Origin of the sequence: Emticicia sp. 21SJ11W-3 (genome assembly GCF_024138715.1) — a bacterium.
Taxonomy (GTDB): domain Bacteria; phylum Bacteroidota; class Bacteroidia; order Cytophagales; family Spirosomataceae; genus Emticicia; species Emticicia fluvialis.
Window position 1 is genome coordinate 1,730,147 of sequence record NZ_CP092074.1, and the last position, 115,343, is coordinate 1,845,489.

General features: G+C 42.1%; 90 protein-coding genes, 2 tRNA genes and 1 pseudogene (2 of these 93 running past the window's edge). 36 read left to right on the forward strand and 57 right to left on the reverse strand.

The window, feature by feature from the left end; all coding sequences use genetic code 11:
- The 4 genes from MB380_RS07325 to MB380_RS07340 all read left to right on the forward strand — a co-directional run.
- Positions 1–1,972, forward strand: partial view of a 4Fe-4S dicluster domain-containing protein gene (locus tag MB380_RS07325; protein WP_253534161.1) — the 3' portion only. The gene continues 398 nt to the left of window position 1, outside the view; only the last 1,972 of its 2,370 coding nucleotides appear in the window; the start codon falls outside the window, past its left edge; the stop codon is at positions 1,970–1,972.
- Between the two features lie 77 nt (positions 1,973–2,049).
- Complete coding sequence (locus MB380_RS07330) at positions 2,050–2,601, forward strand: NADH-quinone oxidoreductase subunit J (protein ID WP_253534163.1); 552 nt, start codon at positions 2,050–2,052, stop codon at positions 2,599–2,601.
- Positions 2,602–2,657: 56 nt separating this feature from the next.
- Positions 2,658–2,963, forward strand: a complete 306-nt coding sequence (gene nuoK, locus MB380_RS07335) for an NADH-quinone oxidoreductase subunit NuoK (protein WP_253534165.1) — start codon at positions 2,658–2,660, stop codon at positions 2,961–2,963.
- Between the two features lie 60 nt (positions 2,964–3,023).
- Positions 3,024–3,097, forward strand: a tRNA-Arg gene (locus MB380_RS07340).
- 121 nt (positions 3,098–3,218) lie between these two features.
- On the opposite strand, the gene MB380_RS07345 is transcribed toward MB380_RS07340, so the two are convergent.
- Together MB380_RS07345 and MB380_RS07350 are read right to left on the reverse strand one after the other, a co-directional pair.
- Positions 3,219–4,505 (reverse strand): hypothetical protein, encoded by a 1,287-nt coding sequence (locus MB380_RS07345; protein WP_253534167.1) that lies wholly within the window; start codon positions 4,503–4,505, stop codon positions 3,219–3,221.
- A 447-nt stretch (positions 4,506–4,952) separates the two neighbouring features.
- Positions 4,953–5,360 (reverse strand): hypothetical protein, encoded by a 408-nt coding sequence (locus tag MB380_RS07350; protein WP_253534168.1) that lies wholly within the window; start codon positions 5,358–5,360, stop codon positions 4,953–4,955.
- A gap of 201 nt (positions 5,361–5,561) precedes the next feature.
- On the opposite strand from MB380_RS07350, the gene MB380_RS07355 reads away from it, so the two are divergent.
- Both MB380_RS07355 and MB380_RS07360 read left to right on the forward strand, forming a co-directional pair.
- Positions 5,562–6,437 carry a DMT family transporter gene (locus MB380_RS07355; RefSeq protein WP_253534170.1) on the forward strand — a complete coding sequence of 292 codons (876 nt, stop codon included), beginning with the start codon at positions 5,562–5,564 and terminating at the stop codon, positions 6,435–6,437.
- A 325-nt stretch (positions 6,438–6,762) separates the two neighbouring features.
- On the forward strand, positions 6,763–8,949 hold the full coding sequence (locus tag MB380_RS07360; RefSeq protein ID WP_253534172.1) for a S9 family peptidase: 2,187 nt from the start codon (positions 6,763–6,765) through the stop codon (positions 8,947–8,949).
- A gap of 46 nt (positions 8,950–8,995) precedes the next feature.
- Here the strand turns inward: MB380_RS07360 and MB380_RS07365 are convergent, their stop codons facing one another.
- Together MB380_RS07365 and rpe are read right to left on the reverse strand one after the other, a co-directional pair.
- Positions 8,996–10,735: a glycosyltransferase family 39 protein gene (locus MB380_RS07365; protein ID WP_253534174.1), complete on the reverse strand. Its 1,740-nt coding sequence runs from the start codon at positions 10,733–10,735 to the stop codon at positions 8,996–8,998.
- A gap of 16 nt (positions 10,736–10,751) precedes the next feature.
- The gene (gene rpe / locus MB380_RS07370) at positions 10,752–11,420 is read right to left on the reverse strand and encodes a ribulose-phosphate 3-epimerase (RefSeq protein WP_101725165.1); all 669 of its coding nucleotides are present in this window, start codon (positions 11,418–11,420) and stop codon (positions 10,752–10,754) included.
- Between the two features lie 159 nt (positions 11,421–11,579).
- On the opposite strand from rpe, the gene MB380_RS07375 reads away from it, so the two are divergent.
- Complete coding sequence (locus MB380_RS07375) at positions 11,580–12,536, forward strand: isopenicillin N synthase family oxygenase (protein ID WP_253534176.1); 957 nt, start codon at positions 11,580–11,582, stop codon at positions 12,534–12,536.
- A gap of 95 nt (positions 12,537–12,631) precedes the next feature.
- A complete protein-coding gene (chrA, locus tag MB380_RS07380) occupies positions 12,632–13,813 on the forward strand; it encodes a chromate efflux transporter (RefSeq protein WP_253534178.1) in 1,182 nt (393 codons plus the stop codon).
- 16 nt (positions 13,814–13,829) lie between these two features.
- Here the strand turns inward: chrA and MB380_RS07385 are convergent, their stop codons facing one another.
- The gene (locus MB380_RS07385; RefSeq protein ID WP_253534180.1) at positions 13,830–14,315 is read right to left on the reverse strand and encodes a hypothetical protein; all 486 of its coding nucleotides are present in this window, start codon (positions 14,313–14,315) and stop codon (positions 13,830–13,832) included.
- Positions 14,316–14,619: 304 nt separating this feature from the next.
- Here MB380_RS07385 and MB380_RS07390 point away from each other — a divergent pair, with 304 nt between their 5' ends.
- A complete protein-coding gene (locus MB380_RS07390) occupies positions 14,620–15,603 on the forward strand; it encodes a DUF4382 domain-containing protein (RefSeq protein WP_253534182.1) in 984 nt (327 codons plus the stop codon).
- 148 nt (positions 15,604–15,751) lie between these two features.
- Here MB380_RS07390 and MB380_RS07395 read toward each other — a convergent pair whose 3' ends face one another.
- Positions 15,752–17,185 (reverse strand): sensor histidine kinase, encoded by a 1,434-nt coding sequence (locus MB380_RS07395; protein ID WP_101725160.1) that lies wholly within the window; start codon positions 17,183–17,185, stop codon positions 15,752–15,754.
- A gap of 295 nt (positions 17,186–17,480) precedes the next feature.
- Here MB380_RS07395 and MB380_RS07400 point away from each other — a divergent pair, with 295 nt between their 5' ends.
- The 3 genes from MB380_RS07400 to MB380_RS07410 all read left to right on the forward strand — a co-directional run bounded on the left by MB380_RS07400 (position 17,481) and on the right by MB380_RS07410 (position 20,329).
- Positions 17,481–18,446, forward strand: coding sequence for a hypothetical protein (locus tag MB380_RS07400; RefSeq protein ID WP_253534183.1), 966 nt, complete (start codon positions 17,481–17,483; stop codon positions 18,444–18,446).
- A gap of 114 nt (positions 18,447–18,560) precedes the next feature.
- Complete coding sequence (locus MB380_RS07405; RefSeq protein ID WP_253534185.1) at positions 18,561–19,466, forward strand: AraC family transcriptional regulator; 906 nt, start codon at positions 18,561–18,563, stop codon at positions 19,464–19,466.
- A gap of 98 nt (positions 19,467–19,564) precedes the next feature.
- Positions 19,565–20,329 carry an SDR family NAD(P)-dependent oxidoreductase gene (locus MB380_RS07410; RefSeq protein WP_253534187.1) on the forward strand — a complete coding sequence of 255 codons (765 nt, stop codon included), beginning with the start codon at positions 19,565–19,567 and terminating at the stop codon, positions 20,327–20,329.
- 46 nt (positions 20,330–20,375) lie between these two features.
- On the opposite strand, the gene MB380_RS07415 is transcribed toward MB380_RS07410, so the two are convergent.
- Complete coding sequence (locus MB380_RS07415) at positions 20,376–22,037, reverse strand: AMP-binding protein (RefSeq protein WP_253534189.1); 1,662 nt, start codon at positions 22,035–22,037, stop codon at positions 20,376–20,378.
- 173 nt (positions 22,038–22,210) lie between these two features.
- Positions 22,211–23,698 (reverse strand): glycine--tRNA ligase, encoded by a 1,488-nt coding sequence (locus MB380_RS07420; RefSeq protein ID WP_253534191.1) that lies wholly within the window; start codon positions 23,696–23,698, stop codon positions 22,211–22,213.
- A gap of 119 nt (positions 23,699–23,817) precedes the next feature.
- On the opposite strand from MB380_RS07420, the gene MB380_RS07425 reads away from it, so the two are divergent.
- Entirely contained in the window at positions 23,818–24,783 is a 966-nt protein-coding gene (locus MB380_RS07425; protein WP_253534192.1) for a helix-hairpin-helix domain-containing protein, read from the forward strand.
- 31 nt (positions 24,784–24,814) lie between these two features.
- Here the strand turns inward: MB380_RS07425 and MB380_RS07430 are convergent, their stop codons facing one another.
- From MB380_RS07430 to MB380_RS07460, 7 genes are all read right to left on the reverse strand, one after another.
- Complete coding sequence (locus tag MB380_RS07430; protein ID WP_253534194.1) at positions 24,815–25,333, reverse strand: hypothetical protein; 519 nt, start codon at positions 25,331–25,333, stop codon at positions 24,815–24,817.
- Between the two features lie 121 nt (positions 25,334–25,454).
- The gene (locus MB380_RS07435; protein WP_253534196.1) at positions 25,455–27,842 is read right to left on the reverse strand and encodes a TonB-dependent receptor; all 2,388 of its coding nucleotides are present in this window, start codon (positions 27,840–27,842) and stop codon (positions 25,455–25,457) included.
- A gap of 41 nt (positions 27,843–27,883) precedes the next feature.
- Positions 27,884–29,044: a DUF4249 domain-containing protein gene (locus tag MB380_RS07440; RefSeq protein WP_253534198.1), complete on the reverse strand. Its 1,161-nt coding sequence runs from the start codon at positions 29,042–29,044 to the stop codon at positions 27,884–27,886.
- A gap of 42 nt (positions 29,045–29,086) precedes the next feature.
- Complete coding sequence (locus tag MB380_RS07445; RefSeq protein ID WP_253534200.1) at positions 29,087–30,217, reverse strand: DUF4249 domain-containing protein; 1,131 nt, start codon at positions 30,215–30,217, stop codon at positions 29,087–29,089.
- A gap of 27 nt (positions 30,218–30,244) precedes the next feature.
- Positions 30,245–31,387 (reverse strand): DUF4249 domain-containing protein, encoded by a 1,143-nt coding sequence (locus MB380_RS07450; RefSeq protein WP_253534202.1) that lies wholly within the window; start codon positions 31,385–31,387, stop codon positions 30,245–30,247.
- Between the two features lie 30 nt (positions 31,388–31,417).
- Positions 31,418–32,458, reverse strand: a complete 1,041-nt coding sequence (locus MB380_RS07455; RefSeq protein ID WP_253534204.1) for a DUF4249 domain-containing protein — start codon at positions 32,456–32,458, stop codon at positions 31,418–31,420.
- A gap of 149 nt (positions 32,459–32,607) precedes the next feature.
- Positions 32,608–34,998 (reverse strand): TonB-dependent receptor, encoded by a 2,391-nt coding sequence (locus MB380_RS07460; RefSeq protein WP_253534206.1) that lies wholly within the window; start codon positions 34,996–34,998, stop codon positions 32,608–32,610.
- A 132-nt stretch (positions 34,999–35,130) separates the two neighbouring features.
- Here MB380_RS07460 and MB380_RS07465 point away from each other — a divergent pair.
- The 3 genes and pseudogenes from MB380_RS07465 to MB380_RS07475 form a co-directional block, all read left to right on the forward strand.
- Positions 35,131–35,448 (forward strand): annotated as a pseudogene (locus MB380_RS07465) (Xaa-Pro aminopeptidase); the annotation flags it as partial.
- Between the two features lie 139 nt (positions 35,449–35,587).
- Entirely contained in the window at positions 35,588–37,198 is a 1,611-nt protein-coding gene (locus MB380_RS07470; protein ID WP_253523758.1) for an IS1634 family transposase, read from the forward strand.
- 260 nt (positions 37,199–37,458) lie between these two features.
- Positions 37,459–38,811: a M24 family metallopeptidase gene (locus MB380_RS07475; protein ID WP_253534208.1), complete on the forward strand. Its 1,353-nt coding sequence runs from the start codon at positions 37,459–37,461 to the stop codon at positions 38,809–38,811.
- A gap of 189 nt (positions 38,812–39,000) precedes the next feature.
- Here MB380_RS07475 and MB380_RS07480 read toward each other — a convergent pair whose 3' ends face one another.
- Positions 39,001–39,243, reverse strand: coding sequence for a hypothetical protein (locus MB380_RS07480; protein WP_253534210.1), 243 nt, complete (start codon positions 39,241–39,243; stop codon positions 39,001–39,003).
- A gap of 261 nt (positions 39,244–39,504) precedes the next feature.
- Between MB380_RS07480 and MB380_RS07485 the strand changes: the two genes are divergently transcribed.
- The 3 genes from MB380_RS07485 to MB380_RS07495 all read left to right on the forward strand — a co-directional run bounded on the left by MB380_RS07485 (position 39,505) and on the right by MB380_RS07495 (position 41,903).
- Positions 39,505–40,197, forward strand: a complete 693-nt coding sequence (locus MB380_RS07485) for a response regulator transcription factor (RefSeq protein WP_253534212.1) — start codon at positions 39,505–39,507, stop codon at positions 40,195–40,197.
- Positions 40,194–41,567, forward strand: a complete 1,374-nt coding sequence (locus tag MB380_RS07490) for a HAMP domain-containing sensor histidine kinase (RefSeq protein WP_253534213.1) — start codon at positions 40,194–40,196, stop codon at positions 41,565–41,567. Before MB380_RS07485 ends, MB380_RS07490 begins: the two co-directional genes overlap by 4 nt.
- A gap of 141 nt (positions 41,568–41,708) precedes the next feature.
- Positions 41,709–41,903 carry a hypothetical protein gene (locus MB380_RS07495; RefSeq protein ID WP_253534215.1) on the forward strand — a complete coding sequence of 65 codons (195 nt, stop codon included), beginning with the start codon at positions 41,709–41,711 and terminating at the stop codon, positions 41,901–41,903.
- Between the two features lie 43 nt (positions 41,904–41,946).
- Here the strand turns inward: MB380_RS07495 and MB380_RS07500 are convergent, their stop codons facing one another.
- Both MB380_RS07500 and MB380_RS07505 read right to left on the reverse strand, forming a co-directional pair.
- Positions 41,947–42,759, reverse strand: a complete 813-nt coding sequence (locus tag MB380_RS07500) for a mechanosensitive ion channel family protein (protein WP_253534217.1) — start codon at positions 42,757–42,759, stop codon at positions 41,947–41,949.
- A gap of 76 nt (positions 42,760–42,835) precedes the next feature.
- Positions 42,836–43,342: a molybdopterin-dependent oxidoreductase gene (locus tag MB380_RS07505; protein WP_253534219.1), complete on the reverse strand. Its 507-nt coding sequence runs from the start codon at positions 43,340–43,342 to the stop codon at positions 42,836–42,838.
- Positions 43,343–43,528: 186 nt separating this feature from the next.
- Between MB380_RS07505 and MB380_RS07510 the strand changes: the two genes are divergently transcribed.
- From MB380_RS07510 to MB380_RS07525, 4 genes are all read left to right on the forward strand, one after another.
- A complete protein-coding gene (locus MB380_RS07510; RefSeq protein ID WP_253534221.1) occupies positions 43,529–43,894 on the forward strand; it encodes a winged helix-turn-helix domain-containing protein in 366 nt (121 codons plus the stop codon).
- Positions 43,895–43,953: 59 nt separating this feature from the next.
- Positions 43,954–44,709: a sulfite exporter TauE/SafE family protein gene (locus tag MB380_RS07515; RefSeq protein WP_253534223.1), complete on the forward strand. Its 756-nt coding sequence runs from the start codon at positions 43,954–43,956 to the stop codon at positions 44,707–44,709.
- Positions 44,710–44,872: 163 nt separating this feature from the next.
- On the forward strand, positions 44,873–47,320 hold the full coding sequence (locus tag MB380_RS07520; protein ID WP_253534225.1) for a glycosyl hydrolase family 95 catalytic domain-containing protein: 2,448 nt from the start codon (positions 44,873–44,875) through the stop codon (positions 47,318–47,320).
- Positions 47,321–47,580: 260 nt separating this feature from the next.
- Complete coding sequence (locus MB380_RS07525) at positions 47,581–50,937, forward strand: ThuA domain-containing protein (RefSeq protein ID WP_253534227.1); 3,357 nt, start codon at positions 47,581–47,583, stop codon at positions 50,935–50,937.
- Positions 50,938–51,009: 72 nt separating this feature from the next.
- On the opposite strand, the gene MB380_RS07530 is transcribed toward MB380_RS07525, so the two are convergent.
- Together MB380_RS07530 and MB380_RS07535 are read right to left on the reverse strand one after the other, a co-directional pair.
- Positions 51,010–52,434, reverse strand: a complete 1,425-nt coding sequence (locus MB380_RS07530; protein ID WP_253534229.1) for a CotH kinase family protein — start codon at positions 52,432–52,434, stop codon at positions 51,010–51,012.
- Between the two features lie 210 nt (positions 52,435–52,644).
- Complete coding sequence (locus tag MB380_RS07535; RefSeq protein WP_253534231.1) at positions 52,645–53,445, reverse strand: LexA family transcriptional regulator; 801 nt, start codon at positions 53,443–53,445, stop codon at positions 52,645–52,647.
- A gap of 93 nt (positions 53,446–53,538) precedes the next feature.
- On the opposite strand from MB380_RS07535, the gene dinB reads away from it, so the two are divergent.
- Positions 53,539–54,729: a DNA polymerase IV gene (dinB, locus tag MB380_RS07540; RefSeq protein WP_253534233.1), complete on the forward strand. Its 1,191-nt coding sequence runs from the start codon at positions 53,539–53,541 to the stop codon at positions 54,727–54,729.
- Between the two features lie 27 nt (positions 54,730–54,756).
- Positions 54,757–57,744 (forward strand): DNA polymerase III subunit alpha, encoded by a 2,988-nt coding sequence (locus MB380_RS07545; protein ID WP_253534235.1) that lies wholly within the window; start codon positions 54,757–54,759, stop codon positions 57,742–57,744.
- On the opposite strand, the gene MB380_RS07550 is transcribed toward MB380_RS07545, so the two are convergent.
- Positions 57,745–58,248, reverse strand: coding sequence for a hypothetical protein (locus MB380_RS07550; RefSeq protein ID WP_253534245.1), 504 nt, complete (start codon positions 58,246–58,248; stop codon positions 57,745–57,747).
- A 257-nt stretch (positions 58,249–58,505) separates the two neighbouring features.
- On the opposite strand from MB380_RS07550, the gene MB380_RS07555 reads away from it, so the two are divergent.
- Positions 58,506–59,381, forward strand: coding sequence for a PIG-L deacetylase family protein (locus MB380_RS07555; RefSeq protein WP_253534247.1), 876 nt, complete (start codon positions 58,506–58,508; stop codon positions 59,379–59,381).
- 51 nt (positions 59,382–59,432) lie between these two features.
- Here MB380_RS07555 and MB380_RS07560 read toward each other — a convergent pair whose 3' ends face one another.
- The 9 genes from MB380_RS07560 to MB380_RS07600 all read right to left on the reverse strand — a co-directional run bounded on the left by MB380_RS07560 (position 59,433) and on the right by MB380_RS07600 (position 68,981).
- Positions 59,433–61,295 (reverse strand): penicillin-binding transpeptidase domain-containing protein, encoded by a 1,863-nt coding sequence (locus MB380_RS07560; protein ID WP_253534249.1) that lies wholly within the window; start codon positions 61,293–61,295, stop codon positions 59,433–59,435.
- A gap of 310 nt (positions 61,296–61,605) precedes the next feature.
- A complete protein-coding gene (locus tag MB380_RS07565; protein ID WP_101725131.1) occupies positions 61,606–61,800 on the reverse strand; it encodes a hypothetical protein in 195 nt (64 codons plus the stop codon).
- Positions 61,801–61,887: 87 nt separating this feature from the next.
- Entirely contained in the window at positions 61,888–62,673 is a 786-nt protein-coding gene (locus MB380_RS07570) for a LexA family transcriptional regulator (RefSeq protein WP_253534251.1), read from the reverse strand.
- Positions 62,674–62,806: 133 nt separating this feature from the next.
- Positions 62,807–63,703: a DUF6454 family protein gene (locus MB380_RS07575; protein ID WP_253534253.1), complete on the reverse strand. Its 897-nt coding sequence runs from the start codon at positions 63,701–63,703 to the stop codon at positions 62,807–62,809.
- Between the two features lie 96 nt (positions 63,704–63,799).
- Entirely contained in the window at positions 63,800–66,415 is a 2,616-nt protein-coding gene (locus tag MB380_RS07580; protein ID WP_409014684.1) for a DNA gyrase/topoisomerase IV subunit A, read from the reverse strand.
- A gap of 101 nt (positions 66,416–66,516) precedes the next feature.
- Positions 66,517–67,212, reverse strand: a complete 696-nt coding sequence (locus tag MB380_RS07585) for a superoxide dismutase (RefSeq protein WP_305882499.1) — start codon at positions 67,210–67,212, stop codon at positions 66,517–66,519.
- 63 nt (positions 67,213–67,275) lie between these two features.
- The gene (locus MB380_RS07590) at positions 67,276–67,971 is read right to left on the reverse strand and encodes a phosphoribosylanthranilate isomerase (protein WP_253535548.1); all 696 of its coding nucleotides are present in this window, start codon (positions 67,969–67,971) and stop codon (positions 67,276–67,278) included.
- A gap of 38 nt (positions 67,972–68,009) precedes the next feature.
- Entirely contained in the window at positions 68,010–68,624 is a 615-nt protein-coding gene (gene recR, locus MB380_RS07595) for a recombination mediator RecR (protein WP_253534255.1), read from the reverse strand.
- Positions 68,625–68,687: 63 nt separating this feature from the next.
- Positions 68,688–68,981 (reverse strand): ATP-dependent Clp protease adaptor ClpS, encoded by a 294-nt coding sequence (locus MB380_RS07600; protein ID WP_253534257.1) that lies wholly within the window; start codon positions 68,979–68,981, stop codon positions 68,688–68,690.
- 204 nt (positions 68,982–69,185) lie between these two features.
- Here MB380_RS07600 and MB380_RS07605 point away from each other — a divergent pair, with 204 nt between their 5' ends.
- Positions 69,186–70,622, forward strand: a complete 1,437-nt coding sequence (locus MB380_RS07605; protein ID WP_253534259.1) for a sodium:solute symporter — start codon at positions 69,186–69,188, stop codon at positions 70,620–70,622.
- A gap of 61 nt (positions 70,623–70,683) precedes the next feature.
- On the opposite strand, the gene MB380_RS07610 is transcribed toward MB380_RS07605, so the two are convergent.
- The 5 genes from MB380_RS07610 to MB380_RS07630 form a co-directional block, all read right to left on the reverse strand.
- Positions 70,684–71,916 (reverse strand): nucleoside permease, encoded by a 1,233-nt coding sequence (locus MB380_RS07610; RefSeq protein WP_305882500.1) that lies wholly within the window; start codon positions 71,914–71,916, stop codon positions 70,684–70,686.
- Between the two features lie 337 nt (positions 71,917–72,253).
- Positions 72,254–75,880, reverse strand: a complete 3,627-nt coding sequence (locus MB380_RS07615; protein ID WP_253534263.1) for a M1 family aminopeptidase — start codon at positions 75,878–75,880, stop codon at positions 72,254–72,256.
- Positions 75,881–75,900: 20 nt separating this feature from the next.
- Positions 75,901–76,767 (reverse strand): ABC transporter ATP-binding protein, encoded by an 867-nt coding sequence (locus MB380_RS07620; protein ID WP_253534265.1) that lies wholly within the window; start codon positions 76,765–76,767, stop codon positions 75,901–75,903.
- A 129-nt stretch (positions 76,768–76,896) separates the two neighbouring features.
- A complete protein-coding gene (locus MB380_RS07625; RefSeq protein WP_253534267.1) occupies positions 76,897–78,156 on the reverse strand; it encodes an acetylxylan esterase in 1,260 nt (419 codons plus the stop codon).
- Positions 78,157–78,208: 52 nt separating this feature from the next.
- Positions 78,209–79,582 (reverse strand): aminopeptidase P family protein, encoded by a 1,374-nt coding sequence (locus MB380_RS07630; protein WP_253534269.1) that lies wholly within the window; start codon positions 79,580–79,582, stop codon positions 78,209–78,211.
- A gap of 337 nt (positions 79,583–79,919) precedes the next feature.
- On the opposite strand from MB380_RS07630, the gene MB380_RS07635 reads away from it, so the two are divergent.
- Complete coding sequence (locus MB380_RS07635; RefSeq protein WP_253534271.1) at positions 79,920–80,426, forward strand: GbsR/MarR family transcriptional regulator; 507 nt, start codon at positions 79,920–79,922, stop codon at positions 80,424–80,426.
- A 92-nt stretch (positions 80,427–80,518) separates the two neighbouring features.
- Here MB380_RS07635 and glmS read toward each other — a convergent pair whose 3' ends face one another.
- The 8 genes from glmS to MB380_RS07675 all read right to left on the reverse strand — a co-directional run bounded on the left by glmS (position 80,519) and on the right by MB380_RS07675 (position 88,942).
- Positions 80,519–82,357, reverse strand: a complete 1,839-nt coding sequence (gene glmS, locus MB380_RS07640) for a glutamine--fructose-6-phosphate transaminase (isomerizing) (protein ID WP_253534272.1) — start codon at positions 82,355–82,357, stop codon at positions 80,519–80,521.
- A gap of 160 nt (positions 82,358–82,517) precedes the next feature.
- On the reverse strand, positions 82,518–83,990 hold the full coding sequence (locus MB380_RS07645) for a DUF4270 family protein (RefSeq protein ID WP_253534273.1): 1,473 nt from the start codon (positions 83,988–83,990) through the stop codon (positions 82,518–82,520).
- Complete coding sequence (locus tag MB380_RS07650) at positions 83,899–84,708, reverse strand: glycogen/starch synthase (protein WP_253534274.1); 810 nt, start codon at positions 84,706–84,708, stop codon at positions 83,899–83,901. The genes MB380_RS07645 and MB380_RS07650 overlap by 92 nt, the downstream gene beginning before the upstream one ends.
- A 204-nt stretch (positions 84,709–84,912) precedes the next feature.
- Positions 84,913–85,722, reverse strand: a complete 810-nt coding sequence (locus MB380_RS07655; RefSeq protein ID WP_253534275.1) for a glutaminyl-peptide cyclotransferase — start codon at positions 85,720–85,722, stop codon at positions 84,913–84,915.
- A gap of 90 nt (positions 85,723–85,812) precedes the next feature.
- The gene (locus tag MB380_RS07660) at positions 85,813–86,442 is read right to left on the reverse strand and encodes an alpha/beta hydrolase (RefSeq protein ID WP_253534277.1); all 630 of its coding nucleotides are present in this window, start codon (positions 86,440–86,442) and stop codon (positions 85,813–85,815) included.
- A 20-nt stretch (positions 86,443–86,462) separates the two neighbouring features.
- Positions 86,463–87,401 (reverse strand): ring-cleaving dioxygenase, encoded by a 939-nt coding sequence (locus MB380_RS07665; RefSeq protein ID WP_253534279.1) that lies wholly within the window; start codon positions 87,399–87,401, stop codon positions 86,463–86,465.
- Between the two features lie 152 nt (positions 87,402–87,553).
- Complete coding sequence (locus MB380_RS07670; protein ID WP_253534281.1) at positions 87,554–88,138, reverse strand: Crp/Fnr family transcriptional regulator; 585 nt, start codon at positions 88,136–88,138, stop codon at positions 87,554–87,556.
- Positions 88,139–88,171: 33 nt separating this feature from the next.
- A complete protein-coding gene (locus MB380_RS07675) occupies positions 88,172–88,942 on the reverse strand; it encodes a M15 family metallopeptidase (protein WP_253534283.1) in 771 nt (256 codons plus the stop codon).
- A 117-nt stretch (positions 88,943–89,059) separates the two neighbouring features.
- Here MB380_RS07675 and MB380_RS07680 point away from each other — a divergent pair, with 117 nt between their 5' ends.
- From MB380_RS07680 to MB380_RS07690, 3 genes are all read left to right on the forward strand, one after another.
- Positions 89,060–90,295 carry a nucleoside recognition domain-containing protein gene (locus MB380_RS07680; protein WP_253534285.1) on the forward strand — a complete coding sequence of 412 codons (1,236 nt, stop codon included), beginning with the start codon at positions 89,060–89,062 and terminating at the stop codon, positions 90,293–90,295.
- 75 nt (positions 90,296–90,370) lie between these two features.
- Positions 90,371–92,251 carry a 7TM-DISM domain-containing protein gene (locus tag MB380_RS07685; protein WP_253534296.1) on the forward strand — a complete coding sequence of 627 codons (1,881 nt, stop codon included), beginning with the start codon at positions 90,371–90,373 and terminating at the stop codon, positions 92,249–92,251.
- Complete coding sequence (locus MB380_RS07690) at positions 92,232–92,906, forward strand: response regulator transcription factor (RefSeq protein ID WP_253534297.1); 675 nt, start codon at positions 92,232–92,234, stop codon at positions 92,904–92,906. The genes MB380_RS07685 and MB380_RS07690 overlap by 20 nt, the downstream gene beginning before the upstream one ends.
- A 494-nt stretch (positions 92,907–93,400) precedes the next feature.
- Here MB380_RS07690 and MB380_RS07695 read toward each other — a convergent pair whose 3' ends face one another.
- Positions 93,401–94,252, reverse strand: coding sequence for a family 16 glycosylhydrolase (locus tag MB380_RS07695; protein WP_253534299.1), 852 nt, complete (start codon positions 94,250–94,252; stop codon positions 93,401–93,403).
- A 201-nt stretch (positions 94,253–94,453) separates the two neighbouring features.
- On the opposite strand from MB380_RS07695, the gene MB380_RS07700 reads away from it, so the two are divergent.
- Positions 94,454–95,491 (forward strand): SMP-30/gluconolactonase/LRE family protein, encoded by a 1,038-nt coding sequence (locus tag MB380_RS07700; protein ID WP_253534301.1) that lies wholly within the window; start codon positions 94,454–94,456, stop codon positions 95,489–95,491.
- A gap of 185 nt (positions 95,492–95,676) precedes the next feature.
- On the opposite strand, the gene MB380_RS07705 is transcribed toward MB380_RS07700, so the two are convergent.
- Positions 95,677–96,606: a sugar phosphate isomerase/epimerase gene (locus tag MB380_RS07705; RefSeq protein ID WP_253534303.1), complete on the reverse strand. Its 930-nt coding sequence runs from the start codon at positions 96,604–96,606 to the stop codon at positions 95,677–95,679.
- Positions 96,607–96,631: 25 nt separating this feature from the next.
- Positions 96,632–99,130: a M14 metallopeptidase family protein gene (locus tag MB380_RS07710; protein WP_253534305.1), complete on the reverse strand. Its 2,499-nt coding sequence runs from the start codon at positions 99,128–99,130 to the stop codon at positions 96,632–96,634.
- A gap of 181 nt (positions 99,131–99,311) precedes the next feature.
- Here MB380_RS07710 and MB380_RS07715 point away from each other — a divergent pair.
- Positions 99,312–99,383 (forward strand) — tRNA-Glu (locus MB380_RS07715).
- A gap of 497 nt (positions 99,384–99,880) precedes the next feature.
- Entirely contained in the window at positions 99,881–100,786 is a 906-nt protein-coding gene (locus MB380_RS07720) for an OmpA family protein (protein WP_253534307.1), read from the forward strand.
- Between the two features lie 84 nt (positions 100,787–100,870).
- Here MB380_RS07720 and MB380_RS07725 read toward each other — a convergent pair whose 3' ends face one another.
- Both MB380_RS07725 and MB380_RS07730 read right to left on the reverse strand, forming a co-directional pair.
- Positions 100,871–101,209 carry a hypothetical protein gene (locus tag MB380_RS07725; protein WP_253534308.1) on the reverse strand — a complete coding sequence of 113 codons (339 nt, stop codon included), beginning with the start codon at positions 101,207–101,209 and terminating at the stop codon, positions 100,871–100,873.
- Between the two features lie 13 nt (positions 101,210–101,222).
- Positions 101,223–102,875, reverse strand: a complete 1,653-nt coding sequence (locus tag MB380_RS07730; RefSeq protein WP_253534310.1) for a M28 family metallopeptidase — start codon at positions 102,873–102,875, stop codon at positions 101,223–101,225.
- Between the two features lie 508 nt (positions 102,876–103,383).
- Between MB380_RS07730 and MB380_RS07735 the strand changes: the two genes are divergently transcribed.
- Entirely contained in the window at positions 103,384–104,622 is a 1,239-nt protein-coding gene (locus MB380_RS07735; RefSeq protein WP_253534312.1) for an alkaline phosphatase family protein, read from the forward strand.
- A 137-nt stretch (positions 104,623–104,759) separates the two neighbouring features.
- Here MB380_RS07735 and MB380_RS07740 read toward each other — a convergent pair whose 3' ends face one another.
- From MB380_RS07740 to MB380_RS07760, 5 genes are all read right to left on the reverse strand, one after another.
- Positions 104,760–105,161: a MoaF-related domain-containing protein gene (locus MB380_RS07740; protein WP_253534314.1), complete on the reverse strand. Its 402-nt coding sequence runs from the start codon at positions 105,159–105,161 to the stop codon at positions 104,760–104,762.
- A 78-nt stretch (positions 105,162–105,239) separates the two neighbouring features.
- On the reverse strand, positions 105,240–105,701 hold the full coding sequence (locus MB380_RS07745) for a RidA family protein (protein WP_253534316.1): 462 nt from the start codon (positions 105,699–105,701) through the stop codon (positions 105,240–105,242).
- A 49-nt stretch (positions 105,702–105,750) separates the two neighbouring features.
- Positions 105,751–107,052: an acetyl-CoA hydrolase/transferase family protein gene (locus MB380_RS07750; protein ID WP_253534318.1), complete on the reverse strand. Its 1,302-nt coding sequence runs from the start codon at positions 107,050–107,052 to the stop codon at positions 105,751–105,753.
- Positions 107,053–107,167: 115 nt separating this feature from the next.
- The gene (locus tag MB380_RS07755) at positions 107,168–108,655 is read right to left on the reverse strand and encodes a hypothetical protein (RefSeq protein ID WP_253534319.1); all 1,488 of its coding nucleotides are present in this window, start codon (positions 108,653–108,655) and stop codon (positions 107,168–107,170) included.
- A 1-nt stretch (position 108,656) separates the two neighbouring features.
- Positions 108,657–109,700 (reverse strand): plastocyanin/azurin family copper-binding protein, encoded by a 1,044-nt coding sequence (locus MB380_RS07760; protein ID WP_253534320.1) that lies wholly within the window; start codon positions 109,698–109,700, stop codon positions 108,657–108,659.
- 163 nt (positions 109,701–109,863) lie between these two features.
- Between MB380_RS07760 and MB380_RS07765 the strand changes: the two genes are divergently transcribed.
- Positions 109,864–111,114, forward strand: coding sequence for an MFS transporter (locus MB380_RS07765; RefSeq protein WP_253534321.1), 1,251 nt, complete (start codon positions 109,864–109,866; stop codon positions 111,112–111,114).
- On the opposite strand, the gene MB380_RS07770 is transcribed toward MB380_RS07765, so the two are convergent.
- The 4 genes from MB380_RS07770 to MB380_RS07785 form a co-directional block, all read right to left on the reverse strand.
- Positions 111,111–111,965 (reverse strand): sugar phosphate nucleotidyltransferase, encoded by an 855-nt coding sequence (locus tag MB380_RS07770; protein WP_253534322.1) that lies wholly within the window; start codon positions 111,963–111,965, stop codon positions 111,111–111,113. The genes MB380_RS07765 and MB380_RS07770 overlap by 4 nt on opposite strands.
- A 13-nt stretch (positions 111,966–111,978) precedes the next feature.
- Positions 111,979–113,346 (reverse strand): cell wall metabolism sensor histidine kinase WalK, encoded by a 1,368-nt coding sequence (locus MB380_RS07775; RefSeq protein ID WP_101725092.1) that lies wholly within the window; start codon positions 113,344–113,346, stop codon positions 111,979–111,981.
- 9 nt (positions 113,347–113,355) lie between these two features.
- The gene (locus MB380_RS07780) at positions 113,356–114,033 is read right to left on the reverse strand and encodes a response regulator transcription factor (RefSeq protein WP_173830519.1); all 678 of its coding nucleotides are present in this window, start codon (positions 114,031–114,033) and stop codon (positions 113,356–113,358) included.
- Between the two features lie 980 nt (positions 114,034–115,013).
- Positions 115,014–115,343, reverse strand: partial view of a hypothetical protein gene (locus MB380_RS07785; RefSeq protein ID WP_253534323.1) — the final stretch only. The gene runs 363 nt beyond the window's last position; 330 of the gene's 693 nt are visible here — the last part of the coding sequence; its start codon lies off the right edge, out of view; its stop codon occupies positions 115,014–115,016.

Sequence of the window (115,343 nt, forward strand, 5' to 3'; positions counted from 1 at the left end):
TATGGCCAAATGTTGTTTCTGTGGCCTTTGCACAACAGTATGCCCTACAGAATGCCTGACCATGACCAACGAGTACAATTTCAGCGTGGTAGATGTGGCCGATATGAACTTTGCTTTTTCAAATCTTTCGCCCGCGCAGGCAGAAGAGAAGAAGAAATTATATAACGACTACGTGGCTGCTAAAGAGGCGTTTAAGGCGATACCCAAAGAGAGTATTCCGGAAGTTGAAATGCCCGAGAAAAAGCCTAAAACAACCTTTAAGCCTGCCATGAGGCCGGTTGTGAAACCCGCCGCAGAAAAAGAAGATACAGATAAGGAGCCAGAAACAAAAGCAGATGACCCGAAACCGGCCTTCAAACCGGCATTTAAGCCTGTAATGAAACCGAAAATTGCCGATGCTGAAAATATAATACAGGAAGACGGAAAGCAGGAAGAAACGCCGAAGCCTAAGACATCATTTAAGCCTGTGTTTAAACCGGCTGTTAAACCGGAAACAGAAGCCCCACAGAGTATTGCACCGGAAGAAGCAGCACAGGAAGCAGCGCCTAAATCCAAGCCTGCTTTTACACCTAAGTTTAAGGCGGTTTCAAAGCCTGAAACTTCTGAACCTGAAAGCATCGCGTCTGAGGAAGTTACGCAGGAGGAAGCACCCAAGCCTAAACCTGCCTTTGTGCCTAAGTTTAAGGCAGTGACAAAACCAGCAGAAACATCAGCAGAAGATAAAACAGGAACAGCAATACCAGCGGCCGAAATAGTACCATCAATTGAGGCTAAAGCAGAAGATATTGAGTTGGAAATGCCTGTTAAAGCAGCGGTAGAGGAAGCCGCACCCAAGCCCAAACCAGCCTTTTTGCCTAAGTTTAGGGCAGTAACAAAACCAGCAGAAACATCAGCAGAAGATAAAACAGAAACACCAATACCAGCGGCTGAATTAGTGCCATCTGTTGAGGCTAAAGCAGAAGATAATGAGTTGGAAATACCTGTTAAGGCAGAGGTAGAAGAAGCCGCACCCAAGCCCAAATCTGCCTTTGTGCCTAAGTTTAGGGCGGTAGCAAAACCAGCAGAAACATCAACAGAAGATAAAACAGAAACAGCAATACCGGCGGCTGAAATAGTGCCAACAATTGAGGCTAAAGCAGAAGATAATGAGTTGGAAATACCTGTTAAGGCAGAGGTAGAGGAAGCCGCACCCAAGCCCAAACCTGCCTTTGTGCCTAAGTTTAAAGCAGTGGCAAAACCAGCAGAAACATCAGCAGAAGATAAAACAGAAACAGCATTACCGGCGGCTGAATTAGTACCCTCAGTTGAGGCTAAAGCAGAAGATATTGAGTTAGGATTAACTGCTGAGGTTATTTATGAAAACGTTCCTGAAATTACGTCGGTTTTGAATGAGTCAGCAGAACCAGCCATGGTTGAGGCGGATATAAAAGATGTTGAAGAAACAAAAGAAATAGAATCACCCGGTGCCGTATTCATGCCTTCTGTCGAAGTAGAAGTACAATCAGAAATAGTTGATACTGAAAAAACGGCCGAAGCAATTAGTACCGGGCCTGTTGAGGAGGCTGAAAAACGGGAAACAATTGAAAAACCTGTAACAGAGGAAACACCAGAAGCAGCATTGTTGCCTGTTGATACCGTTTCTGTTATTGAATCTTCAACAAAAACAGCTGAAAAAGAACCCCCTCTGGCAAAAGAACAAGTAACTGAGCCTGCACCATTACCAGAGCCTGTAACAGATGCAAACAAAGAGGCAGAACCCACCATTTCATTGTTTGGTGACTTTGCCCCTAAAGATACGCCAAAGCCCAAAGCTAAGGCTGCACCTAAACCGGCCGCCAGCCAGTCTTTATTTGATATAGATGGCCCGGCAGGTGAGAAGGTGCCGAAAGAAACGCTGAAACCTAAAGGCAGGTCGGCCCCTAAACCGCCCAAGCAGCAGTCGTTGTTTGACTTTAGTAGTCCGGAAGAATAAGTAATTTCAGCATAATAATTTTAACAGGATTTCAGGCTACCCCCTGAAAGGCGGTCAAGAATAACATATAACCAGGTTTGGAAGATTTACTTAAACATATTGATGAAGAGCTGGTAAAGCAAATTGCCTTCTTTTTTATTGCAAGCATTACCATTGGCGGGGCAGTTTATCTGCTTTTTACCAGAAACGTACTCTATGCGGCATTCAGCCTTTTGATTACTTTATTGGGCATGGCAGGGCTATATGTTTTTGCCGGGGCTGACTTTCTGGCAGTGAGCCAGATTATGATTTATGTTGGCGGTATTCTGATTCTGATGATTTTCGGTATCATGCTTACCAATAAAACCAAAGACAAACAGGCGGCAGATAAAGTGAATACAATACTGGTGAGCCACCATAACAGGTTCTGGGGGGTATTGGTAGCAGGTTTATTGTTTTTAGGTTTTCTGAAAGTAATTTTTACCGCCAATTTTCATCTGATTACCCGCCAGACCATTCAGGGAACCACCGTTAATAAAATAGGCGTAGAACTGATGACTAACTATGTATTGGCTTTTGAGCTCATTGGCTTGCTTTTGCTGGCAACACTGGTTGGTGCAGCTTACGTGGCAAAAAAGGATAAAGTGTAGAGAAAAATTATTCACTAATCCGCAATTCACCATTCACGATTACTTACAATAAACAGATGATATACATACAAAATTACCTCATAATTGGGGCCATTCTGTTTTCTATAGGGTTGGCAGTAACAGTAACCAAGCGCAATGCTATTCTGGTGCTGATGGGGGTTGAATTGATGCTCAATGCGGTTAATCTGAATCTGATTGCCTTTAGCCAGTATGACCCTAACCGGCTACAGGGACAAATGTTTGCACTCTTTGTGATGGTGGTGGCAGCGGCGGAAATTACGGTTGCATTGGCGATTATTTTGAAAATATATGATTATTTCAAGAATATTGATTTGGATGGCGTAAGTGAATTAAAAAAGTGAAAAAAGTATTTGACAAATACATTTACGCTTGCTATCTTTGCAGTCCCAAATCGGGAACAAGGCTGCGTAGCTCAACTGAATAGAGCGTCTCACTACGGATGAGAAGGTTAGGGGTTTGAATCCCTTCGCGGTCACAAGATTAAAAAGTAATATGCTACTTAGACGAAAGCAGGCTCAATAGCCTGCTTTTTTTGTTGGTATCTTATGAGATTATATGAGGTTAATACAATTTTTTGGGTTTAAAGATATTCTAAATTATGCAGCCTCCTCTTCAACAGAAGAAGGAATATTTGATTTTTTACTAAAAACATCAATTCCTTGTTTAGCTATTTTAACTAATTCATCTTTTAACTCTGGAAATGTATATATAGCCTTTTGAAATGCTGGTGAGGAAAATAATTCATGCCAAGGGCTTCCATGTGTATCACCTTCAACTAATCTTAGTGGGGCTTCTTCTAATCGTGATAATGCCGAACTAAAAAGTCTTGCTTCAAAAATGGGGTCGAGATTTGCAGCTTCTCTTCTATAGCCCTCATATGCTTTTGCTACTGAAGCTTTAAATGCATAATCTTCTGATAATCTAAATCTCTGATTAATTTGTTTTGTAGAAAGCCATGCAAACCAAAGGGGTGCTCCAATACTTAAGACGGATAATATTATATGCATCCAAACAACTGTCCATTGAGGATTAGCTTTCTCCATGACTTTTGAGAGTAGTTCTATCCTTTGGGAACCGAAAAAACTACCTGCTCCAAGAGCAATTAATAATCCTCCAACCCATACCCAAAGTGTAGTACTTGTACTCTTTGCTCTTTCATCAAAGGACGCAGCTAGCCCGACACTTGTTGTAATTCTATAAGCTTCGTTACATTTATCAACTATTTTCTTTGAGTTTTCTTCATTTTCTATAAGTTTTTGATAAGTAGAAGCTGATTTATTTAAATAATCTTCAATTTTTGCTACATTCCCTGCTGAATCATTAGTAAATTTTTCCACTTTATTTCGTGATTCTTTTAGCATTTCTAAATCAGTTGGAAGAGATATTGCTGTTTCTTTTCCTTCAATAATTAATCTAATCCACTGAATTAAATCTTCTTTTTTTGGAGATACTTCATTTAAAGAAGATTCTATACTTCTTAAACGACTTGCAAGCCCTCTTGGTAAGGCATTATTATCGTTTAAAACTTCCCAACTCCACAATGGCTCAAGCATTGAAGTTATAACACCCATTGTTGTAGTAAAAGCACTAATCGCTTCAGTGGAGCCATTTGGAAGATGCGCTAATGTTTTTTGTCGAAATTGATTAATAATTTTTTTTATTTCTTCAACTACTTCAGTAAAATCTTCGTCTACATAAAGATTTGGATATTTTTTTAATTTTTCTGATAGATTTTTGGGTATAAATGCTAAGCCATGACGATTAACTGATGGGTAATTCCATCCATTAATTTCAGATGCAAATCTATCATCATTGGTTAATTTAATAATTGAATCGGATAAATCATCTAAAATATTACAAAGCTCTTGAATTTTAGGGTGCATATTTTTAAATTAGGTTAAATAAAGGAATGTTTAACAATAAAGATACAATTTTTTTACAAGCTATATACGTAATCTACTTGTTTTTATTTAAAGGGTTTAGTTATTTACAAGAGCCTGCTATTAAATAAATCTTACTTTTCTTTATTCTTATATCTTTATTAGTTTGTCTCTATAAATCTTACAATTTGAGTCAGGTGGTTTTGCTAAAATATTTCTTAAGGCTTTGTGAAATACTTTATTAAACTGAAATAAGAAAAGCACTTTAATTGGCTTATGTTAATTAAAAGTCAAAACTTTCCAGTTACATTTTGTAAATTTTAGCTATTCAAAGAATAACTTGTGTTACAGGAGGGATAAATTCATCCTTCCCCCCATAAACAAAGATAGGAGTAAGCCCTAAGACTTACTCCTGCTTGGAGATATATTGAAATATATAAGAAGACTAAATTAAGGCTCAAAAATCAGGCGTTCGTCCTTTTCAATCACCGGGATATTCTTCACAAATTCATCATACCCTGCCTCATCTTCATGGTTGCTGTAAGCGCCATAGGCATCAATAGTATAACCAATGGTGCCGTCTTTCGATTCTATGATGTAGATAATCGATGATTCCGAAGGGCTTGATTCTCCCTCAAAACGATACGTCTTAATGATTTCCAGTTCTTCAGGCTGATAATGCTTGTCAGAGTCTGAAATATGAAAACCTTTGGCCGCCCATCTGAACTCTTTATCGAAGCCCTTTTTGGCCAGCTTATCCAGAATAGTAACCATGGTGGTCATGTCTGTACTTTTGTCTGAATATTCCTTTAGCGGCTCCATTGTAGTTACCATTGCCTCATTGTTCGTAGTATCCATAGTTGTAAGATTTAATACTTATAATCTTACAATTGTTATGCCTTGGCCAGATAACCGCCGTCTGGCCATGTAATTGTGATACAAAATACTCATCGTACAGCTGAGTGTAGAAAATTTTACCAAACCGAACCAATTAAATGTTGAAAGTGTATTTTATAATATAGTGCCTGCGGCCTTATTTCTCTTTATTAACAGATTTTCATGCGTCTTACCTATCTTAAACTGGTTGCAACTGTTTTTTTCTGGGGTTCAAACTTTGCAGCCGGAAAAATAGCCATACAGTCGTTCGGGCCATATTCAACAGCCTTTTTACGTTTTACAGTAGGGGCTACTCTATTAATGTTGATGCTTTATAAGCAAGAGGGTAAAATTCCTAAGCTGAGCGCAACCCAATGGAAATGGGCAGCAGTAGCCGGCTTATTGGGGGTGGTACTTTACAACCTGAGCTTTTTTATGGGTATTCAGTATATGCCTACGGTGCGGGCATCGCTCATTATTGCGTTTGCACCCATTACTATTACATTAGGCAGCGCCATTTTCTTTGGCGAGAAGGTTACGTTTCTGAAATGGACGGGCATTCTGATATCCATAGCCGGTGCTATGGTAGTAATTGTGAGGGGCGATTTCGGTAATCTGCTAGAACAAGGTACCTGGGGCATTGGCGAGTGGTTTATTATGGGTGCGGTGTTGTCGTGGACGGCCTACACCCTAACCGGAAAACTGGCTTTAAGAACCATGCCTGCACTAACACTCAGCGCTTTTTCGGCCTTAATAGGCTGTGTTCTTTTATTTATACCCGCCATGCAGCATCAATTGTTTGAGCGCATGGTTACTGCCAGCTGGCAGGCTTATGTGTCGGTGGTATATATGGGCGCAGCTGCTACAGCTCTGGGTTTTATCTGGTATTATGAGGCCGTTCGGTTAATAGGTGTAACCAAGTCTGCCATTATTGGTAATCTTACACCAGTATTTGCAGTGCTGATTGCCGTTTCTTTTTTAGGCGAAAAGCTCACCATCCCTACGCTTATCGGGGGTGCGCTGGTTCTTTTGGGGATTCTGCTAACCAGTAGGAAATGATGTTTTCCGGACGGCTAGTTAAGGACTTTTATCTTTAGTTGTTATTTTTATCTGGTACTTCAAATTATACCTTTGTGAAGCTCCGTGCTAAACTTCGTGACTCTCCGAGGTTAAAATTTTAATTGGTATTTATTTCACCCTGTATGGGTGAGGCTGAACTAAATTTTTAAGCAATAATTTCGGTCTTGCATTGGGTAAGGAAGAGCACGCAGGGAATATTAAAGTTCAAATGCCGAAATCTTAGTCCTATGCTAATTTATTTGTATGGACAACAACCTTTTTTGTTTAATTTAGCAACCCAAAATCATCCTTCATTTACCAGACTATGCTAAGAAAATTATTAGGCTTTTGTTTCTTTATTTGGGCATTTAATGCTACTGCACAACCGGGTCAATCTTCCAAATGGACACCCGATGGCAATGGATATTATTCTGTTGAAAAACAGGAAATTGTAAAATTTGATTTGCTTACTCAGCAGGCACGAGTAATTGTGAGCAAAGATTTACTGACACCCAAGGGCAGTAATGCTCCGCTGGCTGTTCGTGATTTCAGTTTCTCAGACGACCAGAAAAAATTATTGATTTTTACCAACACCAAACGCGTATGGCGTTACGAAACCAAAGGCGACTACTGGCTGCTGGATTTAACTACCAAAGATCTTAAAAAACTGGGGGCGTCTTTGCCTGAGGCCTCTCTGATGTTTGCAAAGATTTCGCCCGATGGTAAAAAGGCAGCCTATGTAAGCAAAAACAATATTTATGTAGAAGAACTGGCTGGCGGCAAACCCAAAGTGCTTACTACAACCAATGGTACCAAGAAATTGATTAACGGTACCTTCGACTGGGTTTATGAAGAAGAATTTGACTGCCGCGATGGTTTCCGTTGGAGCCCCGACAGTAAGTCTATCGCCTACTGGCAGATAGATGCCAACACCATCCGTGATTTTTACATGATTAACAATACAGACTCTATCTATTCATTTGTAGTGCCGGTAGAGTACCCCAAAGTTGGTGAAGCCCCATCTGCCTGCAGAGTAGGGGTGGTAAATGTTACAACAGCAAAAACTATCTGGATGAAAGTGCCGGGCGACAGCCGCCAGAATTATATTCCGCGTATGGACTGGGCGGGTAGCTCTAACCAGCTGATTTTGCAACAACTGAACCGCAAGCAGAACCAAAGTAAGCTGATGTATGCCAATGCCCTGACAGGTGCAGTGAGTACTTTTTATCAGGAAGCAGACGATGCCTGGGTAGATATAAGCACCCATTGGGCTGATGAGAATCCTGCGGGATGGAGATGGTTAAAAGGCGGTAAGGAATTTATTTGGATAAGCGAAAAAGATGGCTGGAGACACCTGTTCAGGGTGTCGGCAGATGGCAAGAAAGAAACCTTAATCACCAAAGGAAACTTTGATGTGATATCGCCCGAAGCAATAGATGAAGCAAATGGTTATGTCTATTTTATGGCTTCTCCTGCCAATGCTACCCAGAAATACCTGTATCGTGCCGGGCTTGATGGTGCTGGTGAGGCCGTAAGAATTTCGCCTGCTATGGAAGAAGGTACACATGGGTATCAGATTTCGCCAAACGGAAAGTTTGCCTACCATAGTTTTACTAACTACTTTACCCCTACGGCCATTGAATGGGTTGCTTTGCCTGAACACCAACCCCTTGACCCTCAAAAAGACATCAGCAAAAAGATTGATGTTGAAAGAAAGAAAAAATCAAATGTTGAGTTTTTCAGAATAACCACCGAAGAGGGAATTGAAATGGACGGTTGGATAGCCAAACCGAAAAATTTTGATGCCTCAAAAAAATACCCGATTGTATTTATGGTATATAGTGAGCCGGCATCTCAAACCGTCACAGACCGCTTTGGTGTAGGCCGCAATGGGCTTTATAACGGCGATATGGCTGCGGATGGATACATTTATGTGTCGCTTGATAACCGGGGTACTCCAGCGCCGAAGGGCAGAATGTGGAGGAAATCAATTTACAGAAAAATTGGCCTTTTAAACACCCGGGACCAGGCCATGGCTGCCAAAAAGATATTGGAATGGCCCTATGTAGACAAAGAGCGTGTGGCTGTGCACGGTTGGAGTGGTGGTGGGTCATGCACACTTAACCTGATGTTTCAGTATCCTGAAATCTATAAAACCGGAATTTCGGTAGCTGCAGTGGGGAACCAGCTTACTTACGACAACATTTATCAGGAGCGTTACATGGGCTTACCGCAGGAAAACCGGGAAGATTTTATTAAAGGTTCGCCCATTACTTATGCCAAAAATCTGAAAGGAAACCTGTTGTATATTCATGGCACCGGCGATGACAACGTTCATTACCAGAATGCAGAGCTGATTGTTAACGAATTAATCAGGCACAACAGACAGTTTCAGTTTATGGCTTATCCAAACCGCTCGCACGGCATATATGAAGGAGAGGGTACAAGAATGCACCTGAATACCCTTTTTACTAATTACCTGAAACAATATTGCCCTCCGGGAGGGAAATAATAAATATTTGACACGAAAAATCCTCCGGCTTGCCGGAGGATTTTTTTTAGTACCTGCTTTTTTTCAAATCAGTTATCAGTATCTCGCGGCCATCAGATTTTTTAATGAAAATTCTGTTTTGCTCTTCAGGATTAACTCTCTGAATAATATCTGAGTTTTTGGGTAGATAAAAATTGGTAAGCTGCGCATCAACCACCGAAAACGGTGGCAAGTCTTTGCCGCCCGGTGTGCTGTTGTCCAGAAAAGAACAATAAATTACCGTATCACCTTTGGCATAAAGGTTCACTATTTTGTCAGCAGCCAGTTTATATGGGTTTTCTTTTCTTGGTTCAGCAAAATGCATAAAATACCTGGGTGCTTTGTCTTCCCAGATGTTTACCACTATTCCGCATACCAACACCAGTTGCACGCCCAGAAGCAACACTAAAGCATACTTAACGCTTGATTCCAGCAATAACATCTGCCTGATAAGCAAGGCTGTCAGCACAATGCCAAAGGCATACATATAGCCTATGTATCGGGGCATAATTCTGAACGTATTGCCATCCTGAATTGAAAATAATATCAGAAACACAAAAGGCAACAAAGTGAGCATTGATAAAAATACCAGTAATGGGTGATTGGCTGCTTTACTTTTCTTTAATAATGTGCTTAGCAGAATAACCAGCAGTGCTATATTAAGGGTTAGCACCATAAAATGAAGCCTGGCGGTGCTGTAAAGAAAGAAATCGAGTACCAGCAACCCGCAGATACCGGCAACTTTCAGTTTGTCAGACGGTAGCCATCTGAAACAAGACACCCCAGCCAAAACACTTACCAGTGCAATGATTGTATTTTTTAGACCTGATAAATGAATATATAGCCCCTCGCTGGTTATAAATGCCGATGAAACTACAAAGCGCAACTGTTTAAAAATGTTGGGCAGGGTTGCCACCGACAGGTAGTCGTCAGGGGCTGTTCTGGCCATTATATTGTATGATTTTACGCTGTTTTCAACGTATTCAATTAACCAGCGGCCACCGTCTGATTTTAGCCAGACAACCACACCCATAGCCGGAATGAGCATGGCAAGCGCAAGCCCGACCCATACCCTGAGTTTCCTCACGTAAATGATTACATAAAGCCCGTGAATCAAAAAAAGCGGAAATGCCGAGATGTGGCATAGCTCGCAGGCTAGTGCGCTCAGGCCATAATACAAATAAAAGGCAAGGCTGCTTTTATTGTTTTTTTCTTTCTCTAAAATAATCAGAAACAAGTGGGTGGCCAGCAATGAAAAAAAGAAGAGCAGCGCATAATTGCGGGCAACCTGTGAATAGGTAATATTAAAGGGCGAAACAGCGGCTAAAAATGATGCCAGCAAAGCCAGATTAGATGATTTAAAATGTCTGTTAACAAACACGTATGTCAAAAACACCGTCAACAGGTTAAATATTAAAGACATAAACCGCAGGTCAGCATCCTGAAGGCCAACCAGCTGTGTCCAGTAGTGTAAAGAATACGTATATAAAGCCCCATTGCCGGTGTCAATCCGCGCTATTGAATCAAAAAAATCATGAATACTTTTTTCTGACCAGAACTCCCTTGGGGTGAAATAGGGGCTGTCGGGCTTTCTTACTGAGTTCCGCTGGTTATTGCCTTCGTAGCTCACAAACTGGCTCACAAAAAGCGAGTATTTCTCGTCGCCTGCCAGGCCATGTTTGCCTATGTTATGAAAACGCAATAAAAAAGCAAGCACCATAATGCCTGCTAATATAATAAAGGTTGTTTTTCGGCTCAGAGAGAACATACAGCTTCAGTTGTATTTAATGATGAGTATCACATATATTTTTAAGGTCTCTGATGGTTTGCGCAGGGTCGGTCGAGTTAAAAACAAAACTACCGGCTACCAAAGCATTGGCACCTGCATCTACTAAAAGGCCTGCATTGGCAGTGGTTACACCACCGTCAATTTCTATCATTGTGCCAAGTCCGCGTTCATCTGCCATCCGGCGCACTTTCCTTACTTTTTCGTAGGTATGTTCAATAAATTTTTGTCCGCCAAAACCAGGGTTAACAGACATAATCAGAACCATGTCAATATCATGAAGAATGTCTTCAAGTACGTTTACCGGGGTATGCGGGTTAAGCGCCACACCGGCCTTGCAGCCAGTATCTTTTATTTGTTGCAAAGTACGATGCAAATGCGGGCAGGCCTCGTAGTGTACAGTAATAATTTCAGCGCCTAGCTTTTTAAATGTTTCAATATAACGCTCAGGCTGAACAATCATCAGGTGTACATCCAGCGGTTTCGTTGCATGGCGTTGAATGGCTTCAAGCACGGGCATTCCGAATGAAATATTAGGCACAAAAACACCATCCATAATATCAATATGAAACCAGTCTGCAACAGAGTTGTTCAACATTTCGGCATCTCTTTGCAAATTGGCGAAGTCGGCCGCCAGTACAGAGGGGGCAATAATCGTATTTTTCATACTGCAAAGGTATGCTATTTTCGTTAAAAAAATGTGTGTAACCGGAAAGACAATTCAGCCTGGTACCCGTTTATCAGTGCTTCCAATACAGAAACATACGCCGGTTTTATCAAAAACAACTAAAAAAAGATTAGTTTTGCAGAAAAAATAAATCATTTCATGGAACAAGCACTGCTTGACGAAATACCGTCATTAGACCTTGCAGACTTTACCTCCGGCGACCCTGAGCGTAAAGCCAGATTTGTGCAGGATATCGGAAATGCCTTTAACACCATAGGCTTTGTAGCAATAAAAAATCATGGTTTGACAGAAGACCTGCGGGTAAAACTTTATGATGCCGTTCAGAAGTTTTTTTATCAGGCAGACGAATTGAAAACAAAATATGAGTTTCCGGAGCTGGCAGGGCAGAGGGGTTATGTGGGCAAAGGAAAAGAAACCGCCAAAGGGCATAATCGCCCGGATCTGAAAGAGTTTTATCATGTGGGTCAGCCGATTGCCGAAGGCGAGATGCCCAGCAATGTTTTCCCGTCTGAGGTTCCGGAGTTTGAAACTTACACGCTGGCCGTTTATAAAACTTTTGAAAATACAGGTAAAACACTATTAAGCGCCATTGCCCTTTATCTGGGCTTGCCCGAAGATTACTTTGAAGAAAAAGTAAGAAACGGCGATAGCATTTTGCGTGCCTTGCACTATTTTCCGATTGAAAACCCCGATACATTGCCAGAAGGAGCCGTAAGAGCTGCGGCACATGGAGATATAAATCTGATTACCTTGCTGATGGGTGCTTCTGCCGAAGGGTTGGAAGTATTACGCCTGGATGGCAAATGGATTCCGGTTACGGCATTGCCAGATCAGATAATCATCAACGTAGGTGATATGCTTGACCGCCTGACGAATCATAAACTGAAATCGACGATTCACCGGGTAGTAAATCCGCCTCGTGAAAAAATGAAAACGTCCAGATTCTCTATTCCTTTTTTCATGCATGCCAGAGCAGAAACAGACCTTACCTGCCTTGAAAGTTGCATTGATGAGGCCAATCCGCGCAGATATGAAAACATGACAGCCGGCGAATTTCTGGACGAAAGACTAAGAGAACTGGGGCTTAAAAAATAGGCTTCATGTACTGTTATTTCCGCATAGCACAGAAAAATCAAATTTTCTGTGCTATATTTATTTAATTTATCGACATATATCCAGGAAAACCTTAAATGAGTAAAACCCGCCAGATTCGATACTTCATTTTTTTAAAAGATGTTATGATTCTTGCGCTCACCTGTTTTGGCGGGCCTCAGGTGCATTTAACCATGTTTCTGGACAGATTCGTAAAAAAAAGAAACTACCTGACAGAAGCCGAATTGCTGGAGCTGCAATCGTTGTGTCAGATACTCCCCGGGCCAACTTCAACACAAACCATTACAGCCCTCGGATTTCGGCTCGGCGGAGCCAACCTTGCCTATATTACGCTGTTTATCTGGGTGCTTCCGGGCGCTATCTTAATGACGCTCGCAGCCTTGGGTATTACTTATATAGAAAAAGAGCAACTGGCCAGCCTCACACGTTTTATTAAACCTATGGGGGTGGCATTTATCATTTTTGCCGCCTATTCTATTGGTATAAAAGTAATAAAAACACAGGTTAGCGTTATTTTAATGGTGCTGGCAGCTATGGCCGGCTATTTTTTTCCTTCGCCTTATATTACGCCAATCTGGATATTACTCGGTGGCCTGGCCACCGCACTTAAATTTAATGAGCAGGAGAAAATGCAGAAAGAGCCGATCAGAATTGAGTGGGGCAATTTCTTTTTATGGATAGGCGTATTGCTTTCTTCAGCTATTCTGGGGGCTGTTACGCACTCTTTACCGATACGTTTATTTGAAAATTTTTATCGTAACGGCAGTCTTACTTTTGGCGGGGGGCATATCCTTAAACCGCTTTTGTATAATGAGTTTGTAAAGTTTAAGCACTACCTTACCGCCGACGAGTTTTTGTCGGGGCTGGCAATAGTTGAAGTAGCTCCGGGGCCTGTTTTCTCAATTTCTTCGTTTGTAGGTACTTTATCTATGCGAGAATGGGGGATATACGGCGAGTTGCTTGGAAGTTTTGTTTCAACAGCAGGTATTTTTTTGCCGGGTACATTTCTGATATTCTTTGTAATCCGTTTCTGGGACCAGCTAAAAAAATACAGGGGTATCAGGGCCTCGCTGGAAGGCATTAATGCCGCCAGCACCGGTTTAACGGCAGCGGCGGCATTTTCTCTGTCTCAACCAATGTATGTGGATTTAGTATCGGTAATGACAATAATACTTACTTTTATTCTTTTACTGACCCGATACGTGCCAGTGTATCTGATTATAACAGGCGGCCTGCTTATGGGTTGGGCAAGCTCCTGATGTGGTTGTGAAAATACTATTTAATGGCAAATCTGGCCGTAAGAGCTATGTCGTCAAGCCATAATCCCTGATACCCAATCACGTTTATTGCCGGTTTCCAGTCAACGCTTAAATTAAGCGGAATCTCTCTGAAAGTGTACTCCAGCCCGAGTATACCATCTGCCCCTACAATAGCGTGCGAATCGTTGTTATCAAACCAGGGGTTACCATATTGGCCTCCGTTACCCCAAACACCTACGTGTCCACCAACACCGTAGTACCATCTCCAACCGGCAGTCTGAAAAGCAGGAGCATGAATTTCATACAAACCCGTAATGTTTATGCCGCGCCAGCGTGTATAAACTATACCTTCTATGGCTTTTCTTTCAGACATGTTGTGTTTGATACTCAAACCGTATCCATAATTTAAACGTAGGCCGACTCCCGTTTTGTAGTCAGATTGGGCAGTAGCTGCTGTAATCGAAAAAATAATAAGGCCTGTTAACAAAAATAATTTACGCATAGTGCTGAATAATTATTGATTAATAAAGAATAGTTAGCGTATATAAACGATAAAAACCTATTCCAAATCTGTAAAAGGGTTAATTGACAATCTGAAGGATATGAATTGTAGAAAATCTTGTGAATGATGGGTATAAAATTCCACATCTCAGGTTTTTTGGAGCCGGATTTTACCAATGGTACGCTGTTTTGATTAGTCAGGTTGTCAATTACAACACAGAACATTTACAATTAACAACCATTCTTAAATGATATGAAGCACACCTGTACTTTAGTAATCATTTTTTAACTAAATCCTGTTTTTTATGAAAGTTACAAGATTGTTTCTCGGCGCAGCGCTTATTGGCACACTCGGATTCCTGCAAATGTCTTGCGAAGACTCCTCAAACGACATGGGTCCCGACGGGGGCTCAGGCTCCGGCACTCTGAAAGTTAGTATTACTGATTCACCCATTGACTCACCGGAGGTTAAAGGGGCATTTGTAACAGTAACCGAAATTAAAGTAGATGGAAAAACATTTGATGGCTTTAAAGGCCCCAAAACCGTAAATCTGCTTGAATTGCAAAACGGTAATTCGCTTGAGCTGGGAAGCGGAAATTTTAACGCTGGCACATTCAGCAAAATAACATTGGTGCTTGATTACGAAAAAGATGCATCTGGTACGGCGCCTGGATGCTACATTCAGAAGGCAGATAATACCAAACAAAAACTTCAACTTAACGGAAGTACCCAGAATGCAATAGAACTGACAGCCAAGCAATTTGCTGTGCAGGAAGGTAAAGCCACTGAGCTGGTAATGGATTTTGACCTCAGAAAAGCCATTAAGTCAGAGACATCGGGCTCACAAACCACTTATTCATTTGTAAGTTATGGCGAGCTTCAGGCTGCCATCCGTACCGTAGATAAACCGTCTTCAAGCGACATTAGTGGTAAAATAGATAATTACAACTCAACCACAATGGGCGACGTAGTGGTTTACGTTTACAAAAAAGGTACGTTTAACCAATCAACTGAAACTCAGGGACAGGGAGAAAGCCAGATAAAATTTAAAAATGCAGTTACCAGCGCCAAAGTTGATGGCAGCGGTAATTTCAAGGCGGCCTTTTTAGAGCAGGGCGATTATGAAGTACATTGTGCTTCTTACAGCAAGCCAACCGGAGGTTTCTTTGGTCTGAAAGCCCTTCTGAATATCCAAAGCAAAAACAATGTAGATTTAAGCAGTATTGTACTGAAATCTGATGCCGATGTAAGTCTGTCAATCTCGGTTAGCACTATACTTGGCTTGTAATAGAGCCTAAAAGATACTGGAACAAAATGTGTTACACTGTTCGGAATAAGTAAAACACATTTAACTCAAAGAAGGAGCCATAAGGCTCCCATAAAAACCGCCAAACCGGCGGTTTTTATTTTTACCCGCCTACGTATACAAAGGCAAGTTAAACAGAAAGGAGTTTTTCAAATTGATTACCTTTGGCAGGATTAAAAGTTTTTGGGAAAAACAAATGAAACCTGGCGCCTTTATTAACTTGCCCCTCGGCAAATATAAAACCATTGTGGTTGCCCATAACTCTTTTGCATATAGCTAAGCCTATGCCGGTTCCTTCGTATTCATGCCGCCCGTGCAGCCTCTGAAAAATAACAAATATTTTTTCGGCATAACCAGGTTCAAAACCTATACCGTTATCCTGAAAACACAAATGGTAGAAAGTGCTTTCTTCTCTCAGTCCTTCAATAAAAAATATGTCTTTTCCTGACATCTCCTCCGACGATATTTCAATAATCGGTGCAATGTCATTCTGAGAAAATTTAATGGAATTGTTAATCAGGTTATAAAATAACTGTTTTATCTGAAACGGGAACGCCTTTATTACCGGAAGTTCCTCGGTAATAATCCTTACTTTTTTCTCTTCAATGGCCAGTGATAAGTCGGTTTCAACTTCTTCCAGCATCTGGTTAAGATCTACCGTCTGTAATTCCTGATCGTAATGATTAACCGTTCTCGAGAACGTGAGTAAATCGTCAATCAGTAATTGCATTCTTTCGGCAGACTTCTCAATTTTATTGAGCGATTCCTGCCCGTCCTGATTCAGTGACGAGTAGTGTTTTTTAAGCAGTATACCGCTGAAAGCCCGAATTTTACGCAGGGGTTCTTTCAGGTCGTGAGAGGCCACATAAGCAAATTGTTCCAGCTCGGAGTTTGTGCGCTGTAATTTATCCAGATTATTTTCAAGCGCCTTCTGAAACCTGATGCGCTTGCGAAGCTCGTAAATCAGAAACCCGAAAGAAGCCAGCAGTAACAGTGCCGACGATGCCGATAGTGAAATAATGTAGCCGGGCAGGTGTTTATCGTTACTTATTTTCAGCGCATATTTGTTATTAAGAATCTGCTTTTCGGTAAGTAAAAACAGATTCATTACATTTCTGATTTCATCCATTTTCAGTTTATCGCTTTTCAGGCTCTCGGCACTTACAGCGGTTTTTATTCGTGCAAGTTTAATGTTGGTTTCTGTAATCTGTATTTTTTCGGCAATGAGTTTTTTCAGTTGCATCAACCGTTGGGTTTGCCCTTCGTTATGCTCTACCAGGTCTTCCAGTTCGTTTATTATTTTGCCAATAACACGGTAAGCATCGTAGTAAGGGTTCAGAAAAACATTTCGTTGGGTAAGCAAATAGCCTCTTTGCCCGGTTTCCATGTCTTTCATTTTAGATATCAGCTCTTCTCCTTTCATCATTACCTGGTAGTTGCGCTCAATGTCTTCCATATAAGCCAGTGTCTGATGTACTTTCAGATAAGAAACAACCGTAAGTATCATCAATAGGATAATACAGGAGATAAACGAAATCGTTACGTATCTGAACGGTTTGCGCATGAGTAGTGAATGTTTTTTTGGCTATTTATATGTAGGCATTGCATGGTATCTGCAATACCCGGGGCTTTCGTCAGTCAAAGTTAGGTATTCTCATCTTTATTCAGGGGTAAAAACCCGAAAATTCATCTTTCTTTGTTCTATTTTTAATTTAATAGTTACTTTTTGTAGAATATATTTCTCGGTTTGGCTGTGTTTTTGCCTTTTGCCGGCAGGCAAAAGGCAATGGTACAACAATTTTAAAGTATAAATTGGAAATATCCGCAAGGTAATTATATTCATTTAGCGATACTTTAATATGGAAAATTTAACACAATCAAGAAGAAGAGCATTTGCCGGGGCAATGGTTGTGGCACTTACGTTTGCTACTGCTTTTGGGATTTTTCAGGCATATAGATCAAGCGCCATTTCTGACGAGCGCGACAGATTTACGATACAGGCTGATTCGCTGATGACGGTGAAGCAAAACCTGGAAGAGGAAATAAGCGGCCTGACCAAAGATTTAAACGATGAGCGTGATGAAAACGCCGAACTGGTAAACAGAACCGAGTACATAAATGGCTTGCTGGCAGAAAAAGAAAAAATAATGGCAAGGCTTAATAAAGAAGCTGAAGTGCTAAAAGGTAAGAATAAGTCTAAAGATGAGCAACTGGCTTTACTGAATAATCAGATTATTGAACTGAACGACGTAAAAACTCTGATGGAAAGAAACTTAACAGATTTGCAGGCAAGTAATGCCAATCTGGTTTCGGAAAATACCGAATGGAAAGTAAAATATGATGAACTGCGCGCACAGAGAGATGAACTGAATACACACATTGCCTCGCTCAATAAAAGGATAGATGAAATTATTTATGACGCTCCTGCCGATAACTTCAAGGTTGAAGTACTAAAGACCAACGACAAACTTACCGCCAAAGCAAAAAAAGCACATTCGTTAAGGGTTTCTTTTTTGGTGCCAGAGAGTTTAAAGAATAGCAAAGAGGGCCAACAGAAGGTGTACCTTACTGTTCTTGACCAAAAAAATATGCCTGTAAAAGGTTCAATAAAAGAAGTGAGCGTTATGCGCGGAGAAAAGCTGATGCCTGTGGCCGTTCATGCCATGCAAACTGTTGATTTGGCACGGGGTCCTCAAAATGCAACATTTGAGTTTGATTTGAAAGAAAAATTAAAACCCGGTACTTATAAAGCTACTGCATACGCAGACAATGATTACCTGGGTACAGTAGAATTTAAGGTAAGAAACAGTTTCCTGTTTTTCTGATGCTCAGCATTTTGATTTTAAAGGGGCGGCGAACATGGGTTCATCGTCCCTTTTACGTTATTGGGCTTTTTAATTTAATTCAGATTGGTATATTTGTATTTTGCAAATATCATAATGAAAGTAACAACACTTGAAGATTTTTATAAAGAGGCCTCGTTAGTTGTACCTGAAGGAATTAACAAAGAGCTGGGGCATTTTAATGTGTTTAAGCTGCATGAGTTAGCGGCGGCAGGTAACAAGCGTACAACGATGCCTTACAACAGGCGGGATTATTATAAAATAAGCCTGATAAGTGGCAAAAACAGAGCAGAATATGCCGATAAGGTAATTGACATTGAAAAAAATGCCTTGCTATTTGCCACACCTAAAATTCCGTATCACTGGTTGCCGCAAGACGATAAGCAGCACGGGCATTTCTGTATTTTTACGGCTGAGTTTCTGACCCAGAGCAAAAGTGGAGTAGTGCTTGACGACCTGCCGATATTCAGACCCGGGGGCTATCCTATCTTTCAGTTATCAGATAAAGTGGCCGAAGATATTCTTCATGTTTTTAATAAAATGTTTGATGAAATCGCATCCGACTATATCTATAAGTATGATTTGCTGCGCAATTATGTTTTAGAACTAATACACTACGGCCAGAAATTGCAGCCATTAACTGCCTTGCACCCAACCCACAATGCCTCGGCCAGAGTTTCTTCTTTGTTTATTGAGTTACTTGAGCGCCAGTTTCCAATAGAATCTCCGCATCAGAAATTATCTTTGCGCTCAGCCAAAGACTATGCAGACAGGCTTTCGGTACATGTGAATCACCTCAATAAAGTGCTTAAACAGAATACAGGTAAAACCACTACCGATATCATCAGCAGCCGCGTTGTTCAGGAAGCCAAGATTCTGCTGAAACAAACAGACTGGAACATATCTGAAATTGCCTATTCGCTGGGCTTTGATGAGATTGCTCATTTCTCTAATTTTTTCAGGAAGCATACTTCATTTTCGCCGTTGGGTTTTCGTGCGTAAGGCAATTGATTGATTTTTGCAATTTACGGATTGATACACGTAACCGGTCTGTTGGGTATGGGTTATACTTTTGTGTCATCATTTTAAATAATAAAATTATGGCACAAACAAACAACATTGCTTTAGTAACAGGCGGAAGCCGGGGCTTAGGAAAAAACATGGCGCTACAACTTGCCCGTAAAGGTTTAGATGTAATACTTACGTATAATCAAAAAAAGGAGGAGGCGTTTCAGACAGTAAACGAAATAACTGAATTAGGCCAAAAGGCAGCAGCATTACCACTGAATACAGGCGATTCTAAAAGTTTTGATTCATTTTTTGAACAGGTAAAGCAGGTGCTCACAGACCAATTCAATGCAGAGAATTTTAATTTTCTGATAAATAATGCCGGTATTGGGATTCATGCCTCTTTGTCTGAAACCACCGAAGAGCAATTTGATACCCTGATGAATATTCATTTTAAAGGCGCTTTCTTCCTTACACAAAAAGCCCTGCCGCTGATTGCTGACGGAGGCGGAATAGTAAATATTTCTACAGGTCTTACACGTTTTTCTTTTGCGGGTTATGGGGCTTATGCTTCAATGAAAGGAGCAATTGAAGTACTTACTAAATATCAGGCAAAAGAACTGGGCAGCAGAAAAATAAGAGTGAACGCCGTAGCGCCGGGCGCTATTGAAACAGATTTTGGTGGAGGTGCAGTAAGAGACAATGCTGATATAAATGCTCAAATATCGTCTATAACGGCACTGGGCAGAGTGGGTTTGCCAAACGACATAGGTAGTGTAGTAGCCTTTTTATGTACCGACGATGCAAAATGGATAAACGCGCAACGCATTGAAGTGTCTGGCGGAATGATGCTATAATGTTTTGGTTTATGGGGGAGCGAGCTACCAGGCGCCCCCATAACTTTTACTGCCATACTACGGATTCTTTTCTGTTGTACCAGGTTTCCAGATACGACTCAAATTCTTTTTCTATGTTACCCCTTTTTATCTTCATGGTTGGGGTAAGTTTGTTGTTATCAATTGTCCATGGTTCATTCAATACAACCATTCTGCGTACTTTTTCATAGGGTTTCAGGGTCGCGTTTACAGCATGGAGGGTTTCCTGCAGGCTTTCATTAACCTTCTCCACGCTTTCGGCTTTTCCTATGTCAGACAATATCACCAGCGCAATGGGTTGGGGTAAGTTATTACCTGCCACGCATATCTGTTCTATCATGCAATTGGCAGAAAAACCGGCTTCAATAGGGGCAGGGGCCACGTACTCGCCTTTAGCTGTTTTATACATTTCTTTTACCCTGCCGGTTATTTTCAGGTAACCTTCATTATCTATTTCGCCAACGTCGCCAGTATGAATCCAGCCTTCTGTATCAATGGTTGCGGCTGTCATTTCCGGTTCGCGGTAATAACCTTTCATGTTCCAGGCCGAGAGTGTGCATATCTCGTTAGTTTCGGGCATCAGTTTTATCTCCATTCCGGGGTAAGGCTTGCCAATTGTTCCGTTTTTTATTTTTTCTCGGGGCATCATGGTGGCTACACCCAGGTTTTCGGTCATTCCGTAGGCTTCCTGAATTATTATACCCAGTTTTTTAAACCACTCAATTAACAATACAGGCATAGGCGCAGCAGAAGCCAGAATAATGATGGCATCATTCAGCCCCAATCCTTTGCGTATTTTTGTTTTAATCAGGTTATTTACAATGGGAATCTTCAATAATATATCCAGCTTGCTCTGCGAAATTTTTGACAATATACCCAACTGAAATTTGGTCCAGATACGCGGAACGGCCAAAAAATGTGTCGGACTGGCCACTGCCAGATTTCTGGCAAAACTCTCTACTGTTTCTGCAAAGTAAACCGTTGCGCCGGCAATGGTTGCTCCAGACTCTATCACCATTCTTTCGGCCACATGGCACAATGGCAGATAAGATATAAACCGCGATTCAGGGTAGTCGAGTTTTGTATAATGCCGGGTATAATAAAGTGCCATAGTTAAAGCCTTGTAAGTTACCATTACACCTTTTGGGTTGCCGGTAGTGCCAGAGGTGTAAATAATACTGAAGAGGTCGTTCAAATCGGGTATAAAATTATCCTGCTTAGGCTTAAAACTATTCATGATTAATTCCCATTGCACATGCTTTGCCTGTGGGTTATAAGTAGGAAATGAAATACACTTTACGCCCTCAGGTATACCAGGCTCAATGCTTTTGGCGTCGTCCATTTTACCTATAAATAGTACCCGGCAGCCACTGTGCGTCATTACCTGATTCAACTGTTCGGCATTTAATGTTCCATAAAAAGGCACAGATACATGGCCTGCCATCAGAATACCGAAATCGGCAATCAGCCATTCTGCACAGTTTTTTGAAATAAGGCCAATGTTTGTTTTGGGCGGCAGGTTAAGCGATTCCAGATAGCTGGCTATTGTACGGGCCTGCAGCCCTACTTCTTTCCATGAAAAATCTTTGTATGTATTGCCAAATGGCTGTTTTAGAAATATCTTGTCAGGCTGGTTTTTTTCATGGTCATAAAAATACTCCAGGAAGGTTTTATCTGGTAAAAGTTCCATAGCAGTGAAAGGTGTTAATAGGTTTCGGTTTTGTAAAATTAAATTAAAAAAGCAGAATTGCTAATTTGTGTGGCAAATTGCCTTTTGTATATTGTGCTTTTTGCGACAAAACAAAAGCAGCATGACTCAAGTGCTGAATCATGCTGCTTTCTAGTTAATTCAATTCTTTATAATCAGATATTTTCAAGGATACGCTCCATTGAAACTTCGTATCCGATTTTCTCTTTTAAAGCGCTTACAGGAACCCTTTCCTGCGCCATTGTATCGCGGTAGCGGATTGTAACCGTATCATCTTCCATTGTCTGGTAATCAACGGCAATACAGTAGGGCGTGCCAATTAAGTCCTGGCGCGTATAACGCTTACCGATAGCACCGCCGTCGTCATAGATAGTTCTGAAAGAAGATTTAAGCGATTGCGTAATGGCTTCGGCTTTTTCTGCCAATCCGTCTCTTTTTACCAAAGGCAATATAGCAGCCTTAATAGGAGCCAGAGCCGGGTGCAGTTTCAAGTAAGTACGTTCTTTTTCGTTTTCACCTTCGCCTACAGTTTCTCTGGTAAAGGCGTTACAGAAAGTAGCCAGGAATAGTCTGTCTGCACCTACTGATGTTTCAACCACGTAAGGAATATAATTGCCGTACGGCTTACCGTTGGCATCAAGGTCAGCATCAAAGTATTGTTGTTTTTTCTTCGATAGCTCCTGATGGTTACGTAAATCGAAATCGGTTCTTGAGTGGATACCCTCAATTTCACGGAAGCCAAAAGGGAACTGGAACTCAATATCAACCGCGGCATTGGCATAGTGAGCCAGTTTCTCGTGGTCATGGAATTTCAGTTTCTCAGCCGGTAAGCCCACCGCCTTATGGAATTTCAAACGGGTTTCTTTCCATTCTTTATACCATTCCATTTCTGTTCCGGGGCGTACAAAAAACTGCATTTCCATTTGTTCAAACTCACGCATACGGAAAGTAAACTGGCGCGCCACAATCTCGTTTCTGAAAGCCTTACCAATCTGAGCAATACCGAAAGGCACTTTCATACGGCCTGTTTTTTGTACGTTCAGGAAGTTAACAAAAATACCCTGTGCAGTTTCAGGGCGCAGATAAATCATGCTGGCATCTTCTGCCACCGAACCTACCTGCGTAGAGAACATCAGGTTAAACTGGCGTACTTCCGTCCAGTTAGCTGTTTTTGATATAGGGCAAACAATATTTTCAGCAATAATTAATTCACGTACACCGGCCAGGTCTTCAGCGCCTAACAAACGGCCCATTTCTGCCAGCAATGCCTGCGCTTTTTCCGCCTGCCCTGCTGCTTCATATTCTTCTGCTTTGCCTTCCAATAACTGGTCGGCGCGGTAGCGCTTCTTGCTGTCTTTGTTGTCAATCATCGGGTCGTTGAAACCATCCACGTGGCCTGAGGCTTTCCAGGTAAGGGGGTGCATAAAAATAGCCGCATCAATCCCCACAATGTTATCATGCAGTTGGGTCATGGCTTTCCACCATGCTGTTTTCAGGTTATTTTTTAGCTCTACACCGTTTTGGCCATAATCATAAACGGCCTGAAGACCGTCGTAGATTTCAGATGAAGGAAACACAAAGCCATATTCTTTGGCATGAGAAATAATATCTTGCAGTGAATTAGTTAGTGCTGGTTTGCTCATTTAATTATTTTAAATAGATTTATGTCCTGATATTGAAAATCTTACAAAATTAGCGAAAACCTGACAAATACGTTAGCTATCTTATTATTTTTGGAGTAATTTGTCTGTGACCATTATTTATGAACCGAATCCTGAAATTTATTCGTGCTTCTCTTAGCATGTCTTCGCACGAGGCCAAAGGGGTTTTAGTGGCCTTTTTCATTATTATGGCTGCTATGCTATTCATGGCAGGCGCCGACTACTTTTTTAGCCAGAAACCACAGAATCTGACTATTTCGTCTCCCAAAGATATTGACAGCCTCACGGTAGCACTAGATGCCAAGGCCAGTGCGTATAGCCCGTATGGTGAAGCCAAATCAGGCTTTGGTAGTTCGGGCGGTAAAAATTACAAACATTTTCATTTCGACCCGAATACTGCCACAGTGCAACAATTTCAAGAATTGGGTTTACCTAAGTTTATTGCTGAGCGTGTAGAAAAGTATCGAAGTAAAGGCGGGAAGTTCCGTAAGAAGGAAGACTTCAAGAAAATTTACGGTTTGTACCCAGAAACCTACGAGCGCCTGGCACCTTATATTGATTTACCTTCGGCAGATGAAACATCGGTCATTTCCCCACAAACTAACTCAGTAACCCAGCCGGCAAATCCTGAAAAGAACGAAGCGCCAGCCAGAGAGCTGAAGAAGGAAAACAAACTAACCAGGTTTGATTTGAATACAGCTGATACCACGCAACTTAAGTTAATTAACGGAATTGGCTCCGGCTATGCCAGGCGGATTGTGAAGTTCAGAGATGCACTGGGTGGTTTTGCCAAAGCAGAGCAGGTACGAGAAACTTACGGTTTACCCCCCGAGACGGCAGACGAATTGTTAAAATATGGATTTGTGAGCGGAAGTATAAAGAAGCTGAAAATTAATCAGGTGGCAGTATCTGAACTAAGGCATTTGTATCTGAAGTATCACCAGGCAAAGGCCATTGTTGCTTACCGTGAGCAGCACGGAAGTTTTAAATCAATTGAAGATTTGAGACAGATAAAAGTACTGGACGAAGCCACTATTCAGAAAATTGAACCGTATCTGGAGTATTAAAAAAAAACAAGAGGGGCGTGGGCCCCTCCGGTTATCTTGTATTTTTGCAAATTTTCACCGATTCTTCAAACTTGTTCACAATCTCTTTCACCAGCCGCTCATCTTTTGTGTGAAGCGAGAAATTTGTTTTGCTTTCATTTTCATCATCACTTTTAAGATTAAACGAGCCGCCAATATTATGATTCTGGCCAAAGCCCACTTTCACTTTCATTCTGTCGGCAGGTACAATCATCTTCAGTTGGTATTCTCCACCATCTTCTTTGGCGTAAGAAATCTTTTGTACATCTTTCAATAACCAGGAGATTCTCATTCCGAAATTCAGGTCTGAGTCTCTGGCATCAATATTCATATTCATCTGGCAGCCTTTAAATTTAAAAGTAGGTACGGCTTCATTGTCGTTAACTTTTAAATGGCTGCCATCTTTCTCTTTTACCAGTTGGTCTAGCTGGTAGCTCAGCCATTTGGTATTTGATTCTAAAGTTTGAGCAAAGGCAAGGTTTGAGCCAAATAAAAGAATGACTGAGGTAATTAATAATTGTAGCTTTTTCATAATTCAGATAGTTTACTTGTTAGTTTATAAGTAGATGCAGAACAGTTATTGAGGGTTGCTTATAAACAAAAATAAGTCCCCGGGCAGAGGACTTATCTTCAAAATGCCGTAAATATTGGCCTTACATAAACTTGAAGTTGTAAGATAATGATACAATTGGCGCACCAAATACAACCAGTTTATAGGCCGATACAGCAGTGCCTTGTGTACGAATAAATACAGAGTAGGCGTTTTTCTTACCGTAAAGGTTAAAAACGGTGAATGTCCAGTTACCTTTAAAACGTTTGTCTTTCATGCTCGGTTGATAGATGTTCCACGCAAAGTCAAGGCGATGGTAATCTGGCAGTCGGGCGTTGTTACGAACACCATAGTAGGGGTAGCTGGTTCCCTGATAGATAATGAAACCCTCTGGCATGGTAAAGGGGCGGCCGGTGCTATATGAGAAGTTAAACGAAAAATCGTGGTGCTTACCCTGATTAATAATTACAGAAGCATTGAAAGAGTGCGGGCGGTCATAATTAGCGGCATACCACTTGCCAAAGTTAATCTGCTCGCCAAAGGTTGTGCCTTCAGATACCATATTCTGAGAGCGGCTGTAGGTATAGTTTACCCAGCCTGTCATTTCACCTTTTTTCTTTGAAATCATAAATTCCAGCCCATAAGAGCGGTTTTTACCTTGCAGCAATTGCATTTCAGGGTGAGCGTCAAGCAGGAAGTCGGCACCGGGCTTATAATCAATAATGTTATTGGTCATCCGATAGTAGCCTTCAACCGATAGCTCGTAGATATTGCCCGGCAGGTTATGAAACAAACCTGCTGCTACCAATGAGCTTATTTGCGGACGAACGTGGGTGTCAGAAGTTTTCCAGCGGGATGTAGGCAGGGGAGTAGTTGTATTAGTAACTACCTGCATATACTGGCGCATGATGTTATAACCTACCTTTATAGAGGTTTTGTCGCTAAGCGAATACTTAAAGCCTAATCTTGGCTCAAAGCCGCCGTACGATTTAATGATTTTGCCTCTTGCATAGGAAATGGTATCTCTGACCGACAGTGCATCTTTTGGCTGGTTAGGCTCATAAATCTGCACATCGGCAGGCCCCAGTGCAAAAAACTGAGAGTATCTTACACCTAATGCCAGCGTGGCTTTAGGAGAAAGGGTGATTTCGTCTTCTGCATAAATACCGGTTTCTAACGAATATTCGTTCGGTGTTTTCAGAGCAAGCACACTGCGGCTTGTGCCGGGTTTTAATTCACCGGGGCCAACTCTGTATTTTGTAGCACTGATACCGACCTCAATGTTATGCTTTGCATAGTTAAAGTTAACATTGGTTTTGGCTTGTTTGTAGTCGATGTCTGACATTAAAACTACTTTGTTGTCAGAGTTCAGTTCTGGCAGCAATGTTTTAGGTAAATAATAAGCTGATACCACCGTAGTTTGCATATTGATTTTTGGCGATATGGCATAAAACCAACGTGCAGAGAAGCTTCTACTCCGGTAATCATACTGAGTTGATGTAGCATTAATGTTACCAATGCCACCCAGCAACTGGGTCTGAAAGAAGTCTTTACTGTAATAGCCTGAAGCGGTAATGGTATTTTTGGCATTGACACGATAAAAAAGCTTTGCTACTACATCGGTAAAGTTTGCTTTGATATCGTCCAGTTTTTGGGAAGCCAATGGCAAAAGGAAGTCGTTATAAGATGCCCGGCCTGAAATCATTACGCCCAGTTTGTCTTTTATAACAGGGACATCAAGCGAGAGCCGATTTGATACCAGACTGATACCGCCATTCATTTTAAATTTATCAAGTGACGGCTGAGCCAGCGTTACATCCATTACTGAGGCTGCTCTGCCACCAAAACGCGCAGGCGTATTGCCTTTGTAAACCTCAACGCCTGATGCCGCCTCAGAAGGAAACGCCGTAAACAAACCAAACATATGGGTGGGGTTGAAAATCGGGATGTCGTCTAGTAATAAAAGGTTCTGGTCAGTTGTACCGCCTCTGATATTTACCCCGTTTGAGGCCTCGCCGACACTGGTTACACCGGGCAGCATCTGCAAACCCCGCAGAATGTCTATTTCGCCTACGGCAGCAGGTAGTTTTCTGAGGGTTTTTATATTTAATTGATTAACCCCCAGTAAAGGGCGCTGAATGTTGGCTTCTACACCTTTGCTTGATACAATCACTTCTTCCAGCTCGTTTTCAACACGGCCCATTGAGTAATTGCGTCTCATATCTGCATTTATTTTAATACCGTCTCTTACAGGTCTGTAGCCTACAAACTTAACAGTTACGGCGTGTTCGCCATACGGAATATTAATGTCAAAATATCCGTTTTCATCGGTAACGGCGCCAAACTTCCCATAATCAACATTGATAGATGCCTTGGCAAGTGGTTTACCATCAAGTGTATCTTTTACATAGCCGCTAAAGCGGTAAAAAACCTGTGCCCTGGCTGCTATGGTAAGTAATAGAAATGAACTTACGATGTAAAGTTTTCTCATTTTTTAAAATAGAACAATTGATGGTGAATATGAATATAAAATCAGTTTTTAGGCTTTTTTACTCTTGGAACCCAGCCTTTGGGTTCAATTTTTGTACGGGTGGCACTTTCAATACACAAGGCCAGCGGAGGCCTGTCAGGTACACCGTTCACTGTGGGTTCTGGTATAATCTGGTGGTCTAATAACCCAACAGGATACGCTTTGCCAGCTGCATTTTCACGGCTTATCCAGTATCTTATTTTTTTCATACTTGTTACCATAAAGAATCCGGCAACCATTTCATTACTTTCGTTGATATTCTTTACGTTACCAATTATGGCTGCGGGTGGTGTGTCAACCAAACTGCCATTGTTCTGAACCTGGTCGGCTAACAACTTTAAATATCTGTATGCACCAGGCGAAATAGATTGTTGAGTAATTTCTATCAGGCTTCCGCCTTCTTGATAATAAGGTATTTTAGCTACAAGCCTGCCGCTTATGGTTTTTCCGTTACTATAAATATCACTGAAAACGTTCAGGTCTTTGCTTTTCAGTATTTCCCAGCAATTGCCATCGCAGAAATAATCATAGCTTAGATTTTCATACCCTGCTTCCTTTCTGCATCCGGGGGGCGTATTGGTTGTTCCTGTAAGATGATAACGACCATCATTGCAGGTAGTGCAGATATCCTGAAGCTCCCATAATTTCCACGACCACATATAATTGTTATTCTGGTCGCCGGGGTCAGGGGTATCTATGTAAACATAATTGGCGGGGTCATAATACACGCCGCGGGGTACTCCACTTGGCATAAACTCATCATACACCTTTACCATATCTGCCACCTTTATCAGCGTTTCTTTGTCAGATTTATATTGCCTGCCATCTGCTTTCTGAATATTTAACTGATACGAGCTTCCTTGTTTCAGCCGGAAAGACAGCGGTAAACTATAAATGCCGTTTTCTTCTTCTGCAAACCTGATTTTTTCCTTTTCGTCTACTATTAATTCAATTACAGCATTTTTTACAGGTATGGTATAATTGTTGTTTTCAGACGAAACAGACTCGTGTATTTTTATTCTCTGTTGCTCGTCAAGGTCAGTAAGGGTTGCATCAATTGTCAGAAAAATGCTTTTTCCATCAAAAGTTGCAGAAAACGGCTCAACACAGGAACAAACCCATAGCAGCAAAGAGATACAAAAAACACCTATAAATTTGTTCATTTTAATGGTAATTAGGTTTATATCATGGCCTTACAAGCTACCTTAATCAATCCAGCCATCTGGCTTGCTTGGGGTTCGGTACTTGCCTTCCAGGCACGGTGCCAGTGGTGGTCTTGTTAAATCGGGCCCTGATGGCTCTGGTATAAATGTATGCCCCAAAAGTCCGATTGGTCTGGCTAAGCCTGAAGCATTTTCGCGTCCGATCCAATATCTCCAAGCTCTTACAGACGTTACCATGAAAAATCCGGCCACGGCTTCATCAGGGTTGGTAATATTCTTTACATTGCCAATAATGGCTGCGGGCGGGGTATCTACCAGACTACCGTTGTTCTGTACCTGATTCACAAGCAGTTTCATGTATTGAAAAGCATTAGGTGAAACCGACTGCTGTTTTATTTCAATTAAGGCTCCTCTGGCAGCATAATAAGGTATTTTAGCAATCAGCCTGCCTAAAATTGGTTTTCCGTTTGAATAAACATCACTAAAAACATTCAGGTCTTTATTATAAAAAATCTGCCAGCAGTCGCCGTTGCAATTATAATCATAAGTTGCATTGGCATAATTGGCTTCTATCTTACATTCGCCGGGCGATGGATTCAGAAAAAACCTGCCACCATAACAGGTTGCGCATATACTTTGCTTCTCCCACAGTTTCCAGGTCCACATGTAGCTGTTTTTTTCATTGGCAGGGTCTTCGGTGTCAAGGTAAATATAGTGTGCCGGTTCTGTTCCGAGCGATGCCTCAATGCCATCTACCTTAAACTCATCATACACATTTGTAATAGCCGGAATACCGCCCAGTTTCTCTACTTCAGATTCATATCTGGTGCCATCTGCCCGCTGAAAAGCAAGTTTATAACTTCGGCCAACTTGGGTATGAAAAGATAAAGGAAGTACATATACCCCGCCTGAACGCTCAGTAAGCGGAATTCTCTCGGTGTTGTCTACTATGATTTCTACCTTGGCACCGGCTACAGGAATGGCATAAACAGTATTGGCGGCACTGTAAGACTCTATAATTTTTACCGATTGCTCTTCGGCTAAATCGGTAATGGTAGCATCAATTGTCAGTATTTTTCTTTCTTGCTGAACATTCAGGTCGTAAGGCTCTACGCAGGCATAAAACATTACACAAATTGAAATCAGGTATGCGAGGTTTTTGCTTTTGAGCATTTGATTGATTATAAAAATGATGTTTTCTTAATTTACCCAACCTTCCGGTTTGGCATCGGTACGGAATCTGCCCGGTATGCACGGCGCCAGAGGTGGCCTGGGTGGATCTGGCGGTAATGACGCGGGCTCATAGTTGAGCTTATGCCCCAGAATACCGGTTGGTACAGCGCCGCTGCCTTCGGCGTTCCGGCGGCTCAGCCAGTAGTTTACTTTTCTGACACCCGTTACCATAAAAAAGCCTGCTACTGCTTCTGTAGCATTATTAGTGTTTCTGATGTTACCAATAACGGGTGCAGGCGGGGTATCAACCAGGCTTCCTGTTGTTTGCGCCTGGTCTGCCAGTATTTTCAGATACCTGTATGCTGCAGCCGTAACCGATTGCTGGGTAATTTCTATTAAGGCACCTTCTGCCGAGTAATAGGGTATTTGTGCTACCAACCTTCCGGTTATGGGTTTGCCATTGCTAAACACATCACTGAAAACATTCAGTTGCGCACTATAAAAAATATCCCAGCAATTGCCATTACAAGCATAATCAAAAAATGGCGTCTGGTTATATTTTTCTTCTCTTACACAATCGCCAAAAGGCAATGGTGAAGTATAATACCTGCCATAAGAGCACGATTTACAAATGATTTGTTTCTCCCATAATCTCCACGACCATACGTAATTGTTTTTCTCGCCGGCGGGGTCATTGGTGTCAATGTAAACATAATTTGCCGGCGCTTTACCAAAGGCAGTTTCAAGGCCTTTCAGCATGAAGCCATCATAAACTTTTTCTATTTCGGGTACGGTTGTCATTATTTCTTCTGCCGACTCATATTTTGTTCCGTCAGGTTTTACGAAAACAAGTTTATACGCATTTCCTGCCTTTACTTTGAACGACGCAGGTAACGCATAAATACCACCGTCTTTTTCTGTAAGTGTTATCTTATCTGTATTATTGACAATAACTTCCACTTTCAGATTGCTAACCGGAAAAGCATAAACCGAGCTATTACGGCTTTCAGACTCTGTGATAGTAAAAGTCTGCTGCTCGTCGGTGTCTTTAATGGTAGCGTCTACAGTTAGTATTTTTCTTCCATAGGGGAACGCAACTTCAAACGGTTCAACGCAGGCAAACACGCCAAAAACAATTGACAAAAACACCCAGGTCTTTTTAGCACTCATTAACATCTGTATTTATTATTTGTTGTGTGATTAATTTAACCAGCCATCTGGTTTTTCAGGTGTGCGTGTCGGCCCTTTTTCACAGGCATAAGAGATAGGAAAAGTAGATAAATTAGGTTTACGACCTAATAACCCGATTGGGGCAGCTTTGCCAATGCCATTTTCCCGACTTAACCAATACTTTTGAACCACCATACTTGCTACCGAAAAAACACCTGTAACAGGTTCATCAGCGTTACTTAAATTCCTGATGTTTCCTATGATAGCCGCAGGGGGTGTGTCTACCAGGGTTCCATTGGTTTGCTGTTGTTCGCTTACCAGTTTAAAATATTTATATGCCTTTTCTGATACAGTCAGTTGTTTAATTTCAAGCAGGGCACCATCAGAAGAATAATAGGGTATTTTTGCTACCAGCCTTGATGTAACCAGTTTTCCGTTTGAAAATCTATCGCTGAAAACATTAAAATCTTTGTTATTCAAAATTTCCCAGCAGTTAGTTTTACAGTAATAATCGTAATAATCGATACGGCAAAATTTCTGGCTCTCCCAAAGTTTCCATGTCCATACATAATAATCGGTGGTATTACGGTTGTCCTGAAAATCCAGAAAAACATAGCTGGCCGGTATATCATTGAAATCGCCTTTCAGACCTTTTACCTCAAAATTATCAAAGATGCGGTCTATGGCAGGTACTGGCGTTGTTTTTTCCTCTGTCGACTCATAGGTAGTTCCATCAGGTTTCTTAAACCGCAGCTTGTAAGTTCTGCCGGGTTCAATCCGGAAAAACTCAGGCAAATAATAAACTCCGTTTTGGTTTTCGTGCAGGCTGATTTTCTCTGAGCCACTCACTATTAATTCAACATCCAGGCGCTTAACAGGCGTATTGTAAATGTCTCCGCTAAAATTGTTGGTTTCGTTAATACGAATGGCCTGTGTCGGTTCTACATCATTTAAATTAGCTTCTACAACCAGGTACCGGGCATTATTTGGCAGTGGAATCTCATAAGGCATAACACAGGCGCATAGGAGTTGTGCAAGCAAAAAAAGTATAGCTTTTGAGAATCTTTCCATCACAACAATATTTACCGGCTATTGTGAAACTAATTATTACAAATATAAATATTCAAAGAGAGATTAGAAATTAATAATGTGTAGTGAAGACATTTAATAGATGAAACCCCTTAATGAGCCGTTGAAAAGCCTTAATTATACTTACTCGGTTAGAAGTCAACCTGAAAACTCAGAACCGGCACCAGGCCGTTTCCGGTTTTTCGGGTTTCAAGCCGGTTTTCAACGCTGTTGTATTGCACGCTTGTTGTGTTTATCCGATTGGTGGCGTTCTGAACATCAAGCGACACAACCGTTGCGTATTTACTTTTATTGGCTCTGTACGATACCCGGCCATCCAAACGGAAATAGGCAGGTGCCTGCAACGAATAGTCGGCTCCTTTAAGCTGAACGTAGGTTTTCTGACTGGCAGATGCAGCCTCGTCAATAGGAGTATACCTAAACCCGCCGTTATAAATGGACCTGGCGCCTATCTGAAAAACAGAGCCGTTTTTAAAAGTAAATTCACGCCCGAAAGTAAATGCAGTGCTGAACACATCATTGAAAGAAGAGTTGTAGGTCTTACCATCAAAGGTCTGATATCGGGCATTAAACAATGAGCCTGTAAGAACCAGGTAGTATTTTTTTGAAAAGAACCGCTCAACAGATAGGTCTATTCCGTAGTTTTTACCTTTGCCCTTGCTTACAGTAGTAGACTCAGGGAAGTAGTCAGAGTAATTTAACATCCAGTAAGATGACCCGGCTACAGGCTCAACCGGAATTTTTCTCAGTAGTTGGTAATAGGTTTCAGCCGAGAATTTCCAGAGGCCGGGTGTTACATAACTATAACTCAAAATAAAATGGTTAGACCTTGGAAAAGACAAATTCTTGTTGGGTTTAGACGAGGTAATTACCCCTGCTATGGTATCTCTTTTGCTGTAAAAATAGGCGCTCATAGGCAAAAGCTGTGCGTAAAGCCCATAAGCGAAACTGATGGTATGCGCTTTGGGTGAACGATACAGGATAGATAACCGTGGCTCTAAAGAGGCGGTATTGTTCAGAAAAAGGTGCATACTATGCAAGCCGGCGTTTAGCGTAAAGCCATTGCCGAGGTTTTGAACTAGCTGCGCATAGACCTGCGCGGTTTGTGTGCTACCGCTGCCGCTTACAGATACCTGCCGCCCGGCCTGAAGCTGGTTAATGTCTGTTACGTTATTACGGGGGGCGGTTTCTCTGAAAAAGTCGAAGTCGATGTAATTCAATATCAACCCGGTTTTCAGCCTTGTTTGGCTGCTGAACTTATAATTGTAGCTAAGCGAACCCGCAAGCCTGAATTCAGAGAATCGCTGGGTGTCGTACCTGAACCGTTCGTCTTTCAGGTTCAGAGTGTCAGAGTTACGTCTGATTGAGCTACCTATTACCGCCACAACATATTTGAGCGACGATTTCTCGTTGATATTACTGGTATGGGTAATGCCCATAGCACCCATGTTGGCCGGGCGCAGCCGGTCTTCCCAGTTGTCGGGTTTTCCGGGTATGCGTTTATCAGGGTCTTCTACCGGAAAATAGTGTTCGGTGCTTAGCCCGCCTAATCCGAAAACGGTAGTGGTTTTCTTACCGTCTTTACTATGAAAAGCCAGATTGAACGACAAATCCTGAAAAAGATTGGATACCCGTTCGCCCACAAGGTAATATCCCATCTGGCTCAACAGCCCCAGGGTAGAGTATCTGTAATTAACCAGATAAGACGAACGACCTTTGGTGATTAGCCCTTCGGTAGAAAAATCCAGCCCAAGTAAGCCTATTTTTGTGCGATACTCTCTTTTTTGCTGATTCCCCTCTCTGAACCGGATATCAAAGGCGCCGGTAATGGCATTGCCGTATTCGGCAGGCATACCGCCGGTAAAGAAGTCTGAGCGGCTCAGTAGTTGTGCACTGAAAACCGTGATGCCTCCACCGCCCGAACCCGGCTGCGCAAAGTGGTTGGGGTTAGGAATATCAATTCCTTCCAGCCGCCATAAAATGCCATAAGGCGAGTTACCTCTTACAATAATTTTATTTTCGTTTTCGTCGCGGCCGGGTTTAACGCCCGGATACGCCAGCGCCATCCGGCCGGGGTCGTTAACCGATGCCGGGATACGCTCGGTTTCTTCAACCGTAAAAGACCTTGCACTTACAAAAGCCAGGTCATTTACCGGTCGGCTGGTGTTTTGCGAAGCCGTTACTTTTACTTCCTGCAAATCGCTGCTTGCTTCTGCCATCTCTATGGTTAGCACGGCTTCTTTTACTGAATTAAGAATAAACTCTTCGCTTGAGTAAGCCTCATACCCAATTGAAGTACACTTGACAGAACGACGCCCTATGACAACATCAGGAATTGAAAAAAGCCCCGAAGCATCGGTAATGGCTCCTTGTGTAGTGCCGGTTACCTGTACTGAGGCACCGGTAATGGGCTGGCGGGTTATGCGGTCAATTACGCTGCCTCTCACCACCTGAGTTTTGGTTTGAGCCAGTACTGATACACAGCAGAAAAAAGTTAACAAAAGAGTAATCGGTATTTTCATAGGGTGGAAGAAGGTTTAAACAAATATATTGAAATAATGCCGAAATCAGATAGCTAATAAAAAATGTTACAATTGCTCATTTTTTTTAATGACCCCGAATTATCTTTGGGAACGTCAATCAAACTAAACATCATGAAAAAAATCTACCTGTTTGTGTTTTTTTATATAACTGTCAACCATGTTTTTTCACAGAATGCAATTCCGCTCATTCTTTCTGAGCGAGAGCGGGCAGTGGTGATAGATGAAATTCTGGAAGACAGAATGAATAATCTGTTGCCACAACTGATGCGCAAAGAAGGCATTGATATGTGGGTGCTGATAGCAAGAGAATATAACGAAGACCCCGTTATGAAAACCATGCTCCCTTCTGTTTGGCTTTCGGCACGCCGACGGACAATTATGGTGTTTTTTGACAAAGGGCCAAAAGAAGGTGTAGAAAGACTGGCCCTTAAGTTTGACAGTTGTTTTTGGAAAAAGCTCTTGGATGGCTAACTGGGGGCTATTTTGGCTATTTTTCGGAAAAAGTGTAGAGAGCCGATTGTGTTTTTGTCTATTGACATTCAAAGCTATATGGTTGTAATTTTGCATTATGGCATATTTGAAAGTAGAGAGAAAGCAATCAGGCACTTATTTGCGCATTTTGGAGAGTTTCCGAAATGGGTCAGGGAAGCCTAGTTCGAGGGTTTTGTATTCTCTTGGTAAGGTTGAAGATTATAAGCCTGAAGAACTTCGTAACATTGGCATCAGATTTTACGAATTAGGTGGAGGAGAGTTGAAGACTATTTTGGAAGGGGACCTAATCGAATTAGGTCGATACAATTATGGTTATCAAAAAGTATTTGGTTATGCCCTGGAGCAGTATGGGTTAAGGCTTCTTTTGGATCGTCTTCAGCAAAAGAGCAAGCTTCAGTTCAGTCTTTTTGACAGTGTATTTCTGATGCTTTTGGAACGACTGCAAAGCCCTTGCAGCAAACGCAGCAACTTTCAGCATCGTGATGAGTACATAAACCTTCCCGAATTGTCATTACAGCACTTGTATCGGGCTCTGGATAAGTTGGCTCAGTATACTGAGTTAATCCAGCAGCAGATTTTTCAAACGGGTCGGAATCTTTTCAATCAAAGCCTGGATGTGGTATTTTATGATGTAACGACCTTCTACTTTGCCAGCGAAGTTGAGAAAGAAGGACAACTTAGACAAATGGGTTTTGGTAAGGATGGCAAAATAGGTAAAACACAAGTTCTTTTTTGTATGCTCATAGACCACCTGAAAAACCCTATCGGTTATAGGGTTTTCAAAGGCAACACCTATGAAGGGGATACTTTTAGGGAAGCACTGGGCGACCTTAAAAAGCGATACCAGATTGACAAAGTAATTGTAGTAGCCGATAGGGGGATGCTTTCAAAGAAAAACCTGGAAATAACAAATAGCAAAGGCTACGAATTTATCATTGGAGAACGTTTGAAAAGCCTGCCCCAAAAAACGCAGCAAACCCTACTCGACTTAAAGAATTACCATCAGCAGTGGATATACAAAGATGCTACCGGACAAGATGTTTTGATTCGCTACACCACATTAAAACAGGAAGGCAAGACCTTTATTACTACCTACTCGGCAAAAAGAGCGGCCAAAGACAAGCAAGACCGGGAAGATAAACTACAGCACGCACAGCACCTCTTGAAGAACCCTTCGAAAATCAACAATAAAGCCACCAGATTCTTCTTAAAATCAGATGAAAACCAGAAATATAGCCTGAATGAAGAAAAAATAAAGGTCTCCGAAAAGTATGATGGGTTTTTAGCTATAAGCACCAATAATCAAAGCATGCCGGTAGCCGAAGTTCTGGACCAATACAAACAACTATTCAAAATAGAACATAGCTTCAGAACCTTCAAATCCCATCTGGAAACCAGGCCCATGTTTCACTGGACAGACCAGCGAATCGAAGGACATATATGCCTGTGTTACATAGCCTTCGCCATACAAAACTTTGTCTTACAAAAAATTAACCGCGATAAAAATGTAATCACTGAAAAAGGGTTGAGGGATACCCTTGACAAAATGCAAGTAAGCCTGATAGAAAATAACGGAGCCAAATCTTATCTAAGGTCTATGCCAACAGAAAACGAAAAAACTATCCTCCAAAAACTGGGCTTAAAACCAATATTACCCATACAAACGCAAGCAAAGTTTAAAATCTGAACTCGCACTCCAAATAACGGTTTGTAGAGAGCCGATTGGATATTCATGTGCCTTATTATCAGCCACTTATCCCAAAATCGTGTCAAACTCAAGAAAAAAGTTAACAAAAGAGTAATCGGTATTTTCATAGGGTGGAAGAAGGTTTAAACAAATATATTGAAATAATGCCGAAATCAGATAGCTAATAAAAAATGTTACAATTGCTCATTTTTTTTAATGACCCCGAATTATCTTTGGGAACGTCAATCAAACTAAACATCATGAAAAAAATCTACCTGTTTGTGTTTTTTTATATAACTGTCAACCATGTTTTTTCACAGAATGCAATTCCGCTCATTCTTTCTGAGCGAGAGCGGGCAGTGGTGATAGATGAAATTCTGGAAGACAGAATGAATAATCTGTTGCCACAACTGATGCGCAAAGAAGGCATTGATATGTGGGTGCTGATAGCAAGAGAATATAACGAAGACCCCGTTATGAAAACCATGCTCCCTTCTGTTTGGCTTTCGGCACGCCGACGGACAATTATGGTGTTTTTTGACAAAGGGCCAAAAGAAGGTGTAGAAAGACTGGCCATTGCACGCTACGACGTAGGTAATTTGCTGAAAGGTGAATGGGACCTGAACACAAACCCCGACCAGTGGGATGCCCTTATAAAGGTAATTAAAGAAAAGAACCCTAAGAAAATAGGTCTTAATTTTTCGACCCACTATGCCCATGCTGATGGGCTGACCTACACTGAACACAAGGAGTTTTTAGATAAACTGCCTACAGATTTACAGGGAAGAATAGTGTCGGCAGCCAACCTTGCCGTTAACTGGCTGGAAACTCGCACCACCCGCGAAATGATTATTTACCAGCAGATATGCCGCATTTCTCACGAAATTATTCAGGAGGCATTTTCAGATAAGGTTATTCAGCCCGGCATTACCACTACCGACGACGTGGTGTGGTGGCTTCGCCAGCGTGTAACTGATTTAGGCCTGGAAACCTGGTTTCACCCAACGGTGGATATTCAAAGATTTGACCCTGAAAACTTTGACCACCTGCGGACATTTTCAAAGCGGCCGCAAAAGCAGGTAATTATGCCCGGCGATTTGTTGCATTGCGACTTCGGCATTACCTATCTGCGCCTTAATACCGACCAGCAGCAGCATGCCTATGTGCTTAAACCCGGCGAGGCAGATGTACCCGGGTATCTGAAAGCTGCTTTCAGACAAGGCAACCGTTTACAGGATAACCTCACTGATAATTTCAAGGCAGGTTTAACCGGAAACGAGATTCTGGCAAAGGCACTTGCGCAGTCTAAGAAAGAGGGTTTAAGAGGCACAATTTATACGCATCCCATCGGGAATCACGGCCATGCAGCGGGGCCAACCATAGGCATGTGGGACAATCAGGGCAAAACCATTGGCAGCGGAGACTACCCACTCAATTTCAATACGGCTTATTCAATTGAACTGAATGTGTCTGTAGATTTACCTGAATGGAAGAAGCCCGTCAGAATAATGCTGGAAGAAGACGGATTCTTTGACGAGAAGGGTTTTCGCTACATTGATGGCAGGCAGACAGAGATTATTCCGATTCCTAAACCGATGAGCGGTGTGAAGTAATGAAAAAGAAATTGGTAAAGATAATTGCAATCTTTACCAATTTTATAATATGAATCCCAAAGCTAAGAAATGCTTTCGCACCTGTGGTTGACAGAAAATTTCCTTAAACTCATGCTCATAGGCCGTTAAACACGTTCTCTGTAAAGGTTTTGGCTAAATAAACTACCGGCTTACCGTATTGCCCTGCCTTTAGCCCGGGTTATTGGTTCTGGCGGGTAAGTAAGCGGGTTTATTGTTTTCATGGTTATAATTCAGAGAGATAAAAATAAGAGCTGATGTTTTTGCCAGGCCGGGCATAAACCTGCCTGATAAAAGCGCAATTACCCAGCCAATAAAATTGAAAGCTGCGGTAAATCCGGAATCTTCAAACGTTGCATTGAAAACCGACAAACCACCGGGCATCTGGTCGTTTATAGGTTTGAAATAATTCATTGAAAAGGCTCCGATACCCTGTTATAAGCCACTAAACCCTAGTACAATGTTAGCCCATAATTCTTTTTTGGCCTTGAAATGCTCCTTAATTGTTTGTTAGAAAAACCTTAAAAAAAAATAAATGCCTGAAACACTAGTTTTAGCTTTGTATCTTTGAGTAAGTTATAGGCTTGAAAATAGATGCTGTCAGCCGCTGAAACCAGCTTTCGGCCAAAGCAATATGATTAAGATTAAGTACAATTATAAAGATTCAGAAAGGAAATGTCGGTAAAGAAAATTCTTGTAATTGAAGATGATCAGCGAATTGCTCAATTACTTACACGCGGCCTGGCCAACAAGGGTTTTGAAATAGACGTGGCTCACAATGGTACACTTGGCCTAAAAAGGGCAGAGTCAATAGATTTTGACCTGATAATATTAGACATTAACCTGCCCGAAATGAATGGCTTTGATGTTTGCAAGCACCTGAGAGTTGTTAAACCTACATTACCGATTCTGATGCTGACAGCCATGAGCGAGATTGAAGATAAAATAGAGGGTTTTGAGGCAGGAGCAGATGATTATATAGTTAAACCATTCGATTTCAGAGAATTGTATCACCGTGTAATGGTGGCTTTAAGACATAATAATTCTGAGCCTGAAAATGTGAGTAATATAATGCGAATTGCTGACCTGGAGATTTTTCTGGACAGTAAACTGGTGAAACGAGCAGGGCAGGAGATAAGACTGACCGCCCGCGAGTACGATTTCCTGCTGTTTCTGGTACGAAATCAGGGAAGAATTATTTCGAAGCCAGAAATTGCCACAAACGTATGGGATATTCACTTCGACACCGGCACCAATGTAATAGAGGTTTATATTAATATTCTGCGTCGTAAAATTGATAAGGGCTTTGAGCCTAAGTTGATTCATACCCGCCCTGGGCTGGGTTATATGATTAGAGAAAGTGCATGAAAATTCAAACCAAAATAGCAATCCAGTTTTCAATAATTGTTGCCAGTTTATTGTCTTTGTTTTCGTGGATTATCTACCAGCAATCGGCCTCTTACAGAGAAGAAGAGTTTCTGGAACGTCTGAAAAACAAGGCCCTGACAACCGCATCCTTTTTTATTAAAGTAGATGAAATTGACATGGCATTGCTCAGAATCATAGATAAAAACACCCTCACCGCCCTTCACGACGAAAAAATCCTGATTTTTTCAGATAAAGACGAGTTGCTCTACAGCAACATTGACGACATTGTCATTGATTATGACGCCGCCCTGCTGGACCGCGTGCGTGAAGCAAAATTCTTAGAGCTTTCAAAAGGCGAAAACGAATCGCTGGGGCTGGTTTATAATCTGGGTAAGCAAAACTATGTGGTTCTGGCCTCGGCCTATGATAAATTCGGTAAAAGCAAACTCAAAAATCTGCGACATACACTGGTAGTGGGTTTATTGGTGGGTATATTAATTACTATTATACTGGGGGTTTTCTTTGCTGGCAATGCCCTAAAGCCTGTTAATGTGTTTATCAGTAAAATAAGCACAATTACGGCCAACAACCTAAGGCAGCGTATTGAAGGATACGATACCAAAAATGAAATTGGTATGCTGGCTGCGGCCTTTAACAAGATGCTTTCGCGGCTGGAGCAGTCGTTCGAACTCCAGAAAAGCTTTGTTTCTCATGCCTCTCACGAACTACGCACACCATTGGCGGCGTTGAAGTCGGAGGTAGAAATTAGTCTGGAAGAAAACCTGACTATCGACCAGCACAAAGGCATTCTAAAGAATATCCGGCACGATATCAACAGGTTGATAAATTTGTCGAACGGGTTGCTGCAAATTGTACGTCCGTTTAAATCGCCTCTCATTAATTTTGGCGAAGTACGGATTGACGACATTATTTTTCAGGCGCAAGACGAGCTGGGGCTAGGTAAGCCGGAGTATAGAATTACCGTGAAATACGCCCAGGAACCCGAAAACGAATATTCAATTATTGTATTTGGCAATGAGGCATTGTTGAAAACCACTTTTATTAATCTGATAGATAATGCCTGCAAGTATTCGCCCTTGCAGCAGGCAGAGGTAATTATAGATTTTACAAAAAACCACACCCTGTTAAGTATAAAAGACGAAGGCATAGGTATACCTAAAGAAGACCTCGACTCAATTTTTGAGCCTTTCTACCGCTCAAAGAATGCACTCAATATATCCGGTTTTGGTATCGGGTTGTCTGTTTGTAATAAAATAGTAGAGCTGCACAAAGGCAAAATAAGTATTCAGAGTGAGCTCAATTCGGGCACCAAAGTGACGGTTCAGTTACCCAATGCAGATACCCACTGAACAGTAATTTAATGTGGGTACTTATAGTTTAATCGGCATTTAATACCGGCTTATAATGATTTTAATACTTTTGGCTGAGATTTGTCACAGAAAGTTCGCCAGACAGGCGGACAATTAACAAATCTCAAAACTATTAAAAACATGAAAAAGTCAATCTCATTAGCAGCTTTAGCAGTTGCTATCCTTTTCGCCCCTGTTACATTTGCTGCCAAAGGTGGCATTAAACAACAAGCTCCTAAAGAAAAACCGGCCAAAGTAGAGAAAAAAGAAGCCAAAGCTGAAAACAAACCTACCGAACCAGCCAAAAAACACCATAAAAAAGAAAAGAAAGATTGATTTGAAGAAGAATGATACAAGGGGCTACCTGCAAGGGTAGCCTTTATATTTTTATACCTTCGGCCGTAAAGCGTTTTTTGATGGCCAGCAACAGGTCAGACCTCATACCAGAGGCTTTGGCTGAAGACTTACACCATACGCTCAGGCGCAGGGCAATCCATGAGTCCATCAAGTCTACTACCTGCACCATAACAGGCTTTAATTCATCGGTCGAAACCCGGTTTCCTTCAGATGCTGAGGCATTATAAAAATCGGGGTGTGAAGAAGCAATCTCCTGAAGCAGCAGTATGGCTCTGTCTACATCATCAGTCATGATTTTCAGGTTGATAAGATTACACACCTTGTCATCTATAATTGTTGAATTTACCACGTAATCTCTGGTAATAACCGCGTTCGGAACAATAATATGCCCGTTTTCAGGATTATTGATAACTGTAAACTGTAACGTGATGTCTTCCACAATGCCCTGATTACCGTTGGGGAGCTTGATAGAATCCCCAATCCGGAAGGGCTTTGATACAACAATAAAGATACCACTGACAATATTGCCAAAGGTTTGTTGCGTTGCCAGACCAATCACTACCGATAATATACCTGCACTGGCCCAAAGCGTGGTGGCCAGTTTCTCCAGACCAGGTATAAGATGAATAACGGCTATCAACGCCAAGGCAAAAATGACAAAGCTGGAAGCATTTTTCAGGAAACTGAAAGTAGTGGCATTGATACGCATATTGCCGGCACTGCGTAGGGCGTATCTGTTTAATGCCTTACGCGCCACCTGCGACACAATTAATGCCACAACCAGAATAATAAGAATACTTACCGAATGGAAAAAATCAAGAAACGCACCTTTCATACTATGGCAACAAAATGTTTTATGCCACAAAGGTAATCTACACCTCCTGTAATTACCAAAATACCGGCTTCTGGTTTTATTGAATGGCAGATACTACCCTGATACTGACCACTTCTCTTACCCAACGGGCGTGTTTTTTGTCTTTAGGCACAACGAATCGAAAGGAGCCTTCGCCTTTGGGCAGTGCCTGCCCATCTACCTTATCGGCAATGATGATTAGCTGGTCTGTAAATTCGGGGTCCAGTTCAGGTAAAGCAAAAACTGCCTGGTATCCGTCAGCCGCTTTGGCAATCAGATATTTGGTCAGGTTTTTGCCACGCAGCTGGCCACCAAGTGTGGCTCCGGCCTGCTTTAAGATTTCTGATACGGCAACACCACTGAACAAATGCTCTTTACCGTCTTTGTCTCTGCCTTTAACCTCGGTGCGTGGCAGTTTCGCAAAATCAGATTCAGTAATGGTAATTGGTTTTTCAACCTCGCCTTCTACTTTCAGGGTGGTTGTCTGTGCATCAGCAAAGCCTGAAACAAGCATAAGCACCAGGATGCTGAGCACTAATTGAATTCGGAAATATCTGGTCATCATTCGTTTGGTAGTTTTATGTAGAGTCGCTATATTTTTTCAAATATAGCGTTCAAATATAGAACATTTCCTGCAAACGCAATAAATGCAGAGGCTATAAATAATCGGGTAATTAGTAATGGGGTGGGTATTTCTTTCAAGGCTTTATACTATTTTTGTAAAAAGAGCTTTATTTTAAACGCAACAACTATGCAGGAGTTACTCTCTGGCGTGAAAGACATAAAAGTGGCCGGTAGTATCTGGATTGAACGCGCTGATGGCTCAGAGCGGTATCTGGGCAAGGGGCGCATTCAGCTAATGGAACTTATCATTGAGCATGGTTCAATCTCTAAAGCGGCACAGGCCATGCAGATGTCGTACAAAAGAGCCTGGGACCTGATTACTTCTATGAACACCCAGTCAGAAAAACCCTTAGTGGCTACACAAGTAGGTGGCAAACAGGGCGGCGGAGCCATAGTAACTGACGAGGGCCACCGGGCCATAGAGACCTATAAAGCATTGCAACAACGATTCGAGGCATTTATGAGACAGGAGACCCAAAAATTATCGGAGTAAATGTTTTATTGCCTTCAGTAAAATACTGATATTGCGTTGTGTTTTAATAAATATAGCGAATGGCTCAATCTATTCTCATGGACTCTTCCACCTATCTTCTGCTTTTTCTGATGGCCATTGTGGCGTTTCTTTATTCTTCTGTTGGGCACGGAGGGGCAAGCGGATACCTGGCAGTAATGGCATTGGCAGGAGTAGCGCCATCGATGATGAAATCGTCTGCGTTAATCATGAACCTGGCCGTTTCATTGTTCTCTTTTATAGGGTTTTACAGAGCGGGTTATTTCAGAGTCAACCTGTTTCTGCCGTTTGCACTGGCAAGTATTCCAATGGCGTATCTGGGGGGGACCATGACACTGCCCGACAGCCTGTATAAAAAAATTCTGGCGGCCTGCATTCTTATATCTATTGCACGTTTGTTATACCAGTTCAGGTCTGAAGAGACCCCTAATCGCCCTGTGCCACTATGGGCAAGTCTGTTTTCGGGCGCCGGCATCGGTTTGTTGTCGGGTATGATAGGTATTGGCGGTGGTATTATCCTTAGCCCCTTGATGTTGCTGATGCGCTGGGCAAAACTCAAAGAAACCGCGGCGGTATCGGCGTTGTTTATCTTTGTCAATTCACTTTCCGGTTTGTATGGCCAGTTATCAAAAGGGGGCATTCATCTCACGCCAGACCTGCAATGGGCAGTAGGCGCTACCATAGCAGGCGGGCTGCTTGGGTCTTATTTTGGTAGCCGGCGTTTCAATGTTCCAACGCTCCGATACCTGCTTGCCACCGGGCTTGTCATAGCCACTATCAAGCTTTTCTTTACCTGATTTCTTAATGGGTCAAATTCTCCTTTTTTAACACCGAAACACCAAAAGGTTTCCGGAAGCTGTTATATTTGTTGCACAATTGCTCTTTGCTTTTCCATAACTGCTGCTTTTCTACCCGGCAAAGTAAGATTGAATAATTTAACAACCCTGTACACTTCCTTTTATGAAAAGAATCTTATTCATTCTTATATTTTTTACTACGGCCCTGCAAGCCCAGCAGGCCAACCTTAAGCTCTGGTACAAGCAACCTGCCAATACCACCTGGACCAAAGCCTTGCCATTAGGCAACGGACGTTTAGGCGCTATGGTTTATGGTAATGTAAAGACTGAAACTTTTCAGCTGAACGAATCTTCATTCTGGTCGGGTAGCCCCAGCCGCAACGATAACCCCGATGCCAAAGCCGCATTGCCGGGCATCAGAAAATTAATTTTTGAAGGTAAAAATCAGGAAGCACAGGAGTTGGCACAGAAAAGCATCATTGCCAGAAAAAACCACGGGCAGATGTTTTTGCCTGTCGGTAATTTGCAACTGGATTTCCCCGACCATGAAAGTTACGATAATTACAAACGAGAACTGGACATTGAACAGGCCATACAAACCACCACTTATCAGGCCAACGGAATAAAATATACACGTACTGCATTTATATCTATCCCCGACCAGATAATGGTCATTCGCCTGAATGCCAATAAGCCTAAAAGCATTTCGTTCCGCTTATCAATGAACAGCCCTTTTAAAACGGCATCGGCAGTTCAAAAAGACGAGTTATCGGTCTGGGGGCTGGGCAAAGACCACGAAGGCGTAAAAGGCGCGGTAAGGTTTAACACCATTGCCAGAATACTACCCAACGATGGGCAAATGAGTAGAAACGACTCAAGCCTGAATGTTGAAAACGCCACGGCCATTACACTTCTGGTATCTGTTGCCACCAACTTTGTCAATTATCAGGATATAAGCGGTGACGAAAGCAGAAAAGCCAGGGGCTACATGGAAAAAGCAGCAAAAATACCATACAGCAATTTGTTCAATAACCATATATGCGAGTACCAGCAATTGTTTAGGCGCGTAACATTAGATTTAGGCTCAACAGAAGCAGCAAAACTGCCTACCGACGAACGCCTGAAAGCTTTTGCACAAGGTAACGACCCATCTTTGGTGTCGTTGTATTTTCAGTTTGGCCGGTACCTGCTCATATCTTGTTCACAACCCGGCGGGCAACCCGCAAACTTGCAGGGCATCTGGAATAATCAGGAGAATCCGCCCTGGGACAGCAAGTACACGATTAATATCAACACCGAAATGAACTATTGGCCTGCCGAACTCACCAACCTGCCAGAAACGCATGAGCCGCTGTTTGATATGGTGCATGAGTTGTCGGAAACCGGCGCTGAAACTGCTCGCAGAATGTATGGCGTCAATGGCTGGGTGGCACACCACAATACCGATTTATGGCGTATAAACGGAGCAGTAGACGGGGCTTTCTGGGGTATGTGGCCAATGGGCGGCGCCTGGCTGAGCCAGCACCTGTGGCAAAGGTATTTATATAGTGGCAACAAAGCATTTCTGCAAAAATATTATCCGGTTCTAAAGGGCGTTGCTACTTTCTACCATGATATTCTGGTTACAGAGCCAACGCATCAATGGTTGGTGGTAACACCCAGCACATCGCCTGAAAACTCGCCAGCCGGTAGGCCCAACTCATCTATTACAGCGGGTGCAACTATGGATAACCAACTGGTGTTTGATGTGTTTTCTAACCTTATCAAAGCTGCCGAAATTCTGAAAACAGATACTGAATTTGCGAATCAGATTAAAGCCAGACTGAAATTGCTGCCCCCAATGCAGATAGGGCAGTATAATCAGTTGCAGGAATGGCTGGAAGACCTGGACGACCCCAAAGACCAGCACCGGCATGTTTCGCATCTGTATGGTCTTTTTCCGTCTAATCAGATTTCCCCCTATCAAAACCCAGCCTTATTTGCTGCCGCACGTAATTCATTAATTTACAGGGGCGATGTGTCTACAGGCTGGTCAATGGGCTGGAAAGTAAACTGGTGGGCAAGGCTGCTGGATGGTAATCGCGCCTATAAACTGATAACCGACCAATTGTCGCCCGCCGAAGCGCCCGGCCGGAAAGGAGGTGGTACCTACGACAACCTGTTTGATGCCCACCCGCCGTTTCAGATTGACGGCAACTTTGGCTGCACCGCCGGTATTGCTGAAATGCTGGTACAAAGCCATGACGGGGCCATTCATTTACTGCCTGCCCTGCCTGACCAATGGACAGAAGGCCGCGTGAGCGGTTTAAGAACCAGAGGCGGCTTTGAAATTGTAAAAATGGCCTGGAAAGACAGCAAAATAACAGAATTGGTTATTAAATCTACCATTGGGGGTAACTGCCGTCTGCGCGTAGGCAATGCACTGAACCCGGATATAACCATGAGTAAAGCAGAGGGCATAAATCCTAATCTGTTTTTCCAGACGGCGGCTATTAAAGAGCCACTGGTATCACCCAAAGCCAAAGTCAATGCCGATTTTATCAGGCAAAAATTTGAGTATGACTTGCCTACTGATGCAGACGAAACGTATGTAATATTGTTGGAGAGGTGAGTGATATGCCAAGGCGAATACTTAGCTTACAGCATATTTATCAACACAAAAATAAGCAGCCATACTACAATGAAATGGCTGCTAAAAGTAATGCTATCAATGCCTGAAGGCTAAATAGGTAGCAGTGTAAGTAGTACATATCTGCATAACTCAGTATAATCTTATATATATTCTCAAAAAAATACTTTTAATGTATTGCTGACACTTATTCTTTGCTTTTTGATTACATTTGTTGGTCATTCAAATTATTAGAAATTCTAATGAAAAAACAATTCAATCCTATTCTTATTCTACTATTTCTGCTTGTGAGTGCAAGCTCTTTTGCACAGCAAAAAAAAGTTTTGGTTTTTTCTTTAACAAAAGGTTTTCATCACAACTCCATTAAAGAAGGTAACCAGTTTTTTCTTGACTTAGGCAAAAAGGAGGGTATTGTGGTAGACACCACAACCGACGCCACTAAGTTTAATGAAGCCAATCTGAAAAACTACAATGCTGTTGTGTTTTTAAGTACTACCGGCGACGTGCTGAATCCGGCACAACAGGCCGATTTTGAGCGGTATATTCAGGCCGGTGGCGGGTACTTTGGTATCCATGCGGCATCAGATACCGAATATAACTGGCCCTGGTACAACGACCTGATGGGAGGGTATTTTGCCAGCCATCCGGGCGGCAGAGTATCAAACGTGCAAAAAGGTAAAATGATTACGCTCGACAAGACCTTCCCGGCTTCGGCGCATTTCCCTGATACTTTTGAAAAAACCGACGAGTTCTATGATTTCAAATCTTTGAAAAAAGATATCCTGAAGTTTATTGTAAGGGTAGACGAAAGCAGCTACCAGATGGGTAGAATGGGTGACTTCCACCCGATGGCCTGGTATCATGAGTTTGACGGCGGTAAAGCCTTTTACTCAAACTTTGGTCATACACCTGAAACCTTTACCAAAGAGCCATTAATAGCAGAACACTTCTGGCAGGGTTTAAAATGGGTAATGGCAAACAAGCTTGACTACTCAAAAGCCCGCTCGGTACGCGCACCGGAAGAAAACCGTTTTGAGCGCATTACATTGGCAAATAACCTGAACGAACCTACCGAGCTGGCTGTGCTACCTAACGGCAAGGTAATTTTTGTAGAGCGCAAAGGAGCCGTAAAAGTATGGAACCCCGCTACCAAAAAAGTGAAAGTGGCAGGCCAAATGCCGGTTTACACCAAGTTTGAATATGGCCTGATGGGTGTGGGTGCTGACCCTGACTATGAAAAAAATCACTGGATTTACCTGTACTATACACCAGACGAAACCCGCGAGGCAACGAAAGATAATTTCCTGTCAAGATTTGTGTATGACGACAAGAAAGACACCGTGGTGATGTCGTCAGAAAAAGTGGTGTTGCGTGTGTTTGTCAAACGCGATGAGTGTTGCCACACAGGTGGTTCAATAGACTGGGACGGTAAAGGAAATCTTTTCCTTTCAACCGGCGACGACACCAACCCGTTTGCTTCAGAAGGTTATGCACCTATTGACTTTCAACCGGGTCGTGAAGGATGGGACGCCCTTCGTTCATCGGGTAATACCAACGATTTGCGCGGTAAAGTACTAAGAATAAAACCGGAAGACAACGGCACCTACAGTATTCCTGAAGGCAACCTGTATCCGGTAGGAACCGACAAAACCCGCCCTGAAATATATGCAATGGGTATGCGTAACCCATACAGAATTGCGGTTGATAAACGCAACGGCTATTTATATTGGGGCGATGTAGGCCCTGATGCCGGTAAAACTAACGACAAACGCGGCCCTGAGGGTATTGTAGAGTTTAATCAGGCGCGTAAACCGGGCTTTTTCGGCTGGCCTATTTTTACGGGCGACAACTTTGCTTACAACCACTATAATTTTGCAACCAAAGAGTCAGGCCCTAAATATGATGCAGCTAAGCCAATCAACGATTCACCAAACAATACAGGTCTGAAAGAACTGATGCCTGCCACAAAAGCCTGGATGTACTATGGTTATGGTCCATCGAGACAATATCCTGAGTTTGGTAAGGGTGGTTGTAACCCAATGGCAGGGCCGGTGTATTATTCAGACGATTATACAAAAAATCCGAAACGTTTCCCGAGTTACTTTGATGGCAAGTTCTTTGCCTATGAGTGGATGCGCGACTGGATTTACCTGATAAGTATGGATAAAGACGGCAACTATCAGGGTATGGAAAGATTTATGCCTAATACCCGTTTTTATCACCCGATGGACATGGCTTTCTCAAAAGATGGCCGTCTGTTTGTGTTAGACTACGGTATGAACTGGTTTGCCCAGAACGAAGAAGCCACCCTGTCGGTAATAGAGTATAACCCCGGTAACAGAAAACCGGTTATTACCATGGCAGCCGATAAAAAGGCCGGTGCCGCTCCGCTAGCAGTGGCGTTTTCATCAACCGGAACAATGGATTACGATAAAGATGCGCTGAAATACGCCTGGAATTTCGGCAAGGGTTTACCTGTAAGCACACAGGCTAACCCGAAGTTTACTTTCACCAAACCAGGTGAATACAACGTGGTATTGACCGTAACTGATGCCGCCGGAAACAAATCGTCGCAAACTACGATTGTAAAAGTAGGAAATGCCGAACCGACAGTAAACATTTCAATAAAGGGTAATAAGACGTTCTTCTTCGATAACGAAAAAATTGCTTACGACGTAAAAGTAACCGATAAAGAAGACGGTACCCTAAGCAAAGGTATTGACCCTGAAGATGTAGTGGTAAACATCAATTATCTGGAAGGTTACGACAAAACCATGCTTGAACAAGGACACAAGGAAAATGTGAACTTTGCAGCAGGTAAACGTCTGATTGACCTGAGCGACTGTAAGGCTTGTCACTCGGTAGATAAAAAATCAATCGGGCCTGCTTATATAGATGTAGCCAAGAAGTACCGTCGCGGACAAACCGCTATCAACCAGTTGGCTGAAAAGGTTATTAAAGGTGGCGGCGGTGTATGGGGCGAACAAGCCATGGCTGCTCACCCGCAATTATCAATATCTGATGCCAGAGACATGGTTGACTACATATTGTCATTGAACGACACCAGAAAAACTTCTCAACCTGTAACAGGTACTTATGAAGGCGCGGCTCATAAAGGCAAAAAAGAAGGTGCGTATATCATTCAGGCTACTTATACCGACAAAGGCGGCAAAGTAATAGGCCCGCTGACAACCAGCAGATCTTTAGCTTTGCGTAGCCCTAAAATGAAGGCTGTTACTTATGATGACGCAAAAGCCGTATCGAAATTTGCAGTAGAACAATTAGGTGGCGATGTAGCCGTGGCGAACGAAAACGACAGCTACCTGGTTTTCAAAGGTATTGACCTGACGGGCATTAAAACCATTGTGGTAGGGGCAATTTCGCAGAAAGGCACAACCGTAGGTGGTACCCTGGAAGTAAGACTGGGCTCACCGACCGGAACAGTGGTAGGCACCGGCGAAGTGCAGGAAGCAAGCATGGCTCCTGTTAAAGTAAAGGTAAACACAGCCGGCGAGCAGGATATTTATTTTGTATTCAAGAATCCGAAAGCTGAAGGCAAACCATTGTTTGCTGTAAACACCATTGAGTTTCAGAACTGATTGATGGCTGAAAGATAATAAAAAGCGTACTTATGGCTTGCCGTAAGTACGCTTTTTGTTTGAATTTTACATTTACAGAATACCTTTTACCTGACTTCTTAAAGATTTAGTTGCGTAATCCCATACAATAAATGTGGTCGTTTTCTTCTTTACTTCTACTTCAATACCTTTATTATGAATCTTATCGGCCTCAATAATGAATGGTTCAATTTGCTTTGCCCAGATATCTAGCTGCGAAATTAGTTTATCGTTTTTAACGAAATTACTGATGAAATGGCTTTTTAAAGTATTATACTCCTGATCAAAACTTACCCACGTAGCTGCCAGTTTTTCACAAGCGGCAGAAAGCTGCATTTTGCCGATACTGGTTTTAAAGGGCAGGCAGCCGTTAGATATACCTCCCCATTTATCAACCATGCCTGTGTAGTCGTTCGAGTTCAGGATTATATGTTCAAAAGTGCCATCCATATCCCAAGGAATAAGGTGCATTTTCTTATTTTTCTTGTCTTCAAACCAATAATAATTATGGTTTTCACAAGAGTTTACGGTTTCATCTTTACAATACCAGTGAAAAGGCCCATCGTCATGTCTGATTGCTCTATCTACCACCACGTATGACATTATCTCATCAATTTTCATGTATTTTTTTACCACGTCTTTACTATTTGCCGGGGTAGAGGCAGCTAGTGCCTGGCCGAATTCTTTTATTAAATTAATATTCTGCTCTTCTTCATTGGTTTTTAAGGCTTCAATAAAAGCTTTATCAGATTGAACTTCGCCGTTGGGTTTCACCGGCCACACTTCCTTATATACATTGCCTTTTCCTTCCTTATAAAAATACTCAGCAAAACGATTGTCAATTTCTTCGGTAAGACCATATAAACCGGAATATTTTTTATTAATAATTAATCTGGCGTGAACCGAGCGGGGGGCAGGAACACCCATTTCGGCAAAAAGCCAATAGGAAAGGCGTTCACGAAGCTGCGATTTATCATAGTTCTGCGAATGGAACTGAAGTTTGTTCAAATCAAAAAAGCGTTCTTTGCGGTCATTCCAATTGATTTTTACTTGCATGCTGAGCTTTTCACAAATTTTCCATCCACTGGGGTGCCCCCAATCAGGGTCTGACAAACAGCCTGCAAAAGCCCCGATTGAACCTTTGTAACGCACACCGACCGGGCTGATGGTGTCACCTTCAAATATCAAAGCGGCTTCTACGTATTCTTCTGCGGCGGGATTGGCATCTATTTTTGCCAGGTCTTCCGGTTTAATCATCAACTCATAAGTCCTTACTTTTTCCTGATTGTAGACATAATCAGATTTCTGTCTCAGATAATTCTCATTACCTTTGGGTTTTATATTGGGTAGGTCGTAGTTGGGAAGATTAGATTTTATTGGAGTAGGGATATCCTCTTTTGAGCAGGAAACAATTATTATTACACCCAAAATGGCGAGTGCCAATAATTTGTAAAGCTTTTTTAGTCGAAGTACAGCCATTGATTGGTAGGGTTTTATTATGAAAATAAATAACCGGGCAAAACAGAGCATCTGTTTTTATGAACTCAGTGCTTTTATTAGCTTAAACGTTGAAGTGTTCGCTCAGTCTTTTGTAGATACAAAAGAGGTTTCGGTAATAGTATTCTTAGCAAGATATAATATTTTCACAATAAATACATACAAATTGGCTTGAATCTCTATGCTTACCTTTTAAGGTTTCCCCCCAAGCCTCTGCTTTATTTCCTCAATTCCTCTGGTAAGGCCACTCATCTGCTGAAACAGATTGTTCAGCGAGTATTCGTCAGGGGCATATTCTTTTGTGCTGATGTAGCACTTAAATTCCCATAGCTCCAGTACACTCTCCAGCGGTATTTCATAGGGGCTATACATTTTGTTGTCAGATACCAGCAGTAAAACGCCTTCCTGCTTTTTTATATATACGCGCTTATACGCAATGCCAGAGGTAGCCACTACCACATACGTGCGGCCGTCTTTTACATCACTCATACGTTCTATGAATCGCCCGATAATGATAGATTCATCGGGGATAGGCAGCATCGAATCGCCGGTAAGCGGAAACCCCCGGTGTGTACCGTTACCTATAAATGGTAGAGCTGCCTTGGGGAGTGTTTCTATAAATTCGGGGTCGGCATAGCCGCTCAAATACCCTGCCGAGGCTTTTACCGGCACTACTTCTATGCTTTCAAACTTGCCATCATCCTTAATCAGAATCGGAAACAACAATCGGTTTTCGCCTACGTGCATCAATCCTTTCAAATCAACCTTGCTTAAGTCAGACTTCACCAGGGCATCAAGCGCCAGATGAAAATAAGAAGAAATAGCCACCAGCGTATCAATAGGTATTGCCCTTGTACCCTGTTCATAATTGGCATAGCGGGTGCTCGGAATGGCCAGCGCATCGGCCAGTTGCTCTTGTGTGAGCCCTTTGCTTAACCGCATTAATTTGATGTTACGCGCAATTTTTATCTGACTAACTAATTGATTTTCCATAAGCTACACAATTTGTATAGACAATATTACACAAAATGATTATACTTTTATCGCAGAATCCCTGTAAAATTTTTCCACATTATAATTTTGTATATGGACAAAGCCATAGTACACTATGATCTCGATTCCTTTTTTGTGTCAGTCGAACGATTAAAAAATCCGTCACTTATTGGCAAACCTGTGGTTGTGGGTGGGTCAAGCGAGCGGGGTGTGGTGGCCTCGGCCAGTTATGAAGCCCGCAAATTCGGAGTGCATTCGGCCATGTCTTCACAACTGGCTAAACGGCTGTGCCCCGATGCCATTTTTGTAAAAGGCGACCACGAGTCGTACATCAAATATTCAGGTATGGTTACTGATATCATTACTGAAGATGTACCCGTAGTAGAAAAAGCCAGTATTGATGAGTTCTATTGTGATTTTACGGGCATGGATAAATTTTTTGGCTGTTATAAATGGGCAAAAGGAATTAAAGAGCGCATTGCGAAAGAAACGGGCCTTAATACCACCTTTGGCCTCAGTACAAGCAAGACCGTTAGCAAAGTAGCCACCAATGAGGCCAAGCCTAACGGCAAAATGCAGGTACTTACAGGTTACGAAAGGCCGTTTCTGAACCCCCTGTCAATCAATAAACTACCTATGGTTGGCGACACCACCGCCAAAACCCTGAGAACCATGGGCGTAAAAAACATAGGTACACTGGCCGCTATGCCCATAAAAATGATGGAGGCCGTATTTGGCAAAAACGGAAAGTTATTCTGGGAGCGGGCCAATGGCATTGATGATACCCCCATTGTGCCGTATCATGACCAGAAATCTTTTTCAAAAGAAATGACTTTCGATAAAGACACCACCGATGTGGCCCGGCTTAAATCAATACTGGTGTATATGGTAGAAAGCCTGACTTTCGATTTGCGGAGCCAGATAAAATGTGCCGGATGTATTACGGTTAAAATACGCTATTCAAATTTTGATACCTACACCCGGCAAACCCATGTACTTTATACTTCTGACGACCAGGTGATTATTGAAAAAGTACTCGATTTGTTTGATAACCTGTACGATAAAAGGCTTTTAATAAGGCTGATAGGGGTAAGGCTCAGCAAACTGGTGCAGGGGTACTCACAGATAAACCTGTTCGACAATTCATCCAGGTTTGCCTCGCTGCATCAGGCTATGGACAAAGTGAAGTACAAACATGGCGAAAAAATACTGGGCAGGGCTTACGGCATGCAATTGGGTAAAGCCCCTATGGTAAATGCAAAAAGCCTGCAACTGACCAGGTAATCATCAAACATTTAACATCTATAATATATGTATTTAAACTGCCACAGCCATTTCAGTTTCAATTATGGTACGCTCAGCATCAAAGATTTGGTTGCCAGAGCCAAAGCCGCCGGATGCCGTAACCTTGCGCTTACTGATATTAACACCACCAGCGGCCTGTTCGATTTCATAAAAGAGTGTAAAAAAGCCGATATTAAAGCCATTGTAGGGGTAGAGTTCAGAAACAGCGATGAAGTAAAATACACTGTACTGGCAAAGAACCAGAATGGGCTGCATGAAATCAACCGGTTTTTGTCTGAGTATCTGGCTTCCGGAAAGCCCTATCCGCAAAAGGCGCCGCCATTCCGGGATAGTTTTGCTATTTATCCGATGAGCTATTTTGAATCAAACCCAACGCTTGACGAACACGAGTATATAGGCGTGCGGTTCTGGGAGCTAACCCGGCTTTTTAAGTTTCAGAAGCACCCGGCTATTCAGAAGGTGCTGGCCATACATACGGTTACGTTTCATGACAAGATTACCTTTAACCTGCACCGTTTGCTGCGGGCCATCAGTAAGAATGTACTTTTGAGCAAGCTGCCTAAAAATGAAGAGGCTTGCCCTGACGAGATTTTTGTTGATATCCCAACTCTGATAGACAAATTTACCGATTACCGTATGTTCATGAAAAATACTGCTCTGGTAATTAACCATTGCAATTTTGAGTTTAACACGCACACCGATAAGAATAAAAGATTCTATACTAAAAATAAAGAAACTGATATGGAGTTTCTGCGGAAACTTACTTTAGATGGTGCTTCTAACCGGTATGATATAACAAATGCTGAAGTAATCAGGCGGATAGATAAGGAGCTGGAGATTATCAGCCAGATGAACTTTGCGGCGTATTTTCTCATGACCTGGGACATCATCAATTATGCCAGATCAAGAGGGTATTTTCATGTAGGCAGGGGCTCTGGGGCTAATTCAATTGTAGCCTATTGCATAGGTATTACAGATGTAGATCCTATTGAATTAAACCTGTTCTTTGAGCGGTTCATCAATCCTGAACGCACATCACCGCCTGATTTTGATATTGATTTTTCGTGGGATGAGCGCGACGAAATCATTCAGTATATTTTTAAGCGCTACGGTAAAGAGCACGTTTGCCTGCTGGCCACCTATAACACTTTTCAGCGTAACTCAGCCATACGTGAGCTGGCCAAGGTTTTTGGCCTGCCCAAGCCAGAGGTGGATATGTACCTACGCTACCCCGAAAGGGCCCAGAGCAACGAATACATGCGGTATATTCTGAAATACGCTCCGTTGATGGACGAAATGCCTAACAACCTGTCTATCCATGCAGGGGGTATTCTGATTTCGGAAGAACCCCTGTTTAATTATACCGCACTGCAACCCATGCCCAAGGGGTTTCCGATATGCCAGTGGGATATGTACGTAGCTGAAGAAATTGGTTTTGCCAAGTTTGACGTGTTGTCGCAACGGGGGCTGGGGCATATAAAAATGGCTGTTGACCTGGTGCGTGACAACCACAGAATTAACATTGATATCCATCAGGTACATAAATTCAAAAAAGATGAAAACATCAGGAAGCAACTACAGGCCAACGAAACCATGGGCTGCTTTTATATAGAGTCGCCGGCTATGCGCCAGCTGATGTGGAAACTCAGATGCGATAATTACCTTACCCTGGTAGCGGCCAGCTCTATTATACGGCCGGGTGTTGCCAGCAGTGGCATGATGAAAGCCTACATAGAACGGCACCACGACCCCCACAATATTCAGTACCTGCATCCAAGAATGAAAGATTTGCTGGAAGATACCTACGGAGTAATGATTTATCAGGAAGATGTGATAAAAGTGGCTCATGGATTTGCAAAAATGACATTGGGCGAGGCCGATATGCTCAGGCGTGCCATGTCTGGCAAATATAGAGCCAGAATGGAATTTCAGAAAATAGTAGACAAATGGTTTGCCAATTGCCGGGCTGAAGGCTACAGCGACGAACTGGCAAAAGAAGTATGGCGGCAGGTAGAGAGTTTTGCAGGTTATAGTTTTTCAAAGGCGCATTCGGCGTCTTATGCAGTAGAGAGTTACCAGAGTTTGTATCTGAAAACCTATTTCCCATTAGAGTTTATTACGGCTGTTATTAACAATTTTGGTGGTTTTTACCGAACCGAGTTTTATATACATGAAGCCAAACGTTGCGGAGCAACTATTGAAGTGCCGGATATTAATGAAAGTAATATGCTTACAGGCATTAAGGGAAAAACCATCTGGCTGGGTTGGATTCATATCAAAAGCCTTGAAGTAAAAATTGTTAAAAACATACTCGACGAAAGGAACCAGAAAGGCCGTTTCTTGTCTTTTGCTGATTTTGCCCATCGCGTTCCGATTGGCCTTGAACAACTGATTGTGTTAATAAGAGTGGGGGCATTCAGGAATTTCGGCATGACCAAGAAAGAACTGCTGTGGGAAGCCCACTTGCTGTTGCATAATAATTTCAAGCCGTCGGCATATAAAGAGGCACTGTTTGAGTACCTGGAGCCAGAATCCCATCTGCCGGCTTTGTCTTATGACCCCCTGGAAGATATGTATGACGAAATAGAATTTCTTGATTTTACCGTAGGCTCCCCCTTCGATTTATGTGCCGAGCCCGTGGCCGATACCTGCACCATAGATAAACTGCACGAAATGCTGGGCCAGCCTGTTAACATATACGGCTACCTGATAACCTGGAAATCAATACGTGCCAAAAACGGCCAGTTGATGGGCTTTGGTTATTTTTATGATTACTCAGGGAAATTTTTTGATACCGTACATTTTCCTAAAACGGTTGAGAAATACCCGTTGCGTGGTTCTGGTATCTATCATCTTTGTGGTAAAGTGGTAGAAGATTTCGGCTTTTATTCAATAGAAGTAGAGGCTATGCGTAAAGTTGAACTAAAGCCAGACCCCAGAAGTGTATCAGAACCTATCTCTGATGCCTCACTGGCTTTTGTAATCAGCGATTAACTAAGCTATAAAGCGCCGCCAGCCTAAATAAATAAGTACAAAGAGAACCACAAAAATACCCAGTAGCACAGTAATAGGCATATAAGAGAAAACAACAATATGAATTTTCTCTAAAAACCACATGAAAGCCATAGTGGCAAAGAGCATAAACCACAGGCCTGCTATTTTACCGAAACCCGGAATCAGAGCCAATCGCACGTTTTTGCTGATAATGAAAATAGTAACCAGCATCACCACTACAGGTAGAATTTGCATGTACACGTCCATTTCCATCACGTTGCCATGCTGAAATACAAAAAAGTAGATATTAGGTGCAACAGCAAAAACACCGGGTATACTTACCAGATATATCAGCACGGCATACAGGTATTTCCAGGGCGACAGGTGTCCTTCATTTTTGCCTAGCAACCCCGCCAGAATGGCTGCGGCAGGAATCCCCGCAAAATAAAACAGCAATAAGCCCGGTTGTGCGCCAATTTGCTGAAAAAGCTGCTGTAAGGTCATTCTTTTGTTATTATTTTAGCAAATGTAATAGGTTTTTTTCAGAGAAAAACAAAAGTAAAAGATGGCTGGATAAAAATCCTGACCAGTGTATCTTTCAACTTTTATTGTTGTATTCCGGGCTATGCATACGGACTATCTGGCATATACTTTTGGGTAATGTAAAATTATTGAGTAGTTTGAATAGATTGTTTAACACCTGAAAATATTATATTTTTATCCGTAAATTAGTCATATTCAACCCTTTAAACAACACTAGTATGATCAGACGTATATTTTTACTGGCTTTTTTGCTGGTAACCGCTATGGTATACAGCCAGACCCAAAAACCGCTGAGAATTATTATGATTGGCGCCCACCCCGATGATTGTGATTTGAAATCGGGCGGAACAGGTATTTTATTCTCAAAAATGGGCCATGCCGTTAAATTTGTATCTGTAACCAATGGCGATGCCGGGCATCAGAGCGAGGGTGGGGGCATGCTGGCCAAAAGAAGGCTGGCCGAAGCTAAAGAAGCCGGCAAACGCTTTGGTGTAGAATACGATGTGCTAGACAACCACGATGGTGAACTATTACCCAGCCTCAATGTAAGGCTGCAGATTATCCGTAAAATAAGAGAATGGGAGGCCGATGTGGTAATTGCACCACGGCCGAATGATTACCACCCCGACCACCGCTATACTGGTGTATTGGTGCAGGATGCCGCCTATATGGTAGGTGTGCCTAATGTGGCGCCTGATGTGCCGCCATTGAAGAAGAATCCGGTATTTTTGTATTTTCAGGATGGTTTCCAGCGCCCAAACCCTTTCAGGCCTGATGTAGCCATTGATATATCTGGCGTGTATGACCAGAAGATTCATGCCCTGGATGCGCACATGTCGCAGTTTTATGAGTGGCTGCCCTGGATAGGCGGTTTCCTGGATCAGGTTCCACAAGGCAAAGCAGAAAGAAAAGCCTGGCTTACAAAGACCCGTGCCGTAACCATAACCCCCGAAGCCAGAACATCGCTGGAAAAATGGTATGGAAAAGCGCACGCAGCCAATGTAAAACACGCCGAAACTTTTGAGGTATGCGAATATGGCTCCAGACCTACTGATGAAGATTTAAAGAGGCTGTTCCCGATGCTGAAGAATTAAAAAAAAGCGGGCTATTCATTTGAGTAGCCCGCTGCATTTATAAAGTCGATGTTAATTTTCAGGTGTTAAGTTCTTTGGTTGCTGTCCTTTGCTGGCGGCTGTGGTACGGTAGCTGGTATTCATAATCTGTACGGCATATTCTTTACGTTTCACCTGGCCGTTCAGGTACTTCTCTATCAGCAACGAGGCTATCGGTGCAGCCGCGCGTGCTCCCCAGATACCATTCTCAACCACTACGGCAATAGCAATTTTAGGATTTACCCTAGGGGCAAATGCAATAAAAAGAGAGTGGTCGCCTCCCTTTTTGTTTTGTGACGTACCTGTTTTGCCGCAAACCTCAATGCCTTCTATGCGCGCCACACGGCCTGTGCCGCTTTCAACCACGGCATACATGCCATTTACCACAGGCTCAAAGTATCGGGCGTCTACACCTGTCTGATGTACTTTTACCAGGTCAGGTTTTACACCTCCTTTGGGTTGCCCTACACCTTTTATCAGGTGAGGTGTTACCCAATATCCCCGATTCGCCAATGCTGCGCACAGGTTAGCCAGTTTCAGTACGTTTACTCCCAGTTCTCCTTCGCCGATACTCAATGAATAAATATTTGAGAATTTCCATTCGTTTTTGCCATACACTTTATCGTAACGTTCAACACTTGGCAAAAGCCCGGCTTTTTCGCCCGGCAGGTCTATACCCAGCTTAATACCGAAACCAAATTTCTCCATCATGGTATGCCATACAGCAAGGCCTTCACGGGCCGAAATAAACGGGTTAGATTCGTTATTATTACCAATTATTTTCTTGAAAACATTAAAGAAATAAGGGTTACAAGAGCTTTGAATGGCATTATGCAGGTTGGCGGTATGCAATGCAGAGTGCCCATGGCAGGCCATTGGAGACGGGTAACCCGTAAATGACGTAGTAGGTGTAATGACGCCCTCCTGCAACGCAACGGCTGCCTGCACCAGCTTGAATGTTGAACCCGGGCGATAGAACGAGTTAGTTACCCGGTTGATTAGCGGCTTATCGGGGTTTTTTGACAGCTCTCTGAATTTTGTAGAAAAAAGTTTACCCGACAGCTCGTTGGGGTCATAGGTAGGGTAAGAGCCCAGCGTCAGAATTTCGCCGGTATTGGGTTCAATAGCCACCACACCCCCCACCTTGTTCTGGAAAAGGCTGTCGGCAAACTGTTGTAAGCCCATGTCAACCGTTGAGTGCAAGTCTTTACCAATTACTGCCAGTGTATCAAAGCTGCCACCGCCATATGCTCCTTTCTCTTCTCCTTTTACGTTAACAAGCGTAAAGCGCGTGCCTTTCTGGCCGCGTAAGTCAAGCTCATATTCTTTTTCCAGCCCTGTAAGGCCTATGTAATCTCCTTTGCGGTAGTATTTATTATCTCCCTGGGCTTCGTATTGCGTTTTTGATAACTCACCTATATACCCAAGTGCATTGGCCATAGTAGCCGCCGGATAAGTGCGGAAAAACGACTGCTCAAAATTAAAGCCAGAGAAATTCACCATGGCGTCGGCCACTTTTGCGTAGTCTTCTTTTGATAATTGTCTGATAAAGATTGAGGCTTTGTTGACCGAATATTCTTTGGCCACACGCATGGTGCTATCAAAGAATTTTCGGGTAATGCCAAACAGGTTGCAAAAGGTAAGCGTATCCATGGGCTTCACCTTGCGTGGTGTTACATACATATCATATACCTCTACATTGGCTACCAGTAGTTTTCCGTTGCGGTCATATATTTGCCCGCGTAAGGGTATCTGTATGTTTTTTCTGATGGCATTGCTAGAACCCAGCGAACGGTAGCGGTCGTCAATAACCTGTAAATAAAGTAATCTTGAGATGTAAATCAGAAGAACTGTAAAAAATATAAAAAGTATGGTTGTTTTACGATTTTCGAGCATTCGTATTGTAATTGTTTAAAGCACAATACGAAATTAGCTAAGTTTTGGTTAATATTCTTGCCTGGATGCAGAATATTTTTCTGGCTTGCAGAAAGCCTGAACCGTCACTATTGCAGTTGGGGTATGCTATTTGCCCGGCTGTGTGCGCAATATTTAATTTATATATTATAGTGCGCAAGTTATAAAGTATAAAAGCAGAGAGAAGCAGCCCGTTTCGGTTAAAGGACATTAATTACCGGGTTTTTTGTGTGGATACCCTGCTTCTCTGCTAATGCTTTTTTATGGATGGGATGGGATTCAATCATATAAATTATTTGGTGTCTGACAGGGCTATTAAGTTGAGGTATGTGGGTTTCTGATAGCCCATTTTGGCAATAGTTACTTTCACTTTTTTAATGGCTTGTTTTTTATTGGAAGCCGGCAGAAAATCGTGCATCTTGAAGTCGATACCTTCAGCCATAAATTCATAAATTTTCATACTCAAATCTAATTTAGCGGTTTGCATTTTTCTGGATATTTTAGAATTAATAGATATTTTAAAAATGATTTTAATAATCAGCCAGCCTTAACGAGGTCCTTACTATCGATATAATCACAACTTCATGTTTAACTTAATGGTATTTACATCGCTCTGAATGCTCTGTAAAACCGAGAAAAGTAAATCTGAAGGTTGTGTGTCGGCAGGGTTTATGCTGCAGACAAACTCCCATATTTCGAAAACTTCTTTAAATGGTAATTTATATGGTGCGTAATACGTATTATCAGAGTGTAACATTAAGTACCCGTCGGCTTTGTTAAACCGGTGAATTCTTTTATAAACCAGGCCATCGTTTTGTGTAAGTATCACATAGGTTTTACCGTCTTTTATATCGGCGAGGTTTTCCAGGTATTTACCTATCACAAAAGCACCTTTTTCAAGCGGGGGCATAGAGTCTCCTACAATCGGGAAACCCCTGTATTTACCGTTGGCAATGTAAGGCAGAGATATGCGGGGCAGATTCTGTATAAAGCCGGGGTCGTTATAGCCGCTCAGGTAACCTGCCGAGGCTTTTACCGGTACCAGCTCAATCATATCATTGCCTTGTTCATCAACCATAATCGGAAACAACACCCGTTTGCCGCCTATTTCCATCAGGCTTTGAGGGTCGGTTACAGTAGTCAGGTCAATTGTTATCAATGCATCTATTGACACGCCAAAAAACTTTGCTATATTTGTCAGACCATCAATGGTTGGAGAAGATTTGCCCTCTTCCCATGACCCCAGCGTGGTTCTGGGTACATTGAGCGTTTCTGCCAATGCACCCTGGCTTAATTCTTTCAGCTTACGTAAATGAGCTATATTGAGTGAAAGCAAAGTTTTGTTTGTACCTGTCTTCATGTTCTGCCGATATTTTCGGATTGTTGTGCCGAAATATTCGGCAATGATAAATATTATTTTTTTATCTTCCAAATAGTATTGGAAAAAATTTTATTTTTATTGGAAATTTTTCTGATAATGTCCTTAGATGATTCTATGGCTTTAAAACAGCATCGTATATATATAGCGTTGCGGCTTTATCGTCGTCAGGGCAGAAGTAGGCTCTGATGCCTTTAGGTGTTGATTCAACCCAGAAGGGGTTTTGGGTCATGGGGGCGCCTGTGGGCGACCATAATCTGACTGGTACCTGATGCACCGGGCGATGGTCTTTCAGGCTAATAAGGTCAAAACCGCCTAAACGGATTGTGTGCCCATTATGGCTGTAACGCTGCAAGCCTGAGCAAATCATCAGGTTCTGGCCCACATTGTGGCAGTCCTGGTAGTCGATATAAAATGACGGGTTAGCTATGCGTAGTTTTTCCGGCGATTCGCCTGCATTTTTTACTTTGCCTCTACGTGTGAGTTTCCATTCATAGAAATTTCTTGAGCCCCAGCTAATGCCAGACAGCGTGTGGCTGCCGGTGTTATGCACAATGCCCCCGATATGGTCTTTAAAGCGCATTACTTCGGTTGCCTTCAGGGTAGCCGGGTTAACCTTATAGATGATAGACTGGCTGTTCGGGCGGTATTCGGCCACGGGTACCCAGATATACTCGCCGTCATAATCGATACCACCGGGATGATACATGGTGCCTTCGCCCAAAGTGATGCCGTCAATTAATTTACCGGTGGAGTCTATCTTGAACAAGTGGCCTGTTCCATTGCCAGTACTTCCGTTTACAGGTGATGCTTTTACTTCAACTGAACTCAGATAAAAGAACTCGCCGACTTTGACCATCCCCTGTGGATGATAGGCAGAAAACTGCAAAGGTATAGCCGCCACCTGTTGCCATTGGGTGTCGTTTTTTAATTTTTTTATATCGGTAATGAGGTTTTGCGCCAGCGAGCAAGCAGGACACAGCAGCGCAATTGCAATCAGTGTGTAACGCATAGCAATAAATGATAGTTGAATGCTAAATGGGCAGAAATATAAAAGGGGAAACCGAAATTTCCCCCAATTTTATCATTAAATTATAGTTACCTGTGGTTAAAATAATGCCAGTTGCCCGTCACTATCATCAGTATTTTCAGTGGCGTCGGCCTCTGTTTGTGCATTGGTTTCTTCGGCCACTTCCTGCTTCACTTCCACCTCTTCTGGTTTTGGCTCAAGCATTTGTACATCCAGTATTTCAAATACGTTCAGTTTCTGACCAATGGCTTTCCAGCCTCTTACTTCAACAAACTCATCTACCAGAATGGTCTGGCTCTCGGCAGGCGATTTTTTATCTGCCTTAGTTTTAACCTGTATCCTCGGGTGCTTGTCGACACTTACCGCCAGCATACGCGAGTTTTTGGTGTCTGTAATAAACAAGAATTTCTTATCTATGGTTGTGGTTTCAATCTTGAAGCGCTTAATGTAATAGGTTTTATGCTCGCCATCAAAATACAGACAAGAGATGATGCGCTCTGGCGAGAATTTTACCACTTCGGCAATTTCTTTTGGTTCGTACCGATTAGTCAATTCAAAGTTGGTCAATTCATACTGTCCGTCTTTATAAAGTACAAGTATGCGGTCTTCCGAACCAAAATTGCCCAGATATAATCCGTGCTCGTCGCGATTCAGCTTGCCTATTACGGCATCAAACCAGATGTCTACACCACCAAGGGTTGATTTTCCGGCCGATTTCATGATGATTTTTCTGACCGGAAACTTAGTAAGCACATTACCCATCGAATTCCGGTTCTTGATGGCCAGTACAGAGAAATCCCACTCGAATTGTTTCTTTTTAGCAGTTGAGTTGGCCGTCAGGTTTACGGTTACAATTTCTGCTTCGCCGTTATCATTAGCTGTAAAGTATAGAATTTTCGATTTCGGATTCCCCATCGTCAGGTCGTATTCCTTGTCGCGAGTAATGCCCGACACAAAGAAACGCTTGGCATAAGAGGTGCCCGACTTGGCATCAACATAAACTACATTGTAGATTTTTCGTTCATCATTTTTGCGGAACACCGAGCAATAGATGATGTCTTTACCTACAAAGACTTTATCCTGAATTTTGGTGATAATATACTTGCCGTCTCGTTTGAAAGCAATGATGTCGTCAATATCTGAGCAGTCCATTACATACTCATCTTTTTTGAGCCCATAGCCTATAAAGCCGCCTTCGCGGTCTATATATAGTTTCTGATTATTGGCGGCTACTACTGTGGCCTGTACGGCATCAAATTGTCTGATTTCGGTTTTACGCTCACGACCTTTTCCGTATTTGCGAAGAATTTCTTTGTAGAAATCAATGGTATAGCGCACCAGATTCTGCAGGTTGTCTTCTACTTCTGCCAATTCCTGCTCCAGGCGACGCATCAGTTCATCGGCCTTGAATGAGTCATATTTAGAGATACGCTTGATTTTGATTTCACACAAACGCAGGATGTCTTCCTCTACAATTTCGCGATAAAAATCTTTCTTAAACGGTTCAAGCCCTCTATCAATTGTTTCTATAACGGCTTCAAAGGTTTCGCACTCTTCAATGTCGCGGTATATTCGGTTTTCAATGAATATTTTCTCTAACGAGCTGTATAATAATTTCTCTTTCAGTTCATGCTTCCTTATCTCCAACTCTCGTTTCAGCAGGTGCATGGTTTGCTGTGTAGCCAGGCGCAGAATCTCACTAACGGTTACAAAATGAGGTTTTTCCTCAATAATAACGCAGGCATTGGGCGAAATGGAAACCTCGCACTCTGTAAAGGCATACAGGGCGTCAATTGTAATGTCCGGCGATGTATTTGGTGCCAGATGCACAATGATTGATACTTCTTTGGCGGTGTTATCCTCTACCTTCTTTATTTTTATTTTGCCGGTATCGTTGGCTTTGATGATAGAGTCAATGAGCGACGTAGTGGTTGTACCATAAGGTATTTCATTAATAATTAAGGTCTTTTTATCGGCCTCTGAAATCTTGGCTCTTACTTTTACCTTACCACCGCGCAAGCCGTCATTGTAGTTGGTTATGTCTATCATACCACCCGTCAGAAAATCAGGGAATATCTGAAACGGCTCTTTTCTGAGAAACGCCATGGCGGCCTCGCACACTTCTACAAAATTATGTGGCAGTATTTTGGTAGAAAGACCTACCGCAATACCTTCTACGCCCTGCACCAGTAGCAAAGGGAATTTAGATGGCAGGTTGATTGGCTCACGTTTCCGGCCGTCATAAGACATCTGCCATTCGGTGGTATCTTCATTGAAGAGTACATCGTTGGCAAATTTAGATAGCCTTACCTCAATGTAACGCGGAGCAGCAGCGCCGTCGCCGGTGCGGATATCACCCCAGTTACCCTGGGTGTCTAGCAGAAGGTTTTTTTGGCCTAAAGAAACAATGGCATCACCGATGGAGGCGTCTCCATGAGGGTGAAACTGCATGGTAGAGCCAATTACGTTAGCCACTTTGTTGAAGCGGCCATCGTCCATTTCTTTCAGGGCGTGCATTACACGGCGTTGCACGGGCTTAAGCCCGTCTTCAATGGCCGGTACGGCTCGCTCCAGAATTACATAAGAAGCATAGTCGAGAAACCAGCTCTCGAACATGTCATCGATAACTTCCTTTTGGTGAAGCGGATCATATTCCGGATTTTCGTCATTCATGGGAATCAATTCAGAAAGCATTATTTTAATGCAAATATAGCAAAATATTGCCTATCAATAAGCAAAAAAGGACTTACGGTGCGTAAATCCTTTTTTGGGTAATGGTACGAAATGTCTTTTTATCAGGCTGCTTCAAAATTTTCGCTTACCTTTTTCCAGTTCACTACATTCCAGAAAGCGTTAATATAATCGGCACGCTTATTCTGGTATTTAAGATAATAGGCATGCTCCCAAACATCAATGGCCAATACAGGGGTGCCCTTGTCTGGAGCTACGTCCATCAGCGGATTATCCTGATTAGGCGTTGATGTAATCTTTAGTTTTTTATTGGCATCTACAATTAACCAGGCCCAGCCCGAACCAAAACGGGTGGTAGCTGCTTTGGCAAATTCTTCTTTGAATTTGTCGAAACTGCCAAAAGAGCTGTTAATAGCAGCCGCTAGTTTACCGGTAGGAGCGCCACTAGCATTCGGGCCGAGAATCTGCCAGAAAAAGGTATGATTCCAGTGTCCGCCACCGTTGTTTCTTACAGCTACCGGATGCTTGCTTATATCTTTCAATATATCAGTAAGGGCTGTTTTTTCAAGCGGGGTGCCTGCAATAGCCTTATTCAGGTTGTCTACATAAGCCTTATGGTGGCGGTCATGGTGAATCTCCATGGTTAGCTTATCTATATGGGGTTCAAGCGCATCGTTGGCATAAGGAAGCGGCGCCAGGGTGTACATGCCTTCAAAGCTGACAGGTTTTGCAAAAACATCACCCATTTTTAATAAAAAGGAGCTTCCGACGATTGCTTTGATGAAATCTTTTCTGTTCATGGTTTATGCAGGGATTTATGGTAAAAGAATCTTTTTTAAATTTCGGTTCGTAAATATAAAAACTTAAATCTTATTAACTTCATTAAAAAATGTTTCCAGTTTAAACAAATCAAGACTACCGTTTGTTCTCACGCCACTGCACAAATCTAAACCATAAGGCTGCACACGGTCAATGGCTGCTCTTACGTTGGTGGCGTTCAGCCCACCTGCCAGAAATACCGGTACCCGCGACTGCTCTACGATTTTCCGGCTCACATCCCAGTTGTGTACACGGCCGGTGCCACCTAATTCTTTTACTGACAGGTTCGGATTGCCGGAGTCTAACAGAAGCGCATCTACGCTTTCGGCAATAGCCAGTGCCTCATCAATCGTGCTTTCATCAATTACATGTATTACCTGCACAATTTTTACTGCAGGTATCTCAACCCTGAAGTCTTCATAAGTGCCGTCTTCAAGGGCATCTACTATCTGTACTACATTACTATTGACGGCTCTCTGGTGTTCAATAATGGCTTTACTGCCGGTGCGGCTGGTTAATAAAAACGAGGCTATCGGTGGCGGGATTGTGGACACAATTTCACGGATTAAGTCGTCCGGAATAGGGCCGGGGCCGCTGGGCATTTTAGCCACAAGGCCTAGTGCCGACGCTCCGAAACTGATGGCCTCCTGTGCCTCCTGAACAGAACTGATGCAGCATATTTTAACACGAGGTATCAGGCTGGTCTTAGGCAGGGCTAATGGGGTTCCGGGGGTTGTCATGCTTGTAATTACATTAATGTGAAACTCGGGCATTCATTTTATTCATAAGCTATGCGGCTCAGAATACTTCTGCCCAGGGTTACTTCGTCGGTATATTCCAGGTCACCGCCAATGGGTATGCCCCGCGCAATGGTGCTGATTTTAACCGGAAATGCCCTTAGTTTTTTCTGCAGATAAAAAGCGGTAGTATCGCCCTCCATAGTCGGGCTTAGAGCCAGAATCACTTCCTGCACCTTTTCTGTTTCATCTGTCTGTTCTAATCTTTTCAAGAGAGAGTCTATGTGCAGGTCGTTGGGTCCTATGCCCATCATGGGCGATATAATGCCCCCCAGCACATGATACAAACCTCTGTATTGGGCTGTGTTTTCAACAGCCAGCACGTCGCGGGTGTCTTCCACCACGCAAATTATCTGGCGGTCGCGGCGTGTTGAGCTGCAAATCTGGCAAAGTTCCTGGTCTGATATGTTGTGGCACTGGCGGCAATAGGTTGTTTGCGTACGCATGGCAACCAGTGCGTCAGCCAGTAACTGTGTTTGCGCTTCTTCTCTTTTCAGTAAATGCAAAACCAGTCTCAAGGCAGATTTTTTTCCAATACCGGGAAGCTTTGAGATTTCAACGACAGCGTCTTCTATTAATTTTGAGGGGAAATTCAATGCAATAAAGCCTTTTGTTGTAACGAATAAGATTGTACCGGATTTAATGTTGGGTAAAATACTTTATTTCAGCATTACTTCGGCCGAAATCTCTCTTCTGCAAATTTCATTTCTCATAGCTACCAACTCTTCAAAATCACCGGATTTTACGGCACATTGCCCTTTATAGTGTATAATAAGTGTGCATTGCTCGGCCTGCTCGGGCGAATGATGACAAACATCAATTAAAGTTTCTATCACGTGGTCGAAGGTATTAAAATCGTCATTAAACACAACCAGCTCCCATAGTTTAATACTTGCAATATCCTCTACAACTTCCTCAATGATTTCAACCTCCGGATTCGGTAATGGTGTCATTTCTAAAAACTTTACTAAATTTAATGAAACACTTTGAATATTGAATAAACAATCAACAGCTAAACAAATACATCTGCCGGAAATGCTCAGTTTCCGGCTATTTTTATGCTAATATAATTCATTCTTTGAAAAGAGCAGTTTTGTTATGGCAAAAAAAGTTTTGATATTTGAAGCAAATTGACACAAACAGAAAACCCCGGTACAATGAGTTCTACGCTTGCCCTGACCATTCTTGTTATTTATTTTCTGGTTCTGATAATCATTTCTGTCTACACAGCCAAGGGGGCCGACACCAATACTTTTTTTACCGCCAACCGGCAATCGCCGTGGTACTTAGTTGCCTTTGGTATGATAGGAACATCAATTTCGGGCGTAACGTTCGTTTCTGTTCCCGGTGCGGTGGGTAAAATCCAGTTTTCTTACTTTCAGGTTGTGCTGGGTTATGCGGTGGGTTATTGGGTAATTGCCACCATACTGATGCCCATGTATTATAAGCTAAACCTGATTTCTATCTACGGCTATCTCGAAAAACGCTTTGGGTTCTGGTCATACAAAACCGGCTCTGCATTCTTTCTGCTTTCTCGCACCGTTGGTTCAGCAGTGCGCATGTATGTGGCGGTGCAGGTATTGCAACTGGCTATTTTTGAAGACCTTGGCGTGCCTTTTGAACTGACAGTGGTAATAGCCATGAGCCTTATTTTTGTATATACATTTAAGGGTGGCGTAAAGACCATTATTATAACCGATACTTTGCAGACTTTCTTTCTGTTGGCTGCTCTGGTAATGACTATCTATCTGATAGCCAAACAACTGAACCTGAGCGGAAGTGAATTGCTGACTACCATTACCGATAGCCCTTATTCTAAAATATTTGTATGGGACTGGGCCAATAAACACCACTTTGTAAAAGATTTTTTATCTGGTGCGTTTATTGCCATGACCATGACAGGCCTGGACCAGGACCTGATGCAGAAAAACCTTACCTGCAAAAGCATTGGCGAGGCTCAAAAGAATATGTTCTGGTTTTATGTGGTGCTGGTGTTTGTTAATCTTTTGTTCCTGAGCCTAGGGGTACTATTGTATTTCTACTCAGAGAAAATGGGCTTGCCTATACCTGCCAAAACCGACGACCTGTATCCTTCATTGGCTCTGGGTAATCACTTCGGTACTTTTGCTGCTGTAACCTTTCTGCTGGGTATTACGGCTGCCACCTATGCCAGTTCAGACTCTGCACTTACTGCCCTTACCACTTCTTTTTGTGTTGATTTTCTGAAATTTGAAACCCGAACAGAAAAAGAAAGACAAAGGTTAAAGCACTGGGTACACATTGGGTTCACGGTTGTGTTTATTGTTGTAATAGTGGTGTTCAAGGCTTTGAACAGTCAGGAGGTAATTTCGGCTGTGTTTAATATTGCAGGCTATACTTATGGGCCGCTGCTAGGGCTATTTGCTTTCGGCTTGTATATGAAGCGCCCCGTGATAGATAAAATTGTGCCGTTTGTATGTGTGGCATCTCCGGTTCTGACTTACGTTTTTGAAGAAATCAGCATGAATGTATTTTCGTTTGAGTTCGGCTTCTCAAAGCTGATGCTGAATGGATTGATAACCTTTGTGGGCCTTTTTATATTTTCGCGGAAATAACGACTTGGATAGATATAAAACGAAGAAAGCTGCAAATGTCTGCAGCTTTCTTCGTTTTGGCTTAGTGATTAATCTTTACATCTGCCGCATTTTTTTCGTGCTTGTGTTTAAACAATACCGCAAACAGAAGGGCAACTATTAACGAATAGATAGCAAAGGTAAGCCATATACCGGGCCAGGTTTTGGTGCCATCGGCCAGTGTGAAATACTTCTGAATAATAAACCCACTAATTAAACTGCCGGAAATTGCGCCAAAGCCATTTACCATCATCATAAATAAACCTTGTGCGCTGGCGCGTATTTTGGGGCTTGTGTAGGTTTCAATAAATAAAGACCCCGAGATATTGAAGAAGTCGAAGGCCATACCGTATACAATACAAGACAGAATAATCATCCACAGGCCATTGCCCGGATTCCCATAAGCCAGCAAACCAAAGCGCAATACCCAGGCAAACATACTGAAGAGCATTACCTGCTTAATACCAAATCTTTTCAGAAAGAACGGAATAGCCAGAATGAATAGTGTCTCTGAAATCTGCGATATTGACATAATAATAGCCGGGTACTTAACGGCTATGGCGTCTTTATATTCGTTAACCCCTGCAAAGTCATGCAGGAAGGTGTCACCGTAAGCGTTAGTTAATTGCAAGGAGGCTCCCAGAAACATAGAGAATATAAAGAACATAGCAATTTTTACGTCTTTAAACAAAAAGAAGGCGTTCAGGCCCAATGTTTCGGCAAATGTCTTTTTATCTGATTCACGAGCCAATGGAGGGCAATTAGGTAGAGTGAATGAATAGATACCTAATACTACCGCTGCTGCGGCAGCTATGTAAAACTGATTGTGCGATGTTTCGTTACCCGTTAAGCTGATAACCCACAAAGCCACCACAAAGCCAACTGTGCCCCAAACGCGAATAGGGGGGAAGTCGTTTACGATATCGTTTTGTTTATTGTTCAGAATAGTATAAGCAATAGAGTTGGCCAGCGCAATGGTGGGCATATAAAAAATAACTACCAGCAAAATAGCCCAGAAGAAATCGCCGGGGTTGTTTACTTCAGGAATATAAACCAGCGCAGCAGCCCCTAATAAATGCAGGATACCATATAGTTTTTCGGCGCTAACCCACTTGTCGGCAATGATGCCCGTAAGTGTAGGCATAAAGAGCGAGGCAATACCCATTGTTGAAAAAATGGCTCCGAATTCTGCACCTGACCAGTGTTTATTATTAAACCAGTAGCTCCCGATTGTAATGAGCCAGCAAGCCCATATAAAAAACTGGAGGAAATTCATAATGATTAATCTGAACCTGATACTCATTGTAAACGGGGATAGAATGTTGATTAATATTAATTTGAAAGTATCTTAATAAAATACAGTAAACCTGCTATTGGCACACAGTTTTAAAATTTTGATTTATCCTGATGATTCTGCTAAGTAGTAACATATAGTGTTTAGGTGTATTGATTGTCTTAAATACAAAGTTTAGTTATTATTTAACCTGTAAATTTTGCATTAATAATACTTTTTTACAGTCAGGGTGTGAATTAAACAAATTTTATTGAAATGAACACATTTTAAGAAGAATTTCCATAAAAAAGGGGGCTAATCATTAGCCCCCTGGTAAATTTTAACCGCCTTCTGATTTTTCGGCAGCTTTGGTGTTGTCTTCTGCGTGCCGGTCTATCAGCTTGTTAATGGGGTCAACGCCGGCTTTTACAGGTTCTTCTTTTACAATGATGGTAAAAGTGTTTTTCTTCTGCGTTATTTTATGTTTTTTCAGGTAAAGCAGCTTTTCTTTTCCGTCTTTGCCTTTACCGTACACACCTACATCAATCCAGTCGTTAATGGCAACCGGCGTTTCGTTACCTGAGCTGTCTGCCCTGAATTTCTCGTTGGTTGATATAATTTTTACCTCAAAAGTCTTGTTTTTCAGAGGCTTGAACTCTACCTGCTCAACTTTGTTTTCAAACAAAGTGATGGTTTCAAACATATCATGAATAATATTCTTTAACGAATCAGGCGTTTGGTCTTTAAAGTATTTCAGTAAATCGTTGCTGGTGGGGTATCTTTTATTCTTAGAGTCAGGGCCCGGATACTGCCATTCGGCAAGGAAGTTTCGTAAAGCCGCATTTACCTTTTCTTCGCCAATGTAATCCTGCAAGGCAAACATCACAACCGACCCTTTCCGGTAATGAATGTATCCCTGCCCTTCAACCATGTTCAAAGGTTGTTCTTTTTTGCGTTCGGTTGCCCGGCCTCTCAGGTAGCTGTTTAATTCATATTTCAAAAATTTCTGCATAATTTCTGGCGTTACAGCATGTTTCATGACCATCAATGCCGAGTACTGCGCCTGCGTTTCTGATAACATGGCATTGCCTTTCACGTTGGCTTCAGCTACCTGATGCCCCCACCACTGGTGGCCCAGCTCATGCGCCGTTACGTAAAAAGGCATATCCAGGTCTTCTTCGGGTTTGTCTACTTTCTGAATAAAGCCGATGCCCTCAGAGAACGGAACAGTATTGGCAAAAGACTGCGCAAATTCTGAATAGCGCGGAAACTCCATAATGCGCATCTGGCGGTACTGATAAGGGCTGAAATGCTTGCTGAAATAATCAAATGATGCCTTCATAGATGCCATCATCTTGTTCAGGTTATATTCATGGCCCTTGTTGTAATATATTTCAAGGTCAACATTCTTCCATTTGTCTTTTTTAAGTTCATATCGGGCCGACACAATAGAATAAAAGTTGCACATAGGCACATCCATTTTGTAATGGAAATACTTACGGTCGTTTTCGTTCCAGGTTTTTTGCAGATACCCAGGTGCAATGGCAGTCTGGTCTTTTTCGGTTCCAATTACCATTTCAAAGCGAATATAATCGGCATCATCACCAAAAAGGCTCTGCGATAAACCCACCGGATTACTCTGCTCCATCATGCGTTCTTTCTCCGGTAGTTTGTGCTTCCGTCTTGTGTCATCGTCACCTAGTTCGTACTCGCTCGAATACCCGATGGTCGGGAAATAAAGGTTATTAAAAAACGTACCATTATAAACAATATCGGTGTTGCCACCGGTGGCCTCAAAACCTTTGGTTTCATATCTGGTTTTAAACGACATCCTTACTGAATCGCCGGGTGCCAACGGCTTGTTGAGCGTATAAATAGTATAGCCATACTTGCCATAGGTTTTGTTTTCTTTAGCGCCGCCGTCAAATCGCAGGTAATCGAGCTTCATTTTGTGCGCTTCATCATTTTGTATGTGTACATCGGCCATTGTCTTTGATGTCTTGTTTTTCAACCAGAAATAGCCCTCGGCCGTAAAATTCCTCTCCTGCGGGTATATCTCCACCTTCAGGTTTACATCTATTATTTTGGGCTGTGGCAAATGCTCAAATTTCTTCAGGGCTTTTTCGTAAGCTACCCTTTTTTCTTCTCCTTCCTCGCGGGTTTCGTAGGTGTTCAGCTGGTTTGTATTATAAAAAATATAGATACCAGCTGCAACAAATGAAGCCAGTGCAAAAAGCCCGAGCGTAACAACTGAACGGGTTAAGCGCAATCGGCCTACGCGCAACCGGGTTTTCATTACGGCCTCTGACCCACGCACCGAGAACACAACGGCCACTATGAAAAGAAAAGCAACAAAAGCAAACCAGTAAAATTTTAACCATGAAAAACGGGTAATGAAGTGCCCGTATTTGTTCATGTCGGAGTAATCTCGTAAGCTACCGCTACCGAATGAAAACAATGGATGCTGAATACCAGATGCCGCCAGGAAGAACGTAACCAGAAAGAACACGAACATCATGGCAAAGCCCACAAATTTGTTGTGTGCCATAACCTGCACAAAGAACGAGAGCAGCGTATAAAGCACCAGGAAGATCATGGTATTGGTAAAAAGCGATTTGAAATACAGTGAGATTTCGAAATTGAAATATCCATGACTGGCCTGTATGACAACACCTGAAAGAATGAGAATGAGTAGCAGGCCGGTATAAATTATAAGCAAGCCAACAAACTTTGAAAAGAGATTTACCCAGTCGGGCACAGGAGTGGCATCTATAATAAGGTGCATATTGGTTACCCGCTCTTTCCAGATAAGCTCGCCTGAATAAAACACCACAATGATAAGGAAGTAAAGGTCAAAATTATTCAGGAGACCAATTACATTGGCTGTAATGGGGTAAGAGCTGGTACCATACATTTCTTCAAAATAGAACGAGCTGATAATCAAATCGGCAAGGCCTATCATAATAATGGCAATGAACGGAATCTCGCGCACAACCATTCGGGTATAAAACAGGGATTCTTTCCAGAGTTGCTTCAAATGAGTTGAAAAGCCACTGAATTGCTGAACAACAGGGATGACCACCGCCTCGGGCCGGATACCTGATTTCTCTTCTTTAACCGCTTTTTTTCTGAACCAGCTGCTACGAACTACATTGTAGCTGAAAGAAAAGTATGTAACAACCAGAATGCATAGGGCTATACCTACCCAAATAAGCCTGTTCCATAATAGAACCCCTTCAAATGGTGCAATAAGGGTGTTTTTTTGAGCGGGTGTCCAGTATTCGGTATAAATATTGAATGCCCTGAAACAGAATGGGTCTAGTAAAGCTGCCAGATTTTTGTTCTCAATGTCTCCGAGTATAGTGTCGGTAATCTGGTAGAGTACAAATAAAACGATGCCCTGCGTATAAATTACCACTGTAGAGCGGCTCAATGCCCCGGCAGCAAAAAAGATAGCGCCCTGTATGAAAATATTAGTAATGCCCCAATAGATAAAAGGTTGTAAATAAGACCAGGCATTGAAAGGTAACATTGATTTGCCTTTCCAGGAAGGCTCCCAGGGCAAATACTCACCTATGCTGAAACCCAGCATCAGTGCCATCCAGATGGCTGAATAAACAAGTACCATAACCAGAAAAGACCCGAGAAAACGCCCAAAGAGATAATCAAACTTTGACACCGTGGTGCTGAACATCAAAGACTCCATCTTGTGTTCAAAATCCCTTAGCACAGCCACACCCATAATAGCCGAGGCAATGAAGGTCATGAAGAAGGTCATGATGATGGTCATGGTGGCCAGAAAAAACGGAGAGTTCTCTTTGATTTGCCCTCCGGCTACCCCTTCAAAACTAACATATTTAGAGGTGGCGGCAGCAAAGCAGAGTAGAAACAGAATACCAAAATAGATATAAGTGGCAGGCCGGTTTTTTCTGTAAGAAAACTCAAACCTTAGTATTTCGTTAAGCATAAAAATAATCTATGTAAGGTTTAAGCAAATATTTTAGAGAAGTAAACGTCTTCAAGGTCGCCTTCAATGGCTTCAAAATTACCATCGGGGTTGGTGTCAGCAAAAACATGGATAACAGGATTACCTGCTATGAGTTTTTCTGAAATCACCCTGAAATTGCTTTTATATTCAGCCAGTTCATTTTTACTGATGCGTTTTTCCCATATTTTGGCTGCAATAGATTTCAGGGCTTCGTCGGGGCTGCCTTTAAAGAGCACTTCACCTTTATTAAATACGGCCATGTCTGAGCAAAGCTCTTTTACATCGTCTACTATATGGGTAGATAATATCACCACCGTGTTTTCGCCCAGTTCTGATAACAGGTTCAGAAAACGGTTTCTCTCTGCCGGGTCCAGCCCTGCAGTTGGTTCATCTACAATAATCAGCTTTGGGTTGGCTAATAGTGCCTGCGCTATACCAAAACGTTGTTTCATACCGCCAGAATACCCACCCAGGTTCTTTTTGCGGGCGTCCCAGAGGTTGGTTTTTTGTAAGAGCGCTTCTACAACTGCTTTGCGCTCGGCCGAATTGGTGATGCCTTTCAACACTGCCAGATGGTTAAGCAGCGTAAGCGCATCCACTTTTGGGTACACGCCAAATTCCTGCGGTAAATACCCCAGTGTTTTACGCACTTCTTCTTTCTGGGTCAGAACATTGATGTTTCCAAGACTTATTTCTCCGCTGTCTGGTTCCTGTAAGGTGGCGATGGTTCGCATGAGTGATGATTTACCTGCGCCATTAGGGCCAAGCAGACCAAACATACCCTGATTGATGGTGAGGTTTACATCTTTCAGGGCATGCACGCCGTTGGAATACGTTTTGTTGAGATTAGAAATAACCAGTTGCATAATGAAGGTGTTATTTAGGTAGAAATTGAACCTAATATTAGGGATAAATAAAGGAGAGAGAAAAAAAATATGACAAAAGGACGATTTTATATATAGGGCTAATCTTTGCCTGTGTACTGGTATTCGTTTTTACTTCCGCTTGTTTACTACTTCTGCGGCAAATTTTAAATATTGTTCCCAGTCATAGGCTGTCATGTGGTGCTTGCCAGACCTGTAATGGTATCTGATATCGCTTCCTACCGGAATGTCAACTTTTGGCTGAGCATCTACTCCCAACCCGTTTTTACCGTATAGGGCAAAAACAGGTTCGGCATTTTTTAATGCCAGAAATTCGCCATTTGGGTCAGCCCACTGGTCACCTTCTGCGCTTGATACATACACCGCCCGAGGTGCTATAAGGCCAAACAACTGGTGTTGGTCAAACGGAAGCGCATCTATACTGCCAGCATACGTTTTGTATTTACCTGCAAACCAGTGCGGAAAGTTTTTGTTGATTATTTCATGTGTTTCGCCGTACCACCTTCTTTTCAAAGCAGCGCCGCCTTCGCCTGATTCGTTAGAAATAAAGGCAGCAAATCGCTGGTCTTGTGCTGCTGCCCAGAAAGCGGCCTTGCCCAATCTTGAATGGCCAATAACTATGGCTTTTTTGCTGTTTACGTCGTTATCGGTTTCCAGATAGTCAAGCATTCTGCTCAGTTGCCATGCCCAGGCGCCCATCGCGCTCCATTCGGTTTCCTCTGTCATATTCAGGCAGCCTCTCAATCCTGCTTTCCAGCCTTCTGCATGGTCTGGCTCTATGTCTCCATAATAGGCTGTTGCCATAGCAAAACCTTTACTGATAATGGTTTCGGCAGGCCAGGTTTCTACAACTGCTTTGCCTCTCGATGCCAGCGTCGCCCGGTTTTTAAAAACATGCTCTGGGTTTTTCTGAAAATCAACCATCCAGTTCTGAGTAATCAGTACATCCGGGTCATTACCCAATGAGTGGTTTCCTTCAAAATTCAGGCCTATAAAAACAGATGGTTTTCTGATATGCTTCGGGATATAAAGCAATAAATTGATTCCGTTTAATTGAGGGAAATCCTCAAACGTAATCAGTACCTGCTTTCTGATGGCTTTGCCTCCAAGTGCATTATTATTTGTTTCAATAATTTTATACTTTACCCTGCTTTTTATTTCTGGCGTAATGCCATACACATTTTCGGCAAACAGCTGAACCAAAGCCGGCCTGTTGGCCTCCCATTGTGCAGCAGAGGTAATTTTTTTGTTATCAATACCTGTCAGAATATCAGGTAGCGTATAGGCAGGTATTCTGGCTTCGTCGTAGTTGACATTCTGGGCAGCTAGCATTTGCGGAATGAAATATAAAATGCAGATAATTTTTTTCATAGCTCATAAAAAATTGAGGCACACTTCTTGTTGAAATGTGCCTCAATTTAAACTAATTTTTCAAATTCTCTACCTCTTCAACCGTTTTTGGTATGGGTTTGCCTAAAACTTTGTAGCCGGTGTCGGTTATCAGGCAGTTGTCTTCTATGCGTACTCCGCCAAAGTCTTTATAGGCTTCCAGTCGGTCGTAATTCACAAAACCGGTAAATTGGTTTTCGGCTTTCCATTTTTCAATTAGCTCGGGTATAAAGTACAGCCCGGGTTCAACGGTAACCACAAAGCCGGCTTCCAGTTCTTTGGCTAGTCTGAGCGATTTCAAGCCCAATTGAGTGCTACGCTCCAGGCCCTCTCTGTAGCCGACAAAGTTTTCGCCTAGGTCTTCCATATCATGTACATCCAGGCCAATGGCGTGGCCCAGGCCATGTGGCATAAAGAGGCCTTGCACGCCAAGCGCGAGCATTTCGTTTATATCACCTTTTACAATGCCCAGGGCGTCCAGCCCTTCTAAAAGCACTTGGTTGGCGAGCAGATGAACGTCTCTGAAAAGCACACCGGGTTTCAGGGCTTCAATTGCCTTTAATTGCATTTGCAATACCACATTGTATATCTCTTTTTGTTGTTCTGTAAATGTCTTACTTACAGGAATCGTGCGCGTAATGTCTCCGGCATAAAACATACTGTTTTCAGCTCCAGAATCATTCAGGGCCAGTTTACCCTCGGTCATGGTATTGCCATGATAATGATTATGCAATGTTTGCCCGTTGATACTGAAAATGATTGGGTAGGCCAGGTCTCCGCCGCCCTCCAGTGCTTTCTGGTGTAGTAAGGCAGCTATTTCAAATTCCTTCCGGCCTGCCCGGGTTTCGCGCATGGCGGTTAGGTGCATTTCGCGGGTAATGTTTACGGCCTCTTCCATCTGCACAATTTCTTCAGCAGATTTGTATGAACGCTGCCCTACAATGGCTTTTATCAGGTCTGTTGATGCCCGCTCTTTGAGTTGCGCCACAGGAATATTCAGCCAGCTGTTTAGTTTAAATTTATTCTCGTATCTGTAAGGCGGGGTGAAGTGTACCTTGCCAGCCTTGCTTAGTTTTTCAGCCAGTTTTGCGTAAGCGTCTGTTCTGTAAACACCCACCCTGCGGGCTTGGTCTGCCAGTGTAGGCTGGGGGCCAACCCAGATGATGTCGTCCATGCTGAATTCATCTCCGTAGATGATTTCTTCGCCTGAATCTACATCAATAATTGCTGCCAGATTGGGCAGACTTATGCCAAAATAATAGAGAAAATTACTGTCTTGCCGGTAACGGTACGTATTATCATGGTAGTTCATAGGGGCTTCTTCATTGCCCATAATTAAGATCAGACCGCTTCCAACGCTGCGTTTCAGAGTATTGCGTCTTTCTATATATGTTTGCGTAGAGAACATGTGCTTTTGATATTTTAAGGCACGAAATAAGCGAAAATGACTTAAAAAATATAGGTTTCAGTTGATTAATTTGTGCGCAAAAGGCGCATTGTACCAGTGATTAGGTTACGTTTTTCAATGCTGAGTTGATGGAATGGCTTTCAGCCGGGCGTATGTGAGCATTGTTGAGCTTTCAAGTGTTGTGTAAACAATTGTGAATCAGTGTATTAGGTGATGGGAGTTTTTGTTTTAATTTTTCAAAATATTTTCAGAAAATTTTGAAAATTCAAAATTGTTATTTTACTTTGAGGCAATTAGACTTACGTGCAAAAAAGTTTTACCAAAAAGGATGGCTACAATGGAGTTAAAAGAAGCAAAAGACAAGTTTATCCATACTTGGGGTACTCTTGCCACGCAGTGGGGTATTAACCGCACCATGGCACAGATACACTCTTTGCTTTTACTTGCGCCCAAATCAATGAATGCGGACGAAATAATGTCAGAACTGCAGATTTCAAGAGGAAATGTAAATATGAACTTACGCGACCTGATGGATTGGGGATTGATTTACAAACAGCTGCTGCCCGGAGAAAGAAAGGAGTATTTTATTGCAGAAAAAGATATCTGGAAAGTTGCCAAGCAGATTGCCAAAGAGCGACGCAGGCGGGAAATTACACCGCTGATTGAGGCCATGGAAGAGTTGAAAGAGGGTATAAAACCAGACAGTACTGAAAAAGAAGAGTTTCTTAAGATTGTTAACGATATCAGCACTGTTACGGTTTTTGCAGATAACACGATGAGTTCATTATTAAAAGCTGATGAGAACTGGTTGGTCAGTAATTTCATCAAAGTTTTTAACAAATAAGATTTTGGCTCAACTGAGCTGTATTTTTTTGGAGTTTTGGGGTTAAGCAGTAATCATCTCTTTGATAGACGATTACTGCTTTTTTTATGTTTTTACTCCACCGTTACCGACTTAGCCAGATTCCTTGGCTGGTCAACATTACGGCCTCTCATTACGGCAATGTAATAAGATATTAATTGCAGCGGAATAGAGGTTATTAATGGCAGCAGCAGGTCGTTGGTTCTGGGTACTTCTATTACAAAGTCTACCATTTTTGGTATCTGGGTTTCGCCTTCGGTTACAATGGCAATTACACGTCCTTTACGGGCCTTTACTTCCTGAATGTTTGATACTATTTTTTCGTAAGAATTATCTTTTGTAGCTATAAATACCACGGGCATATCTTCATCAATCAAGGCAATAGGGCCATGTTTCATTTCGGCGGCGGGGTATCCTTCTGCATGAATGTAAGAAATCTCTTTCAGTTTCAATGCGCCTTCCAAAGCCACCGGGAAGTTCAGCCCTCTGCCCAGGAATATGAAATTAGAGGCAAACGTAAATAGCTTCGATATGTCTTTTATCTGCTCGGCATTTTTAAGAATCTTCTCTACTTTTGATGGTATGGCATCAAGCCCCAGGAGCAACTCCCGGTATAAATTCTGGCTGATGGTTCCTTTTTTATGGGCTGTTGCTAGGGCTATCAGGCTCAGAACAGTAACCTGTGCCGTAAAAGCCTTGGTGCTGGCTACCCCAATTTCAGGGCCGGCATGTGTATAAACCCCCGCGTGAGTTATACGGGCTATAGACGACCCCACCACATTGCAAACACCAAGAATAATGGCACCTTTTGATTTGGCCAGTTCAAGGGCGGCCAGGGTATCGGCTGTTTCTCCTGATTGAGAAATAGCTATTACAATGTCTCCTTCTTTGATGATTGGGTTGCGGTATCGGAACTCTGACGCGTATTCAACTTCAACGTTTATGCGCGCCAGCTCTTCAAAAAGGTATTCTCCTACCAGGCCTGCATGCCAGGAGGTGCCACAGGCCACTATTACAATGCGGTTGGCACCCGCAATTTTATCCAGATAATCTCTTAAGCCACCTAATTGAAGCGTGGCATTTTCCAGATTGATACGGCCACGCATCGAATCAGCTATTGAGCGCGGCTGCTCAAATATCTCTTTAAGCATGAAGTGGTCATACCCGCCTTTTTCAATGGCTTCCAGCTCCAGCTCAACGGTTTCTATATACGGAGATACATCTTCATTGGCCAGGTTTTTAATTATCAGCTCATTATTTTTTACAATAGCTATTTCAAGGTCTTCCAGATAAACTACTTCTTTGGTGTATTCAATAATAGGGGTGGCATCAGATGCAAAGAAAAATTCGGCTTCACCAACACCAATAACCAGTGGGCTTCCTTTGCGGGCAGCTATCAGTTGGGTTGGGTTTTCTTTATCAATAATTACAATAGCATAGGCACCTACTACCTCACGAAGTGCAATTCGTACGGCCTCTTCAAGTGAGCATTGCATATTGGCCTGAATATCTTCAATAAATTTTATCAGCACCTCGGTATCGGTGGCGCTATCAAAACTATAGCCCTTGTTGATAAGGCTTTGCTTAATGGCAGAGTAGTTTTCTATAATACCATTATGTATAATAGCCAGCTTTTTGCTGGTTGAATAATGCGGGTGCGCGTTTACGTCGTTGGGTTCGCCATGTGTAGCCCAACGGGTGTGGCCTATTCCTATGGCGGCATGCAGGTCTTTGCCTTTCAGCTCGTTTTCAAGGTCTGATACCTTACCTTTTTTCTTGTATATATTAAGTTCGTGTCCGTTTAATAAGGCTATGCCGGCGCTGTCATACCCACGGTATTCTAATCTTTTCAGGCCTTTAATAATAATAGGTGCAGCTTCCCGGTGCCCTACATAAGCAACAATTCCACACATGGTTTATTGAAGTTTTAGTTTTCTATAAATAAAGAAGTTTTAAATAGAAAAAGTCCAATATCTGGCTATATATCTAATCAAATTTATGAAAAAAATACAATATAAAAACAAAAAGAGAGGAGATTTTGGTCTCCTCTCTTTTGTCTGAAATAACCTGATGTTACTTCTTGCCTGAATAGTAAACATTCAGTTTTATATTTTTTATAACTACGCGAGACACGTTATTATTGTAGATTCCGATGGTTGAACCAGACGATGTGGTACTTACAAAACTAGGTACCAGAGCAATGCCGTCGGTTGTCTTTTTCTTATTGAGCAGGTCTTGCAGATAAGAGGTAAAGTTAAACTGATAGTTGTTATTGGTAGTGTTGAAGTCTGCAATGTATTGTGTACCAGTGGCAACATCAAGCGCTACGAAGTCTTCAACATTATTCGTCTTTTTCAGACGATTATCTTTGCCAATTTCAACCAGTACAAACTGAGGTGGCACCCTTAAATTTCCGGCAACCTTGTCCATGTCAGGTTCAATAATCAGTTCAGCTTTATTAATAGCCACATTGTTGTTTCCGGCTTTTAGAAGGTTGTTCAGCGTGGGGAACAAAATTTTGGTGGTTATACCAGCGCCAGACTGCATATAAGTAATATTACCTGTTAATTGGGCAGGTACTGAATCAAATTCTTTTATATTTTGCAATACCTTACCCTGCCTGTTGGTTTTAATTTCGCTGAAACGTTCTCCCAGAAAAGTCAGCGACATGGCCTTGCCAACGGTATCGCCTTGCGCATGGTAATAAAGAACCGGTGCACTGCTACCCAGTGCCATAGAAATGCCGTAAACTGTTTGGGCGTTATTGTTGAGCGTAAGAGCAAAACCTTTAATGGCAGCAGTAAATTTGTCAATGTCTGACGACTGGTCTTTACCAATAATAGAAAAGATTTCGTTTCCTATAGAAGCAGGGAGCTTAAAGGAAATCAAACTGTCTTTAGCCGTTGAAGCCGCCGAACGTTTAAATTCTTTGTAAGTTAAGTTTTTGCTGGCAATAGGGGTGGCGTTATAACCCAGTTTATCTTTATTAAGGTATTTTTTACCTTTTACAAAGTCTTCTGTCAGTCGGTGAAGATTAAGCGTAACTGGTTTGGTAGAGTCTCCGTAAGCAAAACCATTGTGCGCAAAATAGACATACATAGAGTCGTATACGGCTTTGTCTTTATCTGCATCCGGGAAAGTAAGTGCGGCATATCCACCTGTATTTCCATCAATCGGAAGTGTTATCTGAGTAAATATAGTAGCAGAAACGTCTCCAAAAACGGGGTCAGTATAATGGCCCAGCACCGCACCTGATTGTGCAGATGTAACTATTGAGTCAATCATTACGGTGGCTCTGCTTACCGTAAGGGTATCAGTAAAAGTAGTAGCAAACTGTCCACCGCCCGATGGGGCGTCTACTGCAATATTAATAGGGTCTTCGCACGACAAAAAGAATGCGGAAAGTAGCAATATGGCTACATTCCGCATTCTAAGTGTGAAATTTCCGCTATTTTTAAGGAACGAGTTCTGTGTAAAGATTAAAGTACGTTTCCGTAACGTCGTCGTCTTCAATGCCTGCTTCAATTTTGTTAGCTGTAATTTCATTCAATAATTTACTTAAATTTTCGTTCATGCCCTCGTTAGCTTTCACTATTGAGTCGGCATATTGACAACCAATTTTAATGAATCCTTCAAAGTCTGCCGAGCGCAGATTGGCTAAAGCCTCATCTGAAACATCCATGGCTTTGGCTTTCTCAAGGATGTCTTCGTCAAACTTGTGCTCAAATGCGTTATTATAAATTGTAAATACTGACTTTGTGTCTTTGAAAACAGGGTCGTTTTTGTAAGTTGTTTTCAGATACAAAGGAATCAGAGCTGTCATCCAGTCGGTGCAATGTACAATGTCAGGAGCCCATCCTAATTTCTTCACAGTTTCCAGAACACCTTTACAGAAAAAGATTGTTCTTTCGTCATTATCATCATAGAAACTTCCCTCTTTATCTAAGAAAACGTATTTCCTGTTGAAATAGTCTTCGTTATCTAAAAAATATACTTGCAATTTTGCACTTGGTATAGAAGCCACTTTAATAATAAGCGGTTTTTCGTCTTCACCCACAGTAATATTGATTCCTGATAACCTTACCACTTCGTGGAGACGGTTTTTACGTTCATTGATTGAACCAAAACGAGGAATCAGGATTCTGATTTCCATGCCTCTTTCTTGCATGGCTTGCGGAAGTTTACGAAGAAATTCTGCTACTTCTGAAATTTGCAGGAAGGGATTTATTTCACTGGCAACGTACAGAATACGAAGTTTACGCATATCGATAAAAAATAATTTATTTGGGAGTGTCTTCCAAAAAAGTATGCAAAGATACGAAAAAAACTAACAATTTGTTATAAAATCTTTTTAAAACAAATCATCGGGCCTTGTAAACTATTAAAAATCTTCTGTTTGCAACCTTGCATTGCCACCTTTCTGCAGGCAATGGCGCCCGGCTTCGGGCAGCCTTTGCTACTAGTATTATTAATGCTTGAAATCTATCTGATACACCCTTGGCCACATTTTGCCGGTTACATAAACTTTGTTAACGGTTGAGTCATAGGCAATACCGTTTGTTTCCATTGATTTTGGGTATCGTGTGCGGGCATCAGATGCCAGCGAACCTAAATCCAGTTTTGCTACCACGTTTCCGGTGGCAGGGTCTATCTTTACAATTTCGTTCGTCTGCCATATATTGGCATAAATAAAACCCTTAATATATTCCAGTTCGTTGAGTTGCTCTTTTGCAAATCCGTTTTCTTTTACTGATAAGGTTTTAACAACTGCAAGGCTTTCAGGGTCCAGATAGGTTAGGGTGTAAGTGCCATCGCTCATGATGAGCCACTTACCGTCGGTGGTTAGCCCCCAGCCCTCAGCATTATTGAAACTGAATTCCTTTATTTTTTTAAATGTCTTTAAGTCGTAAACAAAGCCGGTTTTTGACTTGTAGGTAAGCTGATACACCTTGTTGTTCAGAATAGCCATGCCCTCACCAAAGTATTTAGACTTATCGAGGCTTACTTTTTTATCCAGTCGGCCCGTAGTTAAATCAACAATACCAATAACAGAAGAAGTTTCTGGCAGCTCATCAGGTGAGCCCGTACTCTCGTAAAGCAGATTATCATGCACCAGCAGCCCTTCTGTGAAAGCTGTGGTGTCGTGCGGAAACGAATTTACTAATTGAAATGGTATGTTAGGTATGGCTGATGTTTCTTCAGAGCTTGATTTACTGGAATCATTGCACGAAAAAAGGATAACAGCAAGAACACAAATACCGGTTAATGTCTTTTTCATGATTTATTGACGGAAACTTTTCCGCAAATCTAAAAAAAGTATTTCAACCCGATACTATGCCCGGCTATTATCCTTTGCTTTTAACTTCTTTTAACTAAAGTGCTTTTTGTACCATTCTGCCGAAAGCAGAATATCATTTCTGGTAAGCTGATGCCCCGTTGGCAGGTTATGATTGCTTACAGCAAATGCTGCATTTTTAAGAATTTCCACGTACTTTAAAGTATCAGCCTGATTAACCGTGGGGTCATTGGTACCATTACTTAAAAAAACCGGGGTGTTCAGGGTGTTTTTAAGGTCTGAACCAATACTCTTAAATGGCTGCATGGGGCGGTAAAGAATAGCACCGGCCAGAAAGTCAGGATACAGCACCAAAGTGCTTCCGGCAATATTAGCGCCGTTAGAATAGCCCAGTGCTACCATCTTGTTGACATCAAAACCTTCTTTTTCTGCCAGTTCTTTTAAAAAACTCACCATTTCATGCGTACGGAATGTTAAATCTTTTTCGTCAAATATGCCCATACCTAGTCTTTTGAAGAATCTTGGCATGCCGTTTTCAGACACATTGCCTCTTAAACTGAGTATATTAAAACCACTGCCTATTTCTTTGGCAATGGGTAGCAGGTCATGCTCATTGCCGCCAGTGCCGTGCAGGAGCAACAAAGTGGTTGCTCCTGGTTGTTCTACTGGCACATATATGTACTTTAAAGCCTGAAAATCCATTGTTTTAAACAATTATGTGGTTAATCTAATTTTACCAGATGGGCTTCAATCTCTTTTCTGCGAGGCTCGTATTGTGCAGGCAGTTTAAGATTAGTACCCAATTCTTCCAAAGGTTCGTCTACCGTGAACCCCGGATTATCAGTTGCTATCTCAAATAAAACGCCACCCGGTTCTCTGAAATACAAAGAGTGGAAATAGTTACGGTCTATCTGTGGCGTAATATGGAACCCCAGCTCCTGAATTTTTTTATGATAAGCCATCTGCGTTGCATCATCTTTAACTCTGAACGCAATGTGGTGTATAGTACCACCGGCACCTAAACCTCTGGCTTCGTTGGGTAATTCAACCAGATCAATGATATTGGCTGTATCAATGGCATCGGTAGCGTAACGATACCGGTTGGCTTCCTGGGCAATTAACTTATAGCCAAACACCTCTGTTAATACGGTTGCAGTAGGCTTAATATCATTAAGTGTAATGGTTGTATTATAAAAGCCCCTTGTTGCCACGTCTGCCTTTACTTCTTCTGTTTCATAGGGTTTTCTGGGGTCGGCATTTTTGGGTACAATCAGTTCAAGTTTCAATCCGTCAGGGTCAAGAAAAGTAAGGTATTTTTCCCCGAATCTTTCAGACGGTTTGTTATAAATTACATTGTATTTTTTAAAACGCTCTACCCAGAAATCAAGGCTGCCTTCTGGTACGGCATAGCCAATTTCGGTTGCCATACCGGCACCTCTTTTCCCCTGCCTTACGGCGTTTCCCCAGGGGAAGAAAGTTAGTACCGTGCCCGGAGTACCCTCACCATCTGCAAAGTAAAAGTGGTAAGTGCCGGGGTCGTCAAAGTTTACGGTTCTTTTAATGAAACGCAGGCCTAGTACTTTAGTGTAAAAATTAAAATTGCGTTTGGCATCTCCAGCTATCGCTGTTATGTGGTGTATGCCTAAGATTTTATTTTCCATTGTCTTTTTTATTTTAGAATTCAAGAATGTTTGTTTCTCAAATCTTAACATCTCTGTTGCTGATTTGATGATACAAAGTTGCAGTCTTGAAATTTCAAAAACATTGAACTAGGACAAGAAACAATACCGGCATAAAAAAATGCAGAAGGTTGTCAGGCTTTGGTCTTTGCCAGTTTGGTTCTTACTTTACTAAGAAACTCAGGCGAAAAGCCCAGATACGAGGCTATGTAATGTTGGGCAACTCTTTGGGGTATAGTTGGGTACCTTTCCAGGAAATCAAGGTATTTTTCAACAGCAGTAGTAGCAATGGTCTGAAACAACCGTTCCTGCATGCGCGTGAGGTTCCGCTGAACCATCAGCCTGAACATACGTTCAAACTTGGGCACTTCGGCCAGTAATTTCTCTTTGGTTTCGGGGGTTAAAACAAAAAACTCGCAGTCTTCCAGGGTTTCTATAAACATTCGGCTGGGTTTCTGCTCATGAAAACTGGCAATGTCGCTCACCCACCAGTTTTCTATGGCAAACTGAAGGGTAACCTCAGCGCCGCTGGGGTCAAGGTAATAGGTTCTTACACATCCTTTCTTTATAAATGCTTCAAATTTGCACACTTCACCTTCTTGTAGCAAAAAGGCCTTTTTGGCTACACTTTTTGCCTGCAATGATGCATTAAAGATGGCAACTTCCTGATCGGTGAAATCAGCGTACCGTGCAATGTAAGCGTTTATCTCTTCAAACATAATCTGATACTCTTCGGTAGGTTAATTCCAACGTCATTCTATTATTTTATATAATTCTTTGGCTTTGGCTCTCGAAATGGCATTGAAATGCCACCACTCGCTGTCTATGCGCATATACCCGGCCTTTTGCATGGCATTGCGTAAAACCAGACGGTTATCAATCTGCTTTTGAGTCAGTTTGCCTTCTACCAGCATCTCGTCTTCGTAAATAGGGTAGGCTAAATCGCCAAAATAATCATATTTGGTGCCCATGTCTAAGGGTTTACCAGACCTGGTATCAAACACAGTTAAATCAACTGCCGAGCCAAAGTTATGAATGGAGCCTTCTGCCGGATTCGCTACAAAATCGGCTCTTTTGGCAGGGGGTATGGTGTCTAGCATTGCCCACAATTTATGTTGTACTGATAACGGCCTTGCGCTGTCATAGACAAGTAGTCTGTATTCAGGATGCCGGCTTTGCAGATATTTACTGGCTTTGGCCAGCATCTCTGCCGGTTTTTTCTGCATGTAGGCGCGGGTCAGGTCTCCGTAAACATCCGAGCGCACAAAATTATCAGTTGTTGAGTACTTCAGTTCAACCATTATTGTAGAGTCCAGGGTTTGTACATTCACCAATCCCTGGTTAATCATCCGTTGCTCTAATTCAGGAATCTTCACCGTTTCTACAACCGCAACAGTATCTTTCTTTATTTGTATGGTATCAGTCTTTAATGTGTCTTTTTTTTCGGTCTGTGTCTGAGAAGTACAAGCTCCCATCAACAGGGTTACTATTGATATTCCTGAAATTAGCTTTAGTTTTGCCATAAAATTGGTTCATTATTCCGGCAGTTCCGGTTTTTTGTAGAAAATGAAAGGCAAGCAATTATAAATCTTAGTTTATTTATATCTTGCCGGCAAATCTAAACCTAAAATCTCAAATTTATGGCATTAAACTACATTTGGGTAGCATTTTTTCTTATCGCATTTGTTGTTGCACTTATTAAAGTCATATTTACCGGGGATACCGAGATATTCAAGCTGGTTGTTGATGGCATGTTCGATTCCGCCAAGCTGGCCGTGATGGATATTGCCCTGCCTTTGGCCGGAGTTATGACATTCTTTTTAGGGATATTGAAAGTGGGCGAGGAGGCAGGGGTTATCAGACGCATGGCCAGAATCATAGGCCCGTTTTTCAGCAAGCTGTTTCCGGAAGTGCCAAAAGACCATCCGGCAAATGGGCAGATGATTATGAATTTTTCGGCCAATATGTTGGGGTTAGATAACGCCGCTACGCCGTTCGGGCTTAAAGCCATGCAGAGTCTTCAGGAGTTAAACCCTAATAAAGAAACGGCAAGTAATGCCCAGATTATGTTTATGGTACTGCATAGCGCCGGGCCAGTTTTGATACCTTTAAGTATTATGGCTCAAAGAGCTATTTATAATGCAGCCGACCCTTCAGATATTTTTATTCCGGCATTGATATCGGTATATGTGGCTACGCTGACCGGAATGCTTTTTGTTGGAATTAAGCAGCGCATCAATTTTTTTGATAAAACATTGTTTAGCTGGCTGGCCGGGGTAACGGCGTTTATTGGTTTTGTAATCTGGTATTTTGCGCGCCTTTCTAAAGAAGAAATAGAGACCACATCGAAAGTTGTAAGTAATATGTTGCTGATGGTTTTTATTGTGGGGTTTATAGGAGGGGCTGTTTACAAAAAAGTTGATGTTTTCTCGGCTTTTATTGATGGCGCAAAAAACGGATTCGAAACCTCAGTAAAAGTAATTCCGTATCTGGTTGGTATGTTAGTGGCCATTAGTGTTTTTCGGAATTGCGGAGCCTTAACTTATATAGTAGATGGTATGAAATGGGTGATAGGTCTTACCGGCATTAATACAGATTTTACCGAGGCGCTTCCAACTGCTCTGATGCACCCATTAAGCGGCAGTGGCTCAAGAGCCATGATGATAGACGCCATGAAAACCCACGGGGCTGACTCTTTCGTCGGGCGTTTGTCTTGTGTTTTTCAGGCTTGTTCAGACACCATCCTCTATATTTTAGCGCTTTACTTTGGCTCGGTAGGCATTAAGCATACCCGTTATACATTGATAGCCGGTTTGCTGGCCGACTTTGCAGGTGTAGTTACTGCCATTGTTGTGTCTTATATATTTTTTTATTAGTACATGATACGGCCAGCCATTTACATAAAACCCGGAAGCTTAAGAATATTCGGCAGGATTTTATTTCTGTTATTTTTGAGCCTTGCCTCTCTGGGTGTTAATGGCAAAGACTCAACAGGGGTTATTCTTTTGAACTACGACGGTAACTGGCAAATGAAAAATATGCCTCCCGGTTTGAGTTATTATCAGGATAAAAGCCGGCAGCTCACACTTAAAGAATTACTAACCAGACCCGAAGCCTATCATTTTAAACAAACCAAAGGCAATGCGCCTACTTTCTGGGCAAGAGGTAACCCCTTCTGGTTTAAGTTCAGGCTAAAAAACTCTACAGGTATTGACCAGAGCTTCATAATAGACCTGCCTACGCCTCTTTATGACGAAGCCAGATTTTACACCACCGAAAATGGCGTTATATTGTCAGACCACTTTCTTTCCTGGCAAACTCCGCAGCTTGCACGGGTAATTAAACACCGTAATTTTTTCTTTCCTGTTGTTTTAAAGGCAAACCAGGAGGTTGTATGTTATCTTAAACTTCAGACAGAGGTAGGGTCTATCTGGGCGCCGGTAAATATCTGGGAGCGAAACATTTTCGACTACTACTATTATTCAACAGACTACCACACTTGGGGCTTTGTAATTGGCATTTTGCTGTTTGTGGTTTTTATGTCTTTTCTGCTTCTTTTTGCTTTTAAAGACATGCTCTATTTTTTTTATGCCTTGTATGTACTTATGGCGCTTGCTTTTGTTGCTACCTCGCAGGGGTATTTCATAAGGTATTATGTAGATGGCTCCTTTGGTGTGCAGGGCAACCGCCTCCGATACGTCGCCTCGCTTTTATTGCTTATAGCCGGGCTTTTTTTTATCAGAAAATACCTTCGCTGGGACCTCCTCAAAAACAAATATATCAACTACCTGCATATTGGTCTGATAACCATCCTTACAGGCATGATTATGTTTTTATATGCCGACAGCCTGCTGGTACATGGCGAGTGGTTTAAGCGTTACATTAAAGTTGTAAATAAGGTGCTTGGGCTGGTGTTCTGGATACCCACCACCTATGTTATGCTCAGCTCATTTTATTGTATCAGGATAGGCCATTACAGAAAAGAGGCCATTTATTTTCTTATTGCTAATTTACCCGTTGCGTTTATAATATTTTATTCTGCTTTAAGTAATTATGAAATAGTAAGAGGAAGCCGACTGGTTGAAATTGATTATTTTGCTTATGCTTATATTATTGAAATTGTATTTCTGATGGTTTTGCTGGCCTATCGGCTAAAGGCCATGCAAGATACTGCCGAGCAGCTTTTTCTTGAAAAAACCATAGCCCAGCAGCAGAGAACTGAAGCCATATTGCAGGCAGAAGAGAGAGAGCGGGTAAGAATTGCGCGCGACCTGCACGATGGCATAGGGCAGATGCTGGCCGCAGCCAGAATGGCTCTTGGTAACTTTATGGCAAAGAAAAAGGAAGAAAATGAACACATTCAAAGCTCGCTTGATTTGCTGGAAGAGAGCATCAAGGAGATACGGGAGATTTCTCATAACATGATGCCTGGTGCTCTGACAAAACTTGGCTTGTCTACCGCCCTCAAGCAGTTTGTTAATAAAATAAATTCGCTCGGAGAACTACAAATTGAATTGCAGATAATAGGATTAAAAGAAAGACTCAACGAAAAAATTGAAACCACCCTCTACCGTGTTGTACAAGAGGCTTTGAGTAATATTTTTCGTCATGCAGAGGCCACAAAAGTTAACATAGAACTGGTAATACACGAAAAAGAACTGGTATTGATTATAGAAGATAACGGCAAGGGTTTTGATAACCAGAGAGTAGGGAAAGAAGGTATTGGAATTAAAAATGTGACCACAAGAGTAGAATATTTGAATGGAAGTGTTAATTTTGATTCAGCAATCGGAAGAGGAACCAGCGTAATTGTTGAAATTCCCCTCATTTGATTCGTTTGTAATGATAGCCGCCAAACTCAAAATTTTAATAGTTGACGATCATCAGATTCTGATTGATGGCATAGAAGCTATGCTCCAGGGTGTAGATAACTTTGAAGTTGTGGGTAAACTGCTCGATGGAAAACTTGCCTTGACTTATCTCTCTGATCACCCTGTTGATATCCTCCTCACAGACCTTTATATGCCTAAAATGACAGGCATTGAGCTTACTCAAAAGGTTAAGAAAGCATTTCCTGATTTAAAAGTCCTTGCATTGTCGGTTTCTTATGATGTTTCTATTGTTCATGACCTTATGGACGCGGGCATATCGGGCTTTATTCTTAAAACAATCGGCAGGAACGAACTGATTGATGCAATCAATGAGGTGTCGAAGGGTAATGTTTATTTCAGCCGCGAGGTGTCTAATGAAATTCTCAGAAGCCTGGCCAACAGAAATGACCCCGAAGAAGAAATTTATCGTTTGTCAGATAGAGAAATTGAGATTCTGAAGTTAATATCCAGAGAGTTTTCTAATGCAGATATTGCCAAACAATTGTATATTTCTGAAAGAACTGTAGAAACCCACCGCAAGAATATTTACCGTAAAACCAATACCAAAACCATAGTGGGGCTCATAAAGTATGCCGTAGAACGCAAATTAATTTAATCAATACGTACTGGTACGGATGCGCGAGTTAAAAAATACCCTGAAATGGGTATTGGCCTGCAAAATAGTCTTTCCGATATTTGCACTATGAACACGAAGGTGTTATAGCCATGAAGACGACCTTCTGCATATTTAGTAAATCTGCTTAATAAAAATTTGATACATAGGTTCCAACCTTTCACCTGAAACGGGAATCATCGTATAATAAATTTTAATTTTAAGTAGTATATGAAGAAGTTTTTTTACGAGTATTTTGACGAAATTGTTGTTGTAATGTTTTTTATAACGATAGTAGCCATTAACGCCTGCAAGGCATAAACAGAGCTTTATCATAAAATCACCGGCCCGTTCGCAGGAGCCAACGGCTCGATGATTTTAATAATCAACAGCAGTTTGACGAGAGCAAAAGCAAGAGTCATCTGATTCTTGCTTTTCTTATTTTAGCACAGCTGATAGCCTTACAGCCTCTTTCCCGCTATCCACTTATAACTCATTTATTTTTTTAACGCCTGGTAGACTCGTACGTAGTCTACCTCCATGCGTTGCGGAAAAATACTGTCATCAATGCCTTGCTGGCCTCCCCAGCTGCCTCCTACGGCTATGTTCAACAGTAAATGAAACTTCTTGTCGAACGGCCATTCCGCCCAGCCGTAATTAGCTTCTCTGGTAAAGGTAAAATACTTGTTGCCGTCTATCTCTATACTTATTTTATCGGGTGTCCATTCGCAGGCATAAACATGAAAATCGTCTGAAACCCCGGGTACCACAACATTATTACCTTTATTGGTTTTTATAGTATGGTTAAAAGCCTTGGTATGGATATTCCCGTGTATCCGGTTCTGGTCGTATCCAACGTGTTCAATGATATCAATCTCACCATTATCGGGCCAGTAATTGGCGCCGTACGATTTCTCAGTGGCCAGCATCCAGGCTGCAGGCCAGGCGCCTCTTCCTTTGGGTAATTTGGCTTTTATTTCAAATCGCCCATACAAAAAATCAGCTTTGTTTTTAGTTACCAGTCGCGCAGATGTATAGTTGTTGTTTTCAAATTTTTCTTTTCTGGCCTCAATAATTAGCACCCCGTTTTCAACACGCGCATTTTTTGCGTCTTTGGTATAAAATTGCTTTTCGTCATTTCCCCAGCCATTACCGCCCGTGTCGTAACTCCATTTGCCGGTATCCGGCAACCCTGAATAGTTAAATTCATCTGCCCACACTGGTGCCGACTTATCTATTTCGTATTTTAATGTTCCTTCGGCATTTACCTCATTTCGGCCGGTTTTTTGGCAGGCAACATAAAGCAAAAGAACTGACAAACCTAAACTGAAAACAAGAGTTTTTTTCATGAGTAATAGATTTAAGAGCAATTTTAAACATTAAAAATCAGGCCACCCATTCAGGGGTTTTATTATTTACACCAAACGGAATAATTATGGGTTCGAACGCCATTTTTTGAGCATGAAATCAAATTTGGTTAATGAAGCCCGTTTTTCAATTTCTTTTTGTTCATTTGTACGTTTTCAACCCTAAAGATAATTACAATTTCTATGAAACGCTTCATAATAATAATTTTTGCCATTGTGCTCATAATCACAGCATTTGTACTGAAAACCTTATGGAACGCAGGAATTTTTACAAAAATTGAGCCACATTTTAATGGAACAGTTAAAGAAGTGCCAGGTTTTAATGGCGCAGAAGATATAACCATAGATAAAACTACCGGGCTGGCTTTTGTTTCGTCAGGCGGGTTTATTGCAAATGCGCCTAATGGAAACATTTTTTTGATTGATTGTACTCAGGAAGCTCCCAAACCTGTTAACCTTACAGCGCCATTAGCATTAACAGATTTCCATCCGCATGGCATTAGTTTGTTTCAATCGCCGGAGGGTGGAAAACGACTCTTTGTGGTTAATCATAAGAAAAACCGTACAAGTATTGAAATATTCAGTTTTCAAGACAGCACGCTGACACATCTGGAGACCATCAACAGTAATTTATTTGCCAGCCCGAATGATGTGGTGGCGGTAGGTGATAGGCAATTTTATTTTACTAACGACCACGATGAGGAAATTTCAGAATGGCGGTCAAAAAAAGATTTACTTCAGATACCCATGGGCAATGTGGGCTACTTTGATGGCAGCAAGGTAAAGATTATGGCTGATGGCTTTTTGTATGCCAATGGCATAAACGTAAGTAACGACGGGCAAAAGTTATATGTTGCGGCTACTTCGGGCCGAAAAATAGTAGTATTTGACCGGGATATTCTTACAGGAAATATAAAAGAAAGCAGTGAGATTGCCATTAACGGAGCCGACAATATTGAGATAGATGAATCGGGCGACTTGTGGGTGGGCTGTCACCCCAAATTACTGGCTTTTCTGGCTCATGCTAAAGACCACTCTAAATTATCACCGTCTGAAGTTATCAGCGTTTCTTTAAAAACTGGCACTCCGGCCTTAAAGAGTATTTATTTAAATGACGGAACACAACTTTCAGGCTCAAGTGTGGGTGCAGTTTGGCATAATAAACTGCTTATTGGGAGTGTTTTTGGCGATAAAGTACTTATATGCGCACTGAAGCAATAATAATTATTCAGCCTGTTTCATAGTGTTTATAGGCCTGGCCGGGTCATTTGCTTTTGGTTCAGTATGGTTAAGAGAACAATGACATGGCCATTGATACCATTGCAGGTGTAAACCAAAGCTGTTAAAAAAAGAGCGTCCGTAAAACCGGTTTACGAACGCTCTTTGGACGAATGCCAAACAATTTGTCAGGCAAAAACGCTTCTCATCAGATCAACGCTTTTTTTGACGCCCGTTTCCGGGTTTTCATTGCCTTCAAATTCTATAGATACATAACCCTGATAATTTACTTTTTTCAGTATATCTGCTATTCTTTTATAGTCAAGGTCAAGGCTATACCATACACCACCACCATAATAGGTTTTAGCCTGCACAAAGCTGGTTTGCGGGGCAATTTTTTCGAGCTTATCGTAAGGATTTTCCAAAAAATTACCAGTATCCATCAATAAGCTCAGCCAAGGAGAATCTATTGCATTTTTAATTCTCAACATACCTTCCGGCGTTGAGCCAAGCCCCCAGTGGTTTTCAAGGGCAAGCAACACGCCACATTCTTCGGCTTTTTTCAGGCATTGCTGTATGCTGTCGATGCACCATTTAAAGGCCTCATCTTCGGTGTATCCGGCAATGGCAGGTTCAATGCCTCTTTTGGCCATAAATTCATCAAATGATTTGATGGTTCCCCAACGACCGGTATTTAAGCGCATACACGGAATCCCCATTTTATAGGCCAGTTCAATACAATGATTGGTATGGTCTATATGTTGTTTTAAAACCTCCTTGTCGGGCGATACAAAGCCCTGATGAATAGACAGGCAGGTCATGGCAATGCCATTCACAAACGCATGTTTTTTTAGCTTTTGCAGATACGAATTGTCTTCACCGGCCATCTGGCGATGCAACACATCAATGCCTTCAAGACCCAGCTTTGCGGCTTCATCAATCACTTTTTCAATCGGAAATTTCTCGCCTTTAAAGTGCCAGTAAGAATAGCTGGATACGCTCAGCTTGATTTTTCCGGCTGGTTTAACTACCGGTTGTGCCTGAACCAGAGCAGGAGCGCAAGCCGCCGCACTGCCAAGCGCTGCTGTTTTTAAAAAGTTTCGTCGGGTTGAATTCATGAGATTAAACAAAAATCAGGTTATGTTAATAGACTACGAATACAGCGTTGGCAAACAATAGTTTTCCTCCATACCAGAAACCCCTGAAAATCGGGTCGTCTGCCATGTACACAATTTTTCCTCTTCCTAATTCCTGTACCCCATGAACAAGGGTATTCTTCATTTTATCTTTGGCTTTCTGGCCTACAAATCCGGTTATATAGTTGTTGTCTTTCAGATAACCCACGTTCCATCCTTCTTTCAGATACTCAAAATTGTAGGGGTCACGGGCCAGTAGATAATAACTGCCATCGGTGCCATAGCCCAAAGGGTGTGTTTTATCGATATCAACTTTATATATGGCGCCAACCACCTGTTCAGATATACTCTCGCGTTCTCTGGTGCCATAGGTTTTCAGTTCAGGTTTATCTTTGGCTTCGCCATCTTTTTTGCGTTTCAGACCAAACCCGTCTTTATCAGCAAAATAACTGGTGGCCGACTCCAATGCGATTACTTTTCCACCGCCCTGAATCCACTTTTTAAGTGCATCACCATTACCGAAAATTCTGTCGTAATTTCCATCTGCAAGTATTAAAACATCCAGTTGGTCTAATGGCACTCTTGAGAAGGTAGAACCCTCAATTACAGTTATAGGATAATTGATTTGTTGTTCAAAGAAATGCCACACCTCGCCAAAAGCTGTTGGCGAAATACCATCACCGGATATAACAGCTACTCTTGGGTTTTTAAGTATATTAACAGAGCCTGAGCCAAAGTCGTTGCCCGTAGTAACCATTCCGGAGTTGGTAGCCAATAAGTTAATGCCAAATGCTTTAGCTGCCGACTGCACGGCTTTGTCGAACTCATCGCCCATGCGCAGGTTATTGGTTCTGGTTATGATAACAGACCCAATATCAAATTTTCGCCCGCCGGTTTCAAAAGCATTTTCATTAAAGCGAACCTTAATGCCTTTTGATAATATCTGCGTCAGAAACTTCACGTCTTCAAACGAATTATACGTTGCCACATAGGCATAGGGTTTTCCGCCAACTGCTAATTCGGGTATGCTGTAATTAGGCTGAGAATTACCCGCAGATAGTTTTTCTTTCGTGGCAAATGCCTTTAAACCATAGGCATAAGGCATACCCCAGGCAGTGATGTCGTAAGTTAGTGAGTCTTCCAGCATGGTTTTAGGCTCAAAAAGAATCTTTACAAAAGTGCCTTTGGGCTGGTAAGTACTCACAATTAAATCGTTCGCCTCTACTTTAAAACTCTCTTCTTTCAGATTCTGGTAGTTAACACCAGTGGCAGACGTTTCTTTGCCTGCATACCCGTAAGTAATATTCAGTTTATCAAGCAGGCCTGTTAAGGCTTTTACCTTTGCCTCGCTGCCTTTGCTTTTCATTACAAACGACTTATAAGTGCCAACAGGGTTGTTTTTGTTGCGCTCAAAGAATTTTACAAATTCATCTACTGTTTTATCAGACCTTGATGAAATGGCTTCGAGAGTCGCCAGGCTCGCAGAAAAATGATGAGCAATACGGTAAGATAGTGTTAGGGTGTCGCCGTCTTCTTTAGCTATCGCAATGCCGGCTCTGCCACCACCGCCTTGTTCGTAGGTCATACCTATGGCGCCGTTATAAGAAGGGTAGGTGTCGCCGTAGCTTGGGTAAAGCAGGTCATAATTTTCTTTTGAAAAATACAGCCAGTAGTTTTTGTCGAAATATTTTTTGTTGTATTCGCCTATGGTTTGCTGAAACTCTCTTTGCCAGGCTGTCAGATCTTCGTGATAAGGTTTGGCTGATGGAGGAAAGTAATAAGGGCTGCTGACACCCATTTCATGGAAGTCGGCATGCAGATGCGGCATCCACTGGTTATAAATTTTCAGGCGCTGAGTCGATATCTCCTGTGTTTGCCAGGCCCAGTCACGGTTTGGGTCAAACAGGTAATGATTAAAACGCCCTCCGGGCCAGGGTTCATTATGTTCAGCTGCAAACGGGGTAGCATTAAATACCTTGCTGGTTACCCGGTTATACCATTGTGCATAGCGGTCTCTGCCGTCAGGGTTTATACAAGGGTCAATCAGTACAACTGTATTTTTTAATATGTTCTGGGTAACGCTGTTGCTTTTATTAAGCATTTCGTATAAAACCTGCATTACGGCCTCAGAGCTTACGGCTTCATTGCCATGAACGTTGTAGCTCAGCCACGCAATAGCTGGCACTTTGGTGGTTGGTTTGCCTTCCAGAAGGCCAATACTTTTAAGATTGGATGTGCGGATGTCTTCCAGCTTTGATAAATTCTCCGGAGTGGCAATAGCTACCAGTATAAGCGGGCGGCCTTCAAAGGTGGTTCCGTAATCGAAAATTTTTACTTGTGTCGGATTCTGTGCAGCTACGTGTCTGGCATAATCTACAATGCGGTGGTGGAAACTGAATTTGGTTCCGAGTTTGTAACCAAGAAATTCGTCGGGTGTTTTAGTGTTCTGGGCCTGTACCCACAATGTGTTAATGAAGAGGAATAGAAACAAAAAGCTTTTTTTCATGTCTTACGTTCAGAGTAGTTTTTTACATGCACCAAATATAATGTTTTTAGCTTTGAAAATGGGGCTGAAAAAAAAAATTGAAAATATTTTACTTTTTTTTTTGCCCAACTATTGCATTGTAAAAAAATTGCCGTACTTTTGCACCACAATTTACAAACGCAGACGATAAATGGAACCAGCCGGCCCTATCGTCTAGCGGTTAGGACAAGTCCCTTTCACGGATTAAACAGGGGTTCGATTCCCCTTAGGGTCACAAATCGCTGCGATATTGAAATTGTAAGAGCCTGGTAATGAGATAATTATCAGGCTCTTGTTTTTTAAAATCTTCAAGAGAGAATTTTTCAATATCAAAAATCACAGGATAAATTTTCAGGAGAAGAGTTTCAGCCAAACACTTAGCTAATGCAATTTTTTATTTCGGCATGACTTTGATAGTTGATAGATTTTTTTCATAATTAACATTGCGCGATTGTTTTATCTGGTTGTTTAACGCGTCTCTTTCTTTAGTTTTCAGCAATTGTAAGTAAGTGTTTGGGCAGTCAGAAATTAGCCATAACTTATAGTTCAGATTAAAATTTATTAAATTATCAATAAAGTTTAATTCGGGGCGTTCGTGAAATAGTACTTTTCTGTTGTGTAGTAGTATTAATTGTTAAAAATCAATAACTGAGTTCAGATTTAATTTTTTATTAATTCATAATTGTCCAAATTTGTGAAATTTTTCACCCTAAACACAAAGTAGATTAGTGTATGAAAACCCCTTCTAAGTTTCTATTTTTAATTGCAGCAGGTATTTTTATGTCATCGTGCGTGGCTAAGAAAAAATTTGTTAGTCTTCAACAACAATACGACAAAGCGCAGGCAGATTTAGTAAAATGTGGCGACACCGTTCAGGATTATAAAGATCGTCTTTCAAAATCTGAGCAAGACAGAGTTAATCTTGGTAACACGTCACAATCTGAAATCAAACAACGTGATGCACAAATCAAAGATTTGAAAGATCAGGTAACAGATTTGAAAGGCCTACGCGACAAACAATTGGAGCAGGTAGGTAACCTTACTGTTCTTTCTAAAGCTGCTAATGATAATATTGATAAAACTTTGGCTCAATTAGAGAAAAAAGACAAGTACATCAACTTGTTGCACGCTGCCAGAACCAAAGCTGACTCAATTAATCTTGCTTTGGCCGTTAACCTTACCCGCGTGCTTAGCTCAGGAATTGAAGATAAAGATATTGACGTAAAAGTTGACAAAACTGTTGTCATGATTAATATCTCAGACAAAATGTTGTTCTCTAGCGGAAGCTTCAAATTGTCGAGCAGAGCAAATGAGGTTCTTGGTAAAATAGCACAGATTATCAAATCTCGTCCTGATCTTGAAGTAATGATTGAAGGTTACACAGATAACGTTTCTATCAATACTGACTGTATCAACGATAACTGGGATCTGAGTGTGAAAAGAGCTACTTCTGTAGTGCGTTCGCTTCAAAATAACTTCAAAATTGATCCGAACAGATTAATCGCTGCCGGTAGAGGTGAATTCAATACCTTAACAAGCAACGATAGTTCTGAAGGTCGTGCGGCTAACCGTCGTACAAGAATCATTCTGATGCCTAAATTGGATCAGTTCTACGACTTGTTGAATCCTGAGAAATAAGATTCAAAGTTAATGATATATACTGAAAAGAGCCGGATGGGGGTACCCGTCCGGCTCTTTTTGTTTGTAATAATTTTACTAAAGTTATTTCATTAGTTTTAAATGTGTGTAAGCAACGCCAATAACTATGGCCGGAACCAGAATTGAAAACAAAGTCCACATACCTGCGCTAATGAGCACAATCTGGTTTATGAGATGAAAACCTGCATATACATACAAACCCCATTTTCGTAATAGCCATATACCACCGGTACCCAGGTAGCTGGCCGCCACTGAAAAAGCCAGATACGGAGGATACCAGGGGCCAACTGCTTTGGTAGTGCTGTAAAATATAAGAGGCACCGTTAATGTTGCCCAAACAAAGGCAACTGTACAAATAAAAGTAATGGCCGCAGGCCGGTTGGTTTCTGATGATTGATTCATGATTTAAACGATGTTATTTCTTGCGCAATGCCTTAAATTCAGAGCCTTCTTTCCATTGTGGCCAGGTAGTTTCAAAGGCCAGCCTTTTACCTATCTGAAACAAAAGGATGGTGTCCTCCAGTCCGCCTTCCAGTTTCCAGGTTGCGGCATCGTATTGGTCGGTAGTCTGATGATAAAATTTTTCTGTGTATAATTCCTGTTGCTTTTGTCCGTATTCTTTTCCTTTTGCAACTTCGTCAATGCCGCTTCCGGTTGTTAAGGCTGGTATACCTGCTTTCGCAAAGCTGAAGTGGTCTGAGCGGAAGTAGTGGCCTGCCTCCGGGTGCGCTTCAGGCGCAATGTATCTGCCTTTGCTTTCTACTTCTTTTTTCAGGTAGTCTTCAAGTTCCGACTGGCCCTCGCCGGCAATTGAAATGTCTTTGGTTCGGCCAAAATTATTAATAACATCAATATTCAGATTCCCCACTGTTTCATTAGCCGGAAAAACCGGATGTTGTGCATAGTAAGCTGAGCCCAGCAGGCCTTGTTCTTCGCCGGTAACAAATAAGAAAACAATGCTTCGTTCAGGTTTATTTTTAAGGCTTTTAAAAGCACGGGCAATTTCCAGTACAGCGGCCGTTCCGCTGGCGTTATCAAGCGCACCATTGTAGATTGAATCTCCTTTGGCATCCGGTTTGCCAATACCGAAGTGGTCCCAGTGAGCGCTGTAAATAATGTATTCGTTCGGGCGCTTGCTACCGGTTATTTTACCAATTACGTTTTTAGACTCATTAAATACAGCTTTTACTTTCATTGAGGTTGAAACTTTAGCCGGTAGTGCCACAGGCTTAAAGCCTTTTTGGTTTGCTTTTACCAGAAGTGCTTCACCATTGCTAACGGTGTTCAATAGTTTTTTTGCTGCGGCCTCGGTTATCCACCCTTCAACAGGGCAACGGTATTCTTTGCTTCCGCGTGTGTCTAAATGCTGCTGCGACTTTCCCCATGAGTTCTGAACAACGCTGAACGGATAAGATGCCGCTTTTTCGTTATGAACAATCAGGCAGCCTTTGGCGCCTTGTCTGGCAGCTTCTTCAAACTTATAGGTCCAGCGGCCATAATAAGTCATTTCTTTTCCTTTAAAAAGGGTGGTGTCTCCTGTGCTAAAGCCGGGGTCATTTACCATTACCAGCACAAACTTTCCTTTTACATCAAGGCCTTGGTAGTCGTTCCAGTTATATTCCGGGGCAACTACGCCAAAACCTGCAAACACCACATCACTTTTTTCAACAGAAACAACAGAATCAGTATTTTCTGTCCAGATAACATAGTCTTCCATGTTTTTAAGGCTGAAATTCCCTTTGCCAGTGTTTACTAACATGGCAGGGTCGCAGGTCGGGGTTATTTCAACCATAGGCACCTTCTGAAAATACTCACTACCGTTTCCGGGTTCAACCCCCATGTTTCTGAGCGTCTGCGTCAGGTATTCTACCGTTCTGGTTTCGCCAATGGTAAACGGGCGACGTCCCTGAAATTCGTCAGAAGAGAGTTTTACAATATGTTTAATCAGGCTATCCTGACTAAAAGCGCTTAAACCATCCTGTTCGTCAACCGAACTCTCAGTTTTACTGCATGCCAGCGCTAGAGCAATAATAAAAGCCGTTAATGTGCTTAATAATATTTTATTCATAATGGTATAATGCTTAATACCCAGGCCCATCGAATTGTTTCTTGCGGCACCTGTGGTTATTAAATGAGTGTGTCCTCAAATATACAATAAAAATTGTTCTGCTAATGATGCCCGCCTCGCTTAGGCGGCTTATGCTATTCAGCTGTATGCCATGCAGGCGTAAACCAAACGCGTTAAAAGATAGTTTTCTACTTATAGCTTAATCAGGGATTCAACCTGATTGGCAGGCGAAATAGCAAAAGAGGCCTAACTTCATAAATTAAAGTAAGTTTTATTGCCCTTTTTGCCCAATTTGGGGTGTTATCACTAATCCTTCTGAGTGGCAGGTTAATTAAACCAAAGCACATTTCAGATACCAGACCTGGTTTTGTTGTACTTTAAACCTGATTGATACGTTTTAAACCATTGTAGTACTACCATACATTTAATGTATATTTTATATTTACTCAAACCAACGGCAGTACTCTTTGATTATCTTTGCGCTTCTTAAAACAAATTATTTTTTCGGATGAAAAAACTTCTGATAGCTGGTTTTATATATCTAAGCACAGTTTGCTGTCTGGCGCAAACTGCAAAAAAGGCCGTATTTGTAATTGTAGATGGGATTCCGGCCGATGTGATTGAGAAATTGAACAAACCTAATTTAGACTCAATTGCGAAAGCAGGCGGCTATGCAAGGGCTTATGTAGGAGGTGAAAAAAAGAGTTATTCGCAAACACCTACCATTTCTGCTGTTGGCTATAATAGTCTGCTGACAGGTACCTGGGTAAACAAACATAATGTGTGGGGAAATGATATTAAAGCGCCCAATTATAACTACTGGACTATCTTCCGTTTTCTGAAAGAGCAGTACCCTAAAAAGAAAACGGCTGTGTTTTCTACATGGTTAGATAACCGTACCAAACTAATAGGCGAAGACCTGCCGCAAACAGGTAATATAATGACCAACTACCATCTGGACGGGCTGGAATTAGACACCATTAATTATCCACATACCAAAGACAGCAAGCATATTAACCTGATTGATGAAAAAATTACAGATGCTGCTGCACAATCTATCAGAACCGATGCCGCCGATTTAACCTGGGTGTATCTGGAGTATACCGACGACATGGGCCATAAATTTGGCGATAGCCCACAGTTTTATTCTGCCATTGAGCAAATGGATAAACAGGTAGGGCGTTTATGGCAGGCTATTCAGTACAGACAGAAAAATTTTAAGGAAGACTGGGTGATTTACATAACTACTGACCACGGTCGTGATGCCGCAACCGGAAAGGGGCACGGTGGGCAGTCGGACAGAGAAAGAAGCACATGGGTAGTAACGAATGCCAGAAACCTGAATCCATATTTTAGTCAGTTCAAACCCGGTATTGTTGATATTATGCCGTCTATAGCCTCTTTTCTGAATATAACAATTCCGCGCGAGCGTTTATTTGAGATTGATGGTGTATCGCTTGTAGGTAAGGTATCTGCGGTGCAGCCTACTGCTTCGTTTAATGATGGCAAAATTGCCCTAACCTGGAAAGCCATTGACAAAAAAGGACAAGCCAAAATATGGCTTAGTACTACCAATTATTTTGAAAACGGAAAAACGGATAATTATCTGTTAGTTAAAAAAGTGCCGGTAAGCGCGGAAAAAGCCTTGATTGATGTGAGCCAGTATAACTCAGGTTTTTTTAAGGTGGTAATTGAAATGCCTCACAATACCCTTAACCGTTGGGTGGTATTAGAAAAGAAGAACTAACCAGATTTATATCTGTTTATTAAAAACAGTTTTATATATAAAAAATACGGCCCTTTGGATATTCCGGGGCCATGTTTTTTAGGTTGAATTATGAAAAGGCATCCGCTTAATATTGAAGAGAATGCCACACATGCAGCCTACTTTTTACTGATTTTAGCCTCTGTCAACTCTATTTTTTTATCAATCAGCAGGTATGATTTCACCAAGCTTTTATCAAAATCAATTATCTGGCTAACACCAATACCATCGGCCTCGGCCCAGGTAACAAACAGGTTATTCCCTTCCATTTCTTTCTGATGAAATCTGTCGGTTTCCTGTCTGCCTTTTTCTTCGCCAAAAACACATTGCCAGTTTAAAGTGCTGTCAGTCAGTATTTTTACTTCATACCGGGCATCACCGTAATCATAAATATAGGTTTCGCCAACCTCAAACCTGGTGTTTTTTATGAGCGAAATCCCTTCTCCTTTATTAATACAAGAAGCTAAAACTGCTATTAAACCAGCAGCGAAAATCGATTTTCTTACCAATTGCTTAGGCATAGGATAGGGTGTTTTTAAAGCTTGTTCAGGGTTTTATGTTAATATTCTAAAACAGTAAAAAAATACTATCGGAAGAACTTATTTTTTTGGGATAATGGCTGTGGCTTCAATTTCAATCAGTACATCTTCCCTATACAAGTGGCTTACCTCCACCAGTGTGCTGGCCGGAGGATTCTGAACGTTAATAAATTTATCACGGATATCTCTGACAGTTTGAATTTTGCTTACGTCTCTTATAAAATAAGACAACTTGGCCAGATGACTCATGTTTCCGCCCGATTCTTCAATTATATTCTTTATGTTTTGGAAGGTCTGCTCTGTTTGTCTGGCAAAGTCGTCTTTGCCTACAAGATTCCCCTGCTTATCTAAAGGAACCTGCCCACTGATCAGCAGCATGGTAGCATTGCCCAGGTCTATTTTGGCAACTTGTGAATAACCCCGGGGGGTAGCAACAGAAGAGGGATTAACTAATTTGAATGTTTCCTGCGAGAATGAGGAAAAACTGATAACCAGAATGTGTAGAAAGAAAAATGGTTTCATTTATGCGAAATTTAAAACCTAAAATTAACATAAATGAAACCAAAATCAATTACATATACGTGTAAGTACCTTGCGCTGCCTGGTGTTTGAATCGCTCGAAGGCTTCTCTTTCCAGTTGTTCACGGTGGTCGGGGTGTGCCACCTTTATCAGTTCTTTGGCACGTTCAACCAGATTTTTACCATAAATATAGGCTATGCCATATTCTGTTACTACATAATGCACATGCCCGCGTGTAGTTACTACGCCCGCTCCTTCTTTCAGGTGAGTTACAATTTTTGTTTCGCCGTTTTTGGTTGCGGACTGCAACGCAATAATTGGTTTTCCGCCTTCAGACAAGGCGGCTCCTCTGATAAAATCCATTTGCCCGCCAACGCCAGAATACATCTGATAACCGATACTATCGGCACAAATCTGACCTGTAATGTCAATTTCTATAGCGCTGTTGATGGCCGTTACTTTCGGATTCTGACGAATGATAGAAGTATCATTTACATAATCAACGGGTAGCATACTTATCAACGGATTATCGTCAACAAATTTATAGAGGTGTTCTGACCCGTAAAGAAAAGTAGTAACTACTTTGCCCGGGTGTTTTTTCTTAAACCTGCCCGTAACCACGCCTTTTTCAATAAGGGGTATCAGGCCATCTGAAAACATTTCGGTGTGAATACCTAAGTCTTTATGGTTACCCAAGGCCGCCAGTACTGCATTCGGAATGTTGCCAATGCCCATTTGCAGCGTGGCGCCGTCTTCTACTAGTGAAGCAACATTATTGCCGATTTGTTTTTCAATTTCTGTAGGTTCGCTCCAGGTTACTGTAGGTAGCGGCTCATCAAAAGGAACAAGGTATTTAATTTTACTCAGGTGAATCTGCCCGTTTCCCCAGGTTCGGGGTACAAATTTATTGGCCTGCGCAATTACTACATCTGCCGATTCCAATGCAGCCAGTGTTGCATCTAATGAGGTACCAAGCGAACAAAATCCGTTTTTGTCAGGCAATGATACCGATATAAGGGCTACATTGAGCTTGATGATATTCTGCCGGAAAAGGCGGGGGATTTCTGACAAAAATACCGGAATGTAGCTACCACGCCCTTCGGCTATGGCTTTTCTTATATTTTTACCTATAAAAAACGCATTGGTATGAAAAATACCTTCGTATTCCGGCCGGGTATAAGGTGCATCGCCTTCTGTATGCAAATGATACAGCTCAACATTCTGTAAATCACCCGAACGCTTAACTAGTTGTTGCAGCAAATGCTGCGGCGCAGCTGCTACACTATGAACATATATTTTGTCGCCCGATTGGATAACTTTCAGGGCATCGTCTGCTGATATAATGGTTGCCATTGTAGGATTATGAACTTTTACGGGTGCAAAATTCAGGCATAAAGCTTTTAGTGAATATGATAATGGTCAGTAATTAGCCTGCGTTATCTCCTAATTCATAATCCTACAACTGGTTTTACAGCAGTTTGTTTAAAGTATAACAAATCAGATTGTTGAACAAGTATCGGTCATCATCAGTTTTTATATCTCCGGTTCTCAATTCATATACATATCCGGGTTTTAATTCTGTCAGCTCAATTGATACCTTTTTGCGGTCTGGCGAAAGTGTAATTGATTTTACCGGAACTTCCTGCACATCAAACTGCTTAGAGCCATAAGCCTGGTGGTATTCGTAATAGAAGCGTCTGAATTTGTAGTTAGCTATGTTGCGCGCTGCCTCTTCATTCAAAGGAAGCGTGAATGTTAAATCAAATCCGGTTTTGGTAAGGTGCATAGACATTACATCCAAATGGGTTTTGCCTTTCCAACTGATACGCTGAATGCCTCTTGAACCAGCCCAGCCGTGGTCGTTCTGGCCTACCCAAAGGCTACCGTCAGGTGCAAACACCAACCGGTTGTTGCCAATGCGCATTTTTGAGCCGAAGTTCATAGGTATGCAGGCGCCTTGTAAATCTCCGCCTACTTCTTCCAGCAAAGTACGCATTACATACTTGTGGTCCATATCACCTACCATCATTTGCCCGGCAAAAGGTCCGAATTTCCCCTTGGTATTGTCCCAAACAGGCTGAGTAGGAGAGTTGGCAAAATAGCCATGCGGAAACTGGATTGATTCTTTGGTACGCATGCTGTCAAGCTGAGCCACCGGCAGTTTAATAGGCACTACCCTGGGAAAATCTTCTTTCCAGATTAATCCTGCCGGATGCCCATAGAATTTACCTTCTTCTACATGAAACAACTTGCTGGTGCCTAGCCAGTCTCCCTGGTTATCGGTTACAAACAGCCTGCCCTGGGCATCAAAGCCCAAGGTATTGGGCGAGCGGAAACCCACAGCATACGGATGCAGCTTGCCGTCTTTGGTAAGCTTCATGATCCAGCCCCGGTAAGGTACGCAGGAATACATACGGCCTGGCCTTGACAGCGAGTCGTATTTTCCTCTTATTTCAGGGCGGATACCCGCACCATTTGAGGCAAGATTAAGCGCAATGTATAAATTGCCCTGTTTGTCTGCAACGGGGCCAAAGGCAAATTCATGGTAATTACCAGACATCCCGAAGTCGTCTGTTACCGTTTGGTATTCATCGGCTACACCATCGCCATTTGTGTCTTTTATTCTGGTTAACTCCGGGCGTTGCATAATCAGAATCTCATGGTTCTTTACAACCAGAATCCCCAATGGGTCGTGCAGGCCTTCAGCAAACAACTTCCATTTTTGGGTCTTAGGGTTGTAGGTCATGATTTCTCCGCGGTGAAAACCAGCAATAAAACGGCCATCTGGCATAAAGCCGATAGCGCCGGTTTCGGCAATGAGCCCTTCCGGAAGCGGTATATTTTCAACGGTATAATAATTGGCTGCCGAGTCTTTAGGAGCATTGGTTTGTCCCTCAGAAGCGCCCGAATAAAGCAGCAAGGCAAGCAGGGCTGCTATATGTTTTACAATTTTCATTTTACTTCTTCATGGTTATGGTTACGCGTTGTGTACCTGCCGGAATTTTCAAAATTCCATCTTTAAATTCACCAGCCGAACTCCGGTAAGTAATGCCGTCATCTGTTTTAACTACAAAGAAAACGGGCTTCGTGTTATTTCTGAAAGCAAGGGTTCTGCTTAAACCTTCATTATCCGGTAGCAATTTCAGTGTTTCTTTTACTTCAATATCATTAATGAGGTATCTGAAAGTAGGTATTCTATTCGAGAACGAATATCCTTGAAAATCTACCTGTGGCAGGGCATCAGGGGTATTAATACGTAAGGGAAAACCAGTTTTGTCTCGCCAGTAAACTTCTCCTACTATTTTGGTCAGTTTACTGCCATTACCTTTCCAATGGTCGGTATTGTCGACAAATCCTCCAGACCATGCGTATCGCAGATAGCATTTTCCGGCATCAAAACAATAAGATTCGGTTTCACTCAGGGCAACAGCTATGGCAGCGGGGCTGCAGTCTGGCATAAAAGTACGATAATACATAGGATACCTGAGCGGGTAGGGGTGCGGCGACGGTACTGCCGCCATCTGGTGGCCTGCGTGGCCAGCCGGCATGGCTGTTTTTAATCTTTGCGCCTCTGGCACATTCAAATCTTTTTCAAGTGGTGGCAGTGGTTTTGTTGTAACATACATGGCCCCGTACATTATATATCCATGCCCGGGGTATGTACAAACATAAGGGTACACGCCTTCTTTACCAACCATAAAAGTGATACTTTCCATTTTGCCGGGTTCAAGTATTCTGGTATTGGCAATAACCAGTGGCGTAGTGGGTACATAATCCATTTTGGCTCCCTTATCGGCCAGTTTCAGAGCCAGGTCTACCACTTTCAGGCGTGAGTCTGGCTGGGTAACCACAAGGTTATGGGCCATGTCGTCATGATTATCAAGCGTAATGGTTACCCTTGTGTTGGGGCGAACAGAAAAACGAGGCAGGTCAAACTGCAGGCCACCTAAAACTTTGATAACAATGGTGGTATCTTGCTGGGCAGAAACGGTGCCGGCCATGAAACATAGCCAAATAAATAAGCCTGGAAACCCAAGCTTAGCTGCTAAAGCGGTTTTTATCATATAAATTCAGTAGGGGGTGAATAAGTACTCAAAAATAGACAGTAAACATTATTTTTTCTATATTTACTATACTTAAATTTAATTGTACCACCCTGTTAATATGAAAATCAGATACAAGGTTCTGCTGGCATTATTTTTACTTTCTATCATTACCTATCTCGACAGGGTTTGTATGAATGTGGTGAGTAAGTATGTAAAATCAGACCTGGGGCTGGATAACGAATCTTTCGGATATGTGCTGGGCGCTTTCTCGCTTTCTTATGCCTTGTTTGAACTACCGACAGGTATATTAGGCGACAGGATCGGGCCACGAAAGGTGTTAACCCGTGTTGTTTTGTGGTGGTCTGGCTTTACAGCGCTAACCGGTACAGCCTTTCATTTTTTGTATCTGCTGTTGGTTAGATTTTTATTCGGCGTGGGTGAGGCAGGGGCATTCCCGAATGCTTCTATTGTTATTTCCAGGTGGTTTCCTTCTGTAGAAGTTGGCAGGGCTCAATCTGTAATATGGGCAGCCGGAAGGCTGGGCGGTGCCTTAACACCATTAATTGTAATACCGCTGGTACATGCGGCCGGATGGCGCATGGCATTTTTTATATTAGGGGCTGTTGGCGGGCTATGGGCAATAGTCTGGTATTTCTGGTTTCGGGATACCCCGTCTGAAATGCCTGGAATTAGTGCTAACGAAATTGAAGAAATTGAATCAGACAGAAAAAAGACTATCACTCATCATAAAGTTGATTGGAAGATAGTTATCAAAAACCCCAATGTTTGGGGGCTGATGCTGATGTGCCACTTGTTTTTTTATGCGTCTTATTTCTTTACTAACTGGTCGTCAACCTATTTTCAGGAAGGCAGGCACATGAGCGAAGAGCAGGCTAAAAACTTTGTTTCTTTATCCTATTTCCTTGGGGCTATCGGGTGTCTGGCCGGGGGGTTTGCCAGTGATATAATAAGCAGAAAATACGGTTTAAAAATAGGGCGCAGAGTAGTAGGGGTGCTGGGTTTAGGCAGCTCAGGTATTTGCTTTTTAGCCTCAGGCCTTACGGAAGATAATGAAACAGCCGGGTACTTGTTAGCCCTTTGTGTTTTGTTAAAAGACCTTACGCTGCCCGTGGCATTTGCGGTGTGCGTAGACATCGGTAAACAATACGCAGGCACAGTTGCAGGGGCCATGAATTTTGCCGGCCAGCTAGGTGGCTTTTTCATTACCATTATTTTTGGCATTATCGTTCAGCACACATCTGACTTTAATTACCCGCTATTTTTAATAGCGGGTTGTCTGATTGTGGCGTCTATGCTCTGGTTTTTGATTGACCCAACCAAAAATCTGGTTGTTGAAAAAGAAAACTAAATATTGCTGTAGTCTCGCTCAAGAATTGCCTGAATTGCAGCAATGTCGCTCTTACTGGTAAGGTCGGGCAGTACTTCAGAAATCGGAATGGTATAAATACTTTTGGGCGCTTCATTCGCCCACAGCCTTACCGTAACCGGAATTTCCTTTTCGTTACGAACCGGATGCAGTGGTGTTTTTTGAATAAATGGCAGCAAATCTCTGGCTGTAAATGCAAAGATATTCCAGCTGATGCCTATGCGAGGCATGGTGCTTACTATTTCTTCCCATTCTTCATCATTAGGTTTCTCTAATAAATCAGTCAGAAAACCATCTTCATCTTTTTTGATAATGGCACAATTGCGGGTTCTTTCAACTGTGTTCCCTGTGGAGTCCCAGTCAAGCATGGCATTAGGGAAATCGCTTTCTGCCAGCATCTGAAAGGCCGAAACCGGATACAGGTTATCTCCGTTACAGGCAATGAAACGGCTATCTGCCCAGTCGGGGTGCTGTGCCAGTGCCTGCTCTATTGCATCGGTTGTACCCAGGGGTTTTTCTCTGCCTTCAGGTATGTGCTGACGTGCAAATCTGATATTTAGCCCCCAGTTATTGCCTGACCCAACTAATGTTTCGTAATGCGGTTGTGTGACGGTATCTTTTGGGTTAAGTAGCAGAATTACATCTTTTATACCCGCTCTGGCGGCATTATATAGAACGTAGTCAAGAAAGGGACGGCCATTTTTACCCAGGCCGATCATGCATTTGGGTAAGGTATTGGCTTGTTCAATGAGCTTGCTATCCAGAGAAGTGTCTTCAGCTAATGCCTTTTTCATTCGGGACGACATGCCCCCTGCCAGTATCAGAAGTTTCATTTATTGTGTATTGCTATTCAATTGTTGGCAAGATAATGATAATTGTTGAACCATGCCCAACTTCTGATTCAATAGATATCTTTCCGCGATGAATTTCGATAATTCTCTTCGTAAGTGGCAGGCCAATGCCGTGCCCGGAAACATCATGTGTATTAACAGAGCGATAAAATGGCTTAAAGATATGCTCCAGATCTTCTTCTGAAATGCCAGTGCCCTGGTCAATAAAACGTACCTCCACTTCTTTCCGTCGGGTATGTATGAGGGTCTGGCACGATGGGTCAAGGCTATATTTGCAGGCATTTTCCATAATATTCATAAATGCCATTTTCAATAGTGCAGCATTACCCATTACGGTTATATCTTCCGACTCCGGCACTTCTTCAAAATCTATATTAATATCGTAATGTGGTTTTTTCTGTATCAACTGGCCTCTCGCCTGCCATAGCAGGTCATCAACCCGTACTTCGCGCAAATCAACCAGATGCGCATCTGCATTGACCCTTACCAGTTCCAGCAATTCATTCACCAGTTTTATCATATCCTGTACCTCTGCTTTTGCAGAGTCAAGCACCTGGCGGTACTCATTGTTGGTTCGTTCTTTCATTAATGCCACCTCGGCCTGGCCCTGCATAATGGTAAGCGGTGTGCGAAGCTCATGCGTTACATAAGACACAAAGTTTCGTTGCTGGGTGTAGGCAAATTCGAGCCTGTCGAGCAAATCATTGAAAGTGCGCGCCATCTGGCCTACCTCATCATTCAGATTGGCCTCTGGTAGCCTTTGGTTAGAGTCGTGTGCCGTAATCAATTCCATGCGGTCGGCAATCCGGCCAATTGGTTTTACGTCTCGCTTCACAAAAAAACGCATCATCAGCACAATTACAATAATGGCAACTATGGTACCTACAATCAGCAGGTCTCTGAGTCTTTCCTGTTTGGCATAGCCGAAGTCGTCAATTGCAGATGCAGAAAGTATGACCTTCTGGCTTGTTTCCGGAATTTCATAAATGAAAAGAATCCGGTCTTTATCGAGGCTATCGATAGAGACTTCTTTTTTCTTCAGTACCTTTCGTAAGAGGTCGGGGCTTATGGGTTGCTCGGTAGGGGAGGCATAAATGGTTTTTCCACTGAGTGTATAGATGCCATTGGCCTCTTCGGTCATCCTGAACTCAGAGTTTATTTCAATTCTTTCCAGAATCTGCGGGGTAAGTGAAGAACTGTCAGCAAGTAATCGCTCGCGGGAGATAGCATTTTGTTTCAGAATTTTCAAAAACTCTTTCTGGCGGAAATCAGCATAAAAATTATAGATGACGATAGAGAACGCACCAAACAATATTGACACAATTAATGAAGCACGAAGGGGCTGTCTGTCTACAATTTTCATTACTGGCTGTTAATCTTCTTTCAGGATGTACCCCATACCAACTACGGTGTGGATTAATTTTACCGGATAATCTTTATCTATTTTTTTTCTGAGGAAATTGATATACACATCAATTGTATTGGTGCCTGTATCAAAATGAATATCCCATACTTTTTCAGCAATGTCTACTCTTGACACCACCCTTCCTCTGTTTCTGATGAGATACTCAAGCAGGGCAAATTCGCGGGCTGTCAGGTCAATGGTATGGTTATTTCTGCGAGCCACTTTTTCGTTCAGGTCCAGCTCCAGGTCGGCCACTTTAAGGATATTCTGTTGAGGCATCATATCGCTGGACCTCCGCTGCAAAGCCCTGAGCCTGACCAGTAACTCTCTGAACTCAAATGGTTTTACCAGGTAATCGTCGGCGCCTGCTCCGAAACCAACCAGCTTATCATTAATGCTGCCCATGGCAGTAAGCATCAGAATAGGGGTCGATAGCTGCTCCTGACGCAATTGCTGGGCCAGGTCAAAGCCGTTTATTTTGGGTAGGTTTACGTCAAGAACCAGTACATCATACGGGTTACTAAGCGCCATATTTCTTCCTATCTGGCCATCATAGGCAATATCTACATTGCAGGCATTTTCTTCAAGGCCTTTTTTTACAAATTCGGCTAATTTGGGCTCGTCTTCAACTACTAAAACTCTCATATCGTTTGGCATAATCGTATTAAATTTTAAGTTAGTTAATTAATTAGATAAAATAAAACCTCTTAAAATTTTATTTGTACCTTCTTTGATGCCGGGCAACAAAAAAGGCTTTTTGATTTACGTTGGCAAAGTTGAATGAAACACATGAATATAGTTTTAATACAAGATTAAAAAGCCATTAAAAGGCGTGGCGAAGCAGTTGGTTAACTTGTTTCAGGCAAAAAAAAAGCTGGGTCAAATTGCCCAGCCTTTGTCCTATTGAATCCACACAACTTTTATGAAAAAACTATATTACGTATTTAATTTCTGATACAAAATTATGGTCAGGCATTAAAATTGATATTAAGAGCGGGTTAAAAAGCGATTAAAATGGGGGGTATGGGCAAAAAAAAAGGACTGGAGTAAATGACTCCAGCCTTTCCCGCTACTAAATCCACACAACTTTTATCTTTAATATTTTTATTACTACCCTTTCGGGTTTTGGTATCAATGAAAAGATTCTGAAACGCTACCACTTAATCAGTTTTCTACCACATATTTCAGATTCAAATATAAAAACGAAAATAATAACTAGCCAAGTATTTTTTTAATTATTTATTTTTTACAGCACAAATGTAAAAAAAAGTCTGGTAAAAAAACAAGAATTTTTATAATTTTCTTGTACTTGCTTCGTTTGGCAGGCCCTTAAGTCCGATTAATTTTTCAAATTTATTCAAAAATAATTACTGTACAAAAATAATATTTTGTCGAATAATAAGACAAATCACCATATTTTGTCTACGAAAAATTTAAAGGACCTGTTAAATATTCTTTTCTTAGCTGCAAGTAGGCCAGTTTTAAGCAATTTCAGCCATTTTTGGCTACTTGTCTATACAAATAGTATAACTTGTATAGACAAATATACTAATATGCCGTCAATAATAAAATTTTCTTTTTTATGCTCAATTACTTTATACTATTGGTTGTGAAAACCGCAGGGGCTATTCTGCTTTTGTAGTTTTTTTAACAAAAATCCACTGATAAATATCTGAGAATAAATCGGGCTGAAAGCCAAGCCCCAGGCTATAGTACAGCCCGTTATAGTTGTTTTGTATGTTTCTTGAAACAAGCGCATACCGGTACCCGGCCTGAACTGATATACCCACCCAACGTGTGGCTTTCCATTTGGCATATAAACCCGTCTGAACCGGCATGAAAAAATCTTTCCGGTTCCATATCTGTATCTCCGTAAACAAATTGGTACCTTGATTTTTGGTAGCGCCTATGCCAACTTCAACCGGCATACTTACTCTCCACCGCTTGTTTTCGAT

Coding starts and splice junctions, on each gene's coding strand:
- nuoK (WP_253534165.1), top strand. CDS start 2,658: ATGATATACATACAAAATTACCTCATAATTGGGGCCATTCTGTTTTCT.
- MB380_RS07345 (WP_253534167.1), bottom strand. CDS start 4,505: ATGCACCCTAAAATTCAAGAGCTTTGTAATATTTTAGATGATTTATCC.
- MB380_RS07350 (WP_253534168.1), bottom strand. CDS start 5,360: ATGGATACTACGAACAATGAGGCAATGGTAACTACAATGGAGCCGCTA.
- MB380_RS07355 (WP_253534170.1), top strand. CDS start 5,562: ATGCGTCTTACCTATCTTAAACTGGTTGCAACTGTTTTTTTCTGGGGT.
- MB380_RS07360 (WP_253534172.1), top strand. CDS start 6,763: ATGCTAAGAAAATTATTAGGCTTTTGTTTCTTTATTTGGGCATTTAAT.
- MB380_RS07365 (WP_253534174.1), bottom strand. CDS start 10,735: ATGTTCTCTCTGAGCCGAAAAACAACCTTTATTATATTAGCAGGCATT.
- rpe (WP_101725165.1), bottom strand. CDS start 11,420: ATGAAAAATACGATTATTGCCCCCTCTGTACTGGCGGCCGACTTCGCC.
- MB380_RS07375 (WP_253534176.1), top strand. CDS start 11,580: ATGGAACAAGCACTGCTTGACGAAATACCGTCATTAGACCTTGCAGAC.
- chrA (WP_253534178.1), top strand. CDS start 12,632: ATGAGTAAAACCCGCCAGATTCGATACTTCATTTTTTTAAAAGATGTT.
- MB380_RS07385 (WP_253534180.1), bottom strand. CDS start 14,315: ATGCGTAAATTATTTTTGTTAACAGGCCTTATTATTTTTTCGATTACA.
- MB380_RS07390 (WP_253534182.1), top strand. CDS start 14,620: ATGAAAGTTACAAGATTGTTTCTCGGCGCAGCGCTTATTGGCACACTC.
- MB380_RS07395 (WP_101725160.1), bottom strand. CDS start 17,185: ATGCGCAAACCGTTCAGATACGTAACGATTTCGTTTATCTCCTGTATT.
- MB380_RS07400 (WP_253534183.1), top strand. CDS start 17,481: ATGGAAAATTTAACACAATCAAGAAGAAGAGCATTTGCCGGGGCAATG.
- MB380_RS07405 (WP_253534185.1), top strand. CDS start 18,561: ATGAAAGTAACAACACTTGAAGATTTTTATAAAGAGGCCTCGTTAGTT.
- MB380_RS07410 (WP_253534187.1), top strand. CDS start 19,565: ATGGCACAAACAAACAACATTGCTTTAGTAACAGGCGGAAGCCGGGGC.
- MB380_RS07415 (WP_253534189.1), bottom strand. CDS start 22,037: ATGGAACTTTTACCAGATAAAACCTTCCTGGAGTATTTTTATGACCAT.
- MB380_RS07420 (WP_253534191.1), bottom strand. CDS start 23,698: ATGAGCAAACCAGCACTAACTAATTCACTGCAAGATATTATTTCTCAT.
- MB380_RS07425 (WP_253534192.1), top strand. CDS start 23,818: ATGAACCGAATCCTGAAATTTATTCGTGCTTCTCTTAGCATGTCTTCG.
- MB380_RS07430 (WP_253534194.1), bottom strand. CDS start 25,333: ATGAAAAAGCTACAATTATTAATTACCTCAGTCATTCTTTTATTTGGC.
- MB380_RS07435 (WP_253534196.1), bottom strand. CDS start 27,842: ATGAGAAAACTTTACATCGTAAGTTCATTTCTATTACTTACCATAGCA.
- MB380_RS07440 (WP_253534198.1), bottom strand. CDS start 29,044: ATGAACAAATTTATAGGTGTTTTTTGTATCTCTTTGCTGCTATGGGTT.
- MB380_RS07445 (WP_253534200.1), bottom strand. CDS start 30,217: ATGCTCAAAAGCAAAAACCTCGCATACCTGATTTCAATTTGTGTAATG.
- MB380_RS07450 (WP_253534202.1), bottom strand. CDS start 31,387: ATGAGTGCTAAAAAGACCTGGGTGTTTTTGTCAATTGTTTTTGGCGTG.
- MB380_RS07455 (WP_253534204.1), bottom strand. CDS start 32,458: ATGGAAAGATTCTCAAAAGCTATACTTTTTTTGCTTGCACAACTCCTA.
- MB380_RS07460 (WP_253534206.1), bottom strand. CDS start 34,998: ATGAAAATACCGATTACTCTTTTGTTAACTTTTTTCTGCTGTGTATCA.
- MB380_RS07470 (WP_253523758.1), top strand. CDS start 35,588: ATGGCATATTTGAAAGTAGAGAGAAAGCAATCAGGCACTTATTTGCGC.
- MB380_RS07475 (WP_253534208.1), top strand. CDS start 37,459: ATGAAAAAAATCTACCTGTTTGTGTTTTTTTATATAACTGTCAACCAT.
- MB380_RS07480 (WP_253534210.1), bottom strand. CDS start 39,243: ATGAATTATTTCAAACCTATAAACGACCAGATGCCCGGTGGTTTGTCG.
- MB380_RS07485 (WP_253534212.1), top strand. CDS start 39,505: ATGTCGGTAAAGAAAATTCTTGTAATTGAAGATGATCAGCGAATTGCT.
- MB380_RS07490 (WP_253534213.1), top strand. CDS start 40,194: ATGAAAATTCAAACCAAAATAGCAATCCAGTTTTCAATAATTGTTGCC.
- MB380_RS07495 (WP_253534215.1), top strand. CDS start 41,709: ATGAAAAAGTCAATCTCATTAGCAGCTTTAGCAGTTGCTATCCTTTTC.
- MB380_RS07500 (WP_253534217.1), bottom strand. CDS start 42,759: ATGAAAGGTGCGTTTCTTGATTTTTTCCATTCGGTAAGTATTCTTATT.
- MB380_RS07505 (WP_253534219.1), bottom strand. CDS start 43,342: ATGATGACCAGATATTTCCGAATTCAATTAGTGCTCAGCATCCTGGTG.
- MB380_RS07510 (WP_253534221.1), top strand. CDS start 43,529: ATGCAGGAGTTACTCTCTGGCGTGAAAGACATAAAAGTGGCCGGTAGT.
- MB380_RS07515 (WP_253534223.1), top strand. CDS start 43,954: ATGGCTCAATCTATTCTCATGGACTCTTCCACCTATCTTCTGCTTTTT.
- MB380_RS07520 (WP_253534225.1), top strand. CDS start 44,873: ATGAAAAGAATCTTATTCATTCTTATATTTTTTACTACGGCCCTGCAA.
- MB380_RS07525 (WP_253534227.1), top strand. CDS start 47,581: ATGAAAAAACAATTCAATCCTATTCTTATTCTACTATTTCTGCTTGTG.
- MB380_RS07530 (WP_253534229.1), bottom strand. CDS start 52,434: ATGGCTGTACTTCGACTAAAAAAGCTTTACAAATTATTGGCACTCGCC.
- MB380_RS07535 (WP_253534231.1), bottom strand. CDS start 53,445: ATGGAAAATCAATTAGTTAGTCAGATAAAAATTGCGCGTAACATCAAA.
- dinB (WP_253534233.1), top strand. CDS start 53,539: ATGGACAAAGCCATAGTACACTATGATCTCGATTCCTTTTTTGTGTCA.
- MB380_RS07545 (WP_253534235.1), top strand. CDS start 54,757: ATGTATTTAAACTGCCACAGCCATTTCAGTTTCAATTATGGTACGCTC.
- MB380_RS07550 (WP_253534245.1), bottom strand. CDS start 58,248: ATGACCTTACAGCAGCTTTTTCAGCAAATTGGCGCACAACCGGGCTTA.
- MB380_RS07555 (WP_253534247.1), top strand. CDS start 58,506: ATGATCAGACGTATATTTTTACTGGCTTTTTTGCTGGTAACCGCTATG.
- MB380_RS07560 (WP_253534249.1), bottom strand. CDS start 61,295: ATGCTCGAAAATCGTAAAACAACCATACTTTTTATATTTTTTACAGTT.
- MB380_RS07565 (WP_101725131.1), bottom strand. CDS start 61,800: ATGCAAACCGCTAAATTAGATTTGAGTATGAAAATTTATGAATTTATG.
- MB380_RS07570 (WP_253534251.1), bottom strand. CDS start 62,673: ATGAAGACAGGTACAAACAAAACTTTGCTTTCACTCAATATAGCTCAT.
- MB380_RS07575 (WP_253534253.1), bottom strand. CDS start 63,703: ATGCGTTACACACTGATTGCAATTGCGCTGCTGTGTCCTGCTTGCTCG.
- MB380_RS07580 (WP_409014684.1), bottom strand. CDS start 66,415: ATGCTTTCTGAATTGATTCCCATGAATGACGAAAATCCGGAATATGAT.
- MB380_RS07585 (WP_305882499.1), bottom strand. CDS start 67,212: ATGAACAGAAAAGATTTCATCAAAGCAATCGTCGGAAGCTCCTTTTTA.
- MB380_RS07590 (WP_253535548.1), bottom strand. CDS start 67,971: ATGACAACCCCCGGAACCCCATTAGCCCTGCCTAAGACCAGCCTGATA.
- MB380_RS07600 (WP_253534257.1), bottom strand. CDS start 68,981: ATGACACCATTACCGAATCCGGAGGTTGAAATCATTGAGGAAGTTGTA.
- MB380_RS07605 (WP_253534259.1), top strand. CDS start 69,186: ATGAGTTCTACGCTTGCCCTGACCATTCTTGTTATTTATTTTCTGGTT.
- MB380_RS07610 (WP_305882500.1), bottom strand. CDS start 71,916: ATGAATTTCCTCCAGTTTTTTATATGGGCTTGCTGGCTCATTACAATC.
- MB380_RS07615 (WP_253534263.1), bottom strand. CDS start 75,880: ATGCTTAACGAAATACTAAGGTTTGAGTTTTCTTACAGAAAAAACCGG.
- MB380_RS07620 (WP_253534265.1), bottom strand. CDS start 76,767: ATGCAACTGGTTATTTCTAATCTCAACAAAACGTATTCCAACGGCGTG.
- MB380_RS07625 (WP_253534267.1), bottom strand. CDS start 78,156: ATGAAAAAAATTATCTGCATTTTATATTTCATTCCGCAAATGCTAGCT.
- MB380_RS07630 (WP_253534269.1), bottom strand. CDS start 79,582: ATGTTCTCTACGCAAACATATATAGAAAGACGCAATACTCTGAAACGC.
- MB380_RS07635 (WP_253534271.1), top strand. CDS start 79,920: ATGGAGTTAAAAGAAGCAAAAGACAAGTTTATCCATACTTGGGGTACT.
- glmS (WP_253534272.1), bottom strand. CDS start 82,357: ATGTGTGGAATTGTTGCTTATGTAGGGCACCGGGAAGCTGCACCTATT.
- MB380_RS07645 (WP_253534273.1), bottom strand. CDS start 83,990: ATGAAATTACAGCTAACAAAATTGAAGCAGGCATTGAAGACGACGACG.
- MB380_RS07650 (WP_253534274.1), bottom strand. CDS start 84,708: ATGCGTAAACTTCGTATTCTGTACGTTGCCAGTGAAATAAATCCCTTC.
- MB380_RS07655 (WP_253534275.1), bottom strand. CDS start 85,722: ATGAAAAAGACATTAACCGGTATTTGTGTTCTTGCTGTTATCCTTTTT.
- MB380_RS07660 (WP_253534277.1), bottom strand. CDS start 86,442: ATGGATTTTCAGGCTTTAAAGTACATATATGTGCCAGTAGAACAACCA.
- MB380_RS07665 (WP_253534279.1), bottom strand. CDS start 87,401: ATGGAAAATAAAATCTTAGGCATACACCACATAACAGCGATAGCTGGA.
- MB380_RS07670 (WP_253534281.1), bottom strand. CDS start 88,138: ATGTTTGAAGAGATAAACGCTTACATTGCACGGTACGCTGATTTCACC.
- MB380_RS07675 (WP_253534283.1), bottom strand. CDS start 88,942: ATGGCAAAACTAAAGCTAATTTCAGGAATATCAATAGTAACCCTGTTG.
- MB380_RS07680 (WP_253534285.1), top strand. CDS start 89,060: ATGGCATTAAACTACATTTGGGTAGCATTTTTTCTTATCGCATTTGTT.
- MB380_RS07695 (WP_253534299.1), bottom strand. CDS start 94,252: ATGAAAAAAACTCTTGTTTTCAGTTTAGGTTTGTCAGTTCTTTTGCTT.
- MB380_RS07700 (WP_253534301.1), top strand. CDS start 94,454: ATGAAACGCTTCATAATAATAATTTTTGCCATTGTGCTCATAATCACA.
- MB380_RS07705 (WP_253534303.1), bottom strand. CDS start 96,606: ATGAATTCAACCCGACGAAACTTTTTAAAAACAGCAGCGCTTGGCAGT.
- MB380_RS07710 (WP_253534305.1), bottom strand. CDS start 99,130: ATGAAAAAAAGCTTTTTGTTTCTATTCCTCTTCATTAACACATTGTGG.
- MB380_RS07720 (WP_253534307.1), top strand. CDS start 99,881: ATGAAAACCCCTTCTAAGTTTCTATTTTTAATTGCAGCAGGTATTTTT.
- MB380_RS07725 (WP_253534308.1), bottom strand. CDS start 101,209: ATGAATCAATCATCAGAAACCAACCGGCCTGCGGCCATTACTTTTATT.
- MB380_RS07730 (WP_253534310.1), bottom strand. CDS start 102,875: ATGAATAAAATATTATTAAGCACATTAACGGCTTTTATTATTGCTCTA.
- MB380_RS07735 (WP_253534312.1), top strand. CDS start 103,384: ATGAAAAAACTTCTGATAGCTGGTTTTATATATCTAAGCACAGTTTGC.
- MB380_RS07740 (WP_253534314.1), bottom strand. CDS start 105,161: ATGCCTAAGCAATTGGTAAGAAAATCGATTTTCGCTGCTGGTTTAATA.
- MB380_RS07745 (WP_253534316.1), bottom strand. CDS start 105,701: ATGAAACCATTTTTCTTTCTACACATTCTGGTTATCAGTTTTTCCTCA.
- MB380_RS07750 (WP_253534318.1), bottom strand. CDS start 107,052: ATGGCAACCATTATATCAGCAGACGATGCCCTGAAAGTTATCCAATCG.
- MB380_RS07755 (WP_253534319.1), bottom strand. CDS start 108,655: ATGAAAATTGTAAAACATATAGCAGCCCTGCTTGCCTTGCTGCTTTAT.
- MB380_RS07760 (WP_253534320.1), bottom strand. CDS start 109,700: ATGGCCGGCACCGTTTCTGCCCAGCAAGATACCACCATTGTTATCAAA.
- MB380_RS07765 (WP_253534321.1), top strand. CDS start 109,864: ATGAAAATCAGATACAAGGTTCTGCTGGCATTATTTTTACTTTCTATC.
- MB380_RS07770 (WP_253534322.1), bottom strand. CDS start 111,965: ATGAAACTTCTGATACTGGCAGGGGGCATGTCGTCCCGAATGAAAAAG.
- MB380_RS07775 (WP_101725092.1), bottom strand. CDS start 113,346: ATGAAAATTGTAGACAGACAGCCCCTTCGTGCTTCATTAATTGTGTCA.
- MB380_RS07780 (WP_173830519.1), bottom strand. CDS start 114,033: ATGAGAGTTTTAGTAGTTGAAGACGAGCCCAAATTAGCCGAATTTGTA.